Genomic DNA, 111,257 nt, shown 5'->3' on the forward strand with positions numbered 1-111,257 from the left:
TAGGCCCCCGCCGCCCCGAGCGCCGCGAGGGCGGCGATCTTGTGCAGCGGCCAGCGCAGCGCCGCCCAGGGCCAGAGCGCCAGCAACAGCCGGACGGCGCCGAAGACGAAGCCGGCCAGAAGCCCCATGTGCAGCCCCGAGATCGCCAGCAGATGCGCGAGGTTCGAGGCGCGCAGGCGGGCCGAGACCTCCTCTCCGATGCCGGACCTGTCGCCGGTCATCAGGGCGGCGGCGAAATCGCCGGTCTGTCCCGGCAGGGCGGCGCGGACGCGGTCGGCCACCGCCATCCGGGCGCGGAAGAGCCGGGTCTCTCCGGGCGTGGGCGGGGCCAGGTCCAGCACCGGCACGCGGGTGTAGCCGACGGCGCCGAGCTTCAGGAACCAGGCGTGGCGGCGGAAGTCGAAGCCGCCGGGCTCGACCGGTCCGCCCGGCGGCGAGAGATGCGCGGTGGCGATCACCGTGGCGCCGGGGCGCGGGTCGATCCAGCGCTGGTCCCCGTGCAGCGCGATCCGCACGCGGCGCGGCGTGTCCTCAGGCGCGACCTCGGCCAGCCGCACCCGGTCCAGCGTCAGCCGCGGCACGTCCGAGGCCGAGCGGTCGATCCCCACGATCCGCCCCTCGACCGGCCCGTAATAGCGCCAGCCCTGCACCGGCCCCGCCACCAGCGCCGTGCGCCCGGCCCCGGCCAGGACGCCGAGCGACGCGAGCGCGAGCGCCCAGAGGACGGGCTGCACCAGGCCCCGGACCCTCAGCGCCAGCAGGGTGGCGAGGACGAACACGCCGCCGAGCGCGGCCAGCATCCCGGCCCGGGGCTCCGACGGCAGCCAGAAATAGACCCCGATCCCGATGCCGAAGGCGACCGGAGCCCAGGGGAAGAGATGCCCCCTCTGCGCCGCCAGCACGGCGGCCATGGCCCCGGCCAGGCGCAGCACTTGTCACCCCCTCAAGGCGTCGATAGACAGGCGCCGACGCTAGCCCGCGCGTGGTTAGCAACTGGTTAATCGAGATAGTCAAACCGGGGCGGCGCGGGGCCCGCGCCCTCCGGAGGTCCGGAGTCCGCGCATGAGCGAACAGATCGTCACCCGCTTCGCCCCGTCCCCCACGGGATACCTGCACATCGGCGGCGCGCGCACGGCGCTCTTCAACTGGCTCTTCGCCCGTGGCCGCGGGGGGCGGTTCCTGCTGCGGATCGAGGACACGGACAAGGCGCGCTCCACGCCCGAGGCGACGCAGGCGATCCTCGACGGGATGGCATGGCTGGGGCTCGACCATGACGGCGACGTGGTGAGCCAGGCGGCCGGCGCAGAGCGTCACCACGCGGTGGCGATGGAGATGCTGGCGAAGGGCCACGCCTACAAGTGCTTCTCGACGCAGGAGGAGATCGCGGCCTTCCGCGATCAGGCCAAGGCCGAGGGCCGGTCGACCCTCTTCCGCTCGCCCTGGCGCGAGGCCGATCCCGCCACCTACCCCGACGCGCCTTTCGTGATCCGCCTGAAGGCCCCGCAGGAGGGCGCCACGGTGATCGCCGACCGGGTGCAGGGCGACGTGACGATCCGCAACGACCAGCTCGACGACATGGTGCTGCTGCGCTCGGACGGCTCGCCGGTCTACATGCTGGCGGTGGTGGTGGACGATCACGACATGGGCGTGACCCACGTGATCCGGGGCGACGACCATCTGAACAATGCCGCGCGGCAGATGCAGATCTACCACGCCATGGGCTGGGACGTGCCGGTCTGGGCGCATATCCCGCTGATCCACGGGCCGGACGGCAAGAAGCTCTCGAAACGCCACGGGGCGCTCGGGGTCGAGGAATACCGCGCCATGGGCTACCCGGCGGCCGGTATGCGCAACTACCTCGCACGGCTCGGCTGGAGCCACGGGGACGACGAATTCTTCACCGACGCGCAGGCGCAGGAATGGTTCGGGCTGGAGGGAATCGGGAAATCCGCCGCCCGCTTCGATTTCAAGAAACTCGAGAACCTCTGCGGCCAGCACATCGCCGCCAGCGACGACGCCGCACTGCTGCACGAACTCGACGGCTTCCTCGCCGTCACGGATCAGCCGGCGCTGGAGGGTGTCGCGCGGGAGCGTGTCTCGGCCGCGATGCCGTTTCTCAAGGAACGCGCGAAGACGTTCCCGGAACTGCTTGAAAAGGCGCATTTCGCCACTGCGGAGCGGCCCATCGAACCGGACGAGAAATCGGCGAAATCGCTCGACGATCAAACGCGTGCTTTGTTCATGGAATTGACGCCGCACCTGCAAAATGCTAGCTGGTCGCGTGATGAACTGGAGGGCGTTCTGAATGGGTTTGCCGAAGCGCGGGAAACCAAATTCGGCAAGCTGGCAGCGCCGTTGCGCGCCGCGCTCGCGGGACGTTCCGCAACTCCAAGCGTATTCGACATGATGATCGTCCTGGGCCGGGAGGAAACGCTGGCCCGGATCACCGAGGCCGCGGAAGCCTGAGCCGCCGCGCCCGAGATTAACCGCCTCGCAAGACGCGGTCACATATGGAAAGGCGCCAGCCCCGGCCGGCGCGGGAACAGAGGAAGGTACGACATGGCAGACACGAACAAAAAGGCAACGCTCTCCATCGGGAACGAGAGCTACGACCTGCCGATCCTTTCGCCGACCGAAGGCCCCGACGTCGTCGACGTGCGCAAGCTCTATGGCCAGGCCGACGTCTTCACCTATGACCCCGGCTTCACGTCCACGGCGTCCTGCGACAGCGCGATCACCTATATCGACGGCGAGGAAGGCATCCTGCTGCACCGCGGCTACCCGATTGACCAGCTGGCCGAGAAATCGCACTTCCTCGAGGTCTGCTACCTGCTGCTCTACGGGGAACTGCCGACCGCGGCCCAGCTCGAGGATTTCGAGAGCCGGGTGACCAACCACACCATGGTGCACGAGCAGATGCACCGGTTCTTCACCGGCTTCCGCCGGGACGCGCACCCGATGGCGATCATGACCGGCGTGGTCGGCGCGATGTCGGCCTTCTACCACGATTCGACCGACATCCATGATCCCTGGCACCGCGAGGTCGCCTCGATCCGCCTGATCGCGAAGATGCCGACGATCGCGGCGATGGCCTACAAGTACTCGATCGGCCAGCCCTTCGTGTATCCGCGCAACGATCTGGACTTCGCGGGCAACTTCCTGCGGATGTGCTTCAGCGTGCCGGCCGAGGATTACCAGGTGAACCCGATCCTCTCGCGCGCGATGGACCGGATCTTCACCCTGCATGCCGATCACGAGCAGAACGCCTCCACCTCCACGGTGCGGCTGGCCTCCTCCTCGGGCGCGAACCCCTTTGCCTGCATCGCGGCCGGCATCGCCTGCCTCTGGGGCCCGGCGCATGGTGGCGCGAACCAGGCGGCGCTCGAAAGCCTGAAGGAAATCGGCACCCCGGACCGCATCCCCGAGATGCTGGCCCGTGCCAAGGACAAGGACGATCCGTTCCGCCTGATGGGCTTCGGCCACCGGGTCTACAAGAACTTCGACCCGCGCGCGAAGGTGATGAAGCAATCCGCGGACGAGGTGCTCGACCTGCTGGGGGTGGAGAACAACCCGATCCTCGCCGTGGCCAAGGAAGTCGAGAAGCAGGCGCTGGCAGACGATTACTTCGTCGACCGCAAGCTCTTCCCGAACGTGGACTTCTATTCGGGCATCATCCTCGAGGCCATGGGCTTCCCGACCTCGATGTTCACCCCGATCTTCGCGGTGTCCCGCACCGTCGGCTGGGTCAGCCAGTGGAAAGAGATGATCGAGGATCCGGCGATGAAGATCGGCCGTCCGCGCCAGCTCTACACCGGCCCGTCGCAGCGCGACTACGTGGACGTGGAAAACCGCTGAGGCGTCCGGACAGGACCGAGGGACCGAAAGGGGGCGCCAGTGGCGCCCCCTTCTTCATTCGATCCGCAGGGGCGTTCCGACAGCGGCGACAATCCGGCGCGCACGCGGCCCTTGTCGCATGGAGCTGAACGCTCGCTCGGCAGGGCTTGCAGGGTCGATTGCCTCCGCTAGAGTGCCGCCATTGCCGATTTCGACTCCCGGGATTTCCGAATGCTCATTGCCCTTTTCGCGCTCATTGCGCTCGCTTCCGTCGTGACGTTCGACGTGACCGACGCGACAGGGGCGGAAGGCGCGGAGCCGTCGACGGCCCGGCCGGAGGACCCGGGGCCCACGATGCCCGCCCGGCTTGCGGCCCTGTGCAGGCGGAGCGCACCGGCCGGGGACCATGTCGTGGTCACCGATCTCGAACGGACCCGCCGGGAGGGCGACATGCTGGTGCTGGAATACGACCGCGCCCTGCCCGTTCCGGACCTGCGGCTGGAACATGCCCCGGGCCGGAGCACGCTCTTCGCCAACGACCGCCTCGTGCTCGAGGTCCGCGGCCGCGGATCGCGCCTCAGCCTCTCCGAGATCGGCCTGCGGGGGGTCGTCCCGCACGCATGAGCGTGCCGGGCGCATCTTGAGGCCGTCCCGCACGCATAAGCGTGCCGGGCGCATCTTGAGGCCGTCCCGCACGCGTGAGCGGGCGGGGGCGGTCTTCCGGTCCCGCCCTCAGCGGCCCTCGAACCTGGCGGGGCGTTTCTCCATGAAGGCGACCACGCCCTCCTGGAAATCGCGGCTCTGGCCGCAGGCCCCCTGCGACTTGCCTTCGAGGTTGAGCTGGCTTTCGAAATCGTTGTCCCAGGAGGCGCGAATTGCCTCCTTCGCGAGACGGTAGGCCTGGGTCGGCCCGCCGGCGAGGTGGGCGGCGCGGGCCTTCCATGTCGCTTCGAAATCGGAGTCGGGCACCGCTTCCCAGATCATGCCCCAATCATCCGCCTGCCGCGCGGTGATCTTGTCGGCGAAGAGCGCGGCGCCAAGCGCCTTGGCCATGCCCATGGTGCGCGGCAGGGTCCAGGTGCCGCCGGCGTCGGGGATCAGGCCGATGCGCGCGAAGGCCTGCAGGAAGTACGCGCTTTCCGCGGCGATCACCACGTCGGCGGCCAGCGCGAGGTTGGCGCCCGCGCCGGCCGCGGCCCCGTTCACGGCGCTGATCGTCGGCACCGGGCAGTTCGCGATCGCGCGCAGCATCGGCAGGTATTCGTCGCGCAGCGTGCGTTCGAGGTCGGGGTTGGCGACCGAGGCGCGGTCGCTCAGGTCCTGTCCCGAGCAGAAGGCGCGGCCCGAGCCGGTGATCACGACGACGCGCGCGTTCTGCCCGGCCTCGGTCACGGCGTGGGTGATCTCGGCCCGCATCTGGCCGTTGAGCGCGTTCATCACCTCGCCCCGGTTCAGCGTCACGGTTGCGATGCCCTCGGCGCTCTCCAGCGTGATGGTCTGGTATTCCATGTCGAACTCCCTGCGGATGGCGTGTTGCCGCGCAGTCAAACCGCTTTTGCGGGGGACGGAAAGCGAAACCCTCCGTCAGTCCTTCAGGATTTCGTCGAGCCGCGCCTGCTCTTCCGGAGACAGCGCGCCCTCGGCCGCGACGCTCGCCCGGCCGCGGCGGCGGATGTAGACGATGGCCAGCCCCGCGCCGCCGAGCAGCAGCAGGGGACCGGCGGCCCAGAGCAGCCAGTTCGCCCCGCCGGTGAGGGGTTTCAGCAGGACGTATTCGCCGTAGCGCTCGGTGATGTAATCCACCACCTCGGCATCGCTGTCCCCCGCCGAAAGCCGTTCGCGGACCAGCAGCCGCAGGTCGCGCGCGAGGTCGGCGTTGCTGTCGTCGATGTTCTCGTTCCGGCAGACGAGGCAGCGGAGCCCCTTGGAGATCTCCCGCGCCCGCGCCTCGAGCGCCGGGTCCTGCATGATCTCGTCGGGCTGGACCGCCACGGCCGGCGTCGTCACCGCCGCGACGGCCAGGCACAGCACCAGGATCCACGCGCGCGGCTGAATGGCCCCACGCACCCTGGCCCGGAGCCCCCTCATTCCGCCGGCACCCCGGCCACGGGCGCCTTCCGTGCCCCGGCCGCCACCCGGAAGCGGCGGTCCGACAGGCTCAGCGCGCCGCCGAGCGCCATGAGGATGGCGCCGCCCCAGATCCAGTTGGCGAGCGGCTTGTAATAGCTCCGCATCGCCCAGCCCCCGCCGTCCTGCGGATCGCCGATCACGACGTAGATGTCGCGCAGGAACCCGTTGTCGAGCGCGGCCTCGGTCGTCGGCATCCGCGCCACCGGGTAGAACCGCTTCTCGGGCCGCATCTGCGCGATCTCGTCTCCGTCCTTGGACAGCGTCACCTCGCCCACGGTGGAACGATAGTTCGGCCCCTCCACCTCGCTCACGCCGTCGAGCGTCACGGTGTAGCCGGCCAGTTCGAAACTGTCGCCCTCCTGCACCACGAGGATGTCCTCGACCTGCCACGCCGTCATCGCCGCGATCCCGGCCATGGTGATGCCGAGCCCCGCATGGGCCGTGGCCTTGCCCCAATCCGCCCGCGGCAGCCGCCGGAGCCGGCCAAGCCGGCCGGTCCCGCGGCCCGTGCGCGACCACAGGTCCCGCACCGCGCCAGCGACGAGCCAGGTGCCCAGCCCAAGCCCCACGGGCCCGAGCGCGGAGCGGCCCGTCTGCATCGCCCAGGCCAGCAGCAGGACCGCCAGCGCGAGCGCCGCTGCGGGCCAGAGCTGGCGCAGGATCCGCCCCAGCTTGGCGCGTTTCCACGGCAGCATGGCGCCGATCGGCAGCACGAGGGCCAGGATCACCATGAAGGGCGTGAAGGCGAGGTCGAAGAACGGCGCCCCGACCGAAAGCTTGCGCGGCTGGTCGAAGAGCCCGACCGCGTAGAACGGGTTCGGTATCGTGAAGAGCGTCAGGTCCCAGGTGGCGTTGTCCGAGGCGAGCTCGATCACCAGCGGCCAGACCGTGCCGATGAAGACCACGAAGGCCGCGACCGCCAGGAGCAGGTTGTTCAGCACCAGCGCGGATTCCCGGCTCACCAGCGAGAAGACCCCGCGGGAGGCGAGCGACTCGGCCCGGAAGGTGAAGAGCGTCAGCGCGCCGCCCATGAAGACCGCGAGGATCAGCAGCAGGAAGACCCCGCGCTCGGGATCGTTCGCGAAGGCATGCACGCTGGTGATGATGCCCGATCGGGTGATGAAGGCCCCGGTCAGCGAGAAGCCGAAGGCGATGATGGCGAGCAGGATCGTCCAGGCCTTCAGGGCCTCGCGCTTCTCGACCACGATCGCCGAATGCAGGAGCGCCGCCGCGATGAGCCAGGGCATGAAGGAGGCGTTCTCGACCGGGTCCCAGAACCAGAAGCCGCCCCAGCCGAGCTCGTAATAGGCCCACCAGGAGCCGAGCGCGATGCCGACGGTCAGGAACATCCAGGCGGCCAGCGTCCAGGGGCGGACCCAGCGACCCCAGGCGGCGTCGACGCGGCCTTCGATCAGGGCGGCGACGGCGAAGGAGAAGGACATCGAGAGCCCGACGTAGCCGAGATAGAGGAACGGCGGGTGGAAGGCGAGCCCGGGGTCCTGCAGCAGCGGGTTCAGGTCGTTGCCGTCGAGCGGCGGCACCGCGAGGCGCAGGAAGGGGTTCGAGGTGAAGAGCAGGAAGGCCAGGAAGGCCGCGCCGATCATCCCCTGCACCGCGATCACGCGGGCCTTCAGCGTCTCGGGAAGCTGGTGTCCGAACCACGCCACCGCCGCTCCGAAGAGGGCCACGATCAGCGACCAGAGCAGCATGGAGCCCTCGTGGTTCCCCCAGACCCCGGTGATCTTGTAGAGGAGCGGCTTCAGCGAATGGGAATTGCCGGTCACCAGGCTCAGCGAGAAGTCCGAGGTGATGAAGGCATGCATGAGCGCCGCGAAGGAGAAGGCGATCAGCAGGAATTGCGCATTGGCCGCGGGCTCGGCCAGCGCCATGAGTCCCGCGTTGCGTTTCGCGGCCCCGTAGAGCGGCACGACGGCCTGGAGGATCGCGACGGCGAAGGCCAGGATGAGGGCGAAATGTCCGAGTTCGGCAAACATGGGCCGGTTATAGTTGGTGGGGCCGGGTGCTCCAATCGAAAAGCCGTGCGGGGGCGGATCACATTGTCGCGGAGGGGGGCGCTTTCGGGCTGTGCGGACCGGGGCGCTGCCCGTCGCCATCGGCGCTCGGACCGATGGCGCACCGACGGCGACCCCGGGATACCCTGACCGGAGGAAAGCAGAGGCGCCGGCGCTTCAGCGGGAGAAACGCCAGTCATCGAGCGCCGGGTTCGGCTCGGCCTCCGAATGGGCCTCCGAATGGGCCTCCGAGCGGGCCTCGAGGCCGGGCGCCGGTTCCGCAGCCGGGCTGCGCGCCAGGGTCTCGGCGATCTCGCGCTGGAACTGCTGGCCCTTCAGCTGGTGGCGGGCGCCGAAGTAGAAGCTGACCACCGCACCCATCAGCCACCAGAGCGCCTCGGGCACGAGGGCGAGGCCCATCATCCGCTCGCCGAACCACACCGGATCCACCATGGCCGAGACCATCAGCCCGATCGTCCCGAGCGCCAGCAGCGGCCGCGGCAGGCGGTTCAGCCCGTCGATCAGCGCGTCGAAGAGACCGCGGCGGGGCTGGAACTCGGCTGCGAATTGCCGCAGCGCCGCCGACTGCCGGTCGAGGTCGCGCACCGCGCCCGCCTCGGCATTCTCGCGGAACACCTCGGCCGTCTCGCGGATCAGGTTGCGGCCGTCGCCGAAGATGGCGCTCAGGAGACCTGCGATCATCCCCATGCCGACACCCGCTCGGCGAAGGCGGCCGCGGAGAGGTGGTAGCGCGGCGAGATGAACTCCTCGGCCCGCGTGATCCAGCCCCCCTTCCCGCCCGCGCGGCTCCGCGCATATTTGCGGCTGGCCGGCCGACGGTCGGCGAGCTCGAAGTAGTAGTTCCGCCGGGCGATCCCGTAGGCATCGGCAAGATGCGCGGGCGCCGCCCCGGCGGCGGCCTGCGCGGCGCGGATCGTCTGCGGGCCGATGGCGCCGTCGACGCCGACCGGAAACCCCATCCGGCCGAGCAGCCGCTGGAGGATCTTCACCGCATTGCCGCCGGCGTTGACGTACATGTCGAAGACCGAGGCCTGCAGCGCGTCGGGCAGCTCCGCGACCCTCGGGCGGTGGTAGTAATGCTCGAGGAAGATCGACAGCGCCTGTTCCCGCGTCAGGCGCCGCACGTCGGCCGCATCCACGTCACCGTCGCCGTCGAGGTCGAGCCCCAGCCGCCGCATCGTGTGCACCGTGACGCCGAAATTCGTGGCGCCGCCCGGATCGCCCGGGTCGTTCACGTATCCGCCTTCCCGGCGCAGGATGTCTTCGGCAATCTGCCTGACGTTCTGGGACATGGCCCGGCCCTCCTGTTCGATGGGCCAAGCGTCCTCTCCCAGGGTTAACGTCAGCTGTCCTCGCCGTCCGGTGCCTGGTAGACGCCCTGTTCCTTCAGCGCGTCGACCACCTCTTTCGGCATGTAGGTCTCGTCGTGCTTGGCAAGGATTTCAGAGGCTTCGAAGGTGCCGTTCACGTAGCGGCCGGTGCCCACCATGCCCTGGTTCTCCTCGAAGAGATCGGGCAGGACGCCGCGATAGCTCACCGGCACGACCGCGCCGCCATCGGTCACGTTGAAGCGCACCGTCTCGCCCTGTCCCCGCACGAGGGAGCCCTCCTCGACCAGCCCGCCGATGCGGAAGACCTCGGCCTCGGACGGCGGTGCGGCCAGCACCTGGGTGGGCGAGCGGAAGAAGTTGATCCCGTCGCGCATCGCGTAGCCCACGAGCGCCGTCGACACGACCAGCGCCACCGCGGCGATCGCGATGATCTGGATGCGGCGCTTCTTCTTCAGTCCCTTCATGCCGGCCAAGTCGATTCTCCCTTCGGGCGCAGATTAGCACCCTAGATAGGCAACGCCTTGATCCAGATCCATTCAGGCTGGCGCGAAGGTGATCTTTCGCCGCAGGAACTGGGTCGCCCTCTGCGAGACGCGGGCCGGATCGCCGGTGGTCAGGAACATCGACCCGGTCTCGGCCCCCAACATCGCGGGGTGACGCTTGAGGTAATCGTCGAGCGAGGCGGCGACGAGGTTCGCCTGCGAATAGACGGTGACGTCCGGACCGAGCGCATCCTGGAAGATGTCCTGCAACAGCGGATAATGGGTGCAGCCCAGCACCGCCGCCTGGGGCTTGGGCATCTTGCGCTTCAGCGCGTCGACATGGGAGCGGACGAGTGCCTCGGCGAGGATCATGTCCCCCTCCTCGATCGCGTCGACCACGCCGCCGCAGGCCTGCGCCTCCACGTCCACGCCGATGGCGCGGAACGCCAGTTCGCGCTGGAAGGCGCGGGAGGCGACGGTGGCCGGAGTGGCGAAGAGCGCGACATGTTCGACGGCCACCTCGCGCGGCGGGGAATTGTCGCCCCACTGGCGTTCGGTCATCGCCTCGATCAGCGGGACGAAGACGCCGAGCACGCGCTTGCCCTGCGGCACCCAGCCCTCCTGCATCCGGCGGAGCGCGGCGGCCGAGGCGGTGTTGCAGGCGATGATGACCAGGTCGCAGCCGTGGTCGAACATCTTCGCGACGGCGGCCGTGGTCAGCTCGTAGATGTCGTCGGCATCGCGCACGCCGTAGGGCGCATGCGCGTTGTCGCCGAAATAGACCAGCGGCAGGTCGGGCATCCGTTTTGCCACCGCGTCCAGAACGGTCAGCCCGCCGATGCCGCTGTCGAAGATACCAACTGCCATCACTGCCTCCGGCTCTCCCGCTCAGGTGCGGGTTATCCGGTGCTTTTCCTCGAATTCGAAGCCGTGATCCAGCGATTTCAGCGGTTCCGGCGACAGCGCGTAGGTGGAGCGGCGGAGAAACTCCATCAATGCCCGCGGGTCGCGCTGCCGCGCCTCGATCTCCGCCCGCGGGACGGGATCGCCGATCACGACCCCGACGGGGGAGCCGATGCGGGCGCGGAACTCCTTCAGGAGGAGCCCGAGGCGGAGCGTGTAATGGGCGTGGGAGGCGAGCTGGAAGAGCCGCGAATTGGTGCCCTCGAAGAAGACAGGCACGACGGTCGCCCCGCTTTTGGCGATCATCCTGGCAGTGAAGCCGCGCCAGCCCGGGTCCATGGGCTGGCCGAAGGGGCGGATCGCGGTCGAGACGGTGCCGCCCGGGAAGACGCCGATGGCGCCACCTTTCGAGAGGTAGTCGAGCGCGGTGCGGCGGGTGGCGATATTCTCGGCCTGCGCCGCCTTCGTCCCGGAAAAATCGATCGGCAGGATGATCCGGTTCAGGTCCTCGGACCTGCGGAAGACGTGGTTGGCGAGGATGCGGAAATCGCCCCGGGTCTCCTGCAGGATGTGACCCATCATCAGCCCGTCGAGGATGCCGTAGGGGTGGTTCGCGATCATCACCAGCGGGCCCTCGTGCGGGATGTTGGCAAGCGCACCGCCCCGGATGTCGAGGCTGAGGCCGTAGCGATCCGTCATCACCGACCAGAAGTCGCGGCCCGAGGCCACCTCGGCCTCGTAGCCCGCGGCGCGCCGGATCAGGCCGGGGCGGCCGGTGACGTTCTCGAGAACGCGGATAACGCCGCGCGCGAGACGCGTGGCGCCGGAGTGGGAATAGGAGATGTCCCGGGCGATATGCCGGGGCGTGAGGGTGGGTGCTGTCATGTCCGTGAGCGCGGCGACCCGGGGAGACCCCCGAGCCGCCATTCAAGCCTGCAAGGGCTTGCTAGACCGTGACCGTGACAGGGGCGTGACGCCTATTCCGCCGCCTGCTGCACCCCGGGCCCGCCGGCGCGGTAGGTGGCCAGCAGCGCCTCGCGGGACTTTTCGGCCCGTTCCGCGTTCTTCATCTTCACCGGGCCGAAGCCGCGGATCGTGAGCGGCAGTTCGGCCAGCGAGACGGCGGTCTCCAGCGTCTCGTCGGTGACATGCGGCAGCACCTCGGCCATGTCCCTCTCGTATTGGGCGATCAGCGCGCGCTCCATCTTCCGCTCCTCGGTCCGGCCGAAGGGGTCGAACGCGGTGCCGCGCAGGCCCTTGAAGTTGGCTAGGATGTTCAGCGCCGTCCCCATCCAGGGCCCGAACTCGCGCTTGGCGGGGCGCCCGTCGGGGCCGGGTTTCTCGAAGACCGGGGGCGCCATGTGGTACTTCATGGTGAAATCGCCGCCGAACTGCTCCTCGGCCTTCGCGCGTGTCTCGCGGTGGAGCCGCGCGACCTCGTATTCGTCCTTGTAGCTCAGCAGCTTGTGATAGCCCTTGGCCACCGCCTCCTTCAGGCGCGGGTCCTGCACGCTGTCCACCAGTCTGCGGTAGCGCGTGGAGAGCGCCTTGTTCTGGTAGTCGACCAGATGCGCCTCGCGGAAGGCGATCTTCTCGTCGAGGCTCTTCGGCTTCGCGACCACCACCTTCGGGGCGAGCAGCGCGCGCGCCTCCTCGGGGTGGACCATGGCCCAGCGACCCAGTTCGAAGGCGCGCTGGTTCTTCTCGACCGCCGCGCCGTTCAGGCGGATGGCCTCGAAGATCGCCTCCTTCGTGAGCGGCAGGAAGCCCATCTGCCAGGCAGCGCCGAAGATCATCATGTTGGAGAAGATCGAGTCGCCCATCGTCACCCGCGCCAGATCGCTCGCATCGAGCAGGGCGAGCCGGTCCTGGAGCCGCGCGCGAAGCTGCATCTCCAGCCGGTCGGCGGGCAGCGCGAATTCGGTGTTGCGGGTGAAATCGCCGGTGATGATCTCGTGGCTGTTCACCACGGCCCCGGTCCGCCCGGTCTTCGTCAGGCCCAGCGTCTTGGCCCCGGCGCTCACCACCAGGTCGCCGCCGATCAGCGTATCGGCCTCGCCGGTGGCGACGCGGATCGCGTTGATGTCCTCGGGCCGCTCGGCAAGGCGGACGTGGATATGCACCGCGCCGCCCTTCTGGGCGAGGCCCGCCATCTCCATCATGCCCGCGCCCTTGCCGTCGCATTGCGCGGCCTGCGCCAGCACCGCGCCGATGGTCACGACGCCCGTGCCGCCGACGCCGGTGATGACCACGTTGAAGGTGCCGTCGATCACGGGCAGCTCGGGCTCCGGCAGGTCGGGCAGGTCGATCTTCGCGGCTTCCTCGGTGTCCTTCTTCACCTCGGCGCCCTCGATGGTCACGAAGGAGGGGCAGAAGCCCTTGAGGCAGGAATAATCCTTGTTGCACGAGCTCTGGTCGATCGCCCGCTTGCGCCCCAGCTCGGTTTCCACGGGCACGATGGAGACGCAGTTCGACTGCACCCCGCAATCGCCGCAGCCCTCGCAGACGTCGGTGTTGATGAAGACGCGGCGGTCCGGATCGGGGAACTTGCCGCGCTTGCGGCGGCGGCGCTTCTCGGCCGCGCAGGTCTGGACGTAGAGGATGACCGAGACGCCTTCGACCTCGCGCATCTCCTTCTGCACCTCCGGCATCTCGGCGCGCGGGCGCCAGCCGACGGAGCCGGGGAAATCCTCGCGCCGCGGCTCCTCCTTCTCGTCGTAGACGACGGAGATCGTCTTCACCCCCATGGCGTCGAGCTCGCGCGCGATGCGGTCGGGGGTCAGGCCCCCCTCGTTCTTCTGCCCGCCGGTCATGGCGACGGCGTCGTTGAACAGGATCTTGTAGGTGATGTTCACGTCGCTCGCGAGCGCGGCGCGGATCGCCTGCACGCCCGAATGGTTGTAGGTCCCGTCGCCGAGGTTCTGGAACACGTGGCCGGTCCTGGAGAACGGCGCCTCGCCGATCCAGTTCGCGCCCTCGGCGCCCATGTGGGTGAAGCCCTCGGTGTTCCGGTCCATCCACTGGACCATGTAGTGGCAGCCGATCCCCGCGTAGGCGCGCGATCCCTCGGGCACCTTGGTCGAGGTGTTGTGCGGGCAGCCCGAGCAGTAATAGGGCAGCCGGGCGGCGATCTCTTCGACATTGTCGTTGCGCCGGGCCTCGGCCAGCGCCGTGAGCCCCGCCTTGATCCGGTCGGTGTCGCGCCCCTCCTCGATCAGGATGCCGCCGAGCTTCTCGGCGATCCAGACCGGGTCGAGCGCGCCGCGGGTCGGGAACAGCTCGTCGCGGTGCATCCCGCCTGCCCCGCCCTTGTACCAGCCATAGACGCGGCGGCCCTGGCGGTCGTCGAAGATCGATTCCTTGATCTGGATCTCGATCAGCTTGCGCTTCTCCTCGACCACGACGATCAGGTCGAGCCCCTCGGCCCAGTCGTGGAAGCCCTGCATGTCGAGCGGGAAGACCTGCCCGACCTTGTAGGTGGTGATCCCCAGCCGTTCCGCCTCGGCCTCGTCGATGCCGAGCAGCGACAGCGCATGCATCAGGTCGAGCCAGTTCTTGCCCGCCGAGACGAAGCCGATCCGTGCGCCCGGCTTGCCCCAGACCCGCTTGTCGATGCCGTTCGCGCGGCTGAACGCCTCGGCCGCGAAGCGCTTGTAGTCGATCATCCGCGCTTCCTGCGCATGCGGCGTGTCGCCGAGCCGGATGTTCAGCCCGCCCTCGGGCATCGGGAAGTCGGGGGTGACGAATTGCATCCGATGCGGATCACCATCGACGACCGATGTCGCCTCGACCGTGTCCTTCATCGTCTTGAGCCCCACCCACAGGCCCGAGAACCGCGACAGCGCGTAGCCGTAGACGCCGTAGTCGAGGATCTCCTGCACGCCGGCAGGCGAGACGACGGGCATGTAGGCATCAACCAGCGCCCATTCCGACTGGTGCAGCACCGTGGAGCTTTCGCCGGTGTGATCGTCCCCCATGGCCATCAGCACGCCGCCGTGCTTCGAGGTGCCCGCCATGTTCGCATGCCGCATCACGTCGCCCGAGCGGTCCACGCCGGGGCCCTTGCCGTACCAGAGGCCGAAGACGCCGTCGAACTTGCCCTCCCCGCGCAATTCCGCCTGCTGCGAGCCCCAGAGTGCGGTCGCGGCGAGATCCTCGTTCAGCCCTTCGTGGAATTTCACGTCCGCCGCAGCGAGCCATTTCGCCGCGCGGTTCATCTGCATGTCCACCGCGCCGAGGGGCGAGCCGCGATAGCCCGTGACGTAGCCGGCGGTGTTCAGCCCGGCCTGCCGGTCCCTCTCCTTCTGGGTGAGCATGAGCCTGACCAGCGCCTGGGTGCCGTTCAGAAGGACCGGCGACCTGGTAAGGTCGAAGCGGTCGTCCAGCGAGATCCGGGGGGCAGTCATACGTTCCTCCTCCTGGGTAGTACCTTGCCTTAATATAACGCAACAATAGGTCACAAACTGTGACCTACCAACCGAAATCTCAGAAATACCTACCCGTGTCGCAATGAATTGGTTACACGGCGCATCACTAAACTTCAGAGGGCATCAAGAGCCGGAAAGTTACGCGGATGGATTGGGACAAGCTCAGAATCTTTCACGCCGTCGCGGATGCGGGCAGCCTCACCCATGCCGGTGACACGCTGCACCTGTCGCAATCGGCGGTGTCGCGCCAGATCCGGGCGCTGGAGGAATCGCTGAACGCGACCCTGTTCCACCGGCACGCGCGCGGGCTGATTCTCACCGAACAGGGCGAGCTTCTCTTCGACGCGACCCGGGCCATGGCCAAGCGTCTCGACACCGCGACGGCGCGGATCAAGGACAGCGAGGAAGAGGTCTTCGGCGAGCTGCGCGTGACGACCACGACCGGCTTCGGCTCGCTCTGGCTCGCCCCGCGCCTGTCCAAGCTCTACGAGCGCTATCCCGACCTGAAGATCGACCTGATGCTGGAAGAGCGCGTGCTCGACCTGCCGATGCGCGAGGCCGACGTGGCGATCCGGATGAAGGAGCCCAGCCAGGCCGACCTGATCCGCAAGCGGCTGATGTCCGTGCGCATGCGCTGCTATGCAAGCCCGGAGTACCTGCGCGAGCACGGCACGCCCGAGAGGATCGAGGACATCTCGAGCCACCGGCTGATCTGCCAGAATCCGAACGCGCCGCAGGTGGCGGCGGGGGCCGGTCTGGTGGCGCGCCTCCTGGGCAACGACGTGCGCTCGCTCCTGACGGTGAACAACTATTTCGGCGTGCTGCAGGGCGTGATCTCGAACCTCGGCATCGGCGTGCTGCCCGATTACCTGATCGAGGATTTCGCCCAGCTGGAACGCGTGCTGCCGGACGTGGAATCCGTCGAGGTGCCGGTCTTCCTCGCCTTCCCCGAAGAACTCCGCCATTCCAAGCGGATAACGGCGTTCCGGGATTTCGTGCAGGAAGAGGTGATCGCACACCGCCGCCGGATTCGCGAAAGAGGCGAGCAGGATCCGATGGGTGCAACCTGATGAGGCATGTCGGCAACGCATGGCCGCCATGATGCCCTCGCGGCGAGTTCTTTCTTGAACGATTCAATTCCGGCACTTAATTGAGCGCATGACGGTGATGACGCTTAACGGCTCATCATCTTCATACCTCCCTGTTGGACTTGGCCGGGCTAGCCCCGGCCATTTTTTTTGTGGCTTTGCCCGCCGGGCCGCGAATTCCGCGCCCTCTGCAGCCCGATCTCACCTTGGTGTCCAAGCGCAAGCTCCTCAGCCTCCGGACCCCGGTGTCGGGCCGTCGAAGCTGTTCAGGGCGCCAGCCTTGCCCTCGCCTCTTACCCTGTATACGATGGCATGCAGACAGGAGGATCAGATGATTGCGTCCATTCATCACGTCCAACTCGCCATGCCCGAAGCCGGCGAAGAGAGGGCGCGTGCATTCTACGTCGGCACCCTCGGGTTGGAGGAGATCGCGAAGCCAGAAATCCTGAATGGCCGGGGCGGCGCCTGGTTCGCGCGTGACGGGGTCGAGGTGCATCTCGGCGTGGAGACACCATTCGCTCCCGCCCGGAAGGCGCACCCGGCGTTCCGGGTGGTCTCGCTCAAGGACGCGATCGATCACCTCTCCAGCCGCGGCGTCGCCCATCGCAAGGACGTGGACCTGCCGGGGATCAGCCGGATCTACGTCGATGACCCGTTCGGCAATCGCATCGAGCTGCTGGAGCTCTCTTAGCGCGCGGTATCCGGACAAGGACGTCCCGCCCACCCGCGTGAGGAACCACACGCACGAGATCCTCTTCCGGATCACTTTTTCCCGCGATCAACCCTTAAGTCATTCCGCGCGCCTGCCGGGCAGATATCCGCGGAACCAAATCCCGCACTCTGCATTGTCCATTCAATGTCGCTGACGCGACGCGATTGACGAAAGGACACCGAAAATGACCCATAAGACAATTCTCGCATCCGTTTCCGCCCTTGCACTTCTCGCCTCGCCGCTGGCCGCCCAGGAAAGCGAAATCGACCGCTCCGGCACGCCTGCCGAAGAGGTTGTGCAGGGTGACGAAAGCACCTCGATCAACGCCGAGACCCAGAAAGTCGACGAAAGCGGCGCCGGCAACGTGCGCGCTGGCGCACCGGCCGAAGACACCGTGGCATCGGCAGCCGGGCCGGACAGCTTCGCCGTCGAAACCGTCGATTCCATCGCCATGACCCTCGACGACACCATGATGGACCCGTCGAGCCCCTGGGTCGGCAAGCCGGTCACGACCATCGACGGCACGCCGCTCGGCACCATCGAAGGTGTCTACAACGACGGCAACGGCATGAGCTATGCCAACGTGATGCTGGACGAGAAGCTCGGCCTCGACACCGACTCCTTCCTCGTCGCCATGTCCTCGGACGTGGGCGAGATGGAAGGCATCCAGCTGCCCTACACCAAGGTCGAGTTCGAAACCGAGATGGCATCGAAGGTCGGCACCGAGCCGGGTTCGGACGCAAGCGGTTCGGACGGCTGAACCAGCCTGACATGACGCACAGAGGGGCCGGAGCATCACGCTCCGGCCCTTTCTGCATGTGCGTCTCCCTCCGCCCCCCTTCCCCCTCAATCCACCATGTCGTAAGGAGGCGCCGACAGCTGCCAGGGGAAGACACATGCAGGATCCTGAGATCACCACCGACCTCATCGAGGCCCACGGGATCAAGCCGGACGAATATGCCGAGATCCTGCGCATCCTGAACCGGGAACCGACCTTCACCGAGCTCGGCATCTTCTCGGCGATGTGGAACGAGCATTGCTCGTACAAATCCTCCAAGAGATGGCTCCGCACCCTGCCGACCACCGGCCCGCAGGTGATCTGCGGCCCCGGCGAGAACGCGGGCGTGGTCGACATCGGCGACGGCCAGGCGGTGGTCTTCAAGATGGAGAGCCACAACCACCCCTCCTACATCGAACCCTATCAGGGCGCGGCGACCGGCGTGGGCGGCATCCTGCGCGACGTCTTCACCATGGGCGCGCGGCCGATCGCCGCGATGAACTCGCTCAGCTTCGGCGCGCCTGACCATCCGAAGACGCGGCAGCTGGTGCATGGCGTGGTCGAGGGTGTCGGCGGCTACGGCAACTGCTTCGGCGTGCCGACCGTGGGCGGAGAGGTGAGGTTCGACCCGGCCTACAACGGCAACTGCCTGGTCAACGCCTTCGCGGCAGGTCTCGCGGATGCGGACAAGATCTTCTACTCCGCCGCCTCCGGCGTCGGCATGCCCGTCGTCTATCTCGGCGCCAAGACAGGCCGCGACGGCGTCGGCGGGGCAACCATGGCCTCGGCCGAGTTCGACGAGACCATCGAGGAGAAGCGCCCGACCGTGCAGGTCGGCGACCCCTTCACCGAAAAGCGCCTGATGGAGGCCTGCCTCGAGCTGATGCAGACCGGCGCCGTGATCTCGATCCAGGACATGGGGGCCGCGGGCCTCACCTGTTCGGCGGTCGAGATGGGCGACAAGGGCGAGCTCGGCATCCGGCTGAACCTCGACGACGTGCCCTGCCGCGAGGAGGGGATGACCGCCTACGAGATGATGCTCTCGGAGAGCCAGGAGCGGATGCTCATGGTGCTGAAGCCCGAGAAGGAGGCCGAGGCGCGCGCGGTCTTCGACAAGTGGGACCTCGACTTCGCCATCGTCGGCGAGACGATCCCCGAGGACCGCTTCCTCATCCTGCACAAGGGCGAGGTCCGCGCCGACCTGCCGCTTCGCGCGCTCTCGGGCAACGCGCCCGAATACGACCGCCCGCACGAGCCCACTGCGGCGGCCGAGCCGCTTGCGGACGTCCCGGGCGTCGATCCGATCGACGGTTTGAAGGCGCTGCTCGCCTCGCCGAACTACGCGTCGAAGCAATGGGTCTATGAACAATACGACACGATGGTGATGGCCGACACGATGCGCACCCCGGGCCTCGGCGCCGGGATCGTGCGGGTGCATGGCACGCCGAAGGCGCTGGCCTTCACCTCGGACGTGACGCCCCGCTATGTGAAGGCGAACCCGGTCGAGGGCGGCAAGCAGGCGGTGGCCGAGGCCTACCGCAACCTGACCGCCGTCGGTGCGCTGCCGCTCGCCTCCACCGACAACCTGAATTTCGGCAACCCCGAGAAGCCCGAGATCATGGGCCAGTTCGTCGGCGCCATCAAAGGCATCGGCGAGGCGGTCGCGGCGCTCGACATGCCGATCGTCTCGGGCAACGTCTCGCTCTACAACGAGACCGACGGCCAGGCGATCCTGCCCACCCCCACCATCGCCGCGGTCGGCCTGATCGAGGACGGCAGCACCGCGATCACCGGCTCCGCGCGGGAGGGCCACGTCGCTCTCCTGGTCGGCGAGACGGCCGGGCACCTGGGCCAGTCGGCCCTGCTGGCCGAGGTCTACAACCGGGTCGAGGGCGACGCCCCGCCGGTCGACCTTGCCGCCGAGAAGCGCAACGGCGATTTCATCCGTGCCAACCGTGCCCATATCCGCGCCTGCACCGACCTCTCGGACGGCGGCCTTGCCATGGCGGCCTTCGAACTGGCCGAAGCCGGCGGCACCGGGGTGCAGATCGACGAGACCGACACCGCGCAGCTGTTCGGCGAGGACCAGGCGCGCTACCTGATCGCCTGCAACTTCGACCACGCCGAGGCGCTGATGATCGAGGCCGGCCGCGCGGGCGTTCCGATCCGCACCGTGGGCCGCTTCCACGGCACGTCGGTCCGCTTCGGGTCGAGCGAGGCGCCGCTGGCGGACCTGGCCGAGATCTACCGGACCAGCTTCGGCGCCACCTTCGGCTGAGCGGTCCCGCGCCCCGCGGCGGCTGCTTGCATCGCGCCCGCCGCGAACCTAGGTTCAGACAGAAGACACAGATACCGGACACGCCCATGCCCATCCAGGCCAACGAAATCGAAGACCTCCTCCGGGAAAGCTTTCCGAACGCGCAGATCACCGTCGAGGGCGCGGACGGCCGGCACTTCTCGGCCGAGGTCGTCGACGAAAGCTTCCGGGGCATGAACCGCGTCCAGCAGCAACGTGCCGTCTATGCCGCGCTCAAGGGGCACATGGACGGGGCCCACAGCGAATTGCACGCGCTCGCGCTCACCACCCGGGCGCCGTGACGCGGGGAAAGGAAACGACATGACCGACGTGAAGACCTCGATCGACGAGACCGTGAAAGCCAATGACGTGGTGCTCTACATGAAGGGCACCAAGGAGATGCCGCAATGCGGGTTCTCCAGCCGCGTCGCGGGCGTGCTCAACTACATGGGCGTCACCTTCGCCGACGTGAACGTGCTGGCGGACGAAGAGCTCCGGCAGGGCATCAAGGAATACTCGGACTGGCCGACGATCCCGCAGCTCTACGTGAAGGGCGAATTCGTCGGCGGCTGCGACATCATCACCGAGATGACGCTGTCGGGCGAGCTCGACCAGCTGTTCGAGGCGAACGGCATCGCCTACGACAAGGACGCGGCCGAGAAGATCCGGGCGGCGAACGCCTGAGGCCCTCCTGGGGCGAGAAGAAAGGAGCCGGGTCCCGCGGAGCCCGGCTCTTTCATTTGCGGAAGGCCGGTGCGGCTGCTCCTGTGGAGATGCCGCGCCAGAGCCGGGCGTCCGGCCGGCCGCGCCGCCCTACCCCGCCTTCTTCTCGACCTCGTCGGCGATGCTTTCCGCCCGCGCGGCGAGTTCCGCCAGCGTGTCGGTGACGCGCGCCGGCACCACGGGCACCTCGACGCGCTTCGGCTCGGGCGCGGGGGCGGCCTTCAGCGTCTCCAGCTCGCCCTTGACCTTGGCCATCTCGCCGTCCGCCTCGCGCAGCCGGTCTTCCAGCCCCGCGGTGCGGTCGGCCAGCATCAGGCCCGCCATCAGGAGCATCCGCGCCTCGGGCAGCCGGCCGATCTGCTCGGTCAGGACCGAGGCCTCGGTGTCCAGCATCTTGGCGGCGGCGACGAGGTAATGTTCCTCGCCCTCGGCGCAGGCGACCTCGAACTGGCGGCCGCCGATGGTGATCTCGACCTCGGGCATCAGATGTCTCCTTCCGCGGGCGCGCCCGCCTGGTTGCGCACCATGGGCGCCAGCGCCGCGACGATCGCCTCGGCCTCGCTGCGGTCCGCGGCGTGGGCCGCGCGCAGCGCCTCGAGCTCGGCCGCCAGCCCGTCGTTGACCAGCGTCGCGTCGCCGATGCCCTCTGCATTGGCCTGCCGCAGCGCACGGTTGCTTTCGCGCAGCTGTTCGTTCGCCATGCGCATCCGCTGCAGGTCCCGGTCGAGCTGCGCCATGGCGGCCTTCTGGCCGGCGGCCGCCTCGTCCGCGCCGGCCGCGGCCTCGTCCTGGCGGGCCTTCAGCGTCGCGATGCGCTCCTGCAACTGGGCATTGGCCAGCCGCTCTTCGTCCAGCGCCTGTTCCAGCGCCGCGATCCGGTCCGGATCGGCGCCGGACGCCTCGGGCCCCGCCGCTGCCAGGCCGTCGATCCCCAGTCCGATGCGGTCGAGCGCCGCGGTCAGCCGGCGCTGCAACTCGTCGAGACGGGCCTCGCTGTCGTTCATGCCATGCTCCCCTTGTTCCGTTTCGTCGCGCGCACCGCGGAGGCGCCCGGACCGAATCGGCCCGGCGTTGCGACAAGTGTCAGTCTAACCAATGGTTTCACCTTTCCCAATCCAATCGCCCCCGCGTTCCCCGACCCGCCGTTTCCCGCCCGCCCCCCGGCGCGCGCCCTTGATATTCCGGGCCCGGCTGGTAAGAGCGGCCCAACTGCCGCTGCCAGAAACCTCAAGGATCGCGCCCCATGGACATCGCCGCCCTGCGCAACGCCCACCCCGAACACTGGGACATGGCCACCGCCATCCGCGTGCTGACGCTTGACGCCGTCGCCGCCGCCAATTCCGGGCATTCCGGGATGCCCATGGGCATGGCCGACGTCGCCACGGTGCTGTTCACCAAGCACATGAAGTTCGACGCCGCGGCGCCGAACTGGATCGACCGCGACCGCTTCATCCTCTCCGCGGGCCACGGCTCCATGCTGGTCTATTCGCTCCTGCACCTGACGGGCTACGAGCAGTTCCCGATCGAGGAGCTGAAAAACTTCCGCCAGCTCGGCGCGCGCACCGCGGGCCACCCCGAGAACTTCCTCGCCCAGGGGATCGAGACGACCACCGGCCCGCTGGGTCAGGGCATCGCGAATTCCGTGGGCTTCGCCATGGCCGAGGAAATGCTGCGGGCGCGCTACGGCAAGCGGGTCTTCGACCACCACACCTATGTCATCGCGGGCGACGGCTGCCTGATGGAGGGCGTCAGCCAGGAGGCGATCGGGCTTGCCGGCCGCCACCAGCTGTCGAAGCTGATCGTCTTCTGGGACAACAACTCGATCACCATCGACGGCAAGGTCGACCTCGCCGACCGCACCGACCAGGTGATGCGCTTCAAGGCCTCCGGCTGGCACGTGCAGGAAATCGACGGCCACGACCCCGAGGCGATCGACGCGGCCATCACCGCGGCCAAGGGCTCCAAGAAGCCGTCGATGATCGCCTGCAAGACGCATATCGCGATCGGCTCCTCGGCGCAGGACACCTCCAAGGGCCACGGCGCGCTGACCGATCCGAAGCTGATCGAGGACACGCGGCAGGTCTATGGCTGGACCGCCCCCGCCTTCGAGATCCCGGGCGAGATCAAGTCGAAATGGGAAGAGGCCGGCCGCCGCGGCGCCGAGGCGCGCTTCGCCTGGGAAGAGCGGTTCTCGTCCGTCTCCGAACGGCGGCAGGGCGAGATTCACCGGATCATGGCAGGCGAGGCGCCGAAGAAGCTCTCGTCGGTGATCCGTGCGCTGAAGAAGCAGGTCTCGGAAAGCGCGCCCAAGGTCGCCACCCGGAAGAGCTCCGAGATGGTGCTCGAGGTGGTGAACCCGATCATGCCCGAAACCGTGGGCGGCTCGGCCGACCTGACCGGCTCGAACAACACCAAGACCGGCGATCTGGGCGTCTTCGACATCGACAACCGCGCGGGCCGCTTCGTGCACTGGGGCATCCGCGAACACGGCATGGCCGCGGCGATGAACGGCATGGCGCTGCACGGCGGGGTCCGGCCCTATTCCGGCACCTTCATGTGCTTCACCGATTACGCCCGCCCCGCGATGCGGCTCTCGGCGCTGATGAAGCAGCCGGTGGTCTACGTGATGACCCACGACAGCATCGGCCTGGGCGAGGACGGCCCCACGCACCAGCCGGTCGAACATGTGGCGATGCTGCGCGCGACGCCGAACATGCTGGTCTTCCGCCCCGCCGACACGGTCGAGACCGCCGAGGCATGGGAGATCGCGCTGACGCAGCAGGACACGCCCTCGGTGCTGTCGCTGACCCGTCAGAACGTCGCCACCGTGCGGAAAGAGCACAAGACGAAGAACATGGTCGCCCAGGGCGCCTATGTCCTGGCCGACGCCGAGGGCAAGCGGCAGGCGATCCTGATGGCCACCGGTTCCGAGGTCGAGATCGCCATGGCCGCCCGTGACCTGCTGCAGGCCGAGGGCATCGGCACCCGCGTCGTCTCCATGCCCTGCTGGGAGCTCTTCGAGGCGCAGGACGACGCCGTCCGCCGCCGCGTCCTGCCCGCGGGCCCCGTCCGCGTCGCGGTCGAGGCGGGCGTCCGCATGGGCTGGGACCGCTGGCTCTGCGGCGAGCGCGGGCGCGAGGCCAAGGCGGGCTTCGTCGGCATGGACAGCTTCGGCGCCTCCGCCCCGGCCGAGGTCCTCTACGAGCACTTCGGCATCACCGCCGAAGCCGTGGCCGCGAAGGTCAAGTCGCTGCTCTGAGCACGCGCCTGATGAAACCGTGCCTGATGAAACCGTGAATGAACGCCCGCCCTCGCGCGGGCGTTTGTCTTCCTGATACCCAACAGGAGGATGAATTCATGACCAGACGCACCCTGACCCTGCTCGCGGGCGCCACCGCCCTCGTCGCGATGCCGGCGCTCGCCCAGCAGGACGCCACCTTCACATGGGGCGAACGCAACACCGACCTCGCCCCCGCCGAAGACAGCCAGTTCCGCGCCGAGCTCGTCTCCTCCGGGATCGAGACCGAGCGCGAGACGATCGTCGGCGGCCTGGTCCATCCCTGGGGGATCGAGGTGCTGCCCGACGGCGGCGGCTACCTCGTGACCGAACGCGAAGGGCGGCTGCGCCATGTCTCGGCGGACGGCACGCTCTCCGACCCGATCGGCGGCCTGCCCGAGGTCGACGCCCGCGAACAGGGCGGGCTGCTCGACGTGGCGCTCGGGCCCGATTTCGCCAATGACCGCATGGTCTTCTGGACCTACGCGAAGCCCGTCGAGGGCGGCGTCGTCACCGCCGCGGCCAAGGGCCGGCTGAACGAGGACATGACTGAACTGACCGACGTCACCGACATCTTCGTGCAGGAGCCCGCGGTGGACGCGCCGATGCACTTCGGCTCGCGCATCCTCTTCGACGGGAACGGCCACGCCTTCGTCACCACGGGCGAGCATTTCACGCAGGAGAACCGGCAGCTGGCGCAGGACCTCGGCACCACCTTCGGCAAGGTCGTGCGGATCACGCTCGACGGCGAGGCGCCCGAGGACAATCCCTTCGTCGGCGACGACAGTGCCATCGACACGATCTTCAGCTACGGCCACCGCAACATCCAGGGCGCGCTGATGATGGATGACACGCTCTGGACCATCGAACACGGCCCCAAGGGCGGCGACGAGCTGAACCTGACCGAGGCCGGGAAGAACTATGGCTGGCCGGTCATCTCCTATGGCGAGCAATATTCCGGCAATCCCGTCGGCTCCGGCGAGGCGCAACAGGAGGGGATGGAACAGCCGGTCTATTTCTGGGACCCGGTGATCGCGCCGGCCGGGATGCTCGCCTATGACGGCGAGATGTTCGCGGACTGGAACGGCGACCTGCTGATCTCCTCGCTCTACCCGGGCGGGATCGTCCGGCTCGAGATGGAGGACGGCAAGGTGGTCGCCGAGGAGCGGCTCGCCCGCGACGTGGGCCGCGTCCGCGACATCGCGGTGGACGACGACGGCTCGCTGCTGGTGCTGACCGATTTCGAGGACGGGCAGCTCCTGCGGATCTCGACCGGCGGCGACAGCTGAGCCCAGGGAACAGGCCGGGCCCGCGGGTCCGGCCATTTCGTTCCTGCGGAGGGCGGGCCTGATCTGGACCCCGGCGTCCCTGCGCCTAGGATGGCGCGGATTCGCGACAACAGGATGCACCATGCCCGTCAAAGCCCTTCTCATCGCCCCCAATGCCCAGAGCTTCGCCGATGCGATCAAGGCGCTGAGGCCCGACGCGCAGATCTCTGCGGCGGACACCGCCGACGAAGCGATCCCGCTCGCGGGCGAGGCCGAGGTGCTCATCACCATGGGCAGCTCCTTCAAGCCCGAGCTCATCGCGGCGATGCCGAAACTGAAGTGGATCCAGGCGCTCTCGGCCGGGACCGACCACATCCAGCGGGTCGAGGGGCTGCCGGATGTGCCGCTGACCTCCCTCTCGGGCGCACACGGGCCGCAGATGACCGAACTGGCCATCCTCCTGATGCTGGCCCTGCCCCGCAACCTGCGGAAAACGCTCGAGAACCAGGCGAAGCACGCATGGAAACGGACGAAGGTCACCACGCTGGTCGGCAAGCGGCTCTGCATCCTCGGGCTGGGCGCCATCGCGGAAGAGCTGATCGCCCGCGCCCTGCCCTTCGGGATGGAGATCACCGGCGTCTCGGACGGGCGGAGCGAGATGGACGGCGTCGCCCGCATCTACCCCTACGACCGGCTTGCCGAGGCGGCGGCCGAGGCGGATTTCCTCTGCGTCCTCGCCCCCCTGACCGACCGCAGCCGCGGCATCGTCAACGCGGAGGTGCTCAGGGCGCTCGGGCCGGACGGGTATCTCGTCTCCATGGGCCGTGGCCCGGTGGTGGACGAGGCCGCGCTGATCGCAGCACTTTCGGACGGCACCATCGCGGGCGCCGGCCTCGACGTCTTCGACGTGGAGCCGCTGCCGGGCGAGAGCCCGTTCTGGGACATGGAGAACGTCATCGTCACCCCGCATATCGGCGGCGCCTCGGACCGCTATCCGCAGCAGGCCGCCCCGATCGTCGCGGGCAACCTCGAGGCGTGGGAAACGCAGGGCGCCGAAGGGCTCCGCAACCGCGTCCGCTGAGCCGCTCCGGCCCTCGACGGGGGTGAATCACCCGCCCGACACGGGGCGGGTGCGCCGCATCTCGCGCGGGCTGCGGCGGAGGGGTTAGCGCCACCATCGGGGGCCCTCCCGGAAGTTATCGCTAACACATTGATATTCGGGCCTTATCAGCCTTCCTTTTTGCCCTATTTCCCGGCTATAGACCTCTCGAAATCCCATTCAGGAGCTGCCCCAATGACCGTCACGATTGGCATCAATGGCTTTGGCCGCATCGGCCGCTGCACGCTGGCGCATATCGCGGAGAGCGCCCGCAACGACGTGCAGGTCGTCAAGCTGAACGCCACCGGCCCGATCGAGACGAACGCGCATCTGCTGCGCTACGACAGCGTGCACGGCCGCTTCGGCGGCACCGTGAAGACCGAGGGCAACACCATGGACCTGGGCCGCGGGCCGATGGAGGTCTTCTCGACCTACGATCCGGCCGAGCTCGACTGGTCCGGCGTCGACGTCGTGCTGGAATGCACCGGCAAGTTCAACGACGGCGAGAAGGCGAAGGTCCACCTCGAGCGCGGCGCCAAGAAGGTGCTGATCTCCGCGCCCGCAAAGAACGTGCAGAAGACCGTCGTCTACGGCGTGAACCACCGCGCGCTGCAATCGACCGACACGATGATCTCGAACGGGTCCTGCACGACGAACTGCCTCGCCCCGCTTGCCAAGGTCCTGCACGAGGGCATCGGGATCGAGAGCGGCATCATGACGACGATCCATTCCTACACCGGCGACCAGCCGACGCTGGACCGGCGGCACGGCGATCTCTACCGCGCCCGCGCCGCCGCGATGTCGATGATCCCGACCTCGACCGGCGCCGCCAAGGCGCTCGGCGAGGTGCTGCCCGAGATGAAGGGCCGGCTCGACGGCTCCGCCATCCGGGTGCCGACGCCCAACGTCTCGGCCGTGGACCTGACCTTCGTCGCCATGAAGGACGTGACCGAGGCCGACGTGAACGAGGTCGTCCGCGAGGCGGTCGCCGGCCACATGGGCGCGGTCATGGCCTACGATCCCGAGCCCAAGGTCTCGGTCGATTTCTGCCACACCGAGCACAGCTCGATCTTCGCCCCGGACCAGACCAAGGTCACCGGCAAGCGGCTCGTCCGCGTGCTGGCGTGGTACGACAACGAATGGGCCTTCTCCTGCCGGATGGCCGACGTGGCCGCGGCCATGGGCCGGCTGATCCACTGATCTCCTGCCGCGCGGCAGGTCGAGACGCCCCGCCCCTGCCGGCGGGGCGTTTTGCTTTGCGCGCGTTGACGGGGGCGCTGCCCCCGTCGCCTGCGGCGACTCCCCCGGGATATTTTTGGCAAGAGGAAGCTGGCCGGGATCAGGCGGCGGCGAGGACGGGGCCTCGGATGAGGTCCATCAGGTCGCCGAAATAGCCTTCGGAGCGGGCGGGGCGTGTCGGATCGGAGGTGATGGCCACCGTGATCGCGCGGCCCGGCACGACGCAGAGGATCTGGCCGCCGTAGCCGCGGGCCAGCGCGAAACGGTCGGCGCCCTGGCCGCCGAGGAACCAGCCGTAGCCGTAGCCGAGACCCGACCAGGGCGAGCGCGCGCGCGGCTCGAAGCTGCGGGAGAGCCAGTCGGCACCGACCACCCGGGTGCCGTTCCACACGCCGTCCTGCCGCACCATCTCTCCGATCCGGAGGAGCGCGCGGGGTGAGAGCGCCATCTCGTTCCCGCCCATGTAGCGCCCCTGGGGATCGCGGGTCCAGGGCGGGATGGCGATGTCGAGCGGATCGGCCAGCCAGTCCCGGGCCAGGTCGAGCAGGGAGCGGCCGGTCGCCGCCGAGAGAGCGGCGCCGAGCACGTGGAACGAGCCGGTGGAATAGAGCATCCGCCCGCCCGGCTCGGCCACGAAGTCGCGCGAGAGCGCATCGGCGACCCAGTTCCCGCTCGCGACCCAGGCGCCGTAGTTCGGGCCCGAGGTCCGCTCCAGCCCCGCGCGCATGGTCACGAGGTCCTCGACCGTGAGCGCGGCCACGCGCGGGTCGGCCCCTTGCGGGATCAGCCGCGGCGCGATCTCGCCGAGCCGCGCCCTGACGCCCGGGATCGCGCCGCGGTCGATGGCGATGCCGGTGAGCAACGCGACGATGGTCTTGGAGACCGATTTCACATTGGCCGCGCGGTCGAGCCCGGGGCCGCGCGGCGCCTCGGCCAGGACGGTCTCTCCGCCCTGTGCGACGAGGATGGCGTGCAGCTGGTCGAGACGGCGGGCGGCCTCCGCCACCTGCCCCCAGCCCGAGGATCGGGCGCGGATCGGCGTGGTGGCGAGGCCGGCTGCGGCGAGGCCGCCGCCAAGCGCGGCGCGGCGGGTCCATGGGCGGAGATCTGTCATCCACAGGAGGATGCACCGCCCCGCCCCCCTATCAAGCGCCGCGGCGCCTGCGACGCCTCACTTCCGCGTGTGCGCGTCGTGGTTGACCTTTGGACGGCGCGGCGTATGCTCCCGCGGAGATTGTTAGCGCTAACCTGACCGTCGGGAGGACCGCGCCATGACCACCACCCTCGCCATCAACGGATTCGGACGCATCGGGCGCAACGTGCTGCGCGCCATCGTCGAACAGGACCGCCGCGACCTCGAGGTCGTGGCGATCAACGATCTTCAGCCGGTCGAGACCAACGCGCACCTGCTGCGCTACGACAGCGTGCACGGGCGCTTCCCGGCCGAGGTGACCGTCTCGGACGGCGGCATCGACGTCGGCCGCGGCCCGATCCGGGTGACCGCGGAGCGCGACCAGGCGGCCCTGCCGTGGAAGGACGTCGACATCGTGCTGGAATGCACCGGCATCTTCACCGAGCGGGACAAGGCCGCGCGGCACCTCGAGACCGGTGCGGGCCGTGTCCTGATCTCGGCCCCCGGCAAGGGTGCGGACCGGACGGTCGTCTTCGGGGTGAACGAGGCGACGCTCAGGGCCGAGGACCGCGTCGTCTCGAACGCCTCCTGCACGACGAACTGCCTCGCCCCCGTGGCCAAGGTGCTGCACGAGGCCGTGGGTATCACCAGGGGCTTCATGACCACGGTGCATTCCTACACCGGCGACCAGCCCACGCTCGACACCGGGCACAAGGACCTCTACCGCGCGCGGGCCGCGGCGCTGTCGATGATCCCGACCTCGACCGGCGCGGCGCGGGCCGTTGGGCTGGTCCTGCCGGAGCTCGACGGCAGGCTCGACGGCGTGGCGATCCGGGTGCCGACGCCCAACGTCTCCTGCATCGACCTGACCTTCGAGGCGGCGCGCGCCACCGATGCCGAGGAGATCAACGCCGCCATCCGCGCCGCGGCCGCGGGTCCGCTCAAGGGCGTGCTGGACGTGACGGAGGACAAGCTCGTCTCGTCCGATTTCAACCACATGCCGGCCTCGGCCACCTTCGCGACGGATCAGACCCGGGTGATGGACGGCACCATGGTCCGCGTGCTCGCCTGGTACGACAACGAATGGGGCTTCTCCTGCCGGATGGCGGACGTGGCGGCGGTGATGGGCAAGCTGCCGGGCTGAGGCCCGGGCTTGATCGGCCCCCGCCGCTCGGGCATAGCCGGGAGGCACCTCGGACCGGGCAGAGCATGACCAACCAGATCGCCATCGCCATCGGGCTTGCCGTCGCCCTGTTCCTCGGCGCCGACGCCTTGCTCTTCGACTGGAGCAACACCCTGTTTCTCGCCCGGAAATTCGCCGACATGATTGAATGGATGGCCTTCTGGCGATAACCATGTCGGGGCCGCGCGCCCTGCCGGCCCGAGTGGAAGGAAGTGCCCGGCATGGACACCGTCACGATTGCCCTGCTTGTCGCCATCGGCCTTGCCGTCCTCCTGCTGGGCGGCCTCGCGATCTACAGCCTCGCGAAGAAGATCGAGGTGGAAAAGGTCGTGCCGCCGCGCGGGGCCTTCCTGCAGCTCTCCTGCGGCAAGCTGCATTACCTGACCTGCGGCTCCGGCCCGGACATTCTGATGATTCACGGGCTCGGCGGCCAGATGGGCAATTTCGACACCGGGCTTCTGGACGACCTCGCGCGGGATCACCGGGTGACGGTGATCGACCGGCCCGGGATGGGGTATTCGACACGCAAATGGCCCTGCTCCACCACCGTCGGGGCACAGGCCGCGATGGTCGAGGAGGCGATCACCAAGCTCAGGCTCGACCGCCCGCTCGTCGTGGGCCATTCGCTGGGCGGCGCGATCGCGCTCGGCCTGGCGCTGCGCGGGCGGGTGCCGATCCGGGGGCTGGCGCTGCTCGCGCCCCTGACGCTGCCGGTCGAGGAGTATTCCGAGGCCTTCGCGGGGCTCGCCATCTCCTCCGACCTGCTGCGGCGCTTCGTGGGCTGGACCTTCGCCGTGCCCACGATGATCCGCCGGCCCGAGCCGGTGGTCGAGCTGATCTTCGGGCCGGAGCCGGTGCCGGACGATTACCTCGTGAAGGGCGGCGGGCTGCTGTCGCTCCGCCCCTCGCATTTCATCGAGACCAGCCGGGATTTCGCGGGATCGGGCACCGACCTGCCCGCCATGGCGCGCCAATATGCCAACCTGCGGGTGCCGGTGCGCATCCTCTACGGGACCGAGGACCGCATCCTCGATCACGGCTACCACGGCGGCCGCCTGGTGGCGCGGCATCCCCAGATCGGTCTGGAACTGGTGGAGGGCGCGGGCCACATGCTGCCGGTCACCCGGCCCAAGGAAAGCGCGGCGTTCATCCGCCGCGCGAGCCGGGCGCTGAGCTGATCCTCAGGCTTTGCCGAGCTTTGCGAGCAGACGCTCGCGCACCTCGGGCGTGACGAAGCTCGAGACGTCGCCGTCGAGACGCGCGATTTCCTTGACCAGTTTCGAGGCGATCGCCTGGTGCTTCGCCTCGGCCATCAGGAAGACCGTCTCGACGTTGCGGTCGAGCACGCGGTTCATCCCGACCATCTGGTATTCGTATTCGAAATCGGCCACCGCGCGCAGGCCGCGCACGATGATCTGGGCGCCGACGTCATGGGCGCAGTGGATCAGGAGGTTCTCGAAGGGATGGGCGACGATCTCGGTCCCGGTCTCCTCCGACAGCTTGGCGCAGACGGATTCGATCATCTCCACCCGTTCCTCGAGGTCGAAGAGCGGACCCTTGTCGCGGTTGATCGCCACCCCGATGACCAGCCGGTCGACCAGTGCGGCCCCGCGGCGGATGATGTCGATATGCCCGAGGGTGATCGGATCGAAGGTGCCGGGATAGAGGCCGATGCGCATGGCTGTCTCCGCAAGATGTGACTTCGCGGCACGCAACAATATTGCATGACGGAATGCAAGGCCCCCCGGGGGCGGTTCACATGCGCGAAATCGGCTGGCCTAGTGGCCCATGATCATGCCTTCGAGCGCCGTCTTCTCGAAGGACAGCTCGCTCAGCCGGGCCTTCACGACGTCGCCGATGGTCACGATCCCGGCCAGCTTGCCGTCCTGCACCACCGGCATGTGGCGGAACCGCCCCTCGGTCATGCGCTCCAGCACGCTGTCGGCGGTGTCGTCCCGCGCGCAGCAGACCGGGTCCGGCGTCATCAGTGCCGAGGCCTGCTGCTCGAGGCAGGACGGCCCGCGGGCGGCCAGCGCCCGGACGATGTCGCGCTCGGACAGGATGCCGTCGATGCGGGTTCCGTCGGAAGACACCACCACGCCGCCGATCCTGTGCTCTGACAAGAGCCCCAGCACCTCGGTTATCGACGTCCCGGGGGACGCGGTCACGACGGTGTCGCTGCTTTTGGAACTCAGGATCTGTTGGACCAGCATGGCAGTGTCTCCCTAGGGATTCCGGCTCCTCCCACCGGAGATCTCAGGCTCACCCACCTGCGACAATCTGTCAAGCAACTCCCTCCAACCTCGCGATTTCGCGCCGGAGTCCATCCGTCAGCGCCGTCGCGAAACGGTTCATCCGCTCGAGCCGCGTGTCGTCGACATGGCGCACCAGATAGAACGTCCGGGTGAGCGAGATCGCCCCCTCCAGCACCTTGCGCACCCCCTTGGCCGAGGGCAGCGCGAAATCGTGGACGATGCCCAGCCCCCCGCCCTGCCGGATCCAGTTGAACTGCACCGCGACCGAGTTGGAGGCGAGCGAGACCCGGTCGATGCCCAGCTCTCCGAGGTAGTCGAGCTCCTTGTCGAAGATCATGTCGGGGATGTAGCCGATCATCCGGTGGCCGCGCAGGTCGGCCGTTCTCTCGATCGGCGGCGCGCGGTCGAGATAGCGCTGCGAGGCGGCGAGGTGCAGCCGGTAGTCGCTGACCTTCTGCACCGTCAGCCGACCCGCGGTCGGCGGCGAGACGGTGATCGCCATGTCCGCCTCGCGCCGTGACAGGTTGAAGAGCCGCGGCAGCGCGACGATCTGCACGTCGAGGTCGGGGTTCCGCTCCACGATGGCGCTGCAGACCTGCGGCAGCAGGAAGTTCGCCACCCCGTCCGGCGCGCCCAGCCGGATCTGGCCGGAGAGCTGGCCCGACTGGCCGCGGATGTCCTCCTCGGCCGAGAAAATCGCCTGTTCGGCCAGTTCCGCGTGGGGCAGCAGGCGCTGGCCGGCCTCGGTCGGAGCATAGCCCTGCGGCGACTTGGCGAAGAGCGTCGCGCCCAGCTCCTCCTCCAGCCGCGCGATGCGGCGGCCCGCGGTGGCGGGGTCGAGCTTGAGGCGCTTGCCGGCCCCGGACAGGCTCTCCTCCCGCGCGACGGCGAGGAAAATCTTCAGATCATCCCAGTGCAACGGCCCCTTCCCTTTGCGTTTTTGCAAAGCGCTTTTGCCAGCTTTCCCCTTCCGGCCCGGAATATGCAAGCCTAGGATGGCGCCAACCTGAACGGAGGATGCCATGCAGGAACTCAGCCATTACATCGACGGCGCCCATGTGAAGGGGGCGTCCGGCCGCTTCGCCGACGTCATGAACCCCGCCACGGGCGAAGTGCAGGCGAAGGTGCCGCTGGCCTCTGCCGACGAGATCGGAACCGCCGTCGAGATCGCGGCGCAGGCCCAGCCCGAATGGGCGGCGATGAACCCGCAGCGCCGGGCGCGGGTGCTGATGAAGTTCGTGGACCTGCTGAACCGCGACATGGACAAGCTGGCCGAGGCGCTGTCGCGCGAGCACGGAAAGACCCTGCCGGATGCGGCAGGCGATGTGCAGCGGGGCCTCGAGGTGGTCGAGTTCTGCATCGGCGCGCCGCACCTGCTGAAGGGCGAATACACCGACGGTGCGGGTCCGGGCATCGACATGTACTCCATGCGCCAGCCGCTCGGCGTCTGTGCGGGCATCACGCCGTTCAACTTCCCCGCCATGATCCCGATGTGGATGTTCGCCCCGGCGCTCGCCTGTGGCAACGCCTTCATCCTGAAGCCCTCAGAACGTGATCCCTCGGTGCCGCTGATGCTGGTCGAACTGCTCGAGGAAGCGGGCCTGCCGAAGGGCGTGCTGCAGGTCGTCAACGGCGACAAGGAGGCGGTCGATGCCCTGCTCGACCACCCGGTGATCCAGTCGATCGGCTTCGTGGGCTCCACCCCGATCGCGGAATACATCTATTCCCGCGGCTGCGCGGCCGGAAAGCGCGTCCAGTGCTTTGGTGGCGCGAAGAACCACATGATCATCATGCCGGACGCCGACATGGACCAGGCCGCCGACGCGCTGGTCGGCGCGGGCTATGGCGCCGCGGGCGAACGCTGCATGGCGATCTCGGTCGCCGTGCCCGTGGGCGAGGAAACCGCGGACCGGCTGATCGAGAAGCTGGTGCCGCGGATCGAGAAGCTGAAGGTCGGCCCCTATACCGCCGGCAACGACGTGGACTACGGCCCCGTCGTCACCGCCGCCGCGAAGGAGAACATCCTCAAGCTCGTGCAATCCGGTGTCGACCAGGGCGCCGAGCTGGTGGTCGACGGGCGCGACTTCAAGCTCCAGGGCTACGAGGACGGCTTCTTCGTCGGCCCGCACCTCTTCGACAAGGTGACGCCCGACATGGACATCTACCGCAAGGAGATCTTCGGCCCGGTCCTCACGACCGTGCGCGCGGGCTCCTACGAAGAGGCGCTCGGCCTCGCGATGGATCATGAATACGGCAACGGCACCGCGATCTTCACCCGCGACGGCGACACCGCCCGCGACTTCGCGAGCCGGATCAACATCGGCATGGTCGGCGTGAACGTCCCGATCCCGGTGCCGCTGGCCTATCACACCTTCGGCGGCTGGAAGAAATCGGTCTTCGGCGACCTGAACCAGCACGGCACGGACAGTTTCCGGTTCTACACCCGGACCAAGACCGTCACCGCCCGCTGGCCCTCGGGCCTCAAGGAAGGCGGGGAGTTCCACTTCAAGCCGATGGACTGACGCACGGGGGCGGGCCGGGTCCGAACCCGGCCCACCCTTTCCCGGAGGAGGAGGAGGATCGCGATGGATTTCGCGTTGAACGAGGAACAGGAGGCCATCTTCGACATGGCCTACTCCTTTGGGCAGGAGAAGATCGCCCCCAATGCCCGCACCTGGGAGCGCGAGGGCAACATTCCGAAGGAGCTTTGGCCGCAGGTCGGCGAACTGGGCTTCGGCGGGCTCTACGTCTCGGAGGAGCACGGCGGCGCGGGGCTGACGCGGCTCGACGCGACACTGGTCTTCGAGGCCTTGTCGATGGCCTGCCCCTCGGTCGCGGCGTTCCTGTCGATCCACAACATGTGCGCGCGGATGCTCGACAGCTTCGCGAGCGACGAGCTGCGGGGCCGGGTGATGCCCAGGGTGCTCACCATGGAGACGGTGCTCTCCTATTGCCTGACGGAACCCGGCTCGGGCTCGGACGCCGCCGCGCTGAAGACGCGCGCCGAGCGGACGAACGAGGGCTACCGGCTGAACGGCACCAAGGCCTTCATCTCGGGCGGCGGATATTCCGACGCCTACGTGGTGATGGCGCGGACCGGCGACGCGGGGCCCAAGGGCGTCTCGACGCTCTACGTCGAGGACGGCACCGGGGGGCTGTCGTTCGGCGGGCTCGAGGACAAGATGGGCTGGCGGAGCCAGCCGACGCGCCAGGTCCAGTTTGACAATTGCGACATTTCTGCGGGCAACCTGATCGGTGAAGAGGGCAAGGGTTTCACTTATGCGATGATGGGGCTCGACGGCGGGCGGCTCAACATCTCGGCCTGCTCGCTCGGGGCCGCGCAGGCGGCGCTCGACGCAACGCTGGATTACATGGGCGAGCGCAAGGCCTTCGGGCAGAGCATCGACCAGTTCCAGGCGCTGCAGTTCCGCCTCGCCGACATGGAGATCGAGCTGCAGGCCGCCCGCACCTTCCTGCGGCAGGCGGCATGGAAGCTCGACAGCGGCGCGCCGGATGCCACCAAGTTCTGCGCCATGGCCAAGAAATTCGTCACCGAGGCCGGGAGCCGGATCGTCAACCAGTGCCTCCAGCTCCACGGCGGCTACGGCTACCTTGCGGACTACGGGATCGAGAAACTGGTGCGTGACCTCCGGGTCCACGAGATCCTCGAAGGCACCAACGAGATCATGCGCCTGATCACCGCCCGCCATATGCTGGCGGCCCGATGAGCGACCACATCCATATCCGCCGTGAGGGCCCCGCCGGGCGGATCACCCTCACCCGGCCCAAGGCGCTGAACGCGCTGTCCTACGAGATGGCGATGGCCGTGGACGCCGCCCTGAACGACTGGGCGGGAGATCCGGGCGTGGCCTTCGTGATGATGGACGCGGAGGGCGAAAAGGCCTTCTGCGCCGGCGGCGACATCCAGACGCTCTACGACAAGGGCCGTGCGGGGGATTACGACTACGGACGCACCTTCTGGCGCGATGAATACCGGATGAACGCGCGGCTCGCGGAGTATCGCAAGCCCATCGTCGCCTTCCTGCAGGGCTTCGTCATGGGCGGCGGGGTCGGCCTCGGCTGCCATGCCTCGCACCGGATCGTCGGCGACAGCACCCGCATTGCCATGCCGGAATGCGGCATCGGGCTGGTGCCGGACGTGGGCGGTTCCCTGCTGCTGGCCCGCGCGCCCGGGCGGCTGGGCGAATACCTCGGGCTCACCACGGACCGCATGGGCGGGGCCGATGCGATCCGGGCCGGTTTCGCGGATACCTACATTCCCGAGGAGGGCTGGGAGGCGCTGAAGACCGCGCTGGTCGAGACAGGCGATCTTTCCGCCATCCAGACGGCCGCGATCATCGCGCCCGAGGCGGCCCTGGCCGAGCGGCAGGACCGCATCGACGCGATCTTCGGCCAGCCCGACCTGCCCGCCATCGTCGCGGCGCTCGAGGCGGACGGCTCCGATTTCGCACTGAGCGCGTTGAAGGCGCTCCGCCGCAACTCGCCGATCTCGATGGCCGCGACGCTCGAGCTTCTGGCCGAGCTTCGCCGCTCGGCCGCGGGGATCCGCGAGGCGCTGAGGCTGGAATACCGTTTCACCGCGCGGGCGATGGAGCACGGCGATTTCCTCGAGGGGATCCGCGCGCAGATCATCGACCGGGACCGCAACCCGCAGTGGAAACACCGGCTTGAGAGCCTGCACTCCGAGGCGGAGGCGATGCTCGCACCGCTCGGCCACGACGAGCTCGCCTTCTGAGACAGGCATTTAGGGAGGACACTTCATGCAGATCGGATTCATCGGCCTCGGCAACATGGGCGGCCCGATGTCCGCCAACCTTGCAAAGGCGGGCCACGCGGTCACCGGTTTCGACACCGCGGATGTCGAGATCGAGGGCGTCACCCGCGCCGCCTCGGCCGCCGAGGCGGCCGCCGGGCGGGACGTGGTGATCACGATGCTGCCGAACGGCGCGATCCTGCGGGCGGTGGCAGAGGACGTCATCCCCGCCATGCACACCGGCAGCGTCTTCCTCGACTGCTCCACCGTCGACGTGGAGAGCGCGAGGTCCGTCGCGGATGCCGCTGAAAAGGCTGGGCTCCTGCCGCTTGACGCCCCTGTCTCGGGCGGCATCGGCGGCGCGCAGGGCGGCACGCTCACCTTCATGGTGGGCGGCTCGGACGCGGCCTTCGCCAAGGCGAAGCCGCTCTTCGACATCATGGGCCAGAAGGCCGTGCATTGCGGCCCCTCGGGCAACGGGCAGGCGGCGAAGATCTGCAACAACATGATCCTCGGCGCGACGATGATCGTGACCTGCGAGGCCTTCGCGCTGGCCGACAAGCTGGGGCTCGACCGGCAGGCGATGTTCGACGTGGTCTCGACCTCCTCGGGCTATTCGTGGTCGATGAACGCCTACTGCCCCGCCCCCGGCATCGGTCCGCAATCGCCGGCTGACAACGGCTACAAGCCGGGCTTCGCCGCCGACCTGATGCTCAAGGACCTGCGCCTGTCGCAGCAGGCGGCCGAGACGGCGGATGCGGACACCCCCATGGGCCAGGCGGCAATGGAGCTCTACGCGCGCTTCGTCGAACAGGAGGACGGCGCGGGGCGCGATTTCAGCGCCATGCTGCCGCGGTTCGAAAAACGGGGACGTGGCTGAATCCCGCCGAAGGCCGAGGGAACCTGCTATGGATGCCTGTCGTTGAATGCGTGAAAAGTCACACCGAGTGGACATGAGCAGGAGATCGACATGAAGATGCGTCCAGCACTCGCGATCGCGGCCCTTGCCGTCATCGCTACCCCGGCCCTCGCCGACCCCGGCGGAAAGGGCAAGGGGCACAAGTTCAAGGGCCACGGCCAGTCCGAGGCCTCGTTCTGCCCGCCGGGCCTTGCGAAGAAGGGCAACGGCTGCCGTCCGCCCGGGCTCGCCAAGAAGGACACCCGCGCCGACGACTACCGGTATCGGGTCGGCGACCGGATCGTCGATTACGACAACGTGGTGCTCATCCGGGATCCGGGCCGCTACGGGCTCGACCCCTACGGGACCTATTACCGCGCCGACGATTACGTGATCCGCGTGGACCGCGAAACCAACCAGGTGCTCGCGCTGGTCGGGCTGGTGTCGGCGATCCTCGGCGGATGAGTCGTCACAGGCGATGGATCATCCTCGGGGTCGCGCTGACGGCCTTCGCTGTCGGCGCGACCGCGTCCCGGGCCGCCTGCAGGATGCAGGTCGGCGAGGCGCGCTGCGTGACGGCGGGAAGCGGCTTCGGCGCCGCGGATGACCGCGACATGGCCGGAGGGGGCTCCCTCTCCGGCCATTTCCGCAAGGCACAGGGCGTGAAGACCATTCCCGACGCGCCGGTTCTGTCGCCCGGCGACAGGTTGCCCGACGGGGTCACGGTTCTGTTCAACCGCTCCCGCTACCGCCTGCCGGCGCCGCGCGACGGCTGGACCTATTTCCGTGTCGGTTACGAGATCTACCGGGCCGACATGTTCACCCGGACAGTCATCGACCGGGTGAACGACCATATGCCGGTGCGCTACTGACCCTGTCAGTAGTTCGCCGGCGGATCGCTGGCGGGGAAGCTCTCGTCGTTTTCCTCGTCCACGCGATCCCATCTGCGGGGCGGATCCCGCATCTCGTCGCGGCCCGCATCGCGGATCCGCAGGTTATCGCCTTTCGCCGAATTGGCCGGCAATCTGCCGGGCCGGTTGCCGCTGAGCGCCCCGGCCACCTGTCGCGCGATGACGGTGACGAGCACGCCAAGCGCGATTCGTTTCACCATACGTCCCACCATGATGTCGTTCCTCCGTTCAGGTTCATCCCTCAACGCGGAACCCGGCCCGGCGGTTCACCGGGCCGCAGGCATCATTCCGCCGCCACCTTGGCCGATTTGAGCATCGGCTTCAGATAGCGCCCGGTGTGCGAGGCCTCGACCTCGGCCACCTCCTCGGGCGTGCCGGTGGCGACGATCCTGCCGCCTCCGTCGCCGCCTTCGGGGCCGATGTCGATCAGGTGATCGGCGGTCTTGATGACGTCGAGATTGTGCTCGATCACCACGACGGAGTTCCCCTGGTCCACCAGCTCGTGCAGCACCTCGAGAAGCTTGCGCACGTCCTCGAAATGCAGACCCGTGGTCGGTTCGTCGAGGATGTAGAGCGTCCGGCCGGTGGAGCGTTTCGACAGCTCCTTCGACAGCTTCACCCGCTGCGCCTCCCCGCCCGAGAGCGTGGTCGCCTGCTGGCCGACCTTGATGTAGCCGAGCCCGACGCGGACCAGCGCATCCATCTTCTCGCGGATCGAGGGCACGGCGGCAAAGAACTCCTGCGCGTCTTCCACCGTCATATCAAGGACATCCGCGATGGACTTGCCCTTGAACTTCACCTCCAGCGTCTCGCGGTTGTAGCGCGCGCCGTGGCAGGTCTCGCAGGTGACATAGACGTCCGGCAGGAAGTGCATCTCGATCTTGATGACGCCGTCGCCCTGGCAGGCCTCGCAGCGGCCGCCCTTCACGTTGAAGCTGAAGCGCCCGGGCTTGTAGCCGCGCGCCTTCGCCTCGGGCAGGCCGGCGAACCAGTCGCGGATCGGGGTGAAGGCGCCGGTATAGGTCGCGGGGTTCGACCGCGGGGTCCGCCCGATCGGCCGCTGGTCGATGTCGATGACCTTGTCGAGATGTTCCAGCCCCTTGATCGTCTCGCAGGGCGCGGGCGTCTGCCGCGCGCCGTTGAGCCGCATGGAGGCCGTCTTGAACAGGGTCTCGATGGTCAGCGTCGACTTGCCGCCGCCCGAGACGCCCGTCACGCAGACGAACTTGCCCAGCGGGAAGTCGGCGGTCACGTCGTGCAGGTTGTTCCCGTTGGCCTTCACCACGGTGATCTTCTTCTTGTTCCCCTTCCGGCGCTTGTCCGGCACCGCGATCTCCCGCGTTCCGGCAAGGTATTGGCCCGTCAGACTCTTCGGGTCCGCCGCGATCTCGCCGGGCTTGCCGTGCGCGATGACCTGGCCGCCGTGGACCCCTGCCCCCGGACCGATGTCGAAGACGTAATCCGCCTCGCGGATCGCCTCCTCGTCGTGTTCGACGACGATCACGGTGTTGCCCTGGTCGCGCAGGTTCTTCAGCGTCTGGAGCAGCCGCCCGTTGTCCCGCTGGTGCAGACCGATCGAGGGTTCGTCCAGCACGTAGAGCACGCCCGTCAGCCCCGAGCCGATCTGGGAGGCCAGCCGGATCCGCTGGCTCTCGCCGCCCGAAAGGGTCCCGGAGGCGCGCGACAGGGTCAGGTATTCGAGCCCCACGTTGTTCAGGAAGCCGAGCCGCTCGCGGATCTCCTTCAGGATCGCGCGGGCGATCTCGTTCTTCTGCTGGCTCAGGTGCTCCGGCGCGGTCTCGATCCAGTCGAGCGCCTCGCGGATCGACAGCTGCACGACCTGCCCGATATGCATCCGGCCCTCGCGGTCCTTCGCGGGGCCGATCTGCACCGCCAGCGCCTCGTCCTTCAGCCGGTAGCCGTTGCAGGCGTGGCAGGGCCGGTTGTTCTGGTAACGCTCGAATTCCTCCCGGACCCAGTTCGAATCCGTCTCGCGATAGCGCCGCTCCATGTTGGGGATCACCCCCTCGAAGCTGCGCGACACCTGGTAGACGCGGCCGCCCTCGTCGTAGCGGAAGAGGATCTCCTCATCGCCCGAGCCGTGCAGGAAGACCTGTTGCACATGGGCCGGCAGGTCCTTCCACCTGGTCTTGGGGTCGAATTCGTAATGCTTGGCGATGGCCTCGATCGTCTGGAGGAAATAGGGCGACTTCCCCTTCCGCCAGGGCGCGAGCGCACCATCCGCGATGCGCAGCGCCGCGTCGGGCACCACGAGGCGCTCGTCGAAGAAAAGCTCCACGCCCAGCCCGTCGCATTCCGGGCAGGCGCCGAAGGGGGCGTTGAACGAGAAGAGCCGCGGTTCGATCTCGGGGATGGTGAAGCCGCTCACCGGGCAGGCGAAGTTCTCGGAGAAGGTGAACCGCTCCGGATCGCCCTCGGCCGGCGCGGTTTCCAGCACCGCGATCCCGTCGGCGAGGTCGAGCGCGGTGCGGAACGAATCCGCCAGCCGGGTCTCCATCCCCTCGCGCACGACGATCCGGTCGACCACCACGTCGATGTCATGGCGGAACTTCTTGTCCAGCGTCGGCGGCTCGTCCAGCTCGTAGAAGGCGCCGTCCACCTTCACCCGCTGGAAGCCCTGCTTGCGGAGCTCTGCGAATTCCTTGCGGTATTCCCCCTTCCGGTCGCGGATCATCGGCGCGAGAAGGTAGGCGCGGGTCCCCTCCTCCATCGCCATGACGCGGTCGACCATGTCCTGCACCTGCTGCGCCTCGATGGGCAGGCCGGTTGCGGGGGAATAGGGCGTCCCGGCACGGGCGAAGAGCAGGCGGAGGTAGTCGTAGATCTCGGTGACCGTCCCGACCGTCGACCGCGGGTTCTTCGAGGTCGTCTTCTGCTCGATCGAGATCGCGGGCGAGAGACCCGAGATATGGTCGACGTCCGGCTTCTCCATCATGTCGAGGAACTGGCGGGCATAGGCCGAGAGGCTCTCGACATAGCGCCGCTGCCCCTCCGCATAGATCGTGTCGAAGGCGAGCGAGGACTTGCCCGAGCCCGAGAGCCCGGTGATGACGACAAGCTCATCGCGGGGAATGTCCACGTCGATGTTCTTGAGATTATGCTCGCGCGCGCCGCGCACTTCGATGTGCTTGAGCTCAGCCATGGCCACCCCGGATCCGCAATGGGTTAAGAAATAGTGGAAGCCGCCCTGCGATCCAACCGGAAAGTGAGAACAAAGCGAAAACATTCGCTTCTGCTGTCAGCTTCCTGCCAAAACAACGCGGCATTGCAGCAATCGCGGTCAGAGGTTCCGTGCGAAGGCCCAACTACAGATAGGAAATCCCGGCTCGTTCTCAAGCCGGTCGGACGCCTCGTCATATTCGGGCGGCCATTTCGGCTCGAGGTTCCGGGCCGCCGCGTGGCGGTTGCCCCATTCGTCCGCCGCGATCCCCGCCTCGGGGAAGCCGCCCTCGATCAGCAGGTTGCGCAGGCCGCGCGCGGACCAGCGCGAGCAGTCGACGGGCGCCCCGTGGTAGGGGATGTAGAACGGCACGGCGATGAAGAAATGCCCGCCTTTCCTGAGCATCTTCAGCACGTTGCCGAGCGCGCCATAGGGCCGGTCGAGGTGTTCCCAGACCTGGTTCGCGATGATCAGGTCGAATTGCCTGGGCGCGCCCTCGGCGTCGAGGAAGGGGCCCGCGCAGATGTCGTGTTCGGGAAAATGGAAGGCCTCGTAGCTTCGGAATCCGAACTGGCGGCCCCATTTGCCCGAGATCTCGCAGGCATCCAGCGTCTCGGGCCCGAGCGCGCGGATGCCGATCCGCGCGGCCTTGTTCATGACGATTCGGTTGACGCTGGCCACCAAGGCGCCCCTCAGATGTGGATGACCCGGTCGTAGGCCGCGAGCACGCTTTCGTGCATCATCTCGCTCAGCGTCGGGTGCGGGAAGACCGTGTTCATCAGGTCCTCTTCCGTGGTCTCGAGCTGGCGGCCCACCACGAAGCCCTGGATCAGCTCGGTCACCTCGGCGCCGACCATGTGGGCACCCAGAAGCTCGCCGGTCTTCGCGTCGAAGACGGTCTTCACCAGCCCCTCCGGCTCGCCCAGAGCCACCGCCTTGCCGTTGCCGATGAAGGGAAACTTGCCGACGCGGATCTCGTAGCCGGCCTCCTTCGCCTTCGCCTCGGTCAGCCCGACGCTTGCCACCTGCGGCTGGCAATAGGTGCAGCCCGCGATGCTCTCGGGCCGGACGGGATGCGGATGGCCACCGGCGGCCAGTTCGGCCACCATGACGCCCTCGTGGCTGGCCTTGTGCGCAAGCCACGGCGCGCCGGCGATGTCGCCGATGGCATAGAGCCCCTCGACCCCGGTGCGGCAGTATTCGTCGACAACCACATGGGTCCGGTCGACCTTCACGCCCAGCTCCTCCAGCCCCAGCCCCTCAGTGTTGCCGACGATGCCGACGGCCGAGATCACGGTGTCGAACTCCAGCTTCTCGACCTTGCCGCCGGTCTCGACATGGGCCGTGACCTTGCCCTTGGCGCGATCGAGCTTCTTGACCGTCGCCTTCTCCATGATCTTCATGCCCTGCTTGACGAACTGCTTCTTCGCCAGAGCCGCGATGTCCCTGTCCTCCACGGGCAGGATCTGGTCCATCACCTCGACCACGGTCGTCTCGGCGCCGAGCGTGTTGTAGAAGCTCGCGAATTCGATCCCGATGGCGCCCGAGCCGATGACCAGCAACTTCTTCGGCATCCGTGAAGGGACGAGCGCGTGGCGATAGGTCCAGACCAGATCGCCGTCGGCCTCGAGCCCCGGCAGCTCCCGCGCGCGGGCGCCGGTTGCGAGCACGATGTGCTTTGCGCTCAGCTCCTCGGTCCCCTTCTCGGTCTTGACCGAGACCTTGCCCCTGGCGGGCAGGGTCGCCTCGCCCATCACGACCTCGACCTTGTTCTTCTTCAGGAGGTGCTTCACGCCGCCCTCCATCTGCCTGGCCACCCCGCGGGAGCGCTTCACCACCGCGTCGAGGTCATAGCCGATCTTGTCGGCCGAAAGCCCGTAATCCTTGGCCCGCTCCATCAGGTGGAAGACCTCGGAGGACCGGAGCAGCGCCTTCGTCGGGATGCAGCCCCAGTTCAGGCAGATGCCGCCGAGGTTCTCGCGTTCGACCACGCAGACCCTGAGGCCGAGCTGCGCCGCCCGGATCGCCGCCACGTAGCCGCCGGGACCCGCCCCGATCACGATCATGTCGAAATTGCCGGTCGCCATGAGAGCCCTCCGTTTCAGGATAGTTTGACGTTAAACTATTTATTCCGGACCGGCAATCAAGCTCGCATTTCCCTGCCCGGGGACATGCGAAAGGCGGCGGATGATCCGCCGCCCCTCCTCCGCGCCACGGCGCGGGATGCTCAGCCGACGGCTTCCTGCAGGCCCCGGACCGTGCTGCCGTAGCCGCCCGCGTCGAGATAGGCCTTCTCGGGCGGCGTGACCGTGCGGTTCAGCGCCTCGTTCCGATAGGGGAAGCGGCCGAAGCGGCGGATCACCTCGCGATGCGCCTTGGCGTGCAGCAGGTTGTCCCCGGCCTCGGGCATCCGCTCCTTCATCAGGCGGACGCAGCGTTCCTGGTCCGACAGGCATTCGGAATGCATCATCGGAAGGTAGAAGAACTGACGCGCGGGCGGGTCGATCTTCAGGTCCCACTTGCGCTCCACCGCGACCTTGGCCGCGGCCAGCGCCACCCGGTCCGAGGCGAAGGCCTCGCCGCTGCCGCGGAACATGTTGCGCGGGAACTGGTCCATCAGGATGATGTAGGCCAGCGCGCCAGACGGATGGGTCAGCCAAAGGCCATAGGCGCCTTCGCTGGCCGCCTGCCACGCCGCTCCGAACCTGTCCCTGATCGTATCGTCCAGCCCCGCGGGCGGCTGATACCACCCCTCGGGCCCGACCTCGTCGAGCCAGAACGCGAGAATGTCCTCCGGCGTCACCATGGGGTTACTCCTTCCTCCCGAGGCAAAACTTCCCGCCAATTTACATAAGTTTCACATCCGATCCATTCCGGACTTCCCTACCTTCGTCGCTAACAGCCCGCGACAGGCGGATTTTTCCGCAGATCGTTGCCTAAACGGCACCTTGCTGCTCATCCGCCTGCTCCTGCGCCCATTCCTGCGCGGCCTCGACCGCGACAGGAGAGGCCGACATCGACACCGGCGCGTAGCTCGTCGTCTCCTCGACCGACGGCGCGGGGCGCTGCGTCATCCGGTAGGCGGCGTAGAGCGCCATGGCGGACAGCAGCACGGCGATGAAGATCCAGAAGCCCGACGGGCCGAAGACGCCGATGGCCCAGCCCGCGATCAGCGGACCCGAGACCGCACCCAGCCCGTTCAGGAAGATCATCCCGCCCGAGGCCGCGGCCATGTCCTCGGGCCCGATGAAGTCGTTGGCGTAGGAGATCAGCAGCGAATAGAGCGGGTTCGACATCCCGCCCACGATCACCGCGGCGACGAGGATCATCGCGTAATATCCCCCGAAGGCCGCGCCGATGACGGCGCCGACCGCGCCGATGGCGGCCACGCACATGATCAGGACGCGGCGGTCCATCCGGTCCGACAGCCAGCCCAGCGGATATTGCGCGACCGTGGCGCCGACGTAGAAGAGAGCGATGAAGAGCGAGATCTGCGGCAGGGTGAAGCCCGCCTCGGAGCCATAGACGGCGGCCATGCCGAACTGCGCCGAGAAGGCCCCGCCCAGCAGGAAGACCCCGATGCAGGAGAGCGGCGAGATGCCGTAGAGCGCCTTGAGCGACAAGGGCTTGGTCGATTCGAAGGCGGGCGTCGGCATGATCGACAGAAGGATTGGGGCGAAGGCGATCGAGACGAGCACCGAGGGGATGACGAAGAGGACGAACCCGCCGGGATCGGCCACCAGCAGCAGCCCCTGCGCCGCGACGATGCCCACCATCTGCACGATCATGTAGAGCGAGAGCGCCTTGCCGCGGTTCTCGTTCGTGGCGGCGTTGTTGAGCCAGCTTTCCGCGGTGACGTAGACGCCCGAGAAGCAGAAGCCGATGATCACCCGCTCGATCGTCCAGGCCCAGGGGTTGGCGAAGGTCGGGTAGAGGATCAGCACCGCCGAGATGAAGGAGCCGAGCGCCGCGAAGACGCGGACGTGACCCACGCGGCGGATCATCTCGGGCGCCATGCGGGAGCCGCCGAGGAAGCCGACGAAATAGGCCGACATGACGATGGACATCTGGAAGGTCGAGAAGCCCTCGATCTCGCCGCGCACGCCGAGCAGCGTGCCCTGAATGCCGTTGCCGACCATCAGCAGCATGAGCCCGAGCAGCAACGCCCAGGCGGATCCGAGAACCTGCAGCATTCTCCGTTCCCTCTTCCTTGGTCAGGTTGGCCACGATCAAGGGCCGGTGTCGGGTCAGATTGCGACTCGCGATGCCGCCTTTGACGCGGTGCTGACATCCGCCCCGGAGAAATACAACCCGCCGATCCGGCGGAGTGCCGCCCGGGGGCGGCACATTACGGTCTATTGATCAGGGGCTCCGCCCCTCTTGAGCCTGCGGCTCAATTCACCCCGGGATACATGACCAGAGGAAGGGGCGGGTCCGCTCAGCCGGGGATGAGGAGCGAGGCGTCGCCGTAGGAGAAGAAGCGGTAATCCCCGGCCACCGCATGGGCGTAGACGCGCTTCATCCTCTCCTGCCCCATCAGGGCCGAGACCAGCATGAGGAGCGTCGATCGGGGCAGGTGGAAGTTCGTCATCAGCGCATCGGTCACGTGGAAGGTGAAGCCCGGGTAGATGAAGATGTCGGTCTCGCCGCGCCAGGGCCCGATGGTGCCCGAGCGGGCCGCGCTCTCGATCAGGCGCAGCGCGGTGGTGCCGACGGGGATGATGCGGCCGCCGGCGGCCCTGGTCGCGGCGATCTCGGCGGCGGCGGCTTCGGTCACCTCGCCCCATTCGGCATGCATCCGGTGGGTGGTGACGTCCTCGACCTTCACCGGCAGGAAGGTGCCCGCGCCGACGTGGAGCGTGACGCGGGTGGTCGCGACGCCCCGGGCGGCGATCCGGGCCAGCAGGTCGTCGTCGAAATGCAGCGAGGCGGTCGGGGCGGCGACGGCGCCCGGGCGCTCGGCCCACACGGTCTGGTAATCCTCGCGGTCCTGCGCATCGGCGGCGCGTTTCGCGGCGATGTAGGGCGGCAGCGGCATCTCGCCGGCCTCGGCGAGCGCGGCGTCGAAATCCGCCCCCGTCAGGTTGAAGGCGAGGCGGGCCTGACCCTCTTCCCTGGCGGTGAGCGTGGCGGTGAGGCGGTCGGAGAAGACGATCTCCTCGCCCTCGCGGATCTTCTTCAGCGGCTTCAGGAGGCTCGCCCAGGTGCCGTCGGCGCGGGGTTCGAGCAGGGTGACCTCCATCCGGGCGGCGGTTTTGCCCTCGGCCCCCTGGCGGTGGCGCAGGCCCGAGAGCCGGGCCGGGATCACGGCCGTGTCGTTCAGCACCAGCCGGTCGCCGGGGCGGAGCCAGTCGGCAAGGTCGCGGACGATCGCGTCGGTGAAGGTATCGCCCTCGGCCACCAGCAGTCGCGCGGAGGAGCGCGGCCGCGCGGGCCGGGTGGCGATCAGCCGCTCGGGCAGGTCGAAATCGAAATCGGAAAGTTTCACTGCGTCGGCGCCTGGCTGATCCTCGGGGGCGGGCGGCGGAAAATCTCGCGGAACATGCCGGGTGTCAACAGCGACAGCGGGTTCACCGAGACCTGCGGCGCGGCGGAGGGCCCTCGCAGGGTGTAGTTGAAGCCGAAGAGCCCCTCTCCCTTGCGGGTCAGCAGCGAGCCGATGCCGTTCAGCATGTAGACGGGCGAGACGACCCCCTGCATGTCCATCAGCTTGCGCCGGACATCGTAGACCCCGTCCATCGAGATCCCGAGGGAGGCGCCGACCGCGCTGGACTGCGTGACGATGACCTGCTGCGGGGTCAGGCGGAACTTCGCGTCGACGTCGTTGAAGACGATCCCCCGCCCGGCGAGCTGTTCGACGAGGCCCACGACCGAGATCGCGTTGAGCAGCGCGGCCATGGCCGGCGCCTCGTGGATGCGCAGGCCCGAGACGCGGAGCGTGCCGTCGTAGATGCCTGCCGGTCCGACAGGCAGGAGCGTGAGGTCGAGCGCCCCCTCCCGCGCCTGCTTGAGCAGACCGGTCGCCGCCAGCACGCCGCCCGCGTCGGCCGAGGTGACACGCAGCGCGCTGCGGCCGTTCCTTGGCACCACCGTGCCGGAGATCGCGGCGCGGCCGTTCACGTTGGCAGTGAAGGTGCCGTTCATCCCGCCGCCGGTGTCGAAGCGGCCGCGGAAGCCCTCGAGCGCGATCGTGTCCGAGATCTGCAGCCGGTCGAGGGCGAGCGTGACCGGCCCCCCCTGCCCGCCGCCGCCGCCAAGCTTGGCGCGGCGCATGTCGACGGTGCCGCCGGTCACGGCAACCGCGGGGCTGCGACCCTTGCCGCGGCCGGTCAGGGTGACGGGGCCGTCGAACCATCCGCCGACCTGCACCCGGTCGAACCGCGCTTCCGCCATGCCGCCGCTGTCGGACAGGGTCAGGCTGCCCGCGGCGGTCAGCCCGGGCGCGTCGATCGCCAGACGGTCGATGCGCGCCGGTTTGCCGAAGGCGCCCTCCACCGTGAGCTGGCCGCGCGCGGCGCGGGGCAGCGACCAGTCGAGCGCCGCGATGCGCAGGCCGACACCCGCGAAATCCGTGCTCAGCCGGAAGCCGGGCGCCTGGCCCTTCTGCAGGTCCAACGCGATCCGCGCGCGGCCCTGCCCCTGCAGGCTGCCCGGCGGCACGCCGATCCGGAACTCGTCGATGAACCGCTCGGAGAGCTCGACCCAGCCGTCGATCCGGGCCGAGCCGTCGCCCTTCGGCCCGAGCTGCGTCTCGAACCGGCCGCCGACGGGCACCGCGCCGATCTGCGCGCCGCCCTCGAACGAGAGCAGGTTGTCGGCCAGCCGCATCTCGACCTGCTGCGCGGAGAGGCGGCGGCCGGGCACCAGCACGTCGCTGCGCAGATCGGTGATCGTGCCGTCCACCACCACGTCGTATTCGTCGGGCGTGCGGCCCTTCTTGAGCGGAAAGGCCATGCGGCCGTCGAGCCGGACACGCCCGTCGGCCAGCGTCACCGGCCGGCCCGCCTTGGCCAGGAAGCGGAACGGCTCCTGGTCGAGCAGCGAGAGCGTGGCGGTGATCGTGCCGTCGGTCCTGAGCTCGACCTCGGCCGGGGCGGGCTTGATCGTGGTGTCGGGCACGATGAAGACGGTCCCCGCCAGATCGACGCGGCCCCCCTGCGGGGCGGTGACGTGACCGCCCTCGGCCGCGGCGACGAAGCGGTTCCGGAAGAGCGAGGCGTGGCCGCGCATCTCCTTCGCCGGCGGCAGGCCCTTCACGAGCACCATCTCGGCCTCGCTGAACTCGAACCCGAGGTAGAGGTCCGGCCGGGTTCCCTCGGTCAGGCGCAGGCCCAGCTGGATGTTCTCGAGCGCGCCCTGCGCGACGTATTTCTCCATCCATTCCCGCGTCTTGACCGCCAGCGTCCGCGGCCAGAGCTGGAGCAGCTCGGCGGTGGAGAGCCGGGTCATCGCGCCTTCGGCGCTGACGTCCCACCCCTTCGGCCCTGCGGTGACCTCGCCGTTGAGCGAGAGCTCCTCCGAGCCGTTCGAGAGCGAGATCTGCCCGATCGTCAGCGCGAAGGGATCGAGCCTGAGCCGCAGGTCGGCGCGCACGTCGGAGAAGGCCACGGGGTCCGGGATCATGTCGCCGGGCTGGGCCGAGAATTCGGTCATCCTGAGCTGGCCGACCATCTCGCGCGGACGCCCGCGCGCGGTTCCGTAGAGATGCAGCGCGCCCTCGGCGCGGGCGCTCAGGTAATCGCTGTCGACCCGGAACTCGTTGAGCGTCAGCGCCTGCGCGACGGGGTCGTAGGTGAAATAGCTCTGCGCGGACCGGAACGGGATCGGGGTCGATCCGCCGTCGGGCCGCAGCACCCCCTCGCCGATCTGGAGCGTGGCATTCAGCGGGCCGAGGCGCCCGCCGCTGTCGACCGTGGCGCGGAGCGCGCCCGAGGCCGGGGCGTCGATCACCTCGAGCCAGGCCAGTGCGGCGCTCTGGGTCGAAAGGTCCTCGGCCGCCATGTCCTCGAACGACATGGCGAAGCTCGCGGCCTTGTCGCCGATCCGGCTGGCGTAGCTCACCGACAGGGTGCTCGCCCAGGCCCGCCCGCCGAGCAGTGCGAAATCGCCGCGCAGCTGCAGGTCATTGCCACGGCGCTCCAGCACCGCGCGGCCACCGTCGACCGTCCAGGCGCGGTCGGAGCGGGCGTCCTCGTAGCGCAGGGTCAGCGCCGTCGCCTCGATCCGGGTCAATTCGCGCAGGTCGGGCAGGTCGAGCAGCGCCTCGATCTCGTCCGAGAGCGTGCCGAGGTCGTTGCCCGACACCCGTCGCGGCAGGGTGCCCGCGTTCCGGGCCGCGCCGCCCTCTCCGAGTGCGAGGTCGAACCCGCCCTCCGCATCGCGGTAGAGCCGCATCTGCGCGCCCGACAGGTAGAGCGTATCCGGCCGGACCTTCCCGCGCAGCAGCGGGCCGACCGCCAGCGTCCCCTCGATGGTCGAAAGCGCCAGCCGCGCGTCGGACCCCGCGCGCTGCACCTCGAGCCCGCTGAGCTGGACCCGGGGCCGCCAGGCCTCGTCGACCACGAGGCCGATGTCGTCGAAATCCACCGCAAGCCCATGCAGCGTCTCGTCCAGCCGCGCCTCGATCTTCTGCTTGAGCCAGGCGGGGGCGTAAAGCGGACGCTCATGCGCCATCATCATCACGGTGAGGCCGAGGGTCATGAGCGTGAAGGCCAGGAGCGCCCCGACCGTCAGAACGAGGGCGCGCAGCACATGTCTGTGCGCACGTCGCCGCGGCGGCGCGGCCTGCTCCGCCGTCTGGCGGTCAGATCCTGGCTCGTCGGTCTTCGTCATCCACCGGCCTTTGCGGCCCTGTCCTTCTTCTGCAACCTGCCTCACGGTGCGGGGTGTATTCTCGGCTGCCGCGGGTTAAATTGGAACTCACAAAACAGGCAGAGAAAGGTCTTTCCATGCCCGAAACCGGGGAAAAAGCTCCTGAATTCACCCTTCCGCGTGATGGTGGCGGCAAGATCTCGCTCACCGATTTCCGCGGACATCCCGTCGTTCTCTACTTCTATCCGCGCGACGACACCCCGGGCTGCACGACGGAGGGCAAGGATTTCACCGCCGCTGCGGCAGAATTCCAGACCGCCGGCGTCACGGTTCTGGGCGTGTCGAAGGACAGCGTTGAGTCGCACGACAAGTTCCGCGACAAGCATGCGCTCGAGATCATCCTGCTGTCCGACGCAGACGGCGACGTCTGCGAAAGCTACGGCGTCTGGGGCGAGAAGAAGATGTACGGCAAGACCTTCATGGGCGTGGAACGCGCGACCTTCCTGATCGACGCGCGCGGCGACATCGCGCAGGTCTGGCGCAAGGTGAAGGTGGACGGCCATGTCGACGAGGTGCTGGCCGCGGCCCGCGAACTGACCTGAGAAAGGCGGTTCTGCCGCCCGTGCCGGAGACATCAGGCCCGGCGTTCCCGATGCGGACGCCGGGCCTTCTGCTGCCCCGCAGCGGTTGCCCTAGGGACAGGATTGTCCCCCGCCCGCGCCGCCCCCACGCCTCCCGATGCGCCGGGAAAGGCCCTCTAAGCGTCTGGACATAAGCGGATTCTCGCCAATACCGGCAGGTTTCTGCGGCCCCGGGGGGCCTTCCGGCCAAATGCCTTGATACGTCAGGGAGGGGTCGGTAACAGGTTTCAGGGCCTCCGGTTGGGGAACCGAAGGGGCCAAGGGGATGGGAAACAAGGGGACAGGGCGCCAGTGAGCAGGACACTCAAGCCGAAATTGCATGCCTTTCTCGAACGGCATCTGCCGGAACGCCGGCTCTTTCTGAAATCAGACACGGACACGCGGTTCATCCGTCTGCGGCCCGGCGTCCAGCTCGCTGCCCTCGCGGGCGGCAGCGCACTGGTCGCCTGGTCGATCATCGCGACCGCCGTGCTGCTGATGGACAGCATCGGCGCCGGCAACTTCCGGGATCAGGCCCGCCGCGACCAGCAGGTCTATCAGGAACGCCTGAACGCGATGGCCGAGGAACGCGATTCCCGCGCCGAAGAGGCGCTGGCCGCGCAGGAACGGTTCAACTCGGCGCTCAGCCGGATTTCCACCATGCAGTCCGAACTTCTCGCCTCCGAGACCCGGCGGCGCGAGCTCGAGACCGGCATCGGCGTGATCCAGGCCACCCTGCGCCGGACCATGAAGGAACGCGACAACGCGCGGGACGAGCTGGGCCAGGCCAGGCTGGCGCTGGACGAGACCGGCACCGCGCCCGGCGCCGCGGGCACCGGCAGCGACGGCACGCTCGACTTCCTGACCAGCGCGCTGGCCGACACCGCCGACGAGCGCGACCAGATCGAGGCCAACGCGCAGGAAGCCCTGCTGCAGGCCGACGAGATGGCGACCGAGCTCGCGCTGCTGCGCGACCAGAACGACGCCATCTTCCGCCAGCTCGAAGAGGCGATGACCGTTTCGGTCGCGCCGCTCGACAAGATGTTCAAGGCGGCCGGCATGAACACCGACAACCTGATCAACCAGGTGCGGCGCGGCTATTCCGGCCAGGGCGGCCCGCTGACCCCGATCTCGCTGTCGACCATGGGCGAGGCCACCTCTCCCGACGCCTCGCGCGCGAACCGGATCCTGAACCAGCTCGACCGGCTGAACATGTACCGGATCGCCGCCGAGAAGGCCCCCTTCGCGGTGCCGGTCAAGGCGTCCTACCGCTTCACCTCGGGCTTCGGCTACCGCCGCGACCCGAAGACCGGCGGCCGCCGGATGCACGCGGGCGTGGATTTCGCCGGGCCCGTCGGCACCCCCCTCTACGCCACCGGCGACGGCGTCGTGACCTATGCCGGCTGGCAGTCGGGCTACGGCCGCCTCGTCAAGATCCGGCACGAGTTCGGCATCGAAACCCGCTATGGCCACATGTCTCGCATTGGCGTGAAGGTCGGGGAAAGGGTCTCGCGCGGGGACCGGATCGGTGATATGGGGGCATCAGGACGTGTGACAGGCCCGCACGTGCACTACGAAGTGCGCGTCGGCGGTCAGGCTGTGAACCCCATGACTTACATCAAGGCCTCCAGAGATGTTTTCTAAGAGCAAGATCAACGAGCCCGGTCCCAAGGACAACGAGACCGCAGCACCCATGAAGGCAGATGCGCCCAAGCCGGCAACGCCCTCGTCCTCCGGCGACTACAAGCCCGCGGCCCCCAAGGCGAAACCGCCGGCGTCCGTCCTGTCCTCGGACCTGCACATCACCGGCAACGTCAAGACGACCGGCGACATCCAGATCGAGGGCACCGTCGAGGGTGATATCCGCGCCCACCTCCTGACCGTCGGCGAAGGCGCCACCGTCAAGGGCGAGGTGACCGCCGATGACGTCGTGATCAACGGCCGCATCGTGGGCCGGGTCCGCGGCCTCAAGGTCCGCCTGACCTCCACCGCGCGCGTCGAGGGCGACATCATCCACAAGACCATCGCCATAGAGAGCGGCGCCCATTTCGAGGGCTCCGTCCAGCGCCAGGAAGACCCGCTGAGCGGCAACAAGCCCGGGGCGAAACCTGCCCCCGCGCCGGCCACCTCCGCACAGTCCTGAGCCCTCCGGGGCCCCTGCCCCGCCGGCCCGTCACACCAAAGCCCGCGAGATCGCTCGCGGGCTTTTCCATGTCCGGGGGGTCGCCGGTCGCGAACCGCGCCGTCAGGCCTCGAGCTCGGCATCCCAGTAGAGGAAATCGAGCCAGCTGTCGTGCAGGTGGTTGGGCGGGAACTTCCGCCCGAGATTGCGCAGCTCCTCCGCCCCCGGCATCCGCGGCGGCTTGCGCAGGTGCATCCCGGCGCGCACGAGGCTCTTCGAGCCCTTGCGCAGGTTGCAGGGCGCGCAGGCCGCGACCACGTTCTCCCACGAGGTGATCCCGCCGCTCGCCCGCGGCACCACGTGATCGAAGGTCAGCTCCCCGCGCGATCCGCAGTACTGGCAGCAGAATTCGTCCCTCAGAAAAAGATTGAAGCGCGTGAAGGCCACGCGCTTCTGAGGTTTGACGTAATCTTTCAGCACCACCACCGAGGGTATCCTGATGCTGGTACTCGGGCTTCGGACGATGGTGTCGTATTCGGCCACGATGTCCACCCGGTTGAGCCAGGCCGCCTTCACCGCTTCCTGCCAGGGCCAGAGGCTGAGCGGGTAGTAGGAGAGCGGCCGGTAATCCGCGTTGAGGACCAGCGCGGGGTGCTTTCTGAGCGCCACCGGGTCTCGCACGAATTCGGTCCTGAAATCTCCGTCCATGGAAGTCATCCTCTGCCCGTCTCGCTTCGGTCCGGCCTCGGGGCGGGCCTGCCGCCCTGACGTGATTCACTATATATCGCGGCCTGAACCGCACAAGCCCCACGATATACAGAAGCCCACAAAAGCCATAGAGCGCCTGCGTAACGCGCGGATGACATTGTCCACAGGCCCCGGGGGACCGGGGATTGCCCGCCCCCCGTCCGGACCTACCTCTCTTGGCATGGAACACGACGACCTGCCGGCCGCGCCCGGCTTCCCCGCGGTGCTCGAGGCCGCGCTCTATGCCGAGGATCTCGACGCGGCCGAGGCCTTCTACGGCGGCGTGCTCGGGATGGAGCGGATCGCCCGCGTGGGCGACCGACACGTCTTCTTCCGGGCGGGCAGCAGCGTGGTGCTGATCTTCAACCCCGCCCGCACCCGCGAAGGCCCGTCGAATCCCGACATCCCGGTCCCGCCGCACGGCGCCGAGGGGCCGGGCCACCTCTGCCTGTCGGCCGAGGCGCAGGGCGTCTCGGCCTGGTGCGATCGGCTTCAGGCCGCGGGCGTGCCGATCGAGGCCGATTTCCACTGGCCGAACGGCGCCCGGTCGATCTATTTCCGCGATCCGGCCGACAACTCGCTCGAGATCGCCGAGCCGCGGCTCTGGTTTCCCGAGGCCTGACGCGCCAGACAGGAAGGGCGCGGCCCGCCGCGCCCCCCCTTCACGCTCACCTCCGGCGCTCAGCCGAGGTCGCGGATCCGTTCCGGCTCGACCAACTGGATCTTCCGGTTGCCCAGACCCAGCGGCGCCATCCGCTCGCGATGCGCGGCCATGTTCTCATGCGCGGCATGGGCCTTCAGCGCCGCCTTGTCCTCCCATTCCTCGTAGACGCGGAACAGGGTCGGCTCCGAAACGCTCTGGAAGAACCTGTAGGTCAGGCAGCCCGGCTCCTGCGCGGTCGCCTCTTCTGCCAGCCGGAAATTCTCCCTGGCCTTCTCGATATGCTCTTCCGGCACCTCCATGGTGCCCGTGACGATGATCATGCGCCTCTCCTCCCGGATGTCGGGGTCGACCCTGCCACGCCGCGTGCCGCCCCGAAAGACCCGCCCGCGCCATTTCAGAACCGTGGCCCCTGCCCCCTTCCTCTGGTCCCGTATCCTCGGGGGGCCAGGGGGGCAGACAGCCCCCCGCCGGCCGGGCCGGGCTCGATGCCCGGGCCGGACGGTCCCGTGGCGACGGGCCCCGCCCGGCGCCAGACCTCAGAGCGACAGCTTGTCCCGCATGAAGGCCAGCGCCACCGACAGCCCGTCCGGCGCGATCCCGTGTCCGGTCCCCTTCATCACGTGGGCGAAGACCTCCTTGAACCCCGCGCCCTGCAGCGCCTCGGCCGCCGCCGGCAAGGATTGCGGCGGCACCACCTCGTCCGCGTCGCCATGCACCAGCAGCACCGGCATCCGGCTGACCACGTCGTCGGCCAGGCTTTCGGGGTCGAGCAGCCGCCCCGAGAAGGCCACCACCCCCGCCAACGGGTCCTCGCGCCGCGGCGCCACGTGCAGCGCCATCATCGTGCCCTGCGAGAAGCCGAAGAGCACCACCTGCTCCGGCAGCACGTCCTCGTCCACCATCAGAGCGTCGAGGAAGGCGTTCAGATCCTCCACCGCCTGCCGCTGCCCCTCCTCCGCCGCCTCCTGCGAGGATCCGTCCATCCAGGGGATCGGGAACCACTGGAAGCCGAAGGGCGCACCCGGCACCTGTTCGGGCGCATCGGGCGCCACGAAGAGCGTGTCGGGCATGTGCTCGCCCAGCACGTCGGCGATGCCCAGGAGGTCCGCCCCGTTCGCGCCATAGCCATGCAGAAAGACCACGACCGAGCGGGTTTCTCCCGAAACCGGCTCCTTGCGTCCCGCGTTCAGCACCCTCGTCATGCGATCCCCTCCCGAGATTTCTCCGCCCGGTACCAGGCCCAGAGCAGCCGCGCCGCGACCGCCCGCCAGGGGCTCCAGCCGAGCGCCATGTTCCGCAATTCGGCCGCGTTCGGCCGAGCCTCCAAGCCGTAGAGCATCCGCGCCGCCTCCTGCAAGGCCAGATCCCCCGGCGGAAAGACGTCGGCCCGCCCGAGCGCGGTCAGCGCATAGATCTCCGCCGTCCAGGGCCCGATCCCCGGCAGCGCGACCAGCCGTGCCAGCACCTCCGCGTCGGGCAGGTCGCGCAGCGCCTGGAAATCCAGCCCCGCCCCCGCGATGCCCCGCGCATAGCGCATCTTGGGGCGCGACAGCCCCACGGCCCGCAGCTCCTCTTCGCTGGCCGCCGCGACCGCGTCCGAAACCACCAGCCCCGCCGCCTCCATCCGCGCCCATATGGCGGCCGCCGAGGCGGTCGAGACCTGCTGGCCCACGACGGCCTGCAACAGCGTCCCGAACCCGTCCGCCCGGCGCCGCAAGGGCGGCACCCCGCAGCGCGCGAAGGCGCGGGCCATGCCCGCATCCCGCGCGGCCAGCCATGCCGCGCCCTCCGCCACATCCTCCGGCGTTTCGATGATCCGACCGGTCACGGCGTCCCTCCCGGGCGCCGGACGCCATGGTCCCCCGCCCTGCTCATCGGCCCCGCACCCACTCCATCGCCGCCTCGACGGTCTCGACGATCGTCACGCCCTCCGGCAATGCGGGCCGCGAGATCATCGCCACGCGCACCCCCGCCGCCCGGGCCGCCTCCAGCTTGCCCGTGCCGCCGCCGCCCGCGTTCTTCGTCACCAGCCAGCCGATGCCCGTCAGCGCGAAGAAGGCCGCCTCGTCCTCTGCCGTGAAAGGCGGCCGCGCGGTCACGCTCCGCCAGCCCTCGGGCAGGTCGTCCACCGGCTCGATGCTGCGCACCAGGACCTCCCGCCCCTTCAGGCCATGATACCGCGCGATCTCCTTGCGCCCCACGGTCAGCAGCACCCGCGCCCCGCGCGGGATCACGCGGCCGAGCGCCTCGGGGTCCGTCACCTCGACCCACTCGTCACCCGGCCCTGCCGCCCAGGAAGCCCGCGCGATGAGGCAAAGTGGGAGTCCCAGCTCCTTGCAAACCCGCGACGTGCGCTCGGTGATCCGCGCCGCGAAGGGATGGGTCGCATCCACCACGCCGGTGATCCCCTGAGCCGCGAGGTAGTCCCGGAACCCCGCCTCCCCGCCGAACCCGCCGATCCGCACCGGCAGCGCCAGCTCCGCCGGTGCCGCCACCGCCCCGCTGAGCGACGCGACCCCGGCGATCCCGGCCGCTGCCATCGCCTCGCAGAGCGCCCGCGCCTCCGCCGTGCCGGCAAGCACGAGGATCATGCCCGCGCCAGGATCGTGCCGGCGCGGTCGATCACCACCACCTCCGCCGCGATACCTGCTCCCAGCCGGGCCGCCATCTGCGCCCGCGCCGCCTCGGCCACCCATTCCGGATAGGCCGCGCCGACCATCCCGAGCACCTCCGCGGTCGTGTTGGCCGCGGCGACCTCCGCCCGTCCGAAGCGCGCCGCGAGATCCGCGAAATCCACCTGGCTCCGCCCCGAATGCAGGTCCGACGCGCCCTGCGCGAACTTTGTCAGCTTGCCGAGCCCGCCGCCCAGGGTGACCCGCTCCACCGGATGCGCGGCGATGTATTTCAGCATCCCGCCCGCGAAATCGCCCATGTCGAGCATCGCGTGGTCCGGCAGGCCCAGGAGCCCCTGGACCACCCGTTCCGAGGTCGCCCCGGTGCAGCCCGCGACATGGGTCAACCCGTCCGCCCGCGCCACGTCGACGCCGCGGTGGATCGAGGCGATCCAGGCGGCGCAGGAGAACGGGCGCACGATGCCGGTCGTGCCGAGGATCGAGAGCCCGCCGACGATCCCCAGCCGGGGGTTCCACGTCCTGGCCGCCAGCGCCGCGCCCTCCGGGACCGAGATCGTCACCCGCACGTCCGGCACCTGCCCAAGCCGCGCGGCCATCTCCTCCACCGTCCCGCGCATCATCTGACGCGGCACCGGGTTTATGGCGGGCTCGCCGACCGGCACCGGCAGGCCCGGCTTCGTCACCGTGCCGACCCCCTCACCGGCCGCGAAGACCACGCCGCCCGCCGAAGGCTCGGCCCGCACCCGGATCAGCGCGCCATGGGTCACGTCCGGATCGTCGCCCGCGTCCTTGATCACGCCCGCCTCGGCCCAGCCGGGGCCCTCGCGCAGATCTGCCACCGCGAAAACCGGCCGCTCGCCGCGCGGCAGGGTGATCCGCACCCGGTCCGGCCGCCCCTCGCCCCAGAGCACCATCAGCGCCGCGCGCAGGGCGGCGGTGGCGCAGGCGCCGGTGGTCCAGCCACGGCGAAGGGTGCCTTCGGGTTTTCGGCTCATCGGGCGGAGCATAGACCCGGGCGTTCCGCTGGCCAGAGGTTTCGCCGCCTCCGGCGGGAGTATTTTCGGAAAGATGAAGGCGGGGGAGCGGCCCCGAACCGCGTTCCTGCAACGGGCCCGGGGGGCGAACAGTGATCCGCCGGCCACGCCCCGGCGGGGAGGGTATCCCTTTCGCGGGGCAGCGGACTTTCCCCCGGGTCGGGCGATGCGCATATAGTGGCGCATGAGCGAATCGCTGCCCCCTCTTCCGGCCGGCTGGCCGACACTGGAGCCCGGATGGGTCTGGCTCTGCGGCGCAGGCCCGGGCGATCCGGGGCTGCTGACGCTGCACGCGGTGAACGGGCTGCGGCAGGCCGACGTGGTGATCTACGACGCGCTGGTCCAGAAGGCGATCCTCGACTGGGCGCCGCAGGCCGAGCACATCTATGCCGGCAAGCGCGGCGGTAAGCCCTCGTCGAAACAGCGCGACATCTCTCTGCGGCTCGTGGACTTGGCCCGTGCGGGCAAGCGGGTGCTGCGGCTGAAGGGCGGCGATCCCTTCGTCTTCGGGCGCGGCGGCGAAGAGGCCCAGACGCTGATCCAGCACGGGGTGAACGTCCGGATCATCCCGGGCATCAGCGCGGGCATCGGCGGGCTGGCCTATGCCGGGATCCCCGTCACGCATCGCGACGTGAACCAGTCGGTCACCTTCGTCACCGGGCATGACCAGTCCGGCGAGACGCCGCAATCGCTCGACTGGCATGCGATCGCGAAGGGCAGCCAGGTGCTGGTGATCTACATGGGCATGAAGCACGTGGAGCAGATCGCCGCCTCGCTGCTGGACGCGGGGCGCCCGGCGGACGAGCCCTGCGCGGTGGTCTGCTCGGCCACCACGCCCGAGGAGCGGGTGCTCGAGACGACGCTCGGCCGGATGGCCGCGGACATCGCGGCGGCCGGGCTGGAGCCGCCGGCGATCCTCTGCGTCGGCCGGTCCGTTCTGATGCGGCAGGTGCTCGACTGGCAGGCGCTGGCGCAAGGCGAGGCGCCGCGCGACCTGGACCCGCTCGGAAGGGGACGCCCGGCCGAGGTCTCATGACCGGGCTGATCCTCGCCGCGCCGTCCTCGGGCGCGGGCAAGACCACCGTCACGCTGGCTTTGCTGAGGCTGCTCTCGCGGCAGGGCGTCGTCGTGCGCGGAGCGAAATCGGGCCCGGATTACATCGATCCCCGGTTTCACGAGGCCGCCTGCGGGGCGCCCTGCCTGAACCTCGACGCCTGGGCGATGTCGCCCGAACGGATCGCCGCGCTCGCCGCGGGCGACGGGCTGCTGCTGATCGAGGGCGCCATGGGGCTGTTCGACGGGGCACCGCCGGACGGCCGGGGGGCGGTCGCCGACCTCGCCCGCATGCTGCGCCTGCCCGTGGTGCTGGTGGTCGATGCCGGCCGGATGGCGCAGTCGATCGCGCCGCTTTGCAGCGGATTTGCAAACCACGACCCCGCGGTTTGCATATCGGGCGTGATCCTGAACAACGTGGGGTCCCCGCGCCACGAGGCGATGCTGCGCCGGGCGCTCGCCCCGACCGGACTGCCGGTGCTGGCGGCCCTGCGCCGGGACAAGGGTCTGGCGATGCCCTCGCGCCACCTCGGCCTGGTGCAGGCGGGGGAGCGTGCCGATCTCGACGCCTTCCTCGACCGGGCCGCGGACCGGCTGGCCGAAAGCCTCGACCTAGGTGCCCTCGCCGCGCTGGCCCGCCCGCTCCCGGCGGCCGATGCGCCGACACGTCTCGCCCCGCCCGCGCAGCGGATCGCGCTGGCGCGCGACGCGGCCTTCGCCTTTGCCTATCCGCACATGCTGGAGGACTGGCGGGCGCAGGGGGCCGAGATCCTGGCCTTCTCGCCCCTGGCCGACGATCCGGTTCCGGACGCGGACCTCGTCTTCCTGCCCGGGGGATATCCTGAACTGCACGCGGGCCGGCTCGCAGGGAACAGGCGGTTCCTCGAGACGCTGCGCCGCCATGCCGGAACGGCGCCCGTGCACGGCGAATGCGGCGGCTACATGGTTCTGGGCGAGGCCCTGATCGACGCGGAGGGCGTGGCGCATCGCATGGCGGGTCTTCTGCCGCTCGAAACCTCCTTTGCCGCCCGCCGTCTGCATCTGGGCTATCGCCGGCTGCACGCCCGGGGCGGCCCCTTCCCCGGCCACCTGGCCGCGCACGAGTTCCACTACGCGACGACGCTGCGCGCCGAGGGACCGCCGCTCTACGAGGCCGAAGACGCCGAGGGCACGCCGCTTGCCCCCATGGGTCTGCGCAAAACCCACGTCACCGGCTCTTTCGCGCATGTGATCGACGCCTTTCCCTGATCTGCGCGCACACGCACATGGCGCGGCCGAATGTGCGCTTGCGAACGAAACGCCTGTTCGATACGGCACTCCTCACGAGTGAGGGAGCCAGCCATGACCGACGATTCGCGCGCGAAGAGAAACGTGTTCGTTCTCGTGCTCGCGCAGGCGGTCCTCGGCTCCCAGATGCCGATGATCTTCACCATCGGCGGGCTCGCGGGCCAATCGCTCGCCTCCAACCCCTGTTTCGCGACGCTGCCGATCTCGCTGATCGTGCTGGGCTCGATGCTGACGGCGACGCCGATGTCGGCGGTGATGCAGCGGTACGGCCGCCGTGCAGGATTCTGGCTGGGCGCCACCGGGGGCACGGTGGGCGGCATCGTGGGCGCCTACGGGCTGCTCACGCAATCCTTCCCGATCTTCCTGCTCGGCAGCTTCTGCACCGGCATCTACATGTCCGCGCACGGGTTCTACCGCTTTGCCGCGGCCGACACGGCCTCCGAGACCTTCCGGCCCAAGGCGATTTCCTACGTGCTGGCGGGCGGGCTGGCCTCGGCGCTGATCGGGCCGCAGATCGTCAAGGTGACGGCTGACGCGATGGTGGTGCCCTTCCTCGGCACCTATATCGCGGTGATCGCGGTCAACGTGCTGGGCTCGTTCCTTTTCCTGGGGCTCGACATTCCGCGCCCGCCGATCCCTGCCCATGACGCGCCCCGCGGCCGGTCCCGGCGCGAGCTGCTGGCCACCCCACGCATCGGCGTGGCGGTGATCGTCGGCATGGTCAGCTACGCGCTGATGAACCTCGTGATGACCTCGACCCCGCTGGCGGTGGTCGGCTGCGGGTTCGAGAAGTCGAACGCCGCCGACGTGGTCTCGAGCCATGTGCTCGCGATGTTCGTGCCGTCCTTCTTCACCGGCCATCTCATCAACCGGTTCGGGGTCGAGAAGATCATGGCGCTCGGCCTGGTCATCCTCGCCGGCGCCGGCGCGGTGGCGCTGCAGGGCGTGGACCTGATGAACTTCTTCGGCGCGCTCGTGCTGCTCGGCATCGGCTGGAACTTCGGCTTCATCGGCGCGACCACGATGCTCGCCGGCTCGCACCGGCCCGAGGAGCGCGGCCGGGTGCAGGGGCTCAACGACCTGATCGTCTTCGGCGGCGTGACCGTGGCCTCGCTCGCCTCGGGCGGGCTGATGAACTGCTCGGGCGGCTCGCCGCAGGCGGGCTGGGCGGCGGTGAACCTCGCCATGGTGCCCTTCCTCGTGCTGGCGGGCGGCGCGCTGATCTGGCTGGTGATGCGACCGCGCGACGTGACCGCCTGAGCCAGGGCCCGCGCTACCAGCGCCCCGTGGCCGCCCGCGCGGCCAGTTCGATGCGTTCGCGGAACGGGCTCGGATCGAGTTCGCCGCGCGCCACGGCACCGGGATCCGAGGCGGCCCGTTTCAGCACATGCCCCGTCCCCGCCAGCGCGAGCATCGCTGCCGCGGGGATGCCGGAGCGGTCCGAACGGCCCTGACGCAGCCGGGCCAGCCCGCCGCGGGCGAGTTCCGCCACGGTCTCGGGCCGCCCGTCCGGCAGCGGGTGCTTGCCCGCGGCCTCCAGCGCCGGGATCGCCCGGAACCAGCTGGCGAGGCCCTGCGCCACCCCGGCCGAGCGCACACGCGCCTCGGCCCCGGGCCCCGCGCCCAGGCGCCGGGCGGCCACCCAGAGCAGACCGGCCGCGGTCCGGTCGAGGTAGCCCAGCAGATCCTCGGTATCCTCGAAGGGCGTCGTCTCGATATCCGCCCGCCGTGCCTCGACCAGCGCGTCGAGCACCCGGGCATCCGCCGGCTCAAGCACCCGGGCGAGCGGCGTCACCACCTCGTGCCGCCTGACCGGCCCGCCCGCCGCGATTTCCTCCAGCGCGTCGCGCCACCATTGCAGGCGCATCTCCGCGATCATCGGCTCGCCCGTGACCCAGGGCGCGCGCGCGACCTCGACGTTGAAGGCGTAGAGCGGGAAGAGGACATGCCGCGCCGCCACCGGGGCCGCCATCGCGGCGCGGAAGCGGAGGGGATCGGCCTTTTCGACCAGCGCCGCGCAGGCGGTGAGGTCGTCGTCGAACTCAGAGGCCATCCAGCACCCCGGAGATCGCCTCGGACGTCTCGGGCCGGTCGACAAGGTCGAGATGGCCGGCACCGGGCACGATCATGTAGCTGCCCCGGTCGGTGACGTCGGACATCAGCGGCTCGTAGCCCTCGGCCACGAAGGCCTGGTCGTTCTCGCCCGCCACCAGCAGGAAGTCCGGCAGCGCCGCCACGTCGGCAAGGTAGTCCGAACGCGGCGCGAAGGAGGTGTTCATCCGGTAGGTATAGGCGGTGGTCGCCTTGTCGCCTTCGGGCCCGTCGAGGACCTTCTCGGGGAAGGAGAACTCGATGACGATCTTGTCGTTCTGGGAGGTGATGCCGAGCTGGTTCAGGATCGAGATCGCGATGATACGACGGCTCAGCGGATGCGCCCAGCCGCCGGAATTGGGCCGGGTGGTCGGGGCGTCGTATTTCAGGAACGGCGCGAGCAGCACCGCGCGGTCGATCTTGTCGCCATGTGCGCCGCCGGCGAAGCGAACCGCCAGCCCGCCGCCCGAGGAATGGCCCGCCAGAACGACCTTCTGGCCGGGCTCGGCGTAGAAGTCGATCAGGTCGGCCACGTCGTCCTCGAGCTGGCCGACGTAGTCGACATCGCCGCGGCGTTCCGGGTTGGCCCCATGGCCGCGCAGGTCGGGCGCGACGATCTCGGCCCGGCCCTCGAGACTGCGGATCAGGGTGTCGAACTGCGCGCTGTACCAACCGGAGCCGTGCAGCAGGACGAGCAGCGGCTTGCCCTCGGCCTCAACGTGCCGCACGCGCAGCGGCGTGCCGTCGCGCATCTCGACCAGCTCTTCAGGCAGAGGCTCGGCCGCGGCCTGGCCCAGGATGCTGTCGAAATCGAGGTCGCTGGCGGCGAGCGCCCTGCCCTGCGGCGCCTGGGTCCAGATCAGGACATAGGGTATCGGGGCCAGAATTAGCGCCACGATCAGCAGGATGACGATGAACTTCATGGCGCGGCCTCCTTGGGGCGGATCCTGTCCCGACATAGCGAATGCGGGCGGCGGTGTCAGGCCAAACCGGCGCCAGCCGTGGCGCGCGACACCACTGGCGGGAGAATCTCGCGCGATGCGGCGGTGCAGCGCACTATTCCGCCGTCAAACCGCCGAATCGAGCTCGACCCTCCCGCCCGATCGCCAATTCGCGCCGCGCTTTGCACGCACCTTCCCCGGAACCCGTGTCACGCTTGGCGCAGCGAGCCAACCGGAGAGGACCCATGCGCATCGGCTGCCCGAAAGAGATCAAGACCCACGAATACCGTGTCGGTCTCACCCCCGAAAGCACCGCGGAGCTGGTGCGACACGGCCATTCCGTGCAGATCGAAACCGGCGCGGGCGCGGGGATCGGCGCCGAGGACATGGCCTACGAGGATGCCGGGGCGACCATCGCCCCCGATGCGCAGACCGTCTTCGCCGAGGCCGAGATGATCGTGAAGGTGAAGGAGCCGCAGGCGGCAGAGCGTGCGATGCTGCGGTCGGGCCAGATCCTCTACACCTATCTCCACCTCGCCGCCGACCCGGACCAGACCCGCGAGCTGGTCGAGAGCGGCGCGAGCTGCGTGGCCTACGAGACGGTGACCGGCCCGGGCGGCGGGCTGCCGCTGCTGAAACCGATGAGCCAGGTCGCGGGCCGCATGGCGGTGCAGGCCGGTGCGACGGCGCTCGAGAAGGTGCACGGCGGACGCGGCGTGCTGCTTGGCGGCGTGCCCGGCGTGGCGCCGGGGCGCGTCGTGATCGTCGGCGGCGGCGTCGTGGGGTTCAACGCGGCGCAGATGGCCGTGGGGCTCGGGGCCGAGGTGACGGTCCTCGACCGCTCGGCCGAGGTGCTGGAGCGTATCGACCACCATTACAACGGCCGCATCCGCACGCTCTATTCCACCGGCACGGTGCTTGCCGAGGCGGTGGCCGCAGCCGATCTCGTCATCGGTGCGGTGCTGATCCCCGGGGCTGCGGCACCGAAGCTCGTCACGCGCGAGATGCTCCGGAGCATGGCGCCGGGCTCGGTCGTGGTCGACGTGGCGATCGACCAGGGCGGCTGTTTCGCGACCTCGCGGCCCACGACCCACGACCAGCCGACCTTCACCGAGGAGGGGATCGTGCATTACTGCGTGGCCAACATGCCCGGCGGGGTGGCCCGGACTTCGACCTACGCGCTCAACAACGCGACGCTGCCGCATGCGCTGGCGCTGGCCGACCACGGGCTCCCGGTTGCACTGACACGGGAGCCGCACCTTCGGGCGGGGCTCAACGTGCATGCCGGACAGGTGACCTACCGCGCCGTGGCCGAGGATCTCGGCTACGCCTACGTGCCCCCGGAAGAGGCTCTGAAGTCGAAGGCGGCGTAAGGCAACGGACGCCAGGGGTGATGCCGGGCCTCAGCCGAGCGGCCAGGACCCCGCCCGCCTGACCGGCACTCCGTTCGAACCGAATTGGCCCGGCGGCACGCCGGGCCGCGCCCTCCCTCCCCCCCGGGAGGGCACATCGGTGCCGTGGAGCACCGAACCGGCTTATCGGATGCGTCCGCCTTCCGCAGACCCCGGAGGTCAGACCGCCCACCCGAGGGAGGGCGCGACCCTTTGCGCGTCCGCTCGACCGGGCGCATCACGCCCCGCCCGGCTTCTCCGGCGAAGGCCGGATGACCTCTGTGCCACATCAGGCCGAGGTCTTTCCGCCTCATCCGGCCAACCACGCCGCCTGGGCCCCGCCGGTTCGGACCCGAGACTCGTCCCCCCGGACGCCTCTCGCCCGGCGCTCACCCCGCCGCGGGTTTCGCCAGCATTCGCGAGATGCTCTCCGTGACCATGTCCCGGATCTGACCGGCCATCATCGACAGCATCATCGGCACCTTGGTCTCGCCCCGTACCTCGGATCCGGTCACCGCGCCGTCCACCACGATCGTCTGGCCCATCACGCGGATCGTCAGCACCATCCGCTCCTGGTCCTGCCAGTCCGAGGTAACCTCCGCCCCGCCCGGGATCGCGGCTTCGAGCTTCGGCAGGCCGGCCTCGATCCGGCGGCGCGCCTCGGGCTGGTCGAGGTCGTGGGGAACGGTGAAATCTATCCGGGCCATGGGAGTCTCCATCGGGGATTTTCCCCTGCTTGCCCCGGCGCCCTGCCCCGCCGCCAGCCCTATCCGCGCCGCCCGCGCCGTGACGCTGCGGCACGGGCCCGGCACGCGCCGTCCCCTGTCAGGCGGTCCGCCGCGCCGCGCCCGTCTCGCGCAGGAGCTTCCAGCGGATCGCATCCGTCAGCGCCTCGAAGCTCGCGTCCACGATGTTGGGCGAGACCCCGACGGTCGACCAGCGCCGCCCCGAGGCGTCCTCGCTGTCGATGATGACCCGGGTCACCGCCTCGGTCCCGCCCTGGGTGATCCGCACCTTGAAGTCGACGAGGTGCATGTCCTCGATCGCCTCCTGCAGCGGGCCGAGGTCCTTGGCCAGCGCCTTGGCCAGCGCGTTCACCGGACCGCGGTCCGACCCGTCCGCATCGACGCTTTCCGAGACCGACATCCGCCGCTCGCCGTCCACCTCGATCACCACCACCGCCTCGGAGAGCGAGATCCGCTTGCCCGCCGCGTTGCGCCGCCGCTCGATCGTCACCCGGTAGCGCTCGACCTCGAAGAAGCGCGGCATCACGCCCAGCTCCTCCCGGGCGAGCAGCTCGAAGGAGGCCTGCGCGCTGTCGTAGGTGTAGCCGCGGTCCTCGCGCTCCTTCACCTCGGCCAGCATCCGGCCGAGCGCGGGATCGCCCTTCTCGACCTCGATCCCCGCCTCCGCCAGCCGCCGCCGCAGGTTCGACTGCCCGGCCTGGTTCGACATCGGGATCACCCGCTCGTTCCCGACCAGGGCCGGGTCGACATGCTCGTAGGTCTCCGGCGCCTTCAGGATCGCGGAGGCATGCAGCCCCGCCTTGTGCGCGAAGGCCGAGGCCCCGACGAAGGGCGCCTGCTTGGTCGGCACGCGGTTCAGGATGTCGTCGAGCTGGCGCGAGATCGTGGTGAGCTCGCGCAGCGCCGCGTGGCTGACGCCGGTCTCGTAGAGGCTCGCATAGGGCTCCTTCAGCAAGAGCGTCGGGATCAGCGTGACGAGGTTGGCATTGCCGCAGCGTTCCCCGAGGCCGTTCAGCGTTCCCTGGATCTGCCGCGCCCCCGCATCGACCGCCGCCAGGGAGCCCGCGACCGCGTTGGCCGTGTCGTTATGCGTGTGGATGCCCAGCCGGTAGCCCGGGATCCCGGCCGCGATCACCTCCGCCACGATCCGCCCGATCTCCACCGGCAGCGTGCCGCCGTTGGTGTCGCAGAGCACGACCCAGCGGGCCCCGGCCTCATGCGCCGCCCGGATGCAGTCCAGCGCGTAGTCCCGGTTCGCCTTCCAGCCGTCGAAGAAATGCTCCGCGTCGAACAGCGCCTCGCGGCCCTGCGCCACGAGGTGCGCGATGCTCTCGCGGATATTGGCGACATTCTCGTCGAGCGTGATCTCCAGCGCCTTCTCGACGTGGAAATCGTGGGTCTTGCCGACGATGCAGACGGCCGGCGTGTTCGCGTTCAGCACCGCCGCCAGCACGTCGTCATTCTCGGCCGAGCGGCCTGCCCGCTTGGTCATGCCGAAGGCCGCCAGCGTGGCCTTCAGCTCCGGCGCCTGTTCGAAGAAGGCGCTGTCGGTGGGGTTCGCGCCGGGCCAGCCGCCCTCCACGTAGTCGACGCCGAGCCGGTCGAGCGCCGCCGCGATCCGGAACTTCTCGGGCGTGGAGAAGGAGACCCCCTGGGTCTGCTGCCCGTCCCGCAGCGTGGTGTCGTAGAGATAGAGGCGTTCCGTCATGCGACCTGCTCCCGATCCGATACGCGGCACGCGGGGCGCGGGTCCACGCGCCATTCACTGTCCTGCCGACCTCCCGTGAGGAAATCGCGCCCGGCTTGAGCCGCACCGCCCGGCGGCACGCCGGGCACGACGGGGTTCACCTCGCCGCCTGCTCCGTCCAGAGCGATCCTCATCCGGCCGGGCTTCAGCCCGCTATCGGCCCGAACCATCATTCCGACACCCCCTCCAGCTTCGCCGGATCGAAGCCCGGTCCGGGGATCAGTTCCACCCCGGCCTTGCTCATCCGGACCTCGACCCCGGCGGCAACGAGCGCCGCCTTCATCTCGTCCACGCGGGAGAAATCCTTGGACGCCATCGCCGCCTCGCGCGCCGCCGCCAACTCGGCCTCCAGCCCCGAGAGATCGACCGCCGGACCCTCGGCCCAGGCCCCGATCTCTTCCGTCAGCAACCCGAGGAACGCCCCCGCCGCCTTGAGCCCGGCCACGTCGCCTTCGGCCGCCAGCCGGTGCATCTCCGCCACCGCCCCGGCGGTGTTCAGATCGTCGGCCACGGCCGCGAGCACCGCCTCAGGCACTGCACCTGCCTCGACACCCGAGACCATCCCGCGCCACTTCCGCAGCACCGCCTCGGCCTCTCCGGCCTTCCTCTCCGTCCAGTCCATCGGCTTGCGGTAATGCGTGCCGAGGAACACGAAGCGGATCACCTCGCCCGGCACGCCCCGGTCCAGCAGATCCCGCACGGTGAAGAAGTTGCCCAGCGACTTGGACATCTTCTTCCCCTCGACCTGCAGCATCTCGTTGTGCAGCCAGACCCGCGCGAAGCCCGCCCCCGGCGCCGCGCAGCAGCTCTGCGCGATCTCGTTCTCGTGGTGCGGGAACATCAGGTCGTTGCCGCCGCCGTGGATGTCGAAGCTCTCGCCCAGAAGCTCCTTCGCCATGGCCGAGCACTCGATATGCCAGCCCGGGCGCCCCCGGCCCCAGGGGCTCTCCCAGCCCGGCAGGTCCTCCGTCGAAGGCTTCCACAGGACGAAATCCATCGGATTGCGCTTGTAGGGCGCGACCTCGACCCGGGCGCCTGCGATCATGTCCTCGACCGAACGGCCCGAGAGCCGGCCGTAGCCCGCATAGCTCTCCACGGCGAAGAGCACGTGCCCCTCCGCCTCGTAGGCATGGCCCGCCGCCACCAGCCCCTCGATCATCGCGATCATCTGGCCGATGTGCTCCGTCGCCCGGGGCTCGACATCCGGCCGCAGGGTGCCGAGGGCGTCCATGTCCTCGTGATACCAGCCGATGGTCTCGTCGGTGATGGCGCGGATGTCGCGTCCGTCCCGCGCCGCGCGCGCGTTGATCTTGTCGTCCACGTCGGTGAAATTCCGCACGTAGGTCACGTGCTCGGCGCCATGGACATGCCGCAGCAGCCGGTAGAGCACGTCGAAGACCACCACGGGCCGCGCGTTGCCCAGATGCGCCCGGTCATAGACCGTCGGCCCGCAGACATACATGCGCACGTTCTTCGGATCGATGGGGGTGAACACCTCCTTCGTCCGGGTCAGCGTATTGGTCAGCCTGATCTCGGCCATGTCGGATCCTCGCGCGGTTTCACCGCGGGCCGGTCGACATATCCTGGGAGATTACGAAGGAGACGGCCCGCTTGACGATGTCAGCAGGTAATGATGCAGCAGATGATGATGCAGGTCGTCTTCATGCAGGCTGGCATAGACCGAAAGCGCCGCCCTGCCAAGACTTGATTTGACCCTCCGGCAGGCGCAGGATCCGCGACAGGCGCGCCGACCCCTCCCGGCGGGGAAAAGGCCCCGCGCCCCTGCCTCTTCATCTTTCCGGAAATACTCCGGGGGGTCCGGGGGGCAGCGCCCCCCGGCGGGTCGGGCCGCCGAAGCGATCGCTCGGGGAAACCACCGCCTCGGCACCCGGCCGCCCCGCCTCCCGCAGCATGGCGGCCGGCGCATCCGCATCGCCGTGACCGTCGGCGATCACCGCGCGCCAATCGGGCAGGGTCACGTCCATGCACATGACGCTTTCCCGCCCCGCCCCCCGGGCCGGCGTTTTTCACTTGCCCGAGCGCCGACCCGACCGCAGCCTGCAGGGCGACACCCTACGGAGGACTTCCCATGCACGATCCCGGCCCCGCCTTCCGCGCGCTTCACCAGAAGGGCAAGCCCTTCGTGCTCTGCAACGCCTGGGACCTCGGCTCCGCGAAGGTGCTGGCGGCGCTCGGCGCACAGGCGCTGGCGACCTCCTCCTCGGCCTTCGCCTTCACCCTGGGTGCGCCCGACGGCGGCACGACCCGCGATCAGGCGCTCGCCCATGCCGAGGCGCTGGTGGCGGCCACGCCCCTGCCCGTCTCGGGCGATTTCGAGAACGGGTTCGGCGACGACCCCGACACCTGCGCCGAGACCGTGCGCCTCGCGGCCGAGGCCGGGCTTGCCGGCATCTCGATCGAGGACACCGCCCTGCCCGGCTCCGGCGCCTACGCCTTCGACCTCGCCGTCGAACGGATCGCGGCCGCGGTGGCCGCCGCGAGGGCGTTGCCGCGTGATTTCGTGCTGGTCGCCCGGGCCGACGGGATCCTGCAGGGCAGCTACGACACCGACGAGGCGCTGAGACGGCTGAAGGCCTTCGAGGCCGCCGGGGCCGATTGCCTCTATGCCCCCCTGCCGCCCTCCTTCGAGGATCTCGAACGCATCTGCCGCGAGACCACGGCGCCGGTGAACGCGCTCGTCTCGGGCCCGTTCGCGAGCTACACGCGCGAGGATTTCGCCCGGATCGGCGTGGCGCGGCTGTCGCTCGGCGGTTCGCTCGCGCGGGTCACGCACCGGGCGCTGATCGAGGCGGCCGAGGAAATGCTGGAGGAAGGCAGCTTCTCGCTGCTGAAGAACTCGGTCTCGGGGGCGAAGGTCGACGCAATGCTGAAGAGCGTCACCTGATCACGCGCCCGGATACGACGCCGCCCCCGCACCGAAGGCTGCGGGGGCGGCACAAAGACAGCGGCCCGAGGGCGGTCAGGCTGCCGCCTGTGTCTCTTTCGCCGACGGGGGCGCGGCCACGACCGCGTCGTGCAGCGCCTTGATCGCACGGTCCCGGTCGTCGCGGCCGACGACGAACTGCACGTCGACCGAACGTGTGGTCTGGTGCAGCGCCTCGACCTCGATCTCGGCGGTTTCCAGCGCCTCCAGACCGCGGGTCAGAACCCGCAGGCCACGCATGTCGCGCCCGAAGACCGACGCGATGGCCAGCGCGCGGACGGAGAGATCGGCGTTCGGATAGATCTCCTCCAGATCGCGCTCCACCCGTTTCATCGTCTTGAGCGACGCGTCGACGTAGTGGGTGATCGTGTTCGCGTTCGAGGACTTCGACACGATCCGGACCTTGTGGCGCTTCAGCACGTCGAGCGTCGAGGCGTCATAGCCCTTCACGCCCACCATGTCCTGTTCGAACAGTTCGAGCGCATAGACATCGAGGCCGCAGACGATCTCGGCCGCCGGGCTCTCGGCCGGCTGGTCGTCGATCAGCGTGCCCGGGTCCTCCGGCTCGAAGGCGTTGGTCACGCGCAGCGGGATCTCCGACTGGCGCAGCGTCTTCGCGGCCTTCGGGTGGATCGCCTCCATCCCCATGTTCGACAGCTGGTCGGCCACGTCGTAGTTGGTGTGGCCCAGCTTCCGCACATGGTCGCCCACGAGGTTCGGGTCCGCGGAGCTCAGGTGGAACTCCTTGTGGATGATCGCCTCGCGCGCCTTGGTGTGGGAGGCGATGCGCGAGAAGGTGACCTCGGAATAGCCGCGGTCGTATTCCTGCATCAGCCCTTCCACGCATTGCGCGTAGCCCGTGACGATGGGCATCTCGCGGCTCACGTCCACGTCCTTCAGCGCCGTCTGGATCCGCTCGCGCAGGTCGAGCTCGCGGTCGTCGCGCCAGCCGGACAGGTCGATGAACCGCGCGTCCACCCCGGCCCGCTTCAGCATGAGCGTGGTGACGAAGGCGGAATGCGCCTCGCCCAGCCCCGAGAGAAGCTCGCGGATGATCTGCATGTGCTCGCTCAGGCGGAAGTGGCCGTAGGAGCACAGGCGCTGCAGGTCGATCAGGCAGTTGCGCGCCCCATCAAGCCGGTCGCGCACGAAATCGTCCGCGTCGCTGACGTCGGCCGGATGCTCCAGCACCTCGCGATGCGCCTCCTTCATCGCCTCGGAGACCCGGTTCAGCCCGTTGGACCAGCCCTGATCGTTCTCGGCATTGGCAAAGAGCGCATAGACGCCCGGTTCCCCGGTCTTCTTGTGCTCGAGCAGCAGGTTGGTGATCCCGCCGAAAGCGGAGACCACGAAGATGCGGTTGTAGAGCGCCTGCCCCTTCCGGTCGCCGATGAAGAGCGTGCCGAGGAGTTCGTTCAGGCGCGACATCGATGTGCCGCCGATCTTTTCGACGGTATGATTTGACTGTGTCAATTTCGTTGCGCCGGGGCTCTCCCCCGGCGCTCCTCTTGGGAATGGTCAGGCGTTTTCGGCAACCGGCGCGGCGTAGGAACCGTCTTCCTGGTGCACCTCGTCACCGCTCACGGGCGGGTTGAAGCAGCAGGCCATGACCAGTTCCTCGTCGGCGACGAGCGTGTGCTTGTCATGCTCGTTCAGCGCATACATGGTGCCGGGCTTGATCTCGTGCGTCTCGCCGGTAGCAAGGTCGGTGATCCGGCCCTTGCCCTTCATGCAATAGACGCTCTCGAAGTGGTTCTTGTAGTGGAACGTGTGCTCCGAACCTTCCTCGAGGAAGGTGATGTGGAAGCTGAAACCCATGCCGTCGCCGGCCAGCAGCATCCGCACGGAGGTCCACTTGGCATCCGAGACCACGCGGTCCTTCTCATTCGCCACGATATCGTCGAAATCTCTGACAATCATTTTGTTACTCCGCTGCCATGGGTTGTTCGGCGGGCACGCAGTCGCGCACGGCCGAGAAGAGGATGTCGAAGCCCTTGTTCAGGGTCTCGGTCGGGATCGTCAGCGCGCAGAGCACCTTCACCACCTCGTCGTCGGCGCCCGACGTCTCGATGATAAGCCCGTTCTCGAAGCATTTCGCGCAAATCTCGCCGGCAAGGTCGCCGGAACCGACATCCACGCCCCGCATCAGGCCGCGGCCCTTCAGCCTGGAGCCCGGAACGATCTCGGAGATCTCGGTCAGGCGCTTCTTCATCAGCGCGTCCTTCTCGGCCAGCTCCTTCTGGAAGCTGTCGTCGGCCCAGAACTTCTCGATCGCGACGCGGCCGGTAACGAAGGCATGGGTGTTGCCCCGGAAGGTGCCGTTGTGTTCGGCCGGCTTCCAGATGTCATGCTCGCGCTTGATCAGGAGCGCCGCGAAGGGCAGCCCGAAGCCCGAAAGCGATTTCGCCTGGGTGATCATGTCGGGTTCGATCTCGGTATGTTCGAAGCCGAAATAGGTGCCGGTCCGGCCGATGCCCGACTGGATGTCGTCGACGATCAGCATGGCGCCGTGCTTCTTGGCCAGCCGTGCGACCCCTTCCATCCACTCCTTGGACGCGGCGTTCAGACCGCCCTCGCCCTGGATCGGCTCGAAGATGAAGGCCGCCGGCGCGTCCACGCCCGAGGAGCCGTTCTCGAGCATCGCCTCGATCAGCTCCAGCGTGTCGGTGTCGCCCAGCGACTTGTCGTAGGGCAGATGGGTGACGTCGCCCAGATGGCCGCCGCCGGCCCCGCCGCGCTTGCCGGCGTTGCCGGTCAGCGACAGCGCGCCCATGGTCATGCCGTGGAAGCCGTTGGTGAAGGCGATGATGTTCTTCCGGCCGGTGATCTTGCGGGCGAGCTTCATCGCCGCCTCGACGGCGTTGGTGCCGGTCGGGCCGGTCATCATGATCTTGTAGTCCATGCCGCGCGGCTCGAGGATGTGCGTCTCGAACGCCTCGAGGAATTTCGCCTTTTCGGCGGTGTACATGTCCAGACCATGGGCGATGCCATCGTTCGAGATGTGCTCGATCAGCGCCGCCTTCATGTCCGGGTCGTTGTGGCCGTAGTTCAGCGAGGAGCAGCCGGCGAGGAAATCGATGTACTCGTTCCCCTCGGCGTCGGTCATGACCGAACCCTGCGCCTTGGTGAAAGTGGTCGGGAAGGAGCGGCAGTAGGAGCGCGCTTCGCTTTCACGACGTTCAAAGATATTCGGTTCGGCTGACGTGTCAGTCGACATAACATTTTCCTTCGGTTTGATTTCGCAACGGGCCCGAGCAATGGCCCCCGGAGGTTCCGGGGACCCCGCCCAGCTCAGGCAGCTCGTTTCAGCGGTTCCGCGAAGCGGATGGTGACCATGTGTTCGGTGGAATGCTTTCCATCGAAATGGTCATCCTTCTTGAAATGCGCTTCACTGGACAAAGTTCCGCCCCGCTTCTCGGCGAAGCGGCGGAAGAGGGCCCAAGAGGCCTCGTTGTCCTTGGTGATCGTGGTCTTCAGCTTCGTGACCTGGTCGCAGGCGTCGCGCGCGAGAAGCGTGGACAGCATGCGGGTGCCAAGGCCGAGGCCGCGCGCCTTTTCGGAAACGGCGACCTGCCACACGAAGACGGTGTCGGGTTCGTCGGGAACGACATGGCCCGAGACCCAGCCGACCACATCGCCATCAAGCTCGGCAAGCACGCAGGTCTCACCGAAATGATCGCACTGGATCAGGTTGCAATACATGGAGTTCTCGTCCAGCGGCTTGCACTCGCGGATAAGTTCCCACACGGAAGAGCCGTCTTCTCCATTCGGCTTCCGCAGGATCGGCTTCGGGCCTTTCTCTGTGGATTTGACTGTATGCACGGCTCTCGGTGCCTCCTTATTGCTTCGCCTTACTAAGTATAGTCTCAACCAAGTGTATTTCAACAGGCTAAGCAATTTTCTTCCCCGGAAGCAAATTTCACTGAATTTGTTTAGCTTTTTGTTTGTTAACGGTTCGTTAACCACTTAGTGTCACGCAGGTCCTGAGCCAGCACAGGGTACGGATCTTGTTGAACAGGACATGCGCGCGCCGTATGAGGATGGGAACATTCTCATGGATCGCGCATGGACCGCACAGACATCTCCCTGATCGCCCTGCGCCGCATCCTGCGGGCGACCGAGCTCTACGGCCGCCGCCTTGCGAAAGAGGCCGGGATGACGGCCGTGCAGTTCCGCGTCCTCCAGATCATCGCGGAGAACGGGCATGCCACGCCCACGGCCATCGCCAACCGGATGGGCGTGACCCAGGCCACCATGACGGCGCTCATCAACAAGCTGGTCGAACGGCAGCTGGTCGAGCGCAGGCGGTCCGAAACCGACCGCCGGCAGACCAACGTCTGCATCACGCCGCGCGGGACCGAGGCGGTCGACGATGCGCCGGATCCGTTGCAGCAACGCTATGTGAAGAATTTCGAGGCCCTGGAGGATTGGGAACAGGCGATGATCGTCGCGTCGCTCGAACGCGTGGCGGCGATGCTGGATGCCGACGGGCTGGACGCCTCCCCCGTTCTGGACCTCGGAGAGTTCGGCAAGGCGCAGTGAGCGCGCGGGAGAGGTCATGAAGGACGACACGAATACGCCGTGGATCATCGGCATCACCGCCTCCGCCGGCGGGCTCGAGGCGATTACCGCCCTGGTCCACGCCCTGCCCCGGAAGACGGGCGCGAGCTATGTCATCGCGCAGCATATGTCGCCCTCCCACAAGAGCCTGATGTCCGTCCTCGTGGCACGCGAAACCGAGCTTCCGGTGGAGGAGCTGAGCGCCGACACCGTGCCCGCGCCCGACACGATCTACGTCACGCCGCCCAACAAGGACGTCATCTTCCAGCAGGGGATGCTCCGGCTCTCGGAACCGGCGGGGCGGCCCGGCAGCCCCAAGCCTTCCGCCGACCGCCTGTTCTATTCCCTTGCCGACGAGATCGGCGAGCGCTGCATCGCCATCGTGCTGTCCGGCACCGGCTCCGACGGGTCCTACGGTGTGCAGGCCGTGCGCGAGGCCGGCGGGATCACGCTGGCCCAGGACCAGTCCACGGCGAAATACGACGGCATGCCCGCCTCCGCGGTCGAGACCGGATGCATCGACCTCGTGCTCTCGCCCGAACAGATCGGCGAGCATCTGAAGAAGATCATGGCGCACCCGCGCGACCTGTCTTCGCTTCAGAAGCTGGATGAAATGCCCGGCGAGCGGTCCGAGCTTCTGCAGATCCTCCTCGCCCGCACGCAGGTCGATTTCCGCGAATACAAGGACAACACCGTCCAGCGCCGCATCCAGCGGCGCATGACCGCGCTCGGCATGTCGGGCTACGAGGAATACGTGAAGCATTGCCGGAACAACGCGGCCGAGGTCGACGCGCTCTATGCCGACCTGCTGATCTCCGTCACCCGTTTCTTCCGCGATCCCAACCAGTTCGAACGGCTGGGGATCGAGCTTCGCGCCTTCATCGACAACCGCCCCGAGGGCGAGACGATGCGCGTCTGGGTCGCCGGCTGCGCCACCGGCGAAGAGGCCTATTCCATCGCCATCCTGATCGCCGAGGCCTTCGGCGGGCTCGATGCGCTCGGCGAGCGCCAGATCCAGATCTTCGCCACGGACATCGACGAATCCGCCCTCAGGATCGGCCGGCGCGGCATCTACCCGTCCTCCGCCGTCGACGATATCCCGCCCTCCCTGCTCGACCGGTACTTCGATCGCGACGGCACGAAGGTGACCGTGAAGCAGGGTCTCAAGCAGCTGATCCTCTTCTCGCACCACAACGTCTTTCAGGACCCGCCCTTCATCAACATCGACCTCGTGTCGCTGCGCAACCTGCTGATCTACTTCAAGCCGAAGCTGCAGGAGCGCGTGCTGAACCGCATCCATTACGCGCTGAACCCGCGCGGCCTGCTGTTCCTCGGCACCTCCGAAACGATCGGGCCGATGCAGATGGATTACGAGATCGTGTCGGACCGGAACCGCATCTTCCGCAAGCGCAGCCTCGCGCGGAAGGGCGTTGCCTCCCGCATCGGGGAGTTCCAGCTCTCGCCGCCCCGCTGGCTTGGCGCGACCCGTCAGCATCAGAAGCCGCCGCAACCCTCGACCAACATCCACAAGGAAATGTTCGAGGGGCTGGCCCGGTCCATCGGCACGAACGCCATGCTTGTGACCGGCGCTCACGACATCATCCGGGTCTTCGGCAACATCTCCGCCTTCGTGGAGCTGCACGAGGAGTCCCGCCTCGACCTGTCGCTTTCGCTTCTCAAGAGCCCGCTTCGGGAAGAGGCGCCAAGCCTGTGCTCCGTCGCCCTGAAGCGGCGGGAACGGCGGCGCGGCGCGCGGCACGAGATGCCCGGCCCGGACCAGACCCACGCCTACCTCGAGGCCTTCCCGATCAAGCTGTCCGAGGGTGGCGAGAGTTATACGCTCCTCGCGATCCACACGTTGAACATCGACCCCGCGGAGGCCGAGGCCGCGGCCGAGCCGGCCGACCTGTCGCAGCTGCGCCAGCTCGAGGCCGACGTGGCCTCCACCCGCGAGGCGCTGCAGCAGACGATCGAGGAACTGCAAACCTCCAACGAGGAGCAGCAATCGCTGAACGAGGAGCTGCAATCGACGAACGAGGACCTGCAGGCGACAAACGAGGAACTCGAGACCTCCAACGAGGAACTGCAGAGCTCCAACGAAGAGCTTCTGACGGTCAACGAGGAGCTCCAGATCAACGCATCGGAGCTGGAAGGCGTGCGGCAGGACCTTGAATCCGTGCTCCAGACCGCCCCGCTTTCCATCCTCGTCATCGACAATGCGCTGCAGATTTCGCGCAGTTCGGCCCATGCGCGCGAGAGGTTCCAGATCACCGAGGGCCTCGAAAGGATGCACCTGTCGCAATGCCAGGTGCCCGAAGGCTATCCGTCTCTGGTCCAGATCGCCTCCGAGACCTTCCAGTCGCGTGAGGCGAAGGTCATGCACTTTCAGGCCGGCAGCACCTTCGTCTCCCTCCGCTCGATGCCCTACTTCAACGAGGCCCGGGACCTGCGCGGCGTGACCATCGTCATTTCCGAGATCGACAGCGAGGAACTGATCGCGAAGATGCAGATGGTCGAGGCAATGGCGGGCGTTGGCCATTGGAAGTTGAACCTGGCGACGAACGAGGTTGCCTGGTCCGAGCGGGTCTTCGCGATCCACGGCCGGCCCCGTGAAAAGGGCATGCCGACACTGGATGAAGCCCTCGGATATTACCTTCCAGAGGATTTGCAGGTGGTGAACAGGGCGATGGAAAACGCCATCGCGACGCGGGAGCCCTTCACCTTCCGCCTGCGCATAAGGCGCGAGGATGGGCGGCTGGCCCATGTGGAGGCCCGGGGCACGGCGCAGCTCGACGCCACCGGCCGGCCGGTAGCCCTGATCGGCGTCTTCGCCGAAAGGGACCGGTAGGTCGGCACCGAGCTGCTGCACCCGGTCGACCTGGCGCAGGAGGGCACCGGGTCGGCGTTCTTTTCCCTGAATCGCAGCAGGGGTCGGATGGTCTCGAGCCGGAACCTCCGCAACCTTCTCGGGCCTGAGCGGACCGGTCATGAGCCTACGCTCGATGAGATGCTCCCGCCATTGCCCAAGAAAGACCGGAGCTCGCAGGCGAAGCGCTTCGAGGCCGCCATGTCCGATGGCACCGAGTTCGAAACCGAGGTCGTTCTGCCAACCGGCGGAGAAGGCAGAACATGCCGGATCACTTGCCGCGTCCGCCGGCAGAGCGAAGGCGAAGTGACCCACGCCTAGGGTCTCCTGTCCGTGCGAGGGCGCCACGTCCCCGGGCCACCCCGGAGTCGGCAAGCGAACCCGCTCGCCATCTTCAGTGCTCCCGAGGCTTGAGTTCGATCAGGATGCGCTCGACCTCCGTCAGCAGCTCTGCCATTTCCGGCTGACCGGCCCGGTCCTTGCTCGCCCGGACGGTTCGAAGCAATCGCAGTCCCCGGGTGACGGGCGACAGCGTATGGCCTGGTTCCGACGGCCTCGACGCGGATTGCTGTTCGGACCCCGCCTCCTTGCGGGCCTTCAACAAAACCGCCAATTCCTCGGCAAGCCGCGCGCCGCTGAGGTCGTCCTTGTGCAGGAAGCGGGATCGACCGGTCGCCCCGAGGCGGTCGGCGATGTCTCCGCAATCCTCTCCGGAGAGGAGGAGCACGGCCGCGCCCTCGGGCGGGGAGAGTGCGAAATCCGCGCCATCGCCGTCCGGCAGGATGCGATCGGCAAGGATCACGTCCACGGCGCCGGCTTCGAAGTATCGGCGCGCCTCCGTCGCAGTGGCGAATTCGATGGTGACGCTGTCGTCGAACACTTCCTTCAGCGCGTGACAGATGAGGTAGCGGTCGATCAGGCTGTCATCGACGACCGCGCAGGTCAGCGAGTCGGCCTTCGGCGTTTCCACTGCCGGCATTTGGGACAGGGCGAGCGCGCTCATCGTGCACCGTCCGATTCAGTGAGTTTGCTTTCGAAAGACAAAGGCAGTCTCCTCTTCCTGGAAAATCGACCCCCAGTCCGACTTGTGCCCTGTTGGCGCCGTTATGCCGATGGCTGCGAGCGCGAACTGTACCTGCGACAGGTCGACCGGCACGCTGGCAGATGCCAGTTCTTCCCGGACCAGCGTGCGGATTTCATTCAGCAGATGTGGAGTCCAGCGTGGCCGGGCGCCCACGGCGCGGATCAAGAGATCGCGCAGCATGTCGGGGCCCAGGCTCTCTTTCGGCAGGCAATCGAGGCAGCCCGACTTGAGCGCTGCGACTGCCATGTCGTGGCGAACCTCGTTCGAGATCATGACTCTCGGCACATCCGCATTCCGCGGCGTCCCGCTCAGAAGCGCGCAGGCGGCGAGCCCGTCGCCGTCCGGGATCACGTAATCCAGCAACACGACGTCAAAACGGCGCTCCCTGATGGCCACGCTGTAAGCCGTCAGGTCCTCCGTCACCGTCACATTCACCTTCAGATCCGTGCGGCCGAACTCGCGTTCCAGTGTCGCCGCATCGAAACGCGAATCTTCGAGCAGCAGCACTTCGACCGGGTCGTCCGGCGTGTGCGGCATCTCCAGCGGATGGAACAAGGCGCCGCGGCGCGGCGTGCATTCCTGTGCCGTCGGGATCATCTCAGCCTCCTTGCCGCGGTGGTTCCTGTCGTTTGAAAGGACACTAGGGGGCGAGCGGTGAGCCGGACGTTAACGGACGCGCCTCAGGTGAGACCGAATTGTCTAAAATTCGGAGCAGCCTGCCGACGGTCTTTACGTCGTGTTGAGACCTTTCGACCTAGTCCTTCCCGGCGGAGGACGCGACGATGACGGCGGATGCGGGTCACCTTGAAAAGGCAGGCGGTGCGGAGGACAGCTTCGAGACATATCTGTATCTCATAACCCATGATCTGCGCGCCTGCTTCCGGGCGCTCAAGACGATCCCGGTCTGGATCGCCGAGGACCTGAACAACGCGGAGGTGCCGGCGGAAGTATATGCCCATCTGGAGATGCTGACGACCCAGGCGCTGCGGGGCGATCGGATGCTGATAGACCTGCGGGAATTCTCGCGTGTCGGCAGGCTCTCCAGCCCGCCCGTGACGGAAGACATCCGCAGCATAGCGGAGCGCTGCTGGAAGGCTCTGAGCCCGCCGGACACGGTAGAACTCGATCTGGATCAGGCGGAAGGTGCTGTCACGTTGCCGCACGAGGACGCCACGCGGCTCTTCTCCGCGCTGCTGGAGAACGCGGTCAAGCATCGCGATCGTCCCGAAGGTCACGTGCGGATCGTAAGCTCCTCCGAACCTGACGCGCGCATCCGGATCGAGGACGACGGGCCGGGCATCGCGGAAGAGTACCGCGAGAAGGCGTTCGAGCTTCTCACCACGCTCAGGCCACGGGACGCATGCGAGGGCAGCGGAGTGGGGCTCGCGCTGGCCCGCAAGATCGTCGAGGCGGCGGGCGGGGTCATCGGCCTAGAGCACGTTCGCGCGGGCCGTGGACTGTGCGTTTCGATCCACCTGCCGCAAGGGGAGGATTTGGTCAATTGAGGATGTGAAGACAGCAGGCCGCAACGGAAGACGTTGCCGGAAGGCAGTGGAGGGCGGACCAGGTTCGACGCGGCGTAACGGCAGGCACCGATGGAAGTGGGAGAGCAGGCTGCAGATCGAGACGATGCGAAGCGATGCCTCGGGACCGCAGGCGGGGTCGTGACCCGGACGGGCGAAATCCGACGTCATCGCCCGAATGGGAGCAGGCGCGTCAATAACGGTCGTGCAGCGCCGCGGGCAGAAACCGAAGCGCAGAGCGATGAGCAAGGGGCACGGCGCAAAGCGCTCAAGGCTGAGGGCTGAGGGCTGTGGGAACTGGGAACTTGGAACCGGGAACTTGGAACTTGGAACTTGGAACTTGGAACTTGGAACTTGGAACTTGGAACTTGGAACTTGGAACCGGGAAAAGCGCGGAGAGCCAATCGCCAAACGCCGAAAGCAAGATACCCGTCTCCCAGTGCTCCGCGGAACCACGACTGCGGATGGAGCATCGACAGAAGAAGACAAGCCTCACCCGCGCCAGCCCCGTTCCGTTGTCCACCCTGCATCAGGGTGCACCAAAAGCGCAGCGCTCCCTTGGCTCCCGGCGGCCCGCCTCCTATAAGGCCCCCGTCAGCGGCGTCGGAGGCACCATGCGCAAGGCAGAGATCACGCGGAAGACGGCGGAGACCGAGATCACGGTCCGCATCGACCTCGACGGCACCGGGCAGTATGACAACCGCACCGGCGTGGGGTTCTTCGACCACATGCTCGACCAGCTCGCCCGTCATTCGCTGATCGACATGCAGGTGCGATGCGACGGGGACCTGCACATCGACGACCACCATTCGGTCGAGGACACCGGCATCGCGATCGGGCAGGCTCTGGCGCAGGCGCTCGGCGACAAGCGCGGCATCCGGCGCTACGGCGCCTGCCTGCTGCCGATGGACGACGCGCTGGTGCGGGCGGCGCTCGACCTTTCCGGCCGGCCCTACCTCGTGTGGAACGTCGAGCTGCCGATGCCCAAGATCGGGACCTTCGACACCGAGCTGGTGCGCGAATTCTTCCAGGCGCTCAGCACCCACGGCGGCATCACGCTGCACGTGGACGCCTTGCACGGCTTCAACTCCCACCACATCGCCGAAGCGGCGTTCAAGGCCGTCGCACGCGCCCTGCGCGAGGCGGTCGAGACCGACGCGCGCAAGGCCGACGCGATCCCCTCGACCAAGGGCGCGCTCTGAGCCGATGCTGACCGTCCTGATCGACTACGAAAGCGGCAACCTGCACTCGGCCGAAAAGGCCTTCCAGCGCATGGCGCGGGAGACCGGCGGCGGTGAGGTGATCGTCTCGGACCGGGCCGAGGATGTCGCCCGCGCCGACCGGATCGTCCTGCCGGGCGATGGCGCCTTCCCGGCCTGCTGTGCGGCGCTGAAGGGGCGCGAGAACCTCTTCGACGCGCTGAAGGAGGCGGTCGAGGTCAAGGCCCGGCCCTTCCTCGGCATCTGCGTCGGCATGCAGCTGATGGCGCGCATCGGCCACGAATACCACGAGACGGCGGGCCTCGGCTGGATCGACGGAGAGGTCGAGCGGATCCGGCCCGCCGACCCGGCGCTGAAGGTGCCGCACATGGGTTGGAACGATCTGGTCGTGGACCAGCCGCACCCGGTTCTTGACGGGATCGAGACCGGGCAGCACGCCTACTTCGTGCATTCCTACCACATGCGCGTGAGCGACCGGACCCAGCTTCTGGCCCATGCGGAGTACGGCGCGCCGATCACCGCGATCGTCGGGCGGGACACGATGATCGGCACCCAGTTCCACCCGGAGAAGAGCCAGCAGACCGGCCTCAGGCTGATCGCGAATTTCCTCGCCTGGACACCGTGACGGCGGACACCCACCCGGAAAGACGCGGATCAGGCGATGCGGGCCGGGCCTGAGCCCGTCCCCGCACTCTCAGCCGATCACCGGGCCCGGGTCCAGTTCTGCCCGAGGCAGATCGGACCGATGCAGCCCGAGACCTTCAGATTGTCGCCCGACATCTGCATCTTGGACTTGTAGACCTTGTCGTTCGACGGTCGCCAGATCTTGCCGTTGGCATAGGCGCCGCCGCCCTGGGGCTCCATGTCCCAGACCAGGGCCTTGCCGATGCTCGGGCTTTTGTATTCGCCACCGGAATTGAAGGTCCGGGCGATGGTGCCGCAGATCTTCGCACCGCAGGGCGCCATCCGGACGATCGCATAGGCGCCGTCGTCGACTTCGGTCTTCCACATGCCCTCGACGGGATCGGCAGAGGCCGCGCCGGCAGTGAGGGCAAGCGCCGCGGCGGCGGCGAGGCGTTTCAGCATGAGGGGTCCTCCCGTGACTCGTGCGGGCCGAGTGTTGCGGGGGAACGGCGCCCGGACAAGTCCGATTGCAAATTGCGTCACGTCATGCGACAGCCCCGCCATCCCGAAAAGACCGGAGCGCGCCATGATCCTCTACCCCGCCATCGACCTCAAGGACGGGCAAGCCGTCCGGCTGCTGCACGGCGAGATGGACAAGGCCACGGTCTTCAACGACGACCCGGCCGCGCAGGCGCGGGCCTTCGTGGCGGCGGGCTGCGAATGGCTGCACCTCGTGGACCTGAACGGCGCCTTCGCCGGCGCACCGGTCAACGCGGCGGCGGTCGAGGCGATCCTGGCCGAAACGCGGGTGCCCGCCCAGCTCGGCGGCGGCATCCGGGACATGAAGACCATCGAGGCCTGGCTGGACAAGGGGCTGGCGCGGGTCATCCTCGGCACGGTCGCGGTCGAGAACCCTGCGCTCGTGCGCGAGGCCGCAGCGGCCTTTCCGGGCAAGGTGGCGGTCGGCATCGACGCCCGCAACGGAAGGGTCGCGACCCGGGGCTGGGCCGAGGAAACGAATGTCGAGGTCACCGAGCTTGCCCGCAGTTTCGAGGACGCGGGCGTCGCAGCGATCATCTACACCGACATCATGCGCGACGGGGCGATGAAGGGCCCGAACATCGAAGCGACCGCGGCCCTGGCGCGCGCGGTGGCGATCCCCGTGATCGCGAGCGGCGGGGTCTCCTCGCTCGATGACCTGATCGCGCTGCGCGACTGCGGCGCGGAGCTGAACGGCGCGATTTCGGGGCGGGCGCTCTATGACGGCGCGCTCGATCTCGGCGCGGCGCTTCAGGCTCTGAAAGGGTGAAACGGGCGACCCGCGCGGTCCTGCTGACAGCGCTCGCGGTCTGTTTCCTGCCGCTCGTGGCGGTGGTGGCCTCGAGCTGGTTCGCCCAATGGAACGGCTGCACGTTGCACGAAGGGTTCTCGAACCCCTGCGTCGTGAACGGCGTCGATTACGGCGAAACGCTCTCGACGCTTTTCGTCTCGGGCTGGTTCATGCTGCTGACGCTGCCCGTGGCCTTCATCCTCGTGATCATCCTCGGGGTGATGGGCCTGCGCGACCTGATCCGGCGGCGGGGCTGAGCCTCAGCCGGGCCCGTCCAGCGGCGACGGCGCCGCTTCGGCGACATTGTGGGGTTCGGGCGGATGGCCCGGCGTGCCGGGGAACATGTTGGCGGCGAGAATACTGACGACAAACGCGATCAGGACGATGACTTCCTTCAAGACCTTTCCTTTCCGTTGCAGGAAACCAACCCGTCCCCCCTGCCCCGGTTCCGCCGCCGCTTTACGGCCGGCACGCGCTCGCCTATGAGACGGACATGCTGAAGACCCGCATCATCCCCTGCCTGGACGTGGCCGACGGCCGCGTCGTGAAAGGCGTGAACTTCGTCGACCTGCGCGACGCGGGCGACCCGGTGGACGCCGCCCGCGCCTATGACGCGGCGGGCGCGGACGAGATCTGCTTCCTCGACATCCACGCCACGCACGAGAACCGCGGCACGATGTTCGAGGTCGTCACCCGCACCGCCGAAAGCTGCTATGTGCCGCTGACGGTCGGCGGCGGCGTGCGGACGGTGCAGGACGTGCGCAACCTGCTGCTCGCCGGGGCGGACAAGGTCAGCTTCAACTCCGCCGCGCTGGCCAATCCCGACGTGGTGGCCGCGGCCGCGGACCATTTCGGCGCGCAATGCATCGTGGTGGCGATCGACGCGAAGACCGTGGCGCCGGGCAAGTGGGAGTGCTTCACCCACGGCGGGCGGAAGCCGACGGGCATCGACGCCGTCGAATTCGCCGTGAAGATGGCGGAAAAGGGCGCCGGAGAGATCCTGCTGACCTCGATGGACCGCGACGGAACGCGCGCGGGCTTCAACCTGCCGCTGACGCGCGCGATCTCGGACGCGGTGCCGGTGCCGGTCATCGCGAGCGGAGGCGTCGGCACGCTCGACCACCTGGTCGAGGGGATCACCGAGGGCCATGCCTCGGCCGTGCTCGCCGCCTCGATCTTCCATTTCGGCGATCACACCATCGCCGAGGCCAAGGCGCACATGGCCGCGGCCGGTATCCCGATGAGGCTGACATGAGCACGCTGCACGACCTTGCGGCCACCGTGATGGCCCGCCGCGGCGCCGATCCGGACAGTTCGTGGACCGCGAAGCTGCTCTCCAAGGGGCCGGAGAAATGCGCCGAGAAATTCGGCGAAGAGGCGATCGAGGCCATCGTCGAGGCGGTGAAGGGCGACCGCGAGCGGCTGACCTCGGAGGCGGCGGACGTGCTCTACCACCTGCTCGTCATGCTCGCGGCCCGCGACGTGACGCTGGCCGAGGTCGAGGCCGAACTGGCCCGGCGCGAAGGCACCTCGGGCATCGCCGAGAAGGCCGCGCGCGGGGGCTGACCCTCCCCGTCACTCGTTCCCGGGCACACCGTAGGAGGGCGCCGCGCGGGGGTCGAGGGCACGGGTCACATAATCCTCCATCTGGGGCTCGTAGACCGCCCAGGCGGCCTCGAGCGCCGAGATCGGGCAATCCTCGGTCCAGTCGATGCGCAGCTCGGCCAGCGGCCAGCTCTGGCTGTCGACCAGCAGGAGGCCCGCAGAATGGACCGGCCCGGCCTCTCCCCCGGCATCGAGCCCGGCGCGCAGGGCGCCCAGAAGGCGCGCGCCGAGGTGGCCGGCGGCAGTGTGGAAGTGGTCGGTCATGGCCCCGGGCACGCCCGCGTCGGCCAGCAGGTTGCCCGCCGCGGCGGCGTCGGGACAGCGCGCCTCGGCCCAGAGGCCCAGCACCTGCGCGCCCGACAGGATCGCGGGCGCGCCCGCGGTGCCGACGGCCAGAACCTGCCGCCAGTCCATATGCGCGCCGGTCCGCGCCAGGATCGCCAGAGCCTCCTCGGCCGTCGCGCCCCGTTCCATGAGGTCGAGCGCCTGCGGCCCGAGCCGCGGATCGGTCACGTTCTGCGTCGCGACCGCCCCGACTCCGGCGCGCGCGAAGGCGCAGCGCGCGGCCACGGCGGGCGAGGAGGACGAGATCGCCACCCCGAACATGCCGGTCGTCGAACAGCGGCCCGTGATGGAAAAGGTCATGTCACCTCCGGTCAGCGGATGCCGGGCCGCAGCCCGGCGGTTTCGGGCGGCTCACGCCGCGTCCCCGTCCGGGATCACCGCGGTGGCGTCGATCTCGACCAGCCATTCGGGCCGCGCGAGCGCCACCACGACGAGCCCGGTGCAGACCGGGTGCACGCCCCTGATGTAATCGCCCATCGTGCGATAGACCGCCTCGCGGTGGCGCACGTCGGTCAGGTAGACCACCAGCTTCGTCACGTGCTCCATCCGGCCGCCGCATTCCTCGACCAGCTGACGGATGTTGGCCATCACCTTGTGGGTCTGCGCCACCGGGTCGCTGCTGGAGATGCTCTCGGCGGTGTCGAGGTCCTGCGGGCACTGGCCGCGCAGGAAGATCGTCGTGCCGCCCCGGGCGACCACGGCCTGCGCGAGGTCGTTGTCGAGCTTCTGCTCGGGATAGGTGTCGCGGGTGTTGAACCTGCGGTGACGGTAATGCGCCATGGATCGGGTCCTTCCCGTGGTTGGGTTTCAGCTCTTTTCGTAGGCCTGGTAATTGCGCTGCACCCCGATGTGGGTCGCGATGTACTTCGCGTCATACCAGCAGCCGTAGATGAACGACGAGGCCCGGTTGGTCAGGTCCGGCAGGCCGAGGAAGTAGATCCCCGGCTCGGCCGAGATGCCGCGCTTGTGCCACGGCGTGCCGTCCTCGTGAAAGGCGCCGACCTGCAGCCAGCCGAAATCGAAGCGGAAGCCCGTGGCCCAGATGATCGTGCCGATCCCGGCTTGCGCGAGGTCGAGCTGCCGGATCGGGGTCGTGACGCAATCCGGATCGGGCGTGATCTCCCAGGCCGCGGGCTCGGGCGGCAGGTCGATGCCGGTGCGGGCGACATAGTCGTCGGCCTCGCGCAGCACCTCGAGATAGGCGCGGTCGCCCTCCTGCAGGTTCCGGCCGAGGTCGTCCGCGATCCGCAGCACGCCCTCGTCCCAGCCCTCGGTCATGCCGAGAACGGTGATCCCCATGTGGCCGAGCCGGCGGAAATCGACCGTGCGCCCGCCGTCGTAGCCGCTCACCGCAAAGGCCACGTGCTTCTTCTTCGGCGTGGTCGTGATCTCGTCCCACTTGCCAAGCACGCCCAGCCACCAGACGTAATCGCGCTCGCGATAGGCGCGCGGCGGGCGGTAATGCTCGCCGATCGACAGGTAGACCTCGCGCCCGGCAAGACAGAGCTCCTCCGCGATCTGGCAGCCCGAGGCGCCGCCGCCGACCACCAGGACCGCCCCCTCGGGCAGCGCCTCCGGGCTGCGGTAGGACGAGGAATGGAGCTGCGTCACCCCCGCCCCGTCGGGCACGATCGCGGGGATGGAAGGGACTTGGAACGGGCCGGTCGCCGCGACGACGCGCTGCGCCTCGATCTCGCCCGCCGAGGTCTCGACCCGGAAGCCGGGCCGCCCGTCGCAGCGGCGCACGCGCGTCACCTCGACCCCGGTGCGGATCGGCGCGTCGATCATCCGCGCGTAATCCTCGAAATAGCGCGCCATCCGTGCCTTCGGCGGGAAGGCATCGGGATGGACGTCGTCGAAGGCGAGGTTGGGGAACCGGTCATGCCATGCCGGGCCGTTCGCCACGAGCGAGTCCCAGCGTTTCGAGTGCCACGCCTCGGCCACCCGGTCGCGTTCGAACACGAGGTGCGGGATCTGCATCTCGCTCAGGTGCTCGCTCATGGCGATCCCCGCCTGCCCTGCTCCGACGACGAGCGTGTCGATCCGTTCCCGTGTCATGGTCCCCGTCCTGCTGCCGGCGGCCAGACTGGGGCCTCGCGCCGCAAGTGGAAAGCGGAAAGTCCCGCGCACGCCGATCAGCGGTAGATCGCGGTCTCGGGTGCCGCGCCTTCGCGCACGCTGGCGCGGTACATGCCCTCGCAGTTGAAGGGCAGCGCCAGGGTGCCGTCCCGGTCGACCGCGATCACCCCGCCCGAGCCGTCGTTGCGGCCCAGATCCTCCATCACCACGTGGCGCGCCGCCTGATCGAGCGTCTCGCCCGCGTGGCGCATCCGGGCGGCGATCTCGGCCCCGGCGGTGTAGCGGATGAACACCTCGCCGTGGCCGGTGCCCGAGACGGCGCAGGTGGCGTTGTCGGCGAAGCAGCCCGCGCCGGGGATCGGCGTGTCGCCGACGCGGCCCGGCAGCTTCGCCGTCATCCCGCCGGTCGAGGTCGCGGCGGCGAGGTTCCCGTCCCGGTCGCGCGCCACCGCGCCCACGGTGCCATGGCGGCGGGCCGGATCGTCGCTCTCCTCGCCCCGCGCGCGCATCGCGAGCGTGTCCTGCAGCGCGTCCCAGCGGGACTGGGTGAAGAAATACGCCTCCGCCTCGAAGGGCAGTCCGGCCTCCTGCGCGACCTGCAGCGCCATCGGGCCGATCAGGCAGACATGCGGCGTGCGCTCCATCACCGCGCGGGCGGCGCGGATCGGGTTGCGGGGGCCGAAGATGCCCGCGACGGCACCGGCGGCACGGTCGCGCCCGTCCATGATGCAGGCGTCCATCTCCTGTCTGCCCTCGCTGGTGAAGACCGCGCCGCGCCCGGCGTTGAAGAGCGGCTCGTCCTCCAGCGCGCAGACCGCGGCCGTCACCGCGTCGAGCGCCGCGCCGCCCTCGCGCAGCACCGCCTCTCCGGCCTCGAGCGCGCGGGCGAGGGCTGCGTGATAGGCCGCCTCCTTCTCGGGGGTCATCGCGGATTTCAGGATCGTCCCGGCGCCGCCGTGGATCGCGAGTGCGTAGGGCATGTCGTTACTCCCATTCCCCTTCGAGCAGCGCCCGGGTTTCCTTGACCGCCACGTCCCAGAGACGGTCGGTGTCTTCCTCGGGCCGTTGGTAGAGCCCGCCGTAATTGCCGTCCCCGATCAGCGCGCGGACGCCTTCGGCATTGCGGTCGCGCAGCCGGTCGAAGGCCACGAAGGGCTTCTGCCCGGAGGGCATCTCCCGCCCTGCCAGCCGGGTCCAGGGGAAGTTCTCCATCCAGCTCGCGTGGCTCGCGACCGGGTCGATCTCCTGCACGCAGGCCCAGGTCTTCGGCGCGCGCCACCAGTCGTGGAAGCGGCAGCGGGCGCCCGGGTTGGCCTGCATCCATTCCATCGTCACCGGCTGCACGGGGGTGTTGCCGCCATGGCCGTTCACGATCAGCACCCGGCGGAAGCCCGTCGCGTAGAGGCTGTCGAGAATGTCGCGCACCAGCGCGGCATAGGTCGCGAGCCGCAGCGTCACGGTGCCGGGATAGGCCATGAAATAAGGTGTGAGCCCATAGGCCACCGCCGGGAAGACCGGCACGCCGAGCGGCGCGGCCGCGTCGCGCCCGACCCGTTCGGCGAGGATCGAGTCGGTCGCGAGGCTCAGCTGCGCATGCTGCTCGGTGCATCCCAGAGGCAGGACGCAGCGGTCGTCGGTCTCGAGGTAGCGCTCGATCTCGCCCCAGTTGCTTTCGGAAATCAGCATTTTGTCCCCCTGTCGGCCCTCGTCCCGGCATGAATGCCGCGTCGGGGCTCGGGCCGCCAGAGGGAAGTCGCGGGGCTCAGCCGCCGGCCGCCTCCTTCGCCTTCATCTCGGCGATGGTCTTCATCATCGTCTCGCGGTCGACCCGCTGCCCGAACGGGTGGCTCGCCGAGAGCCCGCCGCAGACCGGCACCGCCTGCCCGTCCACGTAGGAGGCGAGCGGCGAGCAGAGCCAGAGGACGGCGGCCGCGATCTCCTCGGGTTCGCCGCCGCGCTGGAGGGGCGTCATCTGGCCGAGCCGCGGCGCCGAGTTGGTCGCCCGGGCGTAATCGTAGAGCGGGCGCGTCATCTCGGTCTCGATCAGGCCGGGGCAGATCGCGTTGACCCGCACGCCCGTCCCGGTGAGCTGGTAGGAGGCCGTCTGCGCGAGGTTGATCACCCCCGCCTTCGAGGCCGAGTAATGCGGCGGGCCCGCATTGGCGCGCATGCCCGCGACCGAGGCCGTCAGCACGATGGAGCCGCCGCCCTGCCGGCGCATCACGGGCGCCGCGTGCTTCACCGCAAGGAACGGGCCGATCAGGTTCACGCGCAGCACCTCGGCCCAGATCTCGGGCGTCGCGTCGAAGAGCGGCTGGTTGAGCGCGCCGCCGGTGATCCCGGCGTTGGCATGGAAGATGCCGAGCGAGCCGAAGGTCGTCTCGGCCTCCTCCACGGCCGCGATCACGTCGGCTTCGCGGCCCGCATCCATCACCATGTGCCGCGCCTGGCCGCCCGCCGCGCGGATCGCCTCGGCCACCTGCGCGACGCCCTCGGCCATGTCGCAGCAGAGCACCTGCGCCCCGGCCTCGGCCAGGAGCTGCGCGGTCGCCCGTCCGATCCCCGAGGCCGCGCCCGTGACGATGGCGCCGGTGCCGCCCAAATCTATCGTGATGCCTGTCATCTTGTCCTCCCTGTGGTCCGGCACTGCGCCGGTGACAGCCGCGACGCGGCTTGGTATTCAGTGACGATGGATACTCTCGCGCCGCTCGGCCAGCCCCCCGCATCGGACCAGTCGCCGCGCTTCCGGCAGAAGCGCGACCTGATCCTCGACGCCGCGGCCACGCTGATCAACGAACGCGGGCTGAAGGGGCTCACCTTCGTGGCGGTGGCCGAGGCCGTGGGGCTCAACACCACCTCGGTCACCTATTACTTCAAGCGCAAGGAGCTGCTGGCCGCCGCCGCCATCGAGCGGACAATCGACATGCTGGCGAGCCTGCTGGACGAAGCGCAGGCGCAGCCGACGCCCGAGGCGCGGGTGCGGCAGTTCCTCAAGGCCTACCTCGTGCAGGCCGGGACCGCGCGGCTCGGCCAGGCGCGGCCGATGACGATCCTGTCGGACATGCGCGCGATGGAGGACCCGCAGCGCGCCCGGCTGACCGAGGCCTATGTCCACCGCATCGCCCGCGGGGCGGCCCGGCTTTTCGGCGATGCCGCGGACCCGCTGAACCGGGCCCGGGCCCATATCCTGCTGGACAGCCTGTTCTGGTCGCGCGCCTGGCTCGCCAAGTATTCCGTCGGGGATTACGAGCGGATCGGGCGCAAGCTGATGCAGCTGTTCGACCACGGCATCCTGCCCGAAGGGACGGGTTGGAAGGTCGCGGCGCCGCCGCGGGACCCGGTGCCCGAGGACGCCGAGATCACGCCCGAGACCTATCTGCGCGTCGCCACCCGGCTGATCAACGAACGCGGCTACCGCGGCGCCTCGGTCGAGCGGATCGCGGGTGAGCTGAACGTCTCGAAGGGCAGTTTCTACCATCACCTGCAGGGCAAGGACGATCTCGTCCTCGAATGCTTCCAGCGCAGCTATGGCCGGTTCAGCCAGGCGCAGCGCCGTGCCATCAACCTGCCGGGCACGCATCGCGACCGGCTCGCGGCGGTGCTGGGCGACCTGCTCGACATCCAGTTCGACGCGAGCTTCCCGCTGGTCCGGATCACCGCGCTGCAGGCGCTGCCGACCGATCTGCGCCGCATCGTGCTGGCGCGGTCGGACCGGATGGCGACGCGCTTCGCCGGGATGATCTCGGACGGGATCGAGGAGGGCTCGATCCGCCCGCTCGACCCGCTGATCGCGAGCCAGTGGGTGACCGGGCTGATCAACTCGGCCCATGACATGCGGCTCTGGGCCGCCGAGCAGCCGAGCCGCTCCGAGGCGGTCGCGCTCTACGCCCATCCGATCGCCCACGGACTTTTCGCCCCGCGCTGATCCCTCATTCCGCGGCGATCTCTGCGGCGGTGCCGGCCTGCTGTTCGGGCGGAAACGGCACGGCCTCGCCTTCGGCCGAGAAGCTCAGCGTCCCGTCCGCCACGTCGCCGCGGCGCAGGGTCTTTCGGTCCCACATGTAATCCTGCTTGTGGATCCACGGGAAGCTCTGGCCATGTTTCGGCAGCCGGTGCATCACCCGCAGGAAATAGCCCGAGGTGAAGCTGATCGAGGTGTTGATCTGGGCGAAATCCTCCGACGTGGCCTTCGGCGTCACCTGCACGAAGCCCTTGCGGTCCATGTAGCGCAGCAGGCGGCAGGCGTATTCCGCGACAAGGTCCACCTTCAGCGTCCAGGACGCGTTGGTGTAGCCCCGGAAATAGAGCAGGTTCGGCACGTTCGAATACATGAAGCCCTTGAAGATCAGCTGCTTGCCGGGCTCCACCCGCTGGCCGTCCACGCTGACCTCTATGCCGCCGAAGTAATCCAGCACCAGCCCCGTCGCCGTGACGATCGTGTCGACCTCCAGCAGGCGGCCGTCCTTCATCCGGATCCCCTCGGGCAGGATGCGCTCGATCTCGCCCGTCACCATCTCGGCGCGGCCGCCCTTGAGCGCCTCGAAGAAATCGCCGTCCGGCACCACGCAGATCCGCTGCTGGCCGGGCCAGTAGCCGGGGGTGAAATGCTTTTCCCACTCGGGGACCTTGCCCTCCAGCTCCTTGCCGATCGCGCCGACCATCATCCGCTTGGTCGCGCGGATGTCCTTCGCCATCCGCTTGCGCCGCATCTGGCCTGCAAGGATGATCCGCCAGCGCGCCAGGGAATATCCCGCGCGCCCGGGGATCATCCGCTTCAGCACGTTGCCGATCCGGTCCTTCGAGGGTCGGTTGACCACATAGGTGGGCGAGCGCTGCACCTGGATGACCTGCGCCGCCGTCTCGGCCAGCGTGGGCGTCAGGGTGACCGCGGTGGCCCCCGATCCGATGACCGCGATCCGCCGCCCGGCGGGGTCGTAGTCTTCGGGCCAGAACTGGGGATGGATCATCTGCCCCGCGAAATCCTCCATGCCTGCGATCTCCGGCAGGTAGCCCTCGTCGTACTTGTAATAGCCCGAGGCGAGGAACAGGAACCGCGTCGTGAGCGCCACCTCGCCCTCCGGGGTCGCGCAGGTCAGGCGCCAGAGGGCCGCGGCGCTGTCGTATTCGGCACGGCGCACCTGGTGGTCGTAGCGGATCAGCGGATCGAGCCCGTTCTCCCGCGCGGTCTCCTCGATATAGCCGCGGATCAGGTGCCCCTCCGAGATCGCCTTGGCATGTTTCCACGGCTTGAAGGCATATCCCATCGTGTGCATGTCGCTGTCCGACCGGATCCCCGGATAGCGGAAAAGGTCCCAGGTGCCGCCCATGCGCGCACGCCCCTCCAGGATCGCGAAGCGCTTGCCGGGGCATTCCGTCTTCAGATATCGGGCCACCCCGATCCCCGAAAGCCCGGCACCGATGATCAGGACGTCGTAATCCGCTTGCGGCATCTCAGCATACCCATAATTCGAAAACTGAAACCGGGATACACCGGCGGGACCGGAAATGAAACGGAAAACCGCCTCTGCCCGGTACGTGAACCGCGCTTGCATCGCCCGGCAACCGGGATAGGATCGACGCGCCGCAACAGGGAGGACGGGCCATGGCCGAAGCTCAGGTCAACGGGATCACCATATATTACGAAGACCACGGCGCGAAGGAGGGCCAGGCGCTGCTGCTGATCACCGGCGTCGGCACCCAGAGCACGCGCTACCCGCAGGCCTTCGTCGACATCCTCACGGCCCGGGGCTACCGCGTGGTGAAGATGGACAACCGCGACATCGGGCTGAGCCAGAAGTTCACCGAAGCCGGCATACCGGACTTTCAGGCAGCGACCCGCGCGAAGAAGGAGGGGCGCCAGGCCGACCTGCCCTATCAGCTTTCCGACATGGCCGCCGACTGCGCCGCGCTGCTCGATCATCTCGGCATCGACAATGCCCATGTCTGCGGCTTCTCGATGGGCGGCATGATCGCCCAGCTCGTTGCCATCGAGCACCCGGAGAAGGTGCTCTCGCTCATCTCCATCATGTCGAACACCGGCAATCCCGAGATCCCCGGCGGCACGAAGGAGGCGATGGCCGCACTGACCGCCCCGCGCCCCGATCCGAACGAGGACCGCGAGGCCTACATGGCCGCGATGGTGAACACCGCGCGCGTCATCGGCAGCCCGGCATGGCCGCAGGACGAGGCGCTGATCCGGAAGGGCATCGAGATCGACCTCGACCGCTCCTTCCATCCCACGGGCTTCGCCCGGCAATATGCCGCGATCCTCGCCACCTACGACCGGCGGCCGCATCTGCAGAAGCTGACGATGCCCGCCACGGTGATCCACGGCATCCAGGATCCGCTGGTGCCGATCGAGGGCGGGCGGGACACGGCCGCCAACATCCCCGGGGCCGAACTGATCGAGATCGACGGGATGGGGCACAACATCCCGCCCGAGCTCTACGAACGCCTCGCCGACGGGATCGAGACCGCGACCCGGCGCGCTGCGGCCTGAACCGCGCGGCGGCGGCCCCCTCGGGCCGCCGCACTCAGTCCCGACGGATCACGCCTTCGGCGTGATCTGCCGGATCAGCCCTTCCTGCGCCACGTCGGCCACCAGCCGTCCGTCCCGCGTGAAGATCCGCCCGCGCGTGAAGCCGCGCGCCCCGCCCGCCCAGGGCGCGTTCATCTCGTAGAGCAGCCATTCGTCCATCCGGAATGCGCCGTGCAGCCAGAGCGTGTGATCGAGGCTCGCCACCATCATGTCGGGCCGTCCGAAGCCCATGCCCGCCCGGTTCAGCGCCGCCCCGATCAGCCCGAGGTCCGAGGTATAGGCCAGCGCCGCACGGTGCAGGTGCGGATCGTCGGGCAACGCGTTCTGCGTCCGCATCCAGGCCGCCTGCCGGACGACCGGGCCGGTCTCGACGAAGGGCGGCCGGTCCTCGCAGGGCCGCACCTCGATGGGGCGCCGCTTGGTGAGGAACTTGTGGTGCATGGGGTGCAGGTTGTCGCGGTACTTCTGGGCCAGCTCGGTCTCGTTCATCAGGCCCTCGGGGCCCGGCACGTCCGGCATCTCGTCCTGGAATTCGAGTCCCGCCTCCTCCACGTGGAAGGAGCAGGCCATGTTCAGGATCGGCTTGCCGTTCTGCACCGCGACGATCCGGCGGGTGTTGAAGCTGCCGCCGTCGCGATCGCGCTCGACCCGGTAGAGCACGGGCTTCGTCGCATCGCCGGGACGCATGAAATAGGCATGCAGCGAATGGGCCGGGCGGTCGGCCTCGACCGTGCGGGTGGCGGCCGACAGGGCCTGCGCGATCACCTGTCCGCCGAAGCTGCGACCCTTGCCGTCGGGCGTGGCGATGCCGCGGAAGTAATCCTCCTCGATCGGCTCCACGTCGAGGATGGGGGTCAGCTCGTCTTCGCCCTCTGGCGCGCGGTCCGGGGTGGCTTCGGTCATTGTGGCGTCTCCGGTCAGATAGTGACCGGTTGGTCCGTCATTGCGGCCATGGTTGCAAGGTCTTTGTGACGGCAAACCCCGCCCCTGCTTCCTCTTGCCATAAATATCCCCGCCGGAGGCATCGCGGAGAAAGGGCTCGATGCCCTTTCTCCGCGACCCCCGGGCGACGTCCATCGGACGGCGCAAACTCCGCCGGGTTGCGCCGCCTCCGGCGTCGCGCGGGGGACGCCGCTGCCGGGCATCGAGCCCGGCAGCGCCGTTGCCTCCGGCGGGGATATTTATGGCAAGAGGAAGGGGGGACCTGCCCTAGTTCAGAAGCGGGTGGTGGCAGGCGATCGTGTGGCCCGGGGCGATCTCGCGGATCTCCGGCACCTCCGCCGCGCAACGCTCGGTCGCATAGGGACAGCGGGTGCGGAAGGGGCAGCCCGAGGGCGGGTTCACCGGCGACGGCAATTCGCCCGGGATCAGCTCCACCCGGTCGCGCAGCGCCTCCGGGTCCGGTTCCGGCACCGCGGCCAGAAGCGTGCGGGTGTAGGGATGCACCGGATGCCGGTAGATCGTCTCGGCCGGGGCCAGTTCGCAGAGCTTGCCGAGATACATCACGGCCACCCGGTCCGACACGTGCTTCACCACCGCGAGGTCGTGGCTGATGAAGAGCATGGTCAGCCCGAACTCGCCCTTGAGCCGCTCGAGCAGGTTCAGCACCTGCGCCTGGACCGAGACGTCGAGGGCCGAGACCGCCTCGTCGCAGACCAGAAGCTCCGGCTTCAGGATCAGCGCGCGCGCGATCGAGATCCGCTGGCACTGCCCGCCCGAGAATTCATGCGGGCGGCGCTCCATCGCCTGATCGGGGTTGATGCCGACGAGGTCGAGCATCTCGGCCACGCGGGCGGCATGCTCCGCCCTGGTGCCGATCCCCGCGATCTCGAGCGGGGCCGCGACGATGTCGCGGATGGTCTGACGCGGGTTGAGCGAGGCGATCGGGTCCTGGAAGATCATCTGGAACCGGCGGCGCGCGGCCTGCAGCTCGCGCCCCTTCAGCCCCGTCAGCTCCTTGCCGTCGAGCCGCACGGAGCCCCGGGTGGGCCGCGGCAGCTGCATCACCGCCCGTGCGGCCGAGGACTTCCCGCAGCCCGATTCTCCCACCAGGCCCAAAGTCTCGCCCCGTCTCACATGCGCCGTGAAATCGGTGACCGCGTGGACCTTGGCCTTGCGGCTCAGGGGATATTCCACCGTCAGGTTCTCGATGCTCAGGAAGGCGTCGATCTTGCCGGTCGGGGCGTTCATGCGGCCACCTCCCTGTTCAGCGGTTTGATGCAGGCCCATTGGTGCGTCGCGGTGCCCTCGAGCTCGGGCACGGTGCGGCGGCAGGCCTCTTCGGCGAAGCGGCAGCGGGGCGCGAAGGGGCAGCCCGGCGGCGGGTTGATGAGATCGGGGGGCCGGCCCTCGATGGCATCGAGCTTGCGGTGCGGCGGATCGGTGACCCGCGGGATCGAGGCGAAGAGCGCGGCCGTGTAGGGCATCGCGGTGTTGCGGAAGAGCTCGGTCACCGGGGCCTTCTCGACGATGCGGCCGGCATACATCACCGCGACCTCGTCGCAGCGGCCCGCGACCACGCCCATGTCGTGGGTGATCAGGACCATCGCCATGTTCCGCTCGCGCACCATGCGTTGCAGCAGGTCGAGGATCTCGGCCTGCACGGTCACGTCGAGCGCTGTGGTGGGCTCGTCCGCGATCAGCAGGTCCGGCTCGCAGGCGATGGCGATGGCGATGGCCACCCGCTGGCGCATCCCGCCCGAGAGCTGGTGCGGATACTGGTCGACGCGCACGTCCGGCTGCGGCAGGCCCACGGCCCTGAGCAGCTCCACCGCCTTCCTGCGGGCATCGCGCTTGCCCATCTTCAGGTGGAAGGTCAGCACCTCGGAGATCTGCTTGCCGATGGTCAGCACCGGGTTGAGCGCGGTCATCGGGTCCTGGAAGACGATCGCCATCTGCGGCCCGCGCAGCCGGCGCAGCTCGCCTTCGGACATCTGCATCAGGTCCTGGCCGTTCAGCACCACGCGGCTGCCCGGCCCGGTCACCGCGGTCCCGGGCAGAAGGCGCATGATCGAGCGCGAGAGCACCGACTTGCCGGAACCGGATTCGCCCACCACGCCGAGGATCTTGCCGCGTTCCAGCGTGAAGCTCACGCCGTCGACCGCCTGCAGGAGGCCCCGCCCCGTCGCGAAGGCGGTGCGCTGGTTGGTCACTTCGAGAATTGTCTCGCCCATCGGGTCCTCCTCCTCAGATCGCGCCTTCGCGGACATCCGCGAGACGGCGGCGGATCGCGTCGCCCACAAGGTTGAAGCTCAGCACGGTCACGAACATCACCAGCGTCGGGTAGAGCGAGATCCAGGGCGCCGTGCTCAGGTGCTCGCGGCCCTCGGCGATGATCCCGCCCCAGGACGGTGTCGGGGCCTTGACCGAAAGGCCGAGGAAGGAGAGCGAGCCCTCGATCACGATGGCGATCGGGATGTCGATCAGGATGAAGGCGATGAGCGGCCAGATGATGTTCGGGAAGACCTCCTTCGACAGGATCCGGAAGTCCGAGGCCCCGAGCGCGCGGGCCGCCAGCACGAATTCGCGCCCCGCGTAGTTCAGCGTCGCCGCCCGGGTGATCCGCGCCGCGGTCGGGATGAACAGCAGCCCGAGCGAGAAGCAGACCATGAAGAGCGAGCCGCCGAAGATCACCGCGAAGAGCAGCAGGACGACGAGACCCGGAATGGCCAGCCAGGAGTCGATGGCGATGCCCACCACCTCGTCGACCCAGCCCCGGTAATAGCCCGCGGCCATGCCGAGGATCAGGCCGGCGCCGACCCCGATCGCGGGGGCCGCGAAACCGACGGTGAGCGAGACGCGCGCGCCCCAGATGATGCGGCTCAGGAGGTCGCGGCCCAGCACGTCGGTGCCCAGCCAGTGCGCCTCGCTCGGCGGCGACTGGAGGTAGGCCCAGTCGATCTCGTCCGGGGCGGGAAGGCCCCAGAAGGGCGCGCCGATGGCGGCCACGGCCACGATGATCAGCCAGCCGAGCGGGATCCAGAACAAAAGCCCGAACCTGGTGCGCCGCTTGTGCAGCGCGATGGCCGCGGCGTGCTTGTCCTGCACCTCGGTCCCGGCATTGGCGGCACCTGCGGAAGCGGCGTTGGAGTGAGAGATGTCAGCCATGGGCGCCTCGCGTCCGAACCCGCGGATCGAGCCATGCATAGGCGATGTCCACGAGGAAGTTGGCCGTCACGAAGGCCAGCGCGAAGAAGGTCACGCAGCCCTGGATGACGATGAAGTCGCGGGTGTAGACGGCATGGATCAGGAGCCGCCCCACCCCGGGGATGCCGAAGATCTGCTCGATGATGATCGTCCCGCCCAGCAGGCGCGCGACCTGCAGGCCGAGGAGCGTGATCATCGAGAAGCTCGAGGGCCTGAGCGCGTGGACCCACAGGATGCGCCGGTTCGACATCCCCTTGGCCCGGGCCAGCGCGATGTAGTTCTCCTGCAGGACCGAGATCATCTCGACCCGGAGCGTCCGCATCAGGATGGTCCATTCCACCAGCGCGAGGCTGAGCGCGGGCAGGATCATCGGCTTGAGATTCGCCCAGAGCCCCTCGGACAGCGGCTCGTAGCCGGTGGCCGGCAGCCAGCCGAGATGGAGGGAGAAGAAGTAGATCAGCAGGATCGCCGTCATGAACGAGGGCATCGAGACGGAGGCAAAGGCGATGGCCCCGATGATCCGGTCCCCCCGCCCGTTCGGTCGATAGGCCGAGAGCATGCCCGCCGGGATCGCCATGGCAAGCGCGATCGCCTGCGCCAGGATCATCAGCTCGAACGACACCGGGAAGCGCTGCATGATGGCGTGCCAGACGTCCTCCTTGTTGATGAAGGACCGGCCCCAATCGCCGGTGAAGATGCCGCCGACCCATTCGGCATAGCGGATGAGCACGGGACGGTTGAGCCCCATCTCCTCGCGGATCGCCTCGACCTCGGCTTCGGAACTGTCCATGCCGGCCATCTCGTAGGCGACGTCGCCCGGCAGGATGTTCACGAGCAGGAAGGTGACGAATGTGACCACGATCATCACGATGAACAATCGCTGGAACCGTCGGAACAGGTAGTGCATCGCTTCTCCCCTTGGCGGTGCTTGTGTCTTTGCCGGGCCGGAGGCCCTCAGCCCTCGATCCCGTGCTCGGCGTCCGGTCCGGTCCTCCTCCGGATGCGGGGCCTGTCACGGTCGAGGTTAGAAACGCGGAGGTTGTGCTGCATAGAAGAAGACACCATCCGCCACATACGGGTACGCGCCTTTTCGCCGAGAGGCCGCCCCCGCCGGAGACCGCCCCGCCCCGCCCGTTCCCAGGGCACGACGCGGCGGGTTCCGGTCCCTCCGGCGGGGTGCGTAAACCCCGCCGGAAGGCGTGTCAGATCACTCGTCGATCCAGGCGCGGGTGACGTCAACGGCCCCGCGATAGGGCGGCGGGACGTTCTTCACCTTGGGATTGGTGAACACGTAGTAGCGCCCGCCGCCCCGCCACAGGATGCTGCCGTCGTCGTTGATCATGGAGACCATCTCGCACTGCTTGTTCAGGCGGTCCTCCACCGTGGTCGCGACGCGCATCTCGTCGGCCAGCTTGTCGAGCTCTTCGTTGTTGAAGCCGGTCAGGTTGTAGGACGATCCGATCTTCGTATAGGCGTAGAGCTGCGGGCCCATGTCGGCGCCGTCGGCGATCCGCCAGCCGGTCACGTCGAAATCGCCCTTGAAGGTCCGCGCCACCAGCGTCGACTGGTCCACAGGTTCGAGCGTGAGCGTGATGCCCGCCGCCTTCGCCGTCTGCTGGAAGATCTCGCCCAGTTCACGCCCGCGCGGGGTCGTGGTGTGGATCATGACGATCTCGGGCACTTCGGACTGGCCCGTCTCTTCCAGATATTGCGCGACGTATTCCTTGGCCTTGGCCACGTCGAAGGCGCGGTAGTTCGCCTCGCCGCAATCCTTCACCTGCCCCAGCGGGTGCGTCACCGCGGGCCGGGTGTTCTGCCAGGATATCTTCACCAGCGCGTCCTGGTTCCAGGCATGGGCCAGCGCCTTGCGCAGCGTCGGGTTCGACAGCGGCTCCTTCTTGCCGTTCATCAGGTTGACCGCCGCGCCCGCGCCCTCGGTCGTCAGGGTGACGAGGTCGGGATCGTTCTGCGCCTCGATGATCGTGGGGCCGCGGTCGGTCCAGATCAGGTCCACTTCGCCCGACTTGAGCGAGGCATAGCGGGTCTGGGTGTCCGGCAGGATGCGGAAATTGATCTTGTCGAGGTTGATCTCGTCCGCGTCGCGGTAGCCATCCCATTTCTCGACGACGATCCGGTCGCCCGAGGACCAGTCGACGAACTTGAACGGGCCGGTGCCGACCGGGTTGCGGTTCATCTCGCCGGACGCGACATGCTCGCTCGGCGGGATCGGCCCGCTCATCGAGGTGGTCGCGAGGTAGGGCAGCAGCGCCATCCACGGATGGGCCAGGTGGAACTCCACCGTCAGCGGATCGACCGCGACCACCTTGTCGATGGACGAGATGAAGGACCGCGAGGACGACTTGTTCTCGGGATCGAGGATCCGGTTGTAATGGGCCGCCACGTCCTCGGCATCGAAATCTGTGCCGTCGTGGAACTTGACCCCTTCGCGCAGCTTGAAGGTCCAGACCGTCTGATCGTCGCTCGACGACCATTCGGTCGCCAGCATCGGCTCGGGCTCGTTGGTCTGGGTGTTCCAGCCGAGCAGCGGCTCGACCATGGTGCGCATGACGATCTCGCCGGTCTGGCCGAGAACGCCGCCGTCCACGGTGTCGAAGCCCCGCACGTCGGTCTCGATGGCAACGTTGAGCGTGCCGCCCTTCTTCACTTCCTGAGCATGAGCAGCTGCACCGGCAACCGCGATGGCACCGAGCGTCGCGCCGGCGAGCGTCGCCGCGAAACGGCCCTGTGGCATACGGAATGTCCGCATGTGTTTTCCTCCCGTTTTTTCTTGCCCGCTCCTCGTTCGGGCTGTTCAAGTGTTAACTGAAACCGGGTGCTTGTGAATACCCATTATTCGAAGTTTTGAACGACGGGTCTCTGGCCGGGCGCAACTTCGCGTGACCGGCCCTGCAATTCACATCCGTGGCGATTCCGGATGGCGGAATGGGGCGCGGTTGGCCAATGTGGCTTGTTTCGTGGGCTTTTGCCCTCTCCCGGTCACTCGCGGCATGCTTCTCGCGAGGCCTGTTCCGCCCTGCGGAACGCCGCCAGCATGCCGCGTCGCAGCAAGCGTGACACCATCACGGATTAACCTGCGACCATACCGGACCTACGAATCCCGCCGAGTTTGCGTTCAGCGTCATGCAGGCCGCGACGGCATGTTGCTGGGGACAGCGTTCTGACGGGGAGATCGGCCGCCGGCCCCACCTTACCCGGAAGGGCAAATGCGGCCTTCGCACAAGGCGTGCTGCAGCAAAGGCCCGTTGCCCGACGGGCCCGGACAGGCTCGATCAGCTCTCGGACCGGATGGCCGGACGCCGATTCATCGCGATTTCAGGAAGGGATCACGCCCCGTCTCGGGGGGAGTGAATGGTGCGGTCGAGAAGACTCGAACTTCCACGGGAGTTACCCCACAGCGACCTCAACGCTGCGCGTCTACCAATTCCGCCACGACCGCACGTGACTTGGTGAAGGGGCGTATAGCTGCCCCGAACAGGGATGTGAAGAGGGCAGAATGAAGATTTTCGATTTTCGCCACGGCACCCGTGAACGACGGAAGCCGGCCCCGGGGGACCGGCCTCCTGAGGCGATGAAAACCGCCCTAACCCCGCATCATTTCAAAGAAAACGAGGGCAACGCGGTGGTCTGCGGCGCGGGCACCGGCGTCAGCCCGGCGCTCTCGCCCGAGAGCGCGGCACGCAGCAGCTCGGCCCGTTCGGGCTGGCCCGGCACGAAGACCGGGGTCGCGCCGCCATCGAGCGCCGAGAGCGCCAGCTCGTACCAGCCCTCGGCCTGCGCGTCGGAGCGTTCGACGCCGAATCCCTGCACCAGGTGATGGCCGACGAGCTCGGCATAGGGCGTCTGCCCTGCCCCCGTCAGCAGGAGCGCGGCGCCGAGCGCCACGTCCATCTTGTCACGCCGGTAGCCGGTGTAGAGACAGATCGCCCCGGTGCCCTGCAGCTGCTCCACGGTCATGTTCGCGCCCAGCACGAACTTCTGCACCTGCGGCACGACCTGCGCGGCGGGCGTGTCCGAGAGCATCTCGATATAGGGCGCGAGCGCCGGACCGAAGCTGTCGCATTGCGCCTCGACCTGCGCCTCGGTCATGCCCTGGACCGCCTTCACCATCTCCTCACCCTGCGCGATGGCATAGGTGCGGGTCAGGCAGAACTGCTCGGACAGCGCGAGGTCGGGGTCGGTCATGCTGGCCGCGGTGACATAGCCGCCGTTCGAGGTGGTCAGCAGGCTCACCTTGCTGCAATAGCTGGCGAGCGAAGGCTGGTCCGCCGGGGCGGCCCCCGCCATCGGCAGCGCGGCGAGCGAGGTGGCGGGCGCCGGGGTCGCCGCGACGGGCGGTGCGATCGGCACCGAGGGCGCGGGCGCCGGAGCGGCCGCCATCTGGACATCGCCGCCCGAGCCCGGATCATCCATCGAGCAGACCGCCTGGTGGCACTGGAACATCGCCGGGCTGGCCGTATTGGTCAGCTGGGCGTTGCGGGCGTAGCGGAAATCGTTGCGGGCATAGCCGTTCGGACCGCTGGCAAAGACCATCACCGCGCATTGGCTCTGTCCGCACCAGAAGCTCGACCCGGTGACCGACGTGTCGATGACGTAATCGTTGCGCCCGTCCGCGTTCAGATCCGCCATCTGGATGAAGCCCGCGCGCTGGAGCAGCTGCTCGGCCGAGGGCTCCGAACTGTCGGCGATCTCGTCCACCACGTCCGAGACCTCCATCGGCAGCCCGGCATAGCCGGTGCCGGAGCGGGAACCGGTGATGCCCATCCTCTCGTCGCGCCAGGCGGTCAGCAGGCCGCGCACGCCCTGCGGGTTGCGCTGCATCGCCTTGACGACCTCGGGTCCGCCGACCTGCGCGCGGCTGTAGAAGGAATGGAGCATCTCGCGCTCGTGCGACTGGATGTGCCCGGTGGCGGGCCATCCCATATGCGCCTGGTATTGCGAGACGGCCGCGCGGGAGCGCGAGCCCATGACGCCGTCGGCGCCGCCGGCATTGAAGCCGAAATAGTTGAGCGCGGTCTGCGTCATGCGGTTCTCTTCACGCTGCGCGCTGCTCACGCCCGAGGTGCGGCGGCTGCTGGTGCTCTTGTAATAGCGCTTCTTGGGCTTGTTCGCGCCGTGCACGATGGCCCCGCCGATGATGCCGCCGACGATCGCCGCGCCGAGCTCGCTCGCCGCCGCCGGAACGGGTCCGGCAAGGCACATCGCCGCCACGAGGGCAGCCTTAATGGATCTGGAGAACATGGAATTGGCCCCTTATGTATGAACTGAATGAAGCCAGAATACCGAAAGATGCTTGACGTGGCGACACCTTTGGCCGCTCTGCCCGATTTTGCCGGTCCCGGGCCCGAATGGATCGTCTCGCCCGGCCTCGTGTCCTACGAGGCGGCGCTCGAGGCGATGGAGGCGCGCGTCGCCGCGATCGCCGCCGGCCAGGCGCCCGAGGCGATCTGGCTGCTCGAGCATCCGCCGCTCTACACCGCAGGCACCTCGGCCCGGCGCGAGGACCTGACCGACCCCGGGCGCTTCCCGGTCCACGAGGCGCGGCGGGGCGGGCAGTACACCTACCACGGGCCCGGCCAGCGGGTGATCTACGTGATGCTCGACGTGGGCCGCCGCGGCCGCGACGTGCGGCGCTTCGTCGAACAGCTCGAGGCATGGGTGATCGCGACGCTCGACGAATTCAACCTGACGGGCGAGATCCGCGAGGGCCGCGTCGGGGTCTGGGTCGCCCGTCCCGACAAGCCCCCCCTGCCCGACGGCACCCCGCGCGAGGACAAGATCGCGGCGATCGGCATCCGGCTGAGGAAGTGGATCAGCTTCCACGGGATCTCGATCAACGTGGAACCGGACCTGTCGCATTTCGACGGCATCGTGCCCTGCGGCATCACCGGCCACGGCGTGACGAGCCTGGTCGACCTCGGACTGCCGGTGACGATGGAGGACCTCGACGTGGCCCTGCGCCGGACGTTCGGAGAGGTCTTCGGCGAGGCGCCACCCCCCGCCCCCTGACCGCTCAGCTGCGCTGCGCCGCCAGTTCCGAGGCCAGTTCCCCATGCAGGGCGCGGCGCTCGTCCTCGGACAGGAAGGCGCCGATCTCGACCCGGCGGCCGTTGCCGTTCAGCGTGACGTAATACGGCACCGGGCCGCCCTTCAGGTGCATCTCGACCCGGGCCCAGTAGGTGTTGCATTCCCAGGATTGCTCGGACCCGTCCGGGTTGCGCCGCAGCAGGCGCGTGCGCTCGGGGCTGATCGACAGCGTCTCGACCACCTCGCCCGAGCGGTAACTCAGCCTGAGCCCGAACCAGAGCGCCGCGAGCGCCCCCAGCCCGAAGGGCAAGAGGCCCCAGAGCAGCACGGTGCCGAGCAACCCGAAGAGCGGGATCATCGCCAGCAGGAAGAACAGGCCGATCACCGCGGCAAAGCCGTTCCGCGGCAGTGACCGGTACGGCCAGAGCGTCAGGTGACGGCGGCTGTCGCTCCATTCGTAGGGCATCGGCTCAGCCGGTCCGTCCGGTGGCCAGCGCGACCGCCCAGGCCGCGGCAAGCGCGCCGGCGGCGATCCAGGGCGCGGCGGGCGCGAGGGCCGTCAGCGGCGCGAGCGGGTCCGCCGCGCCGCCGACGCCCGGCATCAGCGCATCGGCCACGGCGGTATGCCTTGGCACGATCACCGCCGCGTAGAAGGCCGCGAAGAGCAGCGCCAGCACCGCCTGCGGAAGCGCCACGCCCGCCTCGGCCCGGCGGTGGAGAAGCAGCGCCAGCGCGGCGGCCAGCCCCGCGACGACGAGGCCGAGGAGGCCCTGCCAGAAGAAGGTGCTCACATGGCTGCCGCCGCCCGGCGCATGGGTCAGGACCACCGGCAGCGCGGTCTCGAGCATGGCGGCCGGCAGCAGCGCCGCGGCGCCGCCGCCGAAGAGCATCGCCGCCCCGAGGTGCGGCGCCCGGACCGCCGCCCAGAGCCCGCCGGCCAGCGGCAGGCCGAGCAGCCAGACCGTCCGGAGAAGCGGGGCGGCACCGGTGGCGGATTGGGAGAGGAGGAGCGTGCTCACGTCGGGACCGGGTCTGGGGGAATGCGAAGGGCCCCGGCACGATCCGCGCCGGGGCCCCTTGGGTTGTCTCGGGGTCAGCCCACGCTCAATGCGCGTGGGTCTTGTCCCAGTCCTCCCGCTTCGGAAGGATCTCGAAGGTGTGCTCCGGCGGCGGAGAGGGCAGCGTCCACTCCAGCGTGTCGGCGTATTCGTTCCAGTAGTTGTTCTCGGTCACCTTCGCACCCTTCCGCAGCGAATAGAACATCACGCCGAAGAAGAAGATGAACGAGGCGAAGGAGAGGAACGCACCCATCGAGGACACGAAGTTCCAGGTGGCGAAGGCCTCCGGGTAGTCGATGTAGCGGCGGGGCATCCCCTGACGGCCCAGGAAGTGCTGGGGGAAGAAGGTCAGGTTGGCACCGATGAACATCGCCCAGAAGTGCAGCTTGCCCGCCCATTCCGGATACATCCGGCCGGTCATCTTGCCGAAGTAGAAGTAGACCCCGGCGAAGATGGCGAAGACGGCGCCCAGCGACATCACGTAGTGGAAGTGCGCCACGACGTAGTAGGTGTCGTGATAGGCGCGGTCGATGCCGGCCTGGCTCAGGACCACGCCGGTCACGCCGCCCACGGTGAAGAGGAACAGGAAGCCGAAGGCCCAGAGCATCGGCGTCTTGAACTCGACCGAGCCGCCCCACATCGTCGCGATCCAGCTGAACACCTTCACGCCGGTCGGGACCGCGATGACCATGGTGGCCATCATGAAGTAGGACTGCTGCGTCAGCGACATGCCCACGGTGTACATGTGGTGCGCCCAGACGACGAAGCCGAGAAGGCCGATCGCGATGATGGCAAGCACCATGGGCAGGTAGCCGAAGATCGGTTTCTTCGAGAAGGTCGCGATCACGTGGCTGATGATGCCGAAGCCGGGCAGGATGATGATGTAGACTTCCGGGTGGCCGAAGAACCACAGGATGTGCTGGTAGAGGATCGGGTCACCGCCACCGGCCGGGTCGAAGAAGGTCGTCCCGAAGTTCCGGTCGGTCAGCAGCATGGTGATCGCGCCTGCAAGGACCGGCAGGGCCAGAAGGATCAGCCACGCGGTGACGAAGATCGACCAGGCGAACAGCGGCACCTTGAAGAGCGTCATGCCCGGGGCGCGCATGTTCAGGAAGGTGGTGATCATGTTGATCGCCCCCAGGATCGACGAGGCGCCCGAGACGTGGACCGCGAAGATGGCGAGGTCCATGGACATGCCGCCTTCGGTCGTCGAGAGCGGCGGGTAGAGCACCCAGCCCACGCCCGAGCCGAGCTGCCCGTCACCCCCCGGCGCCAGCAGCGAGGCGACGCCAAGCGCCGTGCCCGAGCAGTAGAGCCAGAAGGACAGGTTGTTCATCCGCGGGAACGCCATGTCCGGCGCGCCGATCTGCAGCGGCATGAAGTAGTTGCCGAAGCCGCCGAAGAGCGCGGGGATCACGACGAAGAACATCATCAGGACGCCGTGATAGGTGATCATCACGTTCCAGAGGTGTCCGTTCGGGGTGCAGGGCGCATCCGAGGCGAGGAAACGCGCCCCTTCCATGCACATGTACTGCACGCCCGGGTGCATCAGCTCCAGCCGCATGTACACGGTGAAGCAGACGGAAATCAGGCCCACGACCGCCGAAACGATCAGATAGAGGATCCCGATATCCTTGTGGTTGGTCGACATGAACCAGCGGGTGAAGAACCCGCGTTCGTCATGGTGATCGTGGCCGTGAATGGCTGCGTCCGCCATGCTCGCCTCCTGTTGGTGTCCTTCCATGGACAGAGCGAAGGAGTCGCGCCGCCCGAATTATGGCTCTTCTAGAATGTCCTCCCGTTCCTCGCAATGGATGGAATTGACGCAGATCAAGGAAATGTGTCGCACCTCACGCCGCGCCACGAGGTGAGGTGGGGGAACCTTGCCATCCTTTCGCGGTTCTTCCTTCACGTCAACGGGAGGGCAGGCGATGCAGAAGGGCACGCAGGTGAAGTGGAAATGGGGCCAGGGCACCGCCGAGGGCAAGGTCTCCGAGACCTTCGACCGCAAGGTGACGCGCACCCTCGACGGGTCCGAGATCACCCGCAACGGCACCCGCGACAACCCTGCGCTCCTGATCCGCCAGGACGACGGCAGCGAGGTGCTGAAGCTTTCCTCCGAAGTCGACCGCGCCTGAAGGCAGCCCCCGGGAAACAGCCATGCCCCTCGTCTTCTACCCTGACAGCCGACCCGGGATCGCGCGCAGGCGCTGCGGGCGGGGGTTCACCTACACGGCGCCCGACGGCACCACCATCGACGACCGCGCGGAGCGCAGGCGGCTGGCCGCGATGGCCGTCCCCCCGGCCTACGAGAAGGTCTGGATGTCGCCACGCCACAACGGCCACCTCATGGCCACGGGTTTCGACGCCCGGGCGCGCAAGCAATACCGCTATCACCCCGATTGGCACGCCGCCCGCTCGGTGGTGAAATTCGAGGGGCTGGCCGATTTCGGCAAGGCCCTGCCGGGGATCCGCGACCGCGTCGCGGACGACCTGCGCGCGGCCCCGGGCGACGAGCGCTTCGCGCTGGCCGCCGCGCTCTTCCTGATCGACCGGCTGGCGATCCGCGTCGGCCATCCGGCCTATACCGCCGAGAACGGCAGTTACGGCGCGACCACCCTCACCCGGCGCCACCTGCGGCTGCACCAGGGCGTGCTCCGGCTGAGCTACATCGCCAAGGGGGGCAAGCAGGAGCGGCGCGTGATCCGGTGCAAGCGGCTGATGCGGGCGCTCCAGACCGCGCGCGATCTGCCGGGGGCCGAGCTCTTCACCTGGATCGCCGCGGATGGCGGGGTGCGGCGCGTCGGTTCGGACGGGCTGAACGCCTACCTGGCCGAGATCGGCGGGTCCGAGGGGTTCACCGCCAAGACCTTCCGCACATGGGCCGGCAGCCTCGCCGCCTTCGAGGCGCACCTGGCCAATCCCGACGGCACCCTGGGCGCGATGACCGAGGCCGCGGCGGCGCGGCTTGCCAACACGCCGACCGTCGCGCGGACCTCCTACATCCATCCCCGCGTGATCAGCCTGGCCGGGACCGGGGAGGCACCCCGCCTCTACCAGCCCCGCCGGGGCCTCAGCCGGAGCGAAAGCGCCCTGCTCCGCCTCCTGGAAAGCGACGCCTGAACGCGAAACGCCCGGCACTCTGGCCGGGCGTGTCCCGTCAGGTCCGAGAGGCTCAGTCCGTCGCGTCCGGTGCGGCGCCGATCGCCTCCGTCGCGAGATAGGCCGCGACATCCTCGGAATGCTTGCGCATCTTGAAGGTCATCTTCGAGCGGGCCGCCTTCTTGTCGAGGTGGTCGGCGAGGAAGGCCTTCGGATCCTCGATGTAGACCGCGAGGTTCTCCGCGTTCCACACGAGCCCGCTCTTGCCCGCCGCGACGATGTCGTCGCCGTAGGTGAAGCCGTCCAGAGTGCCCGCGGTGCGGCCGATCACGCCGCAGAGGTTCGGGCCGGTCTTGCCGCCTTTCACGATCGTCTCGCTCTCGGATTCGATCATGTGGCAGCTGCGGCACTTGGCGAATTCCTTCTCGCCCTTCTCGGGGTCGCCCTCGGCGAGGGCGGGTGTGGCTAGGGCAAGGCACGTCAGGGCGGCAAGGGCGGGTCTGAGCGTCATGGGCTGGTCCTCCGGATGGGAATAGCGCGCGTCGGAAGGAGTTGTAGCGCAGAGCGGACGCACTACAAACCCGTGAGGCGGGGGGATTTTGTCGCAGGCCCCGGGGCCCGGCCGCGGTCGGGGTCTGGCCGCGCGGCGCGCCCGGCGCTAAGCATGGGACAAAGGGAGGTGACGCGATGGCCGAATACGACGACTGGATCGGACGCAGTTTCGAACGCGAGGACGTGGTCACGCCGCGCCTGCTCGAGGAATTCCGCGCCACCATGCCGGACCTGCTCGGCCCCGGCGAGGTGCCGCCCGGCTTCCACTGGTGCCTCTCGCCCGAGACGCTCGAGCCCGCGAGGCTGGGCCGCGACGGGCATCCGCAGACGGGGATCTTCCTGCCGAAGCTGCCCCTGCCCCGCCGGATGTGGGCCGGGGGCGAGGTCGAGGTGGTGGGCCCGCTGCATCCCGGCGACCAGGTCACCAAGACCTCGACCGTGCGGGACGTGAAATTCAAGCAGGGCCGGTCCGGCAACCTCGGCTTCGTCGAGGTCGACCACGCCTATTCCGTCGGCGGCGCGGTGCGGATCCGCGAACGGCAGGACCTCGTCTACCGCGAGGACCCCTCGCCCGACCGTCCCGCCCCCGAGCCGCCGCAGGCGGCCGACTGGGACGTGGTCGACAGCTGGACCGTGAGCCCCGACCCGGTGATGCTGTTCCGCTACTCGGCGCTCACCTTCAACGGGCACCGCATCCATTACGACGGCGATTACGCCCGCGGGGTCGAAGGCTACGACGGGCTCGTCGTGCACGGCCCGATGCAGGCGGTCTGGATGCAGAACCTCGCGGCCCGGATCCTCGGGCGGCAGGCGCGATTCTTCCGCTACCGCGGGCTCTCTCCGCTGACCGTGGGATATGACGTGAAGGTGGAGGCGCGGCGGGAGGACGATGTCCTCGACCTGCGGGTCCGGCGCCGGGCGGACAGCGTCGTCACCATGACGGCCCGCGCGGAGCTTTGACCGTCACGGCCGGCGCGCCGGGCCGGAGGGCCCGGCCGAAAGCCGGTTCAGCCGGCGCAGAGACGGCTCTTGATCTGCGGTCCGACGGCGCCGAAATCCATCTGCCCGGTATATTTCGACTTCAGCGCGCCCATCACCCGGCCCATGTCGCGGATGCTGTCGGCGCCGGTTTCGGCAATGGCCTCTTTGACCGCCCTGTCGACTTCCGCCTCGTTCAGCTGCCGCGGCAGGAATTCCTCGATCACCTTGATCTCGCCCAGTTCCCGCTCGGCCAGGTCGATCCGGCCGCCCTCTTCGTAGACCCGGGCGCTTTCCTGACGCTGCTTGACCATCTTGCCGAGAATGGCCAGCACCTCGGCTTCGCCCACGCCGTCCTCGCGGCCCTCGCCGCGCGCCTCGATGTCCTTGTCCTTGATCGCGGCATTGATCAGCCGCAGCGTGCTCAGCCGGTCGGCCGCGCGCTCTTTCATCGCTTCCTTCAGAGCCACGTTGACCCGGTTGCGGAGTTCCATCGGTCCCATCCCCTGGACTGAAATGATAAGAGCGTCTTGTACCCAAACGCGCGGCCCGAAACAACCGTTCCCGAACGGAAGACTGCACGTGCCGCATCGCAGCGACATGTGACCGCTGCGGCCTTGACCCCCGCACCTGCCGGGCTTAGGTACACGCCAATTTGCCAGCCGGAAGGACTCGACCCATGCCGCTCTCCCACGGACAGAAACCGACCGCCTGCCTCGCCCTCGCCGATGGCACGATCTTCTACGGCAAGGGTTTCGGGGCAACCGGAGAGACCCAGGCCGAGCTGTGCTTCAACACGGCGATGACCGGCTACCAG

Annotated in this window: 110 protein-coding genes and 1 tRNA gene (2 of these 111 only partly in view); 47 read left to right on the top strand and 64 right to left on the bottom strand. The window is 68.5% G+C overall.

What is annotated here, in order from left to right; all coding sequences use genetic code 11:
- Positions 1–911, bottom strand: the 5' end (the start) of a protein-coding gene (locus tag Q344_RS23465; RefSeq protein WP_051630531.1) for a ComEC/Rec2 family competence protein. It extends 1,111 nt beyond the left edge of the window; the window shows 911 of its 2,022 coding nt (coding positions 1–911); it begins with the start codon at positions 909–911; its stop codon lies off the left edge, out of view.
- 151 nt (positions 912–1,062) lie between these two features.
- Between Q344_RS23465 and gltX the strand changes: the two genes are divergently transcribed.
- From gltX to Q344_RS0108105, 3 genes are all read left to right on the top strand, one after another.
- On the top strand, positions 1,063–2,466 hold the full coding sequence (gltX, locus tag Q344_RS0108095; RefSeq protein ID WP_028286240.1) for a glutamate--tRNA ligase: 1,404 nt from the start codon (positions 1,063–1,065) through the stop codon (positions 2,464–2,466).
- Between the two features lie 93 nt (positions 2,467–2,559).
- A complete protein-coding gene (locus Q344_RS0108100) occupies positions 2,560–3,855 on the top strand; it encodes a citrate synthase (protein ID WP_028286241.1) in 1,296 nt (431 codons plus the stop codon).
- A 210-nt stretch (positions 3,856–4,065) separates the two neighbouring features.
- Positions 4,066–4,458, top strand: a complete 393-nt coding sequence (locus Q344_RS0108105; protein WP_028286242.1) for a hypothetical protein — start codon at positions 4,066–4,068, stop codon at positions 4,456–4,458.
- Positions 4,459–4,566: 108 nt separating this feature from the next.
- Here the strand turns inward: Q344_RS0108105 and Q344_RS0108110 are convergent, their stop codons facing one another.
- From Q344_RS0108110 to Q344_RS0108150, 9 genes are all read right to left on the bottom strand, one after another.
- Positions 4,567–5,343: an enoyl-CoA hydratase-related protein gene (locus Q344_RS0108110; RefSeq protein ID WP_028286243.1), complete on the bottom strand. Its 777-nt coding sequence runs from the start codon at positions 5,341–5,343 to the stop codon at positions 4,567–4,569.
- Positions 5,344–5,418: 75 nt separating this feature from the next.
- Positions 5,419–5,871: a cytochrome c-type biogenesis protein gene (locus Q344_RS0108115; RefSeq protein ID WP_036538928.1), complete on the bottom strand. Its 453-nt coding sequence runs from the start codon at positions 5,869–5,871 to the stop codon at positions 5,419–5,421.
- Between the two features lie 47 nt (positions 5,872–5,918).
- Positions 5,919–7,958: a heme lyase CcmF/NrfE family subunit gene (locus Q344_RS0108120; protein ID WP_028286245.1), complete on the bottom strand. Its 2,040-nt coding sequence runs from the start codon at positions 7,956–7,958 to the stop codon at positions 5,919–5,921.
- A 195-nt stretch (positions 7,959–8,153) separates the two neighbouring features.
- Positions 8,154–8,684 carry a holin family protein gene (locus Q344_RS0108125; RefSeq protein WP_028286246.1) on the bottom strand — a complete coding sequence of 177 codons (531 nt, stop codon included), beginning with the start codon at positions 8,682–8,684 and terminating at the stop codon, positions 8,154–8,156.
- A complete protein-coding gene (locus Q344_RS0108130; protein ID WP_028286247.1) occupies positions 8,675–9,289 on the bottom strand; it encodes a holin-associated N-acetylmuramidase in 615 nt (204 codons plus the stop codon). Before Q344_RS0108130 ends, Q344_RS0108125 begins: the two co-directional genes overlap by 10 nt.
- 50 nt (positions 9,290–9,339) lie before the next feature.
- Entirely contained in the window at positions 9,340–9,792 is a 453-nt protein-coding gene (ccmE, locus tag Q344_RS0108135; protein ID WP_028286248.1) for a cytochrome c maturation protein CcmE, read from the bottom strand.
- A gap of 72 nt (positions 9,793–9,864) precedes the next feature.
- Positions 9,865–10,677 carry a glutamate racemase gene (gene murI / locus Q344_RS0108140; protein ID WP_028286249.1) on the bottom strand — a complete coding sequence of 271 codons (813 nt, stop codon included), beginning with the start codon at positions 10,675–10,677 and terminating at the stop codon, positions 9,865–9,867.
- A gap of 21 nt (positions 10,678–10,698) precedes the next feature.
- Entirely contained in the window at positions 10,699–11,598 is a 900-nt protein-coding gene (locus Q344_RS0108145; RefSeq protein WP_028286250.1) for a lysophospholipid acyltransferase family protein, read from the bottom strand.
- Between the two features lie 92 nt (positions 11,599–11,690).
- A complete protein-coding gene (locus tag Q344_RS0108150; RefSeq protein ID WP_028286251.1) occupies positions 11,691–15,119 on the bottom strand; it encodes an indolepyruvate ferredoxin oxidoreductase family protein in 3,429 nt (1,142 codons plus the stop codon).
- Between the two features lie 167 nt (positions 15,120–15,286).
- Between Q344_RS0108150 and Q344_RS0108155 the strand changes: the two genes are divergently transcribed.
- From Q344_RS0108155 to grxD, 6 genes are all read left to right on the top strand, one after another.
- Positions 15,287–16,210, top strand: coding sequence for a LysR family transcriptional regulator (locus Q344_RS0108155; protein WP_028286252.1), 924 nt, complete (start codon positions 15,287–15,289; stop codon positions 16,208–16,210).
- A gap of 349 nt (positions 16,211–16,559) precedes the next feature.
- Positions 16,560–16,919 carry a VOC family protein gene (locus Q344_RS0108160; protein WP_028286253.1) on the top strand — a complete coding sequence of 120 codons (360 nt, stop codon included), beginning with the start codon at positions 16,560–16,562 and terminating at the stop codon, positions 16,917–16,919.
- A gap of 205 nt (positions 16,920–17,124) precedes the next feature.
- Positions 17,125–17,700: a hypothetical protein gene (locus Q344_RS0108165; protein WP_028286254.1), complete on the top strand. Its 576-nt coding sequence runs from the start codon at positions 17,125–17,127 to the stop codon at positions 17,698–17,700.
- 136 nt (positions 17,701–17,836) lie between these two features.
- Complete coding sequence (gene purL, locus Q344_RS0108170) at positions 17,837–19,996, top strand: phosphoribosylformylglycinamidine synthase subunit PurL (RefSeq protein WP_028286255.1); 2,160 nt, start codon at positions 17,837–17,839, stop codon at positions 19,994–19,996.
- Positions 19,997–20,082: 86 nt separating this feature from the next.
- On the top strand, positions 20,083–20,316 hold the full coding sequence (locus tag Q344_RS0108175; protein ID WP_028286256.1) for a BolA/IbaG family iron-sulfur metabolism protein: 234 nt from the start codon (positions 20,083–20,085) through the stop codon (positions 20,314–20,316).
- A 19-nt stretch (positions 20,317–20,335) separates the two neighbouring features.
- Entirely contained in the window at positions 20,336–20,698 is a 363-nt protein-coding gene (gene grxD, locus Q344_RS0108180) for a Grx4 family monothiol glutaredoxin (RefSeq protein WP_028286257.1), read from the top strand.
- Positions 20,699–20,827: 129 nt separating this feature from the next.
- On the opposite strand, the gene Q344_RS0108185 is transcribed toward grxD, so the two are convergent.
- Both Q344_RS0108185 and Q344_RS0108190 read right to left on the bottom strand, forming a co-directional pair.
- Positions 20,828–21,220, bottom strand: coding sequence for a cell division protein ZapA (locus tag Q344_RS0108185; protein WP_028286258.1), 393 nt, complete (start codon positions 21,218–21,220; stop codon positions 20,828–20,830).
- Positions 21,220–21,741 (bottom strand): hypothetical protein, encoded by a 522-nt coding sequence (locus Q344_RS0108190; protein WP_028286259.1) that lies wholly within the window; start codon positions 21,739–21,741, stop codon positions 21,220–21,222. The genes Q344_RS0108185 and Q344_RS0108190 overlap by 1 nt, the downstream gene beginning before the upstream one ends.
- Before the next feature lie 239 nt (positions 21,742–21,980).
- Here Q344_RS0108190 and tkt point away from each other — a divergent pair, with 239 nt between their 5' ends.
- The 4 genes from tkt (at position 21,981) to gap (Q344_RS0108210) (ending at position 27,581) form a co-directional block, all read left to right on the top strand.
- Complete coding sequence (tkt, locus tag Q344_RS0108195; RefSeq protein ID WP_028286260.1) at positions 21,981–23,996, top strand: transketolase; 2,016 nt, start codon at positions 21,981–21,983, stop codon at positions 23,994–23,996.
- Positions 23,997–24,094: 98 nt separating this feature from the next.
- The gene (locus Q344_RS0108200) at positions 24,095–25,303 is read left to right on the top strand and encodes a PQQ-dependent sugar dehydrogenase (RefSeq protein WP_028286261.1); all 1,209 of its coding nucleotides are present in this window, start codon (positions 24,095–24,097) and stop codon (positions 25,301–25,303) included.
- Between the two features lie 121 nt (positions 25,304–25,424).
- Positions 25,425–26,363 (top strand): D-2-hydroxyacid dehydrogenase, encoded by a 939-nt coding sequence (locus tag Q344_RS23470; RefSeq protein WP_051630399.1) that lies wholly within the window; start codon positions 25,425–25,427, stop codon positions 26,361–26,363.
- Positions 26,364–26,576: 213 nt separating this feature from the next.
- Positions 26,577–27,581, top strand: a complete 1,005-nt coding sequence (gene gap, locus Q344_RS0108210) for a type I glyceraldehyde-3-phosphate dehydrogenase (RefSeq protein ID WP_028286262.1) — start codon at positions 26,577–26,579, stop codon at positions 27,579–27,581.
- 139 nt (positions 27,582–27,720) lie between these two features.
- Here the strand turns inward: gap (Q344_RS0108210) and Q344_RS0108215 are convergent, their stop codons facing one another.
- A complete protein-coding gene (locus tag Q344_RS0108215; RefSeq protein ID WP_036538491.1) occupies positions 27,721–28,734 on the bottom strand; it encodes a serine hydrolase domain-containing protein in 1,014 nt (337 codons plus the stop codon).
- A gap of 157 nt (positions 28,735–28,891) precedes the next feature.
- Here Q344_RS0108215 and gap (Q344_RS0108220) point away from each other — a divergent pair, with 157 nt between their 5' ends.
- The 3 genes from gap (Q344_RS0108220) to Q344_RS0108230 all read left to right on the top strand — a co-directional run bounded on the left by gap (Q344_RS0108220) (position 28,892) and on the right by Q344_RS0108230 (position 31,113).
- A complete protein-coding gene (gene gap / locus Q344_RS0108220; protein WP_028286264.1) occupies positions 28,892–29,896 on the top strand; it encodes a type I glyceraldehyde-3-phosphate dehydrogenase in 1,005 nt (334 codons plus the stop codon).
- A 65-nt stretch (positions 29,897–29,961) separates the two neighbouring features.
- Positions 29,962–30,105: a hypothetical protein gene (locus Q344_RS26350; RefSeq protein ID WP_028286265.1), complete on the top strand. Its 144-nt coding sequence runs from the start codon at positions 29,962–29,964 to the stop codon at positions 30,103–30,105.
- A gap of 51 nt (positions 30,106–30,156) precedes the next feature.
- The gene (locus Q344_RS0108230) at positions 30,157–31,113 is read left to right on the top strand and encodes an alpha/beta fold hydrolase (protein WP_028286266.1); all 957 of its coding nucleotides are present in this window, start codon (positions 30,157–30,159) and stop codon (positions 31,111–31,113) included.
- A gap of 3 nt (positions 31,114–31,116) precedes the next feature.
- On the opposite strand, the gene coaD is transcribed toward Q344_RS0108230, so the two are convergent.
- The 3 genes from coaD to Q344_RS0108245 all read right to left on the bottom strand — a co-directional run bounded on the left by coaD (position 31,117) and on the right by Q344_RS0108245 (position 33,109).
- Positions 31,117–31,614: a pantetheine-phosphate adenylyltransferase gene (coaD, locus tag Q344_RS0108235; RefSeq protein ID WP_028286267.1), complete on the bottom strand. Its 498-nt coding sequence runs from the start codon at positions 31,612–31,614 to the stop codon at positions 31,117–31,119.
- Positions 31,615–31,713: 99 nt separating this feature from the next.
- A complete protein-coding gene (locus Q344_RS0108240) occupies positions 31,714–32,148 on the bottom strand; it encodes a CBS domain-containing protein (RefSeq protein ID WP_028286268.1) in 435 nt (144 codons plus the stop codon).
- A 70-nt stretch (positions 32,149–32,218) separates the two neighbouring features.
- Entirely contained in the window at positions 32,219–33,109 is an 891-nt protein-coding gene (locus Q344_RS0108245) for a LysR family transcriptional regulator (RefSeq protein ID WP_028286269.1), read from the bottom strand.
- A 103-nt stretch (positions 33,110–33,212) separates the two neighbouring features.
- On the opposite strand from Q344_RS0108245, the gene Q344_RS0108250 reads away from it, so the two are divergent.
- The 6 genes from Q344_RS0108250 to Q344_RS0108275 all read left to right on the top strand — a co-directional run bounded on the left by Q344_RS0108250 (position 33,213) and on the right by Q344_RS0108275 (position 38,734).
- Entirely contained in the window at positions 33,213–34,712 is a 1,500-nt protein-coding gene (locus Q344_RS0108250; RefSeq protein ID WP_028286270.1) for a CoA-acylating methylmalonate-semialdehyde dehydrogenase, read from the top strand.
- A gap of 63 nt (positions 34,713–34,775) precedes the next feature.
- Positions 34,776–35,918 (top strand): acyl-CoA dehydrogenase family protein, encoded by a 1,143-nt coding sequence (locus Q344_RS0108255; protein ID WP_028286271.1) that lies wholly within the window; start codon positions 34,776–34,778, stop codon positions 35,916–35,918.
- A complete protein-coding gene (locus Q344_RS0108260) occupies positions 35,915–36,946 on the top strand; it encodes an enoyl-CoA hydratase/isomerase family protein (RefSeq protein WP_028286272.1) in 1,032 nt (343 codons plus the stop codon). Before Q344_RS0108255 ends, Q344_RS0108260 begins: the two co-directional genes overlap by 4 nt.
- Positions 36,947–36,971: 25 nt before the next feature.
- Positions 36,972–37,844: a 3-hydroxyisobutyrate dehydrogenase gene (gene mmsB / locus Q344_RS0108265; protein WP_028286273.1), complete on the top strand. Its 873-nt coding sequence runs from the start codon at positions 36,972–36,974 to the stop codon at positions 37,842–37,844.
- Positions 37,845–37,934: 90 nt separating this feature from the next.
- Positions 37,935–38,327, top strand: a complete 393-nt coding sequence (locus tag Q344_RS0108270; RefSeq protein ID WP_028286274.1) for a hypothetical protein — start codon at positions 37,935–37,937, stop codon at positions 38,325–38,327.
- Positions 38,324–38,734, top strand: a complete 411-nt coding sequence (locus Q344_RS0108275; protein WP_156954647.1) for a hypothetical protein — start codon at positions 38,324–38,326, stop codon at positions 38,732–38,734. Before Q344_RS0108270 ends, Q344_RS0108275 begins: the two co-directional genes overlap by 4 nt.
- Positions 38,735–38,739: 5 nt before the next feature.
- Here the strand turns inward: Q344_RS0108275 and Q344_RS0108280 are convergent, their stop codons facing one another.
- The 8 genes from Q344_RS0108280 to Q344_RS23475 form a co-directional block, all read right to left on the bottom strand.
- A complete protein-coding gene (locus Q344_RS0108280) occupies positions 38,740–38,985 on the bottom strand; it encodes a hypothetical protein (protein WP_229669151.1) in 246 nt (81 codons plus the stop codon).
- Positions 38,986–39,056: 71 nt separating this feature from the next.
- Complete coding sequence (uvrA, locus tag Q344_RS0108285) at positions 39,057–41,936, bottom strand: excinuclease ABC subunit UvrA (RefSeq protein WP_028286277.1); 2,880 nt, start codon at positions 41,934–41,936, stop codon at positions 39,057–39,059.
- Between the two features lie 138 nt (positions 41,937–42,074).
- Entirely contained in the window at positions 42,075–42,635 is a 561-nt protein-coding gene (locus Q344_RS0108290) for a class I SAM-dependent methyltransferase (protein WP_028286278.1), read from the bottom strand.
- Between the two features lie 11 nt (positions 42,636–42,646).
- Positions 42,647–44,041 (bottom strand): dihydrolipoyl dehydrogenase, encoded by a 1,395-nt coding sequence (gene lpdA, locus Q344_RS0108295; protein WP_028286279.1) that lies wholly within the window; start codon positions 44,039–44,041, stop codon positions 42,647–42,649.
- A gap of 140 nt (positions 44,042–44,181) precedes the next feature.
- Positions 44,182–44,760: a DUF924 family protein gene (locus Q344_RS0108300; protein ID WP_028286280.1), complete on the bottom strand. Its 579-nt coding sequence runs from the start codon at positions 44,758–44,760 to the stop codon at positions 44,182–44,184.
- Positions 44,761–44,890: 130 nt separating this feature from the next.
- A complete protein-coding gene (locus tag Q344_RS0108305; RefSeq protein ID WP_028286281.1) occupies positions 44,891–46,147 on the bottom strand; it encodes an MFS transporter in 1,257 nt (418 codons plus the stop codon).
- Between the two features lie 245 nt (positions 46,148–46,392).
- Positions 46,393–47,442: a tRNA preQ1(34) S-adenosylmethionine ribosyltransferase-isomerase QueA gene (queA, locus tag Q344_RS0108310; RefSeq protein WP_028286282.1), complete on the bottom strand. Its 1,050-nt coding sequence runs from the start codon at positions 47,440–47,442 to the stop codon at positions 46,393–46,395.
- A complete protein-coding gene (locus Q344_RS23475; RefSeq protein WP_084178334.1) occupies positions 47,439–50,786 on the bottom strand; it encodes an AsmA-like C-terminal region-containing protein in 3,348 nt (1,115 codons plus the stop codon). Before Q344_RS23475 ends, queA begins: the two co-directional genes overlap by 4 nt.
- A 116-nt stretch (positions 50,787–50,902) precedes the next feature.
- Here Q344_RS23475 and bcp point away from each other — a divergent pair, with 116 nt between their 5' ends.
- The 3 genes from bcp (at position 50,903) to Q344_RS0108330 (ending at position 53,528) form a co-directional block, all read left to right on the top strand.
- A complete protein-coding gene (gene bcp / locus Q344_RS0108320) occupies positions 50,903–51,367 on the top strand; it encodes a thioredoxin-dependent thiol peroxidase (RefSeq protein ID WP_028286283.1) in 465 nt (154 codons plus the stop codon).
- A 330-nt stretch (positions 51,368–51,697) separates the two neighbouring features.
- Positions 51,698–53,029, top strand: a complete 1,332-nt coding sequence (locus tag Q344_RS0108325; protein WP_084178335.1) for a M23 family metallopeptidase — start codon at positions 51,698–51,700, stop codon at positions 53,027–53,029.
- Positions 53,019–53,528: a bactofilin family protein gene (locus tag Q344_RS0108330; protein ID WP_028286285.1), complete on the top strand. Its 510-nt coding sequence runs from the start codon at positions 53,019–53,021 to the stop codon at positions 53,526–53,528. Before Q344_RS0108325 ends, Q344_RS0108330 begins: the two co-directional genes overlap by 11 nt.
- Positions 53,529–53,630: 102 nt before the next feature.
- Here the strand turns inward: Q344_RS0108330 and Q344_RS0108335 are convergent, their stop codons facing one another.
- A complete protein-coding gene (locus tag Q344_RS0108335; protein WP_028286286.1) occupies positions 53,631–54,215 on the bottom strand; it encodes an HNH endonuclease in 585 nt (194 codons plus the stop codon).
- Between the two features lie 220 nt (positions 54,216–54,435).
- On the opposite strand from Q344_RS0108335, the gene Q344_RS0108340 reads away from it, so the two are divergent.
- Positions 54,436–54,876, top strand: coding sequence for a VOC family protein (locus tag Q344_RS0108340; protein ID WP_051630400.1), 441 nt, complete (start codon positions 54,436–54,438; stop codon positions 54,874–54,876).
- Between the two features lie 59 nt (positions 54,877–54,935).
- On the opposite strand, the gene Q344_RS23480 is transcribed toward Q344_RS0108340, so the two are convergent.
- From Q344_RS23480 to Q344_RS0108365, 5 genes are all read right to left on the bottom strand, one after another.
- Positions 54,936–55,238: a putative quinol monooxygenase gene (locus Q344_RS23480; RefSeq protein WP_036538498.1), complete on the bottom strand. Its 303-nt coding sequence runs from the start codon at positions 55,236–55,238 to the stop codon at positions 54,936–54,938.
- 216 nt (positions 55,239–55,454) lie between these two features.
- Complete coding sequence (locus Q344_RS0108350) at positions 55,455–56,120, bottom strand: alpha/beta hydrolase (RefSeq protein ID WP_028286288.1); 666 nt, start codon at positions 56,118–56,120, stop codon at positions 55,455–55,457.
- Entirely contained in the window at positions 56,117–56,746 is a 630-nt protein-coding gene (locus Q344_RS0108355; RefSeq protein ID WP_028286289.1) for a DNA-3-methyladenine glycosylase family protein, read from the bottom strand. Before Q344_RS0108355 ends, Q344_RS0108350 begins: the two co-directional genes overlap by 4 nt.
- Before the next feature lie 43 nt (positions 56,747–56,789).
- A complete protein-coding gene (locus tag Q344_RS0108360; protein WP_028286290.1) occupies positions 56,790–57,509 on the bottom strand; it encodes a cobalt-precorrin-6A reductase in 720 nt (239 codons plus the stop codon).
- Positions 57,506–58,546 carry a cobalt-precorrin-5B (C(1))-methyltransferase gene (locus tag Q344_RS0108365; RefSeq protein WP_028286291.1) on the bottom strand — a complete coding sequence of 347 codons (1,041 nt, stop codon included), beginning with the start codon at positions 58,544–58,546 and terminating at the stop codon, positions 57,506–57,508. Before Q344_RS0108365 ends, Q344_RS0108360 begins: the two co-directional genes overlap by 4 nt.
- A gap of 223 nt (positions 58,547–58,769) precedes the next feature.
- Between Q344_RS0108365 and cobA the strand changes: the two genes are divergently transcribed.
- The 3 genes from cobA (at position 58,770) to Q344_RS0108380 (ending at position 62,185) form a co-directional block, all read left to right on the top strand.
- Positions 58,770–59,621 (top strand): uroporphyrinogen-III C-methyltransferase, encoded by an 852-nt coding sequence (gene cobA, locus Q344_RS0108370; RefSeq protein WP_028286292.1) that lies wholly within the window; start codon positions 58,770–58,772, stop codon positions 59,619–59,621.
- The gene (locus tag Q344_RS0108375; protein ID WP_028286293.1) at positions 59,618–60,886 is read left to right on the top strand and encodes a cobyrinic acid a,c-diamide synthase CobB; all 1,269 of its coding nucleotides are present in this window, start codon (positions 59,618–59,620) and stop codon (positions 60,884–60,886) included. The genes cobA and Q344_RS0108375 overlap by 4 nt, the downstream gene beginning before the upstream one ends.
- Positions 60,887–60,979: 93 nt before the next feature.
- A complete protein-coding gene (locus Q344_RS0108380; RefSeq protein ID WP_028286294.1) occupies positions 60,980–62,185 on the top strand; it encodes an MFS transporter in 1,206 nt (401 codons plus the stop codon).
- A gap of 13 nt (positions 62,186–62,198) precedes the next feature.
- Here Q344_RS0108380 and Q344_RS0108385 read toward each other — a convergent pair whose 3' ends face one another.
- The gene (locus Q344_RS0108385; RefSeq protein WP_028286295.1) at positions 62,199–62,978 is read right to left on the bottom strand and encodes a squalene/phytoene synthase family protein; all 780 of its coding nucleotides are present in this window, start codon (positions 62,976–62,978) and stop codon (positions 62,199–62,201) included.
- Positions 62,968–63,939 (bottom strand): alpha/beta hydrolase, encoded by a 972-nt coding sequence (locus Q344_RS23485; protein WP_051630402.1) that lies wholly within the window; start codon positions 63,937–63,939, stop codon positions 62,968–62,970. The genes Q344_RS0108385 and Q344_RS23485 overlap by 11 nt, the downstream gene beginning before the upstream one ends.
- 263 nt (positions 63,940–64,202) lie before the next feature.
- On the opposite strand from Q344_RS23485, the gene ald reads away from it, so the two are divergent.
- On the top strand, positions 64,203–65,330 hold the full coding sequence (ald, locus tag Q344_RS0108395) for an alanine dehydrogenase (protein WP_028286296.1): 1,128 nt from the start codon (positions 64,203–64,205) through the stop codon (positions 65,328–65,330).
- Positions 65,331–65,737: 407 nt separating this feature from the next.
- Here ald and Q344_RS0108400 read toward each other — a convergent pair whose 3' ends face one another.
- From Q344_RS0108400 to Q344_RS26070, 4 genes are all read right to left on the bottom strand, one after another.
- The gene (locus tag Q344_RS0108400; RefSeq protein WP_036538503.1) at positions 65,738–66,055 is read right to left on the bottom strand and encodes a polyhydroxyalkanoic acid system family protein; all 318 of its coding nucleotides are present in this window, start codon (positions 66,053–66,055) and stop codon (positions 65,738–65,740) included.
- Positions 66,056–66,173: 118 nt separating this feature from the next.
- Positions 66,174–67,802 (bottom strand): citramalate synthase, encoded by a 1,629-nt coding sequence (gene cimA, locus Q344_RS0108405; protein ID WP_028286298.1) that lies wholly within the window; start codon positions 67,800–67,802, stop codon positions 66,174–66,176.
- A 208-nt stretch (positions 67,803–68,010) separates the two neighbouring features.
- Positions 68,011–69,381 (bottom strand): cysteine--tRNA ligase, encoded by a 1,371-nt coding sequence (cysS, locus tag Q344_RS0108410; protein ID WP_028286299.1) that lies wholly within the window; start codon positions 69,379–69,381, stop codon positions 68,011–68,013.
- 250 nt (positions 69,382–69,631) lie between these two features.
- The gene (locus tag Q344_RS26070; protein ID WP_156954648.1) at positions 69,632–69,826 is read right to left on the bottom strand and encodes a hypothetical protein; all 195 of its coding nucleotides are present in this window, start codon (positions 69,824–69,826) and stop codon (positions 69,632–69,634) included.
- A gap of 104 nt (positions 69,827–69,930) precedes the next feature.
- Here Q344_RS26070 and Q344_RS0108415 point away from each other — a divergent pair, with 104 nt between their 5' ends.
- Positions 69,931–70,746: an isocitrate lyase/PEP mutase family protein gene (locus tag Q344_RS0108415; protein ID WP_028286300.1), complete on the top strand. Its 816-nt coding sequence runs from the start codon at positions 69,931–69,933 to the stop codon at positions 70,744–70,746.
- A 75-nt stretch (positions 70,747–70,821) separates the two neighbouring features.
- Here the strand turns inward: Q344_RS0108415 and Q344_RS0108420 are convergent, their stop codons facing one another.
- From Q344_RS0108420 to ectA, 4 genes are all read right to left on the bottom strand, one after another.
- Entirely contained in the window at positions 70,822–72,258 is a 1,437-nt protein-coding gene (locus tag Q344_RS0108420) for an aspartate kinase (RefSeq protein WP_028286301.1), read from the bottom strand.
- Between the two features lie 45 nt (positions 72,259–72,303).
- Positions 72,304–72,705, bottom strand: a complete 402-nt coding sequence (locus tag Q344_RS0108425) for an ectoine synthase (RefSeq protein ID WP_028286302.1) — start codon at positions 72,703–72,705, stop codon at positions 72,304–72,306.
- Positions 72,706–72,709: 4 nt separating this feature from the next.
- Positions 72,710–74,002: a diaminobutyrate--2-oxoglutarate transaminase gene (gene ectB / locus Q344_RS0108430; RefSeq protein WP_028286303.1), complete on the bottom strand. Its 1,293-nt coding sequence runs from the start codon at positions 74,000–74,002 to the stop codon at positions 72,710–72,712.
- A 74-nt stretch (positions 74,003–74,076) separates the two neighbouring features.
- Positions 74,077–74,607 carry a diaminobutyrate acetyltransferase gene (gene ectA, locus Q344_RS0108435; protein ID WP_028286304.1) on the bottom strand — a complete coding sequence of 177 codons (531 nt, stop codon included), beginning with the start codon at positions 74,605–74,607 and terminating at the stop codon, positions 74,077–74,079.
- A gap of 243 nt (positions 74,608–74,850) precedes the next feature.
- Between ectA and Q344_RS0108440 the strand changes: the two genes are divergently transcribed.
- The gene (locus Q344_RS0108440) at positions 74,851–75,327 is read left to right on the top strand and encodes a MarR family winged helix-turn-helix transcriptional regulator (protein ID WP_028286305.1); all 477 of its coding nucleotides are present in this window, start codon (positions 74,851–74,853) and stop codon (positions 75,325–75,327) included.
- 16 nt (positions 75,328–75,343) lie between these two features.
- Positions 75,344–78,193 (top strand): chemotaxis protein CheB, encoded by a 2,850-nt coding sequence (locus tag Q344_RS23490; protein ID WP_036538508.1) that lies wholly within the window; start codon positions 75,344–75,346, stop codon positions 78,191–78,193.
- 412 nt (positions 78,194–78,605) lie between these two features.
- On the opposite strand, the gene Q344_RS0108455 is transcribed toward Q344_RS23490, so the two are convergent.
- Together Q344_RS0108455 and Q344_RS0108460 are read right to left on the bottom strand one after the other, a co-directional pair.
- Positions 78,606–79,214: a response regulator gene (locus Q344_RS0108455; RefSeq protein WP_028286307.1), complete on the bottom strand. Its 609-nt coding sequence runs from the start codon at positions 79,212–79,214 to the stop codon at positions 78,606–78,608.
- 15 nt (positions 79,215–79,229) lie between these two features.
- On the bottom strand, positions 79,230–79,892 hold the full coding sequence (locus Q344_RS0108460) for a response regulator (protein ID WP_028286308.1): 663 nt from the start codon (positions 79,890–79,892) through the stop codon (positions 79,230–79,232).
- 185 nt (positions 79,893–80,077) lie between these two features.
- Here Q344_RS0108460 and Q344_RS0108465 point away from each other — a divergent pair, with 185 nt between their 5' ends.
- From Q344_RS0108465 to hisH, 3 genes are all read left to right on the top strand, one after another.
- The gene (locus tag Q344_RS0108465) at positions 80,078–80,800 is read left to right on the top strand and encodes a sensor histidine kinase (protein WP_028286309.1); all 723 of its coding nucleotides are present in this window, start codon (positions 80,078–80,080) and stop codon (positions 80,798–80,800) included.
- 632 nt (positions 80,801–81,432) lie between these two features.
- The gene (hisB, locus tag Q344_RS0108470) at positions 81,433–82,020 is read left to right on the top strand and encodes an imidazoleglycerol-phosphate dehydratase HisB (RefSeq protein WP_028286310.1); all 588 of its coding nucleotides are present in this window, start codon (positions 81,433–81,435) and stop codon (positions 82,018–82,020) included.
- A gap of 4 nt (positions 82,021–82,024) precedes the next feature.
- Positions 82,025–82,663, top strand: a complete 639-nt coding sequence (hisH, locus tag Q344_RS0108475) for an imidazole glycerol phosphate synthase subunit HisH (protein WP_028286311.1) — start codon at positions 82,025–82,027, stop codon at positions 82,661–82,663.
- 77 nt (positions 82,664–82,740) lie between these two features.
- On the opposite strand, the gene Q344_RS0108480 is transcribed toward hisH, so the two are convergent.
- Positions 82,741–83,124, bottom strand: a complete 384-nt coding sequence (locus tag Q344_RS0108480; RefSeq protein ID WP_156954650.1) for a DUF2147 domain-containing protein — start codon at positions 83,122–83,124, stop codon at positions 82,741–82,743.
- 124 nt (positions 83,125–83,248) lie between these two features.
- Here Q344_RS0108480 and hisA point away from each other — a divergent pair, with 124 nt between their 5' ends.
- Together hisA and Q344_RS0108490 are read left to right on the top strand one after the other, a co-directional pair.
- A complete protein-coding gene (gene hisA, locus Q344_RS0108485; protein ID WP_028286313.1) occupies positions 83,249–83,971 on the top strand; it encodes a 1-(5-phosphoribosyl)-5-[(5-phosphoribosylamino)methylideneamino]imidazole-4-carboxamide isomerase in 723 nt (240 codons plus the stop codon).
- Positions 83,968–84,249: a hypothetical protein gene (locus tag Q344_RS0108490; RefSeq protein WP_051630405.1), complete on the top strand. Its 282-nt coding sequence runs from the start codon at positions 83,968–83,970 to the stop codon at positions 84,247–84,249. The genes hisA and Q344_RS0108490 overlap by 4 nt, the downstream gene beginning before the upstream one ends.
- 3 nt (positions 84,250–84,252) lie before the next feature.
- Here Q344_RS0108490 and Q344_RS26075 read toward each other — a convergent pair whose 3' ends face one another.
- Positions 84,253–84,390 (bottom strand): hypothetical protein, encoded by a 138-nt coding sequence (locus Q344_RS26075; RefSeq protein WP_156954651.1) that lies wholly within the window; start codon positions 84,388–84,390, stop codon positions 84,253–84,255.
- A 95-nt stretch (positions 84,391–84,485) separates the two neighbouring features.
- On the opposite strand from Q344_RS26075, the gene hisF reads away from it, so the two are divergent.
- Complete coding sequence (hisF, locus tag Q344_RS0108500) at positions 84,486–85,247, top strand: imidazole glycerol phosphate synthase subunit HisF (protein ID WP_028286315.1); 762 nt, start codon at positions 84,486–84,488, stop codon at positions 85,245–85,247.
- Entirely contained in the window at positions 85,244–85,558 is a 315-nt protein-coding gene (locus tag Q344_RS0108505) for a phosphoribosyl-ATP diphosphatase (protein WP_028286316.1), read from the top strand. Before hisF ends, Q344_RS0108505 begins: the two co-directional genes overlap by 4 nt.
- Positions 85,559–85,567: 9 nt before the next feature.
- Here Q344_RS0108505 and Q344_RS0108510 read toward each other — a convergent pair whose 3' ends face one another.
- From Q344_RS0108510 to Q344_RS23495, 6 genes are all read right to left on the bottom strand, one after another.
- Positions 85,568–86,242 carry a DUF1028 domain-containing protein gene (locus Q344_RS0108510; RefSeq protein ID WP_028286317.1) on the bottom strand — a complete coding sequence of 225 codons (675 nt, stop codon included), beginning with the start codon at positions 86,240–86,242 and terminating at the stop codon, positions 85,568–85,570.
- 51 nt (positions 86,243–86,293) lie between these two features.
- Positions 86,294–86,722 carry a RidA family protein gene (locus Q344_RS0108515; RefSeq protein WP_028286318.1) on the bottom strand — a complete coding sequence of 143 codons (429 nt, stop codon included), beginning with the start codon at positions 86,720–86,722 and terminating at the stop codon, positions 86,294–86,296.
- A 27-nt stretch (positions 86,723–86,749) separates the two neighbouring features.
- Positions 86,750–88,000 carry a flavin-containing monooxygenase gene (locus Q344_RS0108520; protein WP_028286319.1) on the bottom strand — a complete coding sequence of 417 codons (1,251 nt, stop codon included), beginning with the start codon at positions 87,998–88,000 and terminating at the stop codon, positions 86,750–86,752.
- A 77-nt stretch (positions 88,001–88,077) separates the two neighbouring features.
- Complete coding sequence (locus Q344_RS0108525) at positions 88,078–89,001, bottom strand: isoaspartyl peptidase/L-asparaginase family protein (RefSeq protein ID WP_028286320.1); 924 nt, start codon at positions 88,999–89,001, stop codon at positions 88,078–88,080.
- Between the two features lie 4 nt (positions 89,002–89,005).
- Positions 89,006–89,707: a creatininase family protein gene (locus tag Q344_RS0108530; RefSeq protein ID WP_028286321.1), complete on the bottom strand. Its 702-nt coding sequence runs from the start codon at positions 89,705–89,707 to the stop codon at positions 89,006–89,008.
- A 76-nt stretch (positions 89,708–89,783) separates the two neighbouring features.
- Entirely contained in the window at positions 89,784–90,644 is an 861-nt protein-coding gene (locus tag Q344_RS23495) for an SDR family NAD(P)-dependent oxidoreductase (protein ID WP_051630407.1), read from the bottom strand.
- A gap of 66 nt (positions 90,645–90,710) precedes the next feature.
- On the opposite strand from Q344_RS23495, the gene Q344_RS0108540 reads away from it, so the two are divergent.
- Positions 90,711–91,946 (top strand): TetR/AcrR family transcriptional regulator, encoded by a 1,236-nt coding sequence (locus Q344_RS0108540; protein ID WP_028286322.1) that lies wholly within the window; start codon positions 90,711–90,713, stop codon positions 91,944–91,946.
- Between the two features lie 4 nt (positions 91,947–91,950).
- On the opposite strand, the gene Q344_RS23500 is transcribed toward Q344_RS0108540, so the two are convergent.
- Positions 91,951–93,471: a flavin-containing monooxygenase gene (locus Q344_RS23500; protein ID WP_051630409.1), complete on the bottom strand. Its 1,521-nt coding sequence runs from the start codon at positions 93,469–93,471 to the stop codon at positions 91,951–91,953.
- A gap of 152 nt (positions 93,472–93,623) precedes the next feature.
- On the opposite strand from Q344_RS23500, the gene Q344_RS0108550 reads away from it, so the two are divergent.
- Entirely contained in the window at positions 93,624–94,520 is an 897-nt protein-coding gene (locus tag Q344_RS0108550) for an alpha/beta fold hydrolase (RefSeq protein WP_028286323.1), read from the top strand.
- A gap of 48 nt (positions 94,521–94,568) precedes the next feature.
- On the opposite strand, the gene Q344_RS0108555 is transcribed toward Q344_RS0108550, so the two are convergent.
- The 8 genes from Q344_RS0108555 to Q344_RS0108590 form a co-directional block, all read right to left on the bottom strand.
- Complete coding sequence (locus Q344_RS0108555) at positions 94,569–95,462, bottom strand: acyl-CoA thioesterase (RefSeq protein ID WP_051630411.1); 894 nt, start codon at positions 95,460–95,462, stop codon at positions 94,569–94,571.
- Positions 95,463–95,768: 306 nt separating this feature from the next.
- Positions 95,769–96,749, bottom strand: a complete 981-nt coding sequence (locus Q344_RS0108560) for an ABC transporter ATP-binding protein (RefSeq protein WP_028286325.1) — start codon at positions 96,747–96,749, stop codon at positions 95,769–95,771.
- Complete coding sequence (locus Q344_RS0108565) at positions 96,746–97,732, bottom strand: ABC transporter ATP-binding protein (protein ID WP_028286326.1); 987 nt, start codon at positions 97,730–97,732, stop codon at positions 96,746–96,748. The genes Q344_RS0108560 and Q344_RS0108565 overlap by 4 nt, the downstream gene beginning before the upstream one ends.
- Positions 97,733–97,745: 13 nt before the next feature.
- Positions 97,746–98,666 carry an ABC transporter permease gene (locus Q344_RS0108570; protein WP_084178370.1) on the bottom strand — a complete coding sequence of 307 codons (921 nt, stop codon included), beginning with the start codon at positions 98,664–98,666 and terminating at the stop codon, positions 97,746–97,748.
- A complete protein-coding gene (locus Q344_RS0108575) occupies positions 98,659–99,612 on the bottom strand; it encodes an ABC transporter permease (protein ID WP_028286328.1) in 954 nt (317 codons plus the stop codon). The genes Q344_RS0108570 and Q344_RS0108575 overlap by 8 nt, the downstream gene beginning before the upstream one ends.
- A gap of 300 nt (positions 99,613–99,912) precedes the next feature.
- On the bottom strand, positions 99,913–101,472 hold the full coding sequence (locus Q344_RS0108580) for an ABC transporter substrate-binding protein (RefSeq protein ID WP_084178337.1): 1,560 nt from the start codon (positions 101,470–101,472) through the stop codon (positions 99,913–99,915).
- Between the two features lie 603 nt (positions 101,473–102,075).
- A tRNA-Leu gene (locus Q344_RS0108585) sits at positions 102,076–102,162 on the bottom strand.
- Positions 102,163–102,317: 155 nt separating this feature from the next.
- On the bottom strand, positions 102,318–103,964 hold the full coding sequence (locus tag Q344_RS0108590; RefSeq protein ID WP_028286330.1) for a peptidoglycan-binding domain-containing protein: 1,647 nt from the start codon (positions 103,962–103,964) through the stop codon (positions 102,318–102,320).
- A gap of 57 nt (positions 103,965–104,021) precedes the next feature.
- Here Q344_RS0108590 and lipB point away from each other — a divergent pair, with 57 nt between their 5' ends.
- Entirely contained in the window at positions 104,022–104,732 is a 711-nt protein-coding gene (gene lipB / locus Q344_RS0108595) for a lipoyl(octanoyl) transferase LipB (protein WP_409372502.1), read from the top strand.
- A 4-nt stretch (positions 104,733–104,736) separates the two neighbouring features.
- Here the strand turns inward: lipB and Q344_RS0108600 are convergent, their stop codons facing one another.
- From Q344_RS0108600 to ctaD, 3 genes are all read right to left on the bottom strand, one after another.
- Positions 104,737–105,216: a DUF2244 domain-containing protein gene (locus Q344_RS0108600; RefSeq protein ID WP_028286332.1), complete on the bottom strand. Its 480-nt coding sequence runs from the start codon at positions 105,214–105,216 to the stop codon at positions 104,737–104,739.
- A 4-nt stretch (positions 105,217–105,220) separates the two neighbouring features.
- Complete coding sequence (locus Q344_RS0108605; protein ID WP_028286333.1) at positions 105,221–105,769, bottom strand: hypothetical protein; 549 nt, start codon at positions 105,767–105,769, stop codon at positions 105,221–105,223.
- Between the two features lie 85 nt (positions 105,770–105,854).
- On the bottom strand, positions 105,855–107,525 hold the full coding sequence (ctaD, locus tag Q344_RS0108610) for a cytochrome c oxidase subunit I (RefSeq protein WP_028286334.1): 1,671 nt from the start codon (positions 107,523–107,525) through the stop codon (positions 105,855–105,857).
- Positions 107,526–107,739: 214 nt separating this feature from the next.
- On the opposite strand from ctaD, the gene Q344_RS0108615 reads away from it, so the two are divergent.
- On the top strand, positions 107,740–107,946 hold the full coding sequence (locus Q344_RS0108615) for a hypervirulence associated TUDOR domain-containing protein (protein ID WP_028286335.1): 207 nt from the start codon (positions 107,740–107,742) through the stop codon (positions 107,944–107,946).
- 22 nt (positions 107,947–107,968) lie between these two features.
- Positions 107,969–108,931 carry a DNA topoisomerase IB gene (locus Q344_RS0108620; protein ID WP_028286336.1) on the top strand — a complete coding sequence of 321 codons (963 nt, stop codon included), beginning with the start codon at positions 107,969–107,971 and terminating at the stop codon, positions 108,929–108,931.
- Between the two features lie 52 nt (positions 108,932–108,983).
- On the opposite strand, the gene Q344_RS0108625 is transcribed toward Q344_RS0108620, so the two are convergent.
- Positions 108,984–109,421 (bottom strand): c-type cytochrome, encoded by a 438-nt coding sequence (locus tag Q344_RS0108625; RefSeq protein ID WP_028286337.1) that lies wholly within the window; start codon positions 109,419–109,421, stop codon positions 108,984–108,986.
- 176 nt (positions 109,422–109,597) lie between these two features.
- Between Q344_RS0108625 and Q344_RS0108630 the strand changes: the two genes are divergently transcribed.
- On the top strand, positions 109,598–110,422 hold the full coding sequence (locus Q344_RS0108630) for an HTD2 family dehydratase (RefSeq protein ID WP_028286338.1): 825 nt from the start codon (positions 109,598–109,600) through the stop codon (positions 110,420–110,422).
- Positions 110,423–110,469: 47 nt separating this feature from the next.
- Here Q344_RS0108630 and Q344_RS0108635 read toward each other — a convergent pair whose 3' ends face one another.
- Complete coding sequence (locus Q344_RS0108635; protein ID WP_028286339.1) at positions 110,470–110,934, bottom strand: GatB/YqeY domain-containing protein; 465 nt, start codon at positions 110,932–110,934, stop codon at positions 110,470–110,472.
- 185 nt (positions 110,935–111,119) lie between these two features.
- Here Q344_RS0108635 and carA point away from each other — a divergent pair, with 185 nt between their 5' ends.
- Positions 111,120–111,257, top strand: partial view of a glutamine-hydrolyzing carbamoyl-phosphate synthase small subunit gene (gene carA, locus Q344_RS0108640; RefSeq protein WP_028286340.1) — the beginning only. It continues 1,020 nt past the right edge of the window; 138 of the gene's 1,158 nt are visible here — the first part of the coding sequence; it begins with the start codon at positions 111,120–111,122; its stop codon lies off the right edge, out of view.

The sequence above is a fragment of the Pseudooceanicola nanhaiensis DSM 18065 genome, assembly GCF_000688295.1.
Classification (GTDB): Bacteria; Pseudomonadota; Alphaproteobacteria; order Rhodobacterales; family Rhodobacteraceae; genus Pseudooceanicola; species Pseudooceanicola nanhaiensis.

Excerpts from the sequence above, each read along its gene's own strand:
- gltX (WP_028286240.1), top strand. The coding sequence starts at position 1,063 with ATGAGCGAACAGATCGTCACCCGCTTCGCCCCGTCCCCCACGGGATAC.
- Q344_RS0108100 (WP_028286241.1), top strand. The coding sequence starts at position 2,560 with ATGGCAGACACGAACAAAAAGGCAACGCTCTCCATCGGGAACGAGAGC.
- Q344_RS0108105 (WP_028286242.1), top strand. The coding sequence starts at position 4,066 with ATGCTCATTGCCCTTTTCGCGCTCATTGCGCTCGCTTCCGTCGTGACG.
- Q344_RS0108110 (WP_028286243.1), bottom strand. The coding sequence starts at position 5,343 with ATGGAATACCAGACCATCACGCTGGAGAGCGCCGAGGGCATCGCAACC.
- Q344_RS0108120 (WP_028286245.1), bottom strand. The coding sequence starts at position 7,958 with ATGTTTGCCGAACTCGGACATTTCGCCCTCATCCTGGCCTTCGCCGTC.
- Q344_RS0108125 (WP_028286246.1), bottom strand. The coding sequence starts at position 8,684 with ATGGGGATGATCGCAGGTCTCCTGAGCGCCATCTTCGGCGACGGCCGC.
- Q344_RS0108130 (WP_028286247.1), bottom strand. The coding sequence starts at position 9,289 with ATGTCCCAGAACGTCAGGCAGATTGCCGAAGACATCCTGCGCCGGGAA.
- ccmE (WP_028286248.1), bottom strand. The coding sequence starts at position 9,792 with ATGAAGGGACTGAAGAAGAAGCGCCGCATCCAGATCATCGCGATCGCC.
- murI (WP_028286249.1), bottom strand. The coding sequence starts at position 10,677 with ATGGCAGTTGGTATCTTCGACAGCGGCATCGGCGGGCTGACCGTTCTG.
- Q344_RS0108145 (WP_028286250.1), bottom strand. The coding sequence starts at position 11,598 with ATGACAGCACCCACCCTCACGCCCCGGCATATCGCCCGGGACATCTCC.
- Q344_RS0108150 (WP_028286251.1), bottom strand. The coding sequence starts at position 15,119 with ATGACTGCCCCCCGGATCTCGCTGGACGACCGCTTCGACCTTACCAGG.
- Q344_RS0108155 (WP_028286252.1), top strand. The coding sequence starts at position 15,287 with ATGGATTGGGACAAGCTCAGAATCTTTCACGCCGTCGCGGATGCGGGC.
- Q344_RS0108160 (WP_028286253.1), top strand. The coding sequence starts at position 16,560 with ATGATTGCGTCCATTCATCACGTCCAACTCGCCATGCCCGAAGCCGGC.
- Q344_RS0108165 (WP_028286254.1), top strand. The coding sequence starts at position 17,125 with ATGACCCATAAGACAATTCTCGCATCCGTTTCCGCCCTTGCACTTCTC.
- purL (WP_028286255.1), top strand. The coding sequence starts at position 17,837 with ATGCAGGATCCTGAGATCACCACCGACCTCATCGAGGCCCACGGGATC.
- Q344_RS0108175 (WP_028286256.1), top strand. The coding sequence starts at position 20,083 with ATGCCCATCCAGGCCAACGAAATCGAAGACCTCCTCCGGGAAAGCTTT.
- grxD (WP_028286257.1), top strand. The coding sequence starts at position 20,336 with ATGACCGACGTGAAGACCTCGATCGACGAGACCGTGAAAGCCAATGAC.
- Q344_RS0108185 (WP_028286258.1), bottom strand. The coding sequence starts at position 21,220 with ATGCCCGAGGTCGAGATCACCATCGGCGGCCGCCAGTTCGAGGTCGCC.
- Q344_RS0108190 (WP_028286259.1), bottom strand. The coding sequence starts at position 21,741 with ATGAACGACAGCGAGGCCCGTCTCGACGAGTTGCAGCGCCGGCTGACC.
- tkt (WP_028286260.1), top strand. The coding sequence starts at position 21,981 with ATGGACATCGCCGCCCTGCGCAACGCCCACCCCGAACACTGGGACATG.
- Q344_RS0108200 (WP_028286261.1), top strand. The coding sequence starts at position 24,095 with ATGACCAGACGCACCCTGACCCTGCTCGCGGGCGCCACCGCCCTCGTC.
- Q344_RS23470 (WP_051630399.1), top strand. The coding sequence starts at position 25,425 with ATGCCCGTCAAAGCCCTTCTCATCGCCCCCAATGCCCAGAGCTTCGCC.
- gap (WP_028286262.1), top strand. The coding sequence starts at position 26,577 with ATGACCGTCACGATTGGCATCAATGGCTTTGGCCGCATCGGCCGCTGC.
- Q344_RS0108215 (WP_036538491.1), bottom strand. The coding sequence starts at position 28,734 with ATGACAGATCTCCGCCCATGGACCCGCCGCGCCGCGCTTGGCGGCGGC.
- gap (WP_028286264.1), top strand. The coding sequence starts at position 28,892 with ATGACCACCACCCTCGCCATCAACGGATTCGGACGCATCGGGCGCAAC.
- Q344_RS26350 (WP_028286265.1), top strand. The coding sequence starts at position 29,962 with ATGACCAACCAGATCGCCATCGCCATCGGGCTTGCCGTCGCCCTGTTC.
- Q344_RS0108230 (WP_028286266.1), top strand. The coding sequence starts at position 30,157 with ATGGACACCGTCACGATTGCCCTGCTTGTCGCCATCGGCCTTGCCGTC.
- coaD (WP_028286267.1), bottom strand. The coding sequence starts at position 31,614 with ATGCGCATCGGCCTCTATCCCGGCACCTTCGATCCGATCACCCTCGGG.
- Q344_RS0108240 (WP_028286268.1), bottom strand. The coding sequence starts at position 32,148 with ATGCTGGTCCAACAGATCCTGAGTTCCAAAAGCAGCGACACCGTCGTG.
- Q344_RS0108250 (WP_028286270.1), top strand. The coding sequence starts at position 33,213 with ATGCAGGAACTCAGCCATTACATCGACGGCGCCCATGTGAAGGGGGCG.
- Q344_RS0108255 (WP_028286271.1), top strand. The coding sequence starts at position 34,776 with ATGGATTTCGCGTTGAACGAGGAACAGGAGGCCATCTTCGACATGGCC.
- Q344_RS0108260 (WP_028286272.1), top strand. The coding sequence starts at position 35,915 with ATGAGCGACCACATCCATATCCGCCGTGAGGGCCCCGCCGGGCGGATC.
- mmsB (WP_028286273.1), top strand. The coding sequence starts at position 36,972 with ATGCAGATCGGATTCATCGGCCTCGGCAACATGGGCGGCCCGATGTCC.
- Q344_RS0108270 (WP_028286274.1), top strand. The coding sequence starts at position 37,935 with ATGAAGATGCGTCCAGCACTCGCGATCGCGGCCCTTGCCGTCATCGCT.
- Q344_RS0108275 (WP_156954647.1), top strand. The coding sequence starts at position 38,324 with ATGAGTCGTCACAGGCGATGGATCATCCTCGGGGTCGCGCTGACGGCC.
- Q344_RS0108280 (WP_229669151.1), bottom strand. The coding sequence starts at position 38,985 with ATGGTGGGACGTATGGTGAAACGAATCGCGCTTGGCGTGCTCGTCACC.
- uvrA (WP_028286277.1), bottom strand. The coding sequence starts at position 41,936 with ATGGCTGAGCTCAAGCACATCGAAGTGCGCGGCGCGCGCGAGCATAAT.
- lpdA (WP_028286279.1), bottom strand. The coding sequence starts at position 44,041 with ATGGCGACCGGCAATTTCGACATGATCGTGATCGGGGCGGGTCCCGGC.
- Q344_RS0108300 (WP_028286280.1), bottom strand. The coding sequence starts at position 44,760 with ATGGTGACGCCGGAGGACATTCTCGCGTTCTGGCTCGACGAGGTCGGG.
- Q344_RS0108305 (WP_028286281.1), bottom strand. The coding sequence starts at position 46,147 with ATGCTGCAGGTTCTCGGATCCGCCTGGGCGTTGCTGCTCGGGCTCATG.
- Q344_RS23475 (WP_084178334.1), bottom strand. The coding sequence starts at position 50,786 with ATGACGAAGACCGACGAGCCAGGATCTGACCGCCAGACGGCGGAGCAG.
- bcp (WP_028286283.1), top strand. The coding sequence starts at position 50,903 with ATGCCCGAAACCGGGGAAAAAGCTCCTGAATTCACCCTTCCGCGTGAT.
- Q344_RS0108330 (WP_028286285.1), top strand. The coding sequence starts at position 53,019 with ATGTTTTCTAAGAGCAAGATCAACGAGCCCGGTCCCAAGGACAACGAG.
- Q344_RS0108335 (WP_028286286.1), bottom strand. The coding sequence starts at position 54,215 with ATGGACGGAGATTTCAGGACCGAATTCGTGCGAGACCCGGTGGCGCTC.
- Q344_RS0108340 (WP_051630400.1), top strand. The coding sequence starts at position 54,436 with ATGGAACACGACGACCTGCCGGCCGCGCCCGGCTTCCCCGCGGTGCTC.
- Q344_RS23480 (WP_036538498.1), bottom strand. The coding sequence starts at position 55,238 with ATGATCATCGTCACGGGCACCATGGAGGTGCCGGAAGAGCATATCGAG.
- Q344_RS0108350 (WP_028286288.1), bottom strand. The coding sequence starts at position 56,120 with ATGACGAGGGTGCTGAACGCGGGACGCAAGGAGCCGGTTTCGGGAGAA.
- Q344_RS0108360 (WP_028286290.1), bottom strand. The coding sequence starts at position 57,509 with ATGATCCTCGTGCTTGCCGGCACGGCGGAGGCGCGGGCGCTCTGCGAG.
- Q344_RS0108365 (WP_028286291.1), bottom strand. The coding sequence starts at position 58,546 with ATGAGCCGAAAACCCGAAGGCACCCTTCGCCGTGGCTGGACCACCGGC.
- cobA (WP_028286292.1), top strand. The coding sequence starts at position 58,770 with ATGAGCGAATCGCTGCCCCCTCTTCCGGCCGGCTGGCCGACACTGGAG.
- Q344_RS0108375 (WP_028286293.1), top strand. The coding sequence starts at position 59,618 with ATGACCGGGCTGATCCTCGCCGCGCCGTCCTCGGGCGCGGGCAAGACC.
- Q344_RS0108380 (WP_028286294.1), top strand. The coding sequence starts at position 60,980 with ATGACCGACGATTCGCGCGCGAAGAGAAACGTGTTCGTTCTCGTGCTC.
- Q344_RS0108385 (WP_028286295.1), bottom strand. The coding sequence starts at position 62,978 with ATGGCCTCTGAGTTCGACGACGACCTCACCGCCTGCGCGGCGCTGGTC.
- Q344_RS23485 (WP_051630402.1), bottom strand. The coding sequence starts at position 63,939 with ATGAAGTTCATCGTCATCCTGCTGATCGTGGCGCTAATTCTGGCCCCG.
- ald (WP_028286296.1), top strand. The coding sequence starts at position 64,203 with ATGCGCATCGGCTGCCCGAAAGAGATCAAGACCCACGAATACCGTGTC.
- Q344_RS0108400 (WP_036538503.1), bottom strand. The coding sequence starts at position 66,055 with ATGGCCCGGATAGATTTCACCGTTCCCCACGACCTCGACCAGCCCGAG.
- cimA (WP_028286298.1), bottom strand. The coding sequence starts at position 67,802 with ATGACGGAACGCCTCTATCTCTACGACACCACGCTGCGGGACGGGCAG.
- cysS (WP_028286299.1), bottom strand. The coding sequence starts at position 69,381 with ATGGCCGAGATCAGGCTGACCAATACGCTGACCCGGACGAAGGAGGTG.
- Q344_RS26070 (WP_156954648.1), bottom strand. The coding sequence starts at position 69,826 with ATGGACGTGACCCTGCCCGATTGGCGCGCGGTGATCGCCGACGGTCAC.
- Q344_RS0108415 (WP_028286300.1), top strand. The coding sequence starts at position 69,931 with ATGCACGATCCCGGCCCCGCCTTCCGCGCGCTTCACCAGAAGGGCAAG.
- Q344_RS0108425 (WP_028286302.1), bottom strand. The coding sequence starts at position 72,705 with ATGATTGTCAGAGATTTCGACGATATCGTGGCGAATGAGAAGGACCGC.
- ectB (WP_028286303.1), bottom strand. The coding sequence starts at position 74,002 with ATGTCGACTGACACGTCAGCCGAACCGAATATCTTTGAACGTCGTGAA.
- Q344_RS0108440 (WP_028286305.1), top strand. The coding sequence starts at position 74,851 with ATGGACCGCACAGACATCTCCCTGATCGCCCTGCGCCGCATCCTGCGG.
- Q344_RS23490 (WP_036538508.1), top strand. The coding sequence starts at position 75,344 with ATGAAGGACGACACGAATACGCCGTGGATCATCGGCATCACCGCCTCC.
- Q344_RS0108455 (WP_028286307.1), bottom strand. The coding sequence starts at position 79,214 with ATGAGCGCGCTCGCCCTGTCCCAAATGCCGGCAGTGGAAACGCCGAAG.
- Q344_RS0108460 (WP_028286308.1), bottom strand. The coding sequence starts at position 79,892 with ATGATCCCGACGGCACAGGAATGCACGCCGCGCCGCGGCGCCTTGTTC.
- Q344_RS0108465 (WP_028286309.1), top strand. The coding sequence starts at position 80,078 with ATGACGGCGGATGCGGGTCACCTTGAAAAGGCAGGCGGTGCGGAGGAC.
- hisB (WP_028286310.1), top strand. The coding sequence starts at position 81,433 with ATGCGCAAGGCAGAGATCACGCGGAAGACGGCGGAGACCGAGATCACG.
- hisH (WP_028286311.1), top strand. The coding sequence starts at position 82,025 with ATGCTGACCGTCCTGATCGACTACGAAAGCGGCAACCTGCACTCGGCC.
- Q344_RS0108480 (WP_156954650.1), bottom strand. The coding sequence starts at position 83,124 with ATGCTGAAACGCCTCGCCGCCGCCGCGGCGCTTGCCCTCACTGCCGGC.
- hisA (WP_028286313.1), top strand. The coding sequence starts at position 83,249 with ATGATCCTCTACCCCGCCATCGACCTCAAGGACGGGCAAGCCGTCCGG.
- hisF (WP_028286315.1), top strand. The coding sequence starts at position 84,486 with ATGCTGAAGACCCGCATCATCCCCTGCCTGGACGTGGCCGACGGCCGC.
- Q344_RS0108505 (WP_028286316.1), top strand. The coding sequence starts at position 85,244 with ATGAGCACGCTGCACGACCTTGCGGCCACCGTGATGGCCCGCCGCGGC.
- Q344_RS0108510 (WP_028286317.1), bottom strand. The coding sequence starts at position 86,242 with ATGACCTTTTCCATCACGGGCCGCTGTTCGACGACCGGCATGTTCGGG.
- Q344_RS0108515 (WP_028286318.1), bottom strand. The coding sequence starts at position 86,722 with ATGGCGCATTACCGTCACCGCAGGTTCAACACCCGCGACACCTATCCC.
- Q344_RS0108520 (WP_028286319.1), bottom strand. The coding sequence starts at position 88,000 with ATGACACGGGAACGGATCGACACGCTCGTCGTCGGAGCAGGGCAGGCG.
- Q344_RS0108525 (WP_028286320.1), bottom strand. The coding sequence starts at position 89,001 with ATGCCCTACGCACTCGCGATCCACGGCGGCGCCGGGACGATCCTGAAA.
- Q344_RS0108530 (WP_028286321.1), bottom strand. The coding sequence starts at position 89,707 with ATGCTGATTTCCGAAAGCAACTGGGGCGAGATCGAGCGCTACCTCGAG.
- Q344_RS23495 (WP_051630407.1), bottom strand. The coding sequence starts at position 90,644 with ATGACAGGCATCACGATAGATTTGGGCGGCACCGGCGCCATCGTCACG.
- Q344_RS0108540 (WP_028286322.1), top strand. The coding sequence starts at position 90,711 with ATGGATACTCTCGCGCCGCTCGGCCAGCCCCCCGCATCGGACCAGTCG.
- Q344_RS23500 (WP_051630409.1), bottom strand. The coding sequence starts at position 93,471 with ATGCCGCAAGCGGATTACGACGTCCTGATCATCGGTGCCGGGCTTTCG.
- Q344_RS0108550 (WP_028286323.1), top strand. The coding sequence starts at position 93,624 with ATGGCCGAAGCTCAGGTCAACGGGATCACCATATATTACGAAGACCAC.
- Q344_RS0108555 (WP_051630411.1), bottom strand. The coding sequence starts at position 95,462 with ATGACCGAAGCCACCCCGGACCGCGCGCCAGAGGGCGAAGACGAGCTG.
- Q344_RS0108560 (WP_028286325.1), bottom strand. The coding sequence starts at position 96,749 with ATGAACGCCCCGACCGGCAAGATCGACGCCTTCCTGAGCATCGAGAAC.
- Q344_RS0108565 (WP_028286326.1), bottom strand. The coding sequence starts at position 97,732 with ATGGGCGAGACAATTCTCGAAGTGACCAACCAGCGCACCGCCTTCGCG.
- Q344_RS0108570 (WP_084178370.1), bottom strand. The coding sequence starts at position 98,666 with ATGGCTGACATCTCTCACTCCAACGCCGCTTCCGCAGGTGCCGCCAAT.
- Q344_RS0108575 (WP_028286328.1), bottom strand. The coding sequence starts at position 99,612 with ATGCACTACCTGTTCCGACGGTTCCAGCGATTGTTCATCGTGATGATC.
- Q344_RS0108580 (WP_084178337.1), bottom strand. The coding sequence starts at position 101,472 with ATGCGGACATTCCGTATGCCACAGGGCCGTTTCGCGGCGACGCTCGCC.
- Q344_RS0108590 (WP_028286330.1), bottom strand. The coding sequence starts at position 103,964 with ATGTTCTCCAGATCCATTAAGGCTGCCCTCGTGGCGGCGATGTGCCTT.
- Q344_RS0108600 (WP_028286332.1), bottom strand. The coding sequence starts at position 105,216 with ATGCCCTACGAATGGAGCGACAGCCGCCGTCACCTGACGCTCTGGCCG.
- ctaD (WP_028286334.1), bottom strand. The coding sequence starts at position 107,525 with ATGGCGGACGCAGCCATTCACGGCCACGATCACCATGACGAACGCGGG.
- Q344_RS0108615 (WP_028286335.1), top strand. The coding sequence starts at position 107,740 with ATGCAGAAGGGCACGCAGGTGAAGTGGAAATGGGGCCAGGGCACCGCC.
- Q344_RS0108620 (WP_028286336.1), top strand. The coding sequence starts at position 107,969 with ATGCCCCTCGTCTTCTACCCTGACAGCCGACCCGGGATCGCGCGCAGG.
- Q344_RS0108625 (WP_028286337.1), bottom strand. The coding sequence starts at position 109,421 with ATGACGCTCAGACCCGCCCTTGCCGCCCTGACGTGCCTTGCCCTAGCC.
- Q344_RS0108630 (WP_028286338.1), top strand. The coding sequence starts at position 109,598 with ATGGCCGAATACGACGACTGGATCGGACGCAGTTTCGAACGCGAGGAC.
- Q344_RS0108635 (WP_028286339.1), bottom strand. The coding sequence starts at position 110,934 with ATGGAACTCCGCAACCGGGTCAACGTGGCTCTGAAGGAAGCGATGAAA.